The 110770-nt window shown below is 47.9% G+C and carries 143 protein-coding genes and 5 pseudogenes (2 of these 148 only partly in view); 22 read left to right on the top strand and 126 right to left on the bottom strand.

Features of this window, described 5'->3' with window-relative positions; translation table 11 throughout:
• Positions 1 to 451, bottom strand: partial view of a GNAT family N-acetyltransferase gene (locus ABID47_RS30710; protein ID WP_354502655.1) — the 5' portion only. 59 nt of this gene lie to the left of the window's left edge; only the first 451 of its 510 coding nucleotides appear in the window; the start codon lies at positions 449 to 451; the stop codon falls past the left edge of the window.
• A gap of 157 nt (positions 452 to 608) precedes the next feature.
• Between ABID47_RS30710 and ABID47_RS30705 the strand changes: the two genes are divergently transcribed.
• Positions 609 to 2072 (top strand): ATP-binding protein, encoded by a 1464-nt coding sequence (locus ABID47_RS30705; protein WP_354502653.1) that lies wholly within the window; start codon positions 609 to 611, stop codon positions 2070 to 2072.
• 83 nt (positions 2073 to 2155) lie between these two features.
• Here ABID47_RS30705 and ABID47_RS30700 read toward each other — a convergent pair whose 3' ends face one another.
• From ABID47_RS30700 to ABID47_RS30670, 7 genes are all read right to left on the bottom strand, one after another.
• Positions 2156 to 2572: a GNAT family N-acetyltransferase gene (locus ABID47_RS30700; RefSeq protein ID WP_354502651.1), complete on the bottom strand. Its 417-nt coding sequence runs from the start codon at positions 2570 to 2572 to the stop codon at positions 2156 to 2158.
• Positions 2573 to 2648: 76 nt separating this feature from the next.
• Positions 2649 to 3128 (bottom strand): DinB family protein, encoded by a 480-nt coding sequence (locus ABID47_RS30695; protein WP_354502649.1) that lies wholly within the window; start codon positions 3126 to 3128, stop codon positions 2649 to 2651.
• Complete coding sequence (locus tag ABID47_RS30690; protein WP_354502647.1) at positions 3115 to 3684, bottom strand: GNAT family N-acetyltransferase; 570 nt, start codon at positions 3682 to 3684, stop codon at positions 3115 to 3117. The genes ABID47_RS30695 and ABID47_RS30690 overlap by 14 nt, the downstream gene beginning before the upstream one ends.
• Positions 3685 to 3732: 48 nt before the next feature.
• Entirely contained in the window at positions 3733 to 4311 is a 579-nt protein-coding gene (pgsA, locus tag ABID47_RS30685; RefSeq protein ID WP_354502645.1) for a CDP-diacylglycerol--glycerol-3-phosphate 3-phosphatidyltransferase, read from the bottom strand.
• Complete coding sequence (locus ABID47_RS30680) at positions 4308 to 4655, bottom strand: glyoxalase superfamily protein (protein WP_354502644.1); 348 nt, start codon at positions 4653 to 4655, stop codon at positions 4308 to 4310. Before ABID47_RS30680 ends, pgsA begins: the two co-directional genes overlap by 4 nt.
• 46 nt (positions 4656 to 4701) lie before the next feature.
• Positions 4702 to 5376 carry an HAD family hydrolase gene (locus tag ABID47_RS30675; RefSeq protein ID WP_354502643.1) on the bottom strand — a complete coding sequence of 225 codons (675 nt, stop codon included), beginning with the start codon at positions 5374 to 5376 and terminating at the stop codon, positions 4702 to 4704.
• 39 nt (positions 5377 to 5415) lie between these two features.
• The gene (locus ABID47_RS30670) at positions 5416 to 6126 is read right to left on the bottom strand and encodes a Type 1 glutamine amidotransferase-like domain-containing protein (RefSeq protein WP_354502776.1); all 711 of its coding nucleotides are present in this window, start codon (positions 6124 to 6126) and stop codon (positions 5416 to 5418) included.
• A gap of 944 nt (positions 6127 to 7070) precedes the next feature.
• On the opposite strand from ABID47_RS30670, the gene erm reads away from it, so the two are divergent.
• Positions 7071 to 7931, top strand: coding sequence for a 23S ribosomal RNA methyltransferase Erm (gene erm / locus ABID47_RS30665; RefSeq protein WP_354502641.1), 861 nt, complete (start codon positions 7071 to 7073; stop codon positions 7929 to 7931).
• A 31-nt stretch (positions 7932 to 7962) separates the two neighbouring features.
• Entirely contained in the window at positions 7963 to 8835 is an 873-nt protein-coding gene (locus ABID47_RS30660) for an alpha/beta fold hydrolase (RefSeq protein WP_354502639.1), read from the top strand.
• Between the two features lie 147 nt (positions 8836 to 8982).
• On the opposite strand, the gene ABID47_RS30655 is transcribed toward ABID47_RS30660, so the two are convergent.
• From ABID47_RS30655 to ABID47_RS30600, 12 genes are all read right to left on the bottom strand, one after another.
• Complete coding sequence (locus tag ABID47_RS30655; protein WP_354502637.1) at positions 8983 to 10212, bottom strand: aminopeptidase; 1230 nt, start codon at positions 10210 to 10212, stop codon at positions 8983 to 8985.
• Between the two features lie 40 nt (positions 10213 to 10252).
• The gene (locus ABID47_RS30650; protein WP_354502635.1) at positions 10253 to 10570 is read right to left on the bottom strand and encodes a hypothetical protein; all 318 of its coding nucleotides are present in this window, start codon (positions 10568 to 10570) and stop codon (positions 10253 to 10255) included.
• A gap of 35 nt (positions 10571 to 10605) precedes the next feature.
• The gene (locus tag ABID47_RS30645) at positions 10606 to 11145 is read right to left on the bottom strand and encodes a ribonuclease FAU-1 family protein (RefSeq protein WP_354502633.1); all 540 of its coding nucleotides are present in this window, start codon (positions 11143 to 11145) and stop codon (positions 10606 to 10608) included.
• A complete protein-coding gene (locus ABID47_RS30640) occupies positions 11142 to 11585 on the bottom strand; it encodes a hypothetical protein (RefSeq protein WP_435530688.1) in 444 nt (147 codons plus the stop codon). Before ABID47_RS30640 ends, ABID47_RS30645 begins: the two co-directional genes overlap by 4 nt.
• An 81-nt stretch (positions 11586 to 11666) precedes the next feature.
• Positions 11667 to 12464, bottom strand: coding sequence for a GNAT family N-acetyltransferase (locus tag ABID47_RS30635; RefSeq protein WP_354502629.1), 798 nt, complete (start codon positions 12462 to 12464; stop codon positions 11667 to 11669).
• Between the two features lie 67 nt (positions 12465 to 12531).
• Entirely contained in the window at positions 12532 to 12963 is a 432-nt protein-coding gene (locus tag ABID47_RS30630) for a GNAT family N-acetyltransferase (protein WP_354502627.1), read from the bottom strand.
• Positions 12964 to 12967: 4 nt separating this feature from the next.
• Positions 12968 to 13426, bottom strand: coding sequence for an NUDIX domain-containing protein (locus ABID47_RS30625; protein WP_354502625.1), 459 nt, complete (start codon positions 13424 to 13426; stop codon positions 12968 to 12970).
• A gap of 27 nt (positions 13427 to 13453) precedes the next feature.
• A complete protein-coding gene (locus tag ABID47_RS30620) occupies positions 13454 to 13972 on the bottom strand; it encodes a GrpB family protein (RefSeq protein WP_354502623.1) in 519 nt (172 codons plus the stop codon).
• A gap of 45 nt (positions 13973 to 14017) precedes the next feature.
• Positions 14018 to 14230: a helix-hairpin-helix domain-containing protein gene (locus ABID47_RS30615; protein ID WP_354502621.1), complete on the bottom strand. Its 213-nt coding sequence runs from the start codon at positions 14228 to 14230 to the stop codon at positions 14018 to 14020.
• A 3-nt stretch (positions 14231 to 14233) separates the two neighbouring features.
• Positions 14234 to 14788 (bottom strand): hypothetical protein, encoded by a 555-nt coding sequence (locus tag ABID47_RS30610; RefSeq protein WP_354502619.1) that lies wholly within the window; start codon positions 14786 to 14788, stop codon positions 14234 to 14236.
• A 125-nt stretch (positions 14789 to 14913) separates the two neighbouring features.
• Complete coding sequence (locus tag ABID47_RS30605) at positions 14914 to 15591, bottom strand: hypothetical protein (RefSeq protein ID WP_354502617.1); 678 nt, start codon at positions 15589 to 15591, stop codon at positions 14914 to 14916.
• A 58-nt stretch (positions 15592 to 15649) separates the two neighbouring features.
• On the bottom strand, positions 15650 to 16726 hold the full coding sequence (locus ABID47_RS30600; protein WP_435530687.1) for a M42 family metallopeptidase: 1077 nt from the start codon (positions 16724 to 16726) through the stop codon (positions 15650 to 15652).
• Positions 16727 to 17008: 282 nt separating this feature from the next.
• Between ABID47_RS30600 and fabV the strand changes: the two genes are divergently transcribed.
• A complete protein-coding gene (fabV, locus tag ABID47_RS30595) occupies positions 17009 to 18202 on the top strand; it encodes an enoyl-ACP reductase FabV (protein WP_354502615.1) in 1194 nt (397 codons plus the stop codon).
• A gap of 49 nt (positions 18203 to 18251) precedes the next feature.
• Here fabV and ABID47_RS30590 read toward each other — a convergent pair whose 3' ends face one another.
• Complete coding sequence (locus ABID47_RS30590; RefSeq protein ID WP_354502613.1) at positions 18252 to 18773, bottom strand: PadR family transcriptional regulator; 522 nt, start codon at positions 18771 to 18773, stop codon at positions 18252 to 18254.
• A 227-nt stretch (positions 18774 to 19000) separates the two neighbouring features.
• Here ABID47_RS30590 and ABID47_RS30585 point away from each other — a divergent pair, with 227 nt between their 5' ends.
• On the top strand, positions 19001 to 20233 hold the full coding sequence (locus ABID47_RS30585) for a cytochrome P450 (RefSeq protein ID WP_354502611.1): 1233 nt from the start codon (positions 19001 to 19003) through the stop codon (positions 20231 to 20233).
• Positions 20234 to 20286: 53 nt separating this feature from the next.
• Here ABID47_RS30585 and ABID47_RS30580 read toward each other — a convergent pair whose 3' ends face one another.
• Positions 20287 to 21051, bottom strand: a complete 765-nt coding sequence (locus tag ABID47_RS30580; protein ID WP_354502610.1) for an AAA family ATPase — start codon at positions 21049 to 21051, stop codon at positions 20287 to 20289.
• 65 nt (positions 21052 to 21116) lie between these two features.
• Positions 21117 to 22037 (bottom strand): aminoglycoside phosphotransferase family protein, encoded by a 921-nt coding sequence (locus tag ABID47_RS30575; protein ID WP_354502608.1) that lies wholly within the window; start codon positions 22035 to 22037, stop codon positions 21117 to 21119.
• A gap of 215 nt (positions 22038 to 22252) precedes the next feature.
• Between ABID47_RS30575 and ABID47_RS30570 the strand changes: the two genes are divergently transcribed.
• Positions 22253 to 23134 (top strand): helix-turn-helix transcriptional regulator, encoded by an 882-nt coding sequence (locus ABID47_RS30570; RefSeq protein WP_354502606.1) that lies wholly within the window; start codon positions 22253 to 22255, stop codon positions 23132 to 23134.
• A gap of 109 nt (positions 23135 to 23243) precedes the next feature.
• Positions 23244 to 23903 (top strand): peroxiredoxin-like family protein, encoded by a 660-nt coding sequence (locus tag ABID47_RS30565; protein WP_354502604.1) that lies wholly within the window; start codon positions 23244 to 23246, stop codon positions 23901 to 23903.
• 84 nt (positions 23904 to 23987) lie between these two features.
• Here the strand turns inward: ABID47_RS30565 and pdxR are convergent, their stop codons facing one another.
• Entirely contained in the window at positions 23988 to 25409 is a 1422-nt protein-coding gene (gene pdxR / locus ABID47_RS30560; RefSeq protein WP_354502602.1) for a MocR-like pyridoxine biosynthesis transcription factor PdxR, read from the bottom strand.
• 97 nt (positions 25410 to 25506) lie between these two features.
• Here pdxR and ABID47_RS30555 point away from each other — a divergent pair, with 97 nt between their 5' ends.
• Entirely contained in the window at positions 25507 to 26754 is a 1248-nt protein-coding gene (locus ABID47_RS30555; protein ID WP_354502601.1) for an MFS transporter, read from the top strand.
• Positions 26755 to 26834: 80 nt separating this feature from the next.
• On the opposite strand, the gene ABID47_RS30550 is transcribed toward ABID47_RS30555, so the two are convergent.
• Complete coding sequence (locus tag ABID47_RS30550) at positions 26835 to 27329, bottom strand: cysteine hydrolase family protein (RefSeq protein ID WP_354502599.1); 495 nt, start codon at positions 27327 to 27329, stop codon at positions 26835 to 26837.
• 200 nt (positions 27330 to 27529) lie between these two features.
• On the opposite strand from ABID47_RS30550, the gene ABID47_RS30545 reads away from it, so the two are divergent.
• The 3 genes from ABID47_RS30545 (at position 27530) to ABID47_RS30535 (ending at position 30498) form a co-directional block, all read left to right on the top strand.
• Positions 27530 to 28837, top strand: coding sequence for an SPFH domain-containing protein (locus tag ABID47_RS30545; RefSeq protein WP_354502597.1), 1308 nt, complete (start codon positions 27530 to 27532; stop codon positions 28835 to 28837).
• Between the two features lie 31 nt (positions 28838 to 28868).
• On the top strand, positions 28869 to 29615 hold the full coding sequence (locus ABID47_RS30540) for a DUF2730 family protein (RefSeq protein WP_354502595.1): 747 nt from the start codon (positions 28869 to 28871) through the stop codon (positions 29613 to 29615).
• Positions 29616 to 29691: 76 nt separating this feature from the next.
• Positions 29692 to 30498: a hypothetical protein gene (locus ABID47_RS30535; RefSeq protein ID WP_354502593.1), complete on the top strand. Its 807-nt coding sequence runs from the start codon at positions 29692 to 29694 to the stop codon at positions 30496 to 30498.
• A 22-nt stretch (positions 30499 to 30520) separates the two neighbouring features.
• Here ABID47_RS30535 and ABID47_RS30530 read toward each other — a convergent pair whose 3' ends face one another.
• Entirely contained in the window at positions 30521 to 31696 is a 1176-nt protein-coding gene (locus tag ABID47_RS30530; protein WP_354502772.1) for an MFS transporter, read from the bottom strand.
• Between the two features lie 357 nt (positions 31697 to 32053).
• On the opposite strand from ABID47_RS30530, the gene ABID47_RS30525 reads away from it, so the two are divergent.
• On the top strand, positions 32054 to 32635 hold the full coding sequence (locus ABID47_RS30525) for a TetR/AcrR family transcriptional regulator (RefSeq protein WP_354502592.1): 582 nt from the start codon (positions 32054 to 32056) through the stop codon (positions 32633 to 32635).
• Between the two features lie 60 nt (positions 32636 to 32695).
• On the opposite strand, the gene ABID47_RS30520 is transcribed toward ABID47_RS30525, so the two are convergent.
• The 5 genes from ABID47_RS30520 to ABID47_RS30500 form a co-directional block, all read right to left on the bottom strand.
• Entirely contained in the window at positions 32696 to 33664 is a 969-nt protein-coding gene (locus ABID47_RS30520) for a phosphotransferase (RefSeq protein ID WP_354502590.1), read from the bottom strand.
• 23 nt (positions 33665 to 33687) lie between these two features.
• Positions 33688 to 34437, bottom strand: a complete 750-nt coding sequence (locus ABID47_RS30515) for a protein-L-isoaspartate O-methyltransferase family protein (RefSeq protein WP_354502588.1) — start codon at positions 34435 to 34437, stop codon at positions 33688 to 33690.
• Positions 34438 to 34484: 47 nt separating this feature from the next.
• Entirely contained in the window at positions 34485 to 35051 is a 567-nt protein-coding gene (locus ABID47_RS30510) for a histidine phosphatase family protein (RefSeq protein WP_354502586.1), read from the bottom strand.
• 274 nt (positions 35052 to 35325) lie between these two features.
• Complete coding sequence (locus ABID47_RS30505) at positions 35326 to 35841, bottom strand: dihydrofolate reductase family protein (protein WP_354502584.1); 516 nt, start codon at positions 35839 to 35841, stop codon at positions 35326 to 35328.
• Entirely contained in the window at positions 35838 to 36779 is a 942-nt protein-coding gene (locus tag ABID47_RS30500) for an alpha/beta fold hydrolase (protein WP_354502582.1), read from the bottom strand. Before ABID47_RS30500 ends, ABID47_RS30505 begins: the two co-directional genes overlap by 4 nt.
• Positions 36780 to 36968: 189 nt before the next feature.
• Here ABID47_RS30500 and ABID47_RS30495 point away from each other — a divergent pair, with 189 nt between their 5' ends.
• Positions 36969 to 37316: a winged helix-turn-helix transcriptional regulator gene (locus ABID47_RS30495; protein ID WP_354502580.1), complete on the top strand. Its 348-nt coding sequence runs from the start codon at positions 36969 to 36971 to the stop codon at positions 37314 to 37316.
• A gap of 79 nt (positions 37317 to 37395) precedes the next feature.
• On the opposite strand, the pseudogene ABID47_RS30490 reads toward ABID47_RS30495, so the two are convergent.
• From ABID47_RS30490 to ABID47_RS30475, 4 genes and pseudogenes are all read right to left on the bottom strand, one after another.
• Positions 37396 to 38176, bottom strand: a pseudogene (locus tag ABID47_RS30490) (class I SAM-dependent methyltransferase).
• Positions 38177 to 38579: 403 nt separating this feature from the next.
• Positions 38580 to 39944: a hypothetical protein gene (locus ABID47_RS30485; RefSeq protein ID WP_354502578.1), complete on the bottom strand. Its 1365-nt coding sequence runs from the start codon at positions 39942 to 39944 to the stop codon at positions 38580 to 38582.
• 272 nt (positions 39945 to 40216) lie between these two features.
• Positions 40217 to 40875 (bottom strand): annotated as a pseudogene (locus ABID47_RS30480) (Type 1 glutamine amidotransferase-like domain-containing protein).
• A 26-nt stretch (positions 40876 to 40901) separates the two neighbouring features.
• A pseudogene (locus ABID47_RS30475) lies at positions 40902 to 41487 on the bottom strand (dihydrofolate reductase family protein).
• A gap of 425 nt (positions 41488 to 41912) precedes the next feature.
• Between ABID47_RS30475 and ABID47_RS30470 the strand changes: the two are divergent.
• Positions 41913 to 42830 carry an aldo/keto reductase gene (locus ABID47_RS30470; RefSeq protein WP_354502576.1) on the top strand — a complete coding sequence of 306 codons (918 nt, stop codon included), beginning with the start codon at positions 41913 to 41915 and terminating at the stop codon, positions 42828 to 42830.
• A gap of 51 nt (positions 42831 to 42881) precedes the next feature.
• On the opposite strand, the gene ABID47_RS30465 is transcribed toward ABID47_RS30470, so the two are convergent.
• The 4 genes from ABID47_RS30465 to ABID47_RS30450 all read right to left on the bottom strand — a co-directional run bounded on the left by ABID47_RS30465 (position 42882) and on the right by ABID47_RS30450 (position 45409).
• Complete coding sequence (locus ABID47_RS30465; RefSeq protein ID WP_354502574.1) at positions 42882 to 43358, bottom strand: SRPBCC family protein; 477 nt, start codon at positions 43356 to 43358, stop codon at positions 42882 to 42884.
• A 23-nt stretch (positions 43359 to 43381) separates the two neighbouring features.
• Positions 43382 to 44392 carry a serine hydrolase domain-containing protein gene (locus ABID47_RS30460; protein ID WP_354502572.1) on the bottom strand — a complete coding sequence of 337 codons (1011 nt, stop codon included), beginning with the start codon at positions 44390 to 44392 and terminating at the stop codon, positions 43382 to 43384.
• A gap of 18 nt (positions 44393 to 44410) precedes the next feature.
• Positions 44411 to 44866 (bottom strand): hypothetical protein, encoded by a 456-nt coding sequence (locus ABID47_RS30455; protein WP_354502570.1) that lies wholly within the window; start codon positions 44864 to 44866, stop codon positions 44411 to 44413.
• A gap of 87 nt (positions 44867 to 44953) precedes the next feature.
• Complete coding sequence (locus tag ABID47_RS30450; RefSeq protein ID WP_354502568.1) at positions 44954 to 45409, bottom strand: NUDIX hydrolase; 456 nt, start codon at positions 45407 to 45409, stop codon at positions 44954 to 44956.
• Between the two features lie 139 nt (positions 45410 to 45548).
• Here ABID47_RS30450 and ABID47_RS30445 point away from each other — a divergent pair, with 139 nt between their 5' ends.
• Positions 45549 to 45788, top strand: a complete 240-nt coding sequence (locus tag ABID47_RS30445; protein ID WP_435530686.1) for an excalibur calcium-binding domain-containing protein — start codon at positions 45549 to 45551, stop codon at positions 45786 to 45788.
• Between the two features lie 98 nt (positions 45789 to 45886).
• On the opposite strand, the gene ABID47_RS30440 is transcribed toward ABID47_RS30445, so the two are convergent.
• From ABID47_RS30440 to ABID47_RS30410, 7 genes and pseudogenes are all read right to left on the bottom strand, one after another.
• On the bottom strand, positions 45887 to 46282 hold the full coding sequence (locus ABID47_RS30440) for a VOC family protein (protein ID WP_089545635.1): 396 nt from the start codon (positions 46280 to 46282) through the stop codon (positions 45887 to 45889).
• 135 nt (positions 46283 to 46417) lie between these two features.
• On the bottom strand, positions 46418 to 47020 hold the full coding sequence (locus ABID47_RS30435; protein WP_354502566.1) for a dienelactone hydrolase family protein: 603 nt from the start codon (positions 47018 to 47020) through the stop codon (positions 46418 to 46420).
• A gap of 48 nt (positions 47021 to 47068) precedes the next feature.
• Positions 47069 to 47413 (bottom strand): nuclear transport factor 2 family protein, encoded by a 345-nt coding sequence (locus ABID47_RS30430; protein WP_354502768.1) that lies wholly within the window; start codon positions 47411 to 47413, stop codon positions 47069 to 47071.
• 24 nt (positions 47414 to 47437) lie between these two features.
• A pseudogene (locus ABID47_RS30425) lies at positions 47438 to 47980 on the bottom strand (O-acetyl-ADP-ribose deacetylase); the annotation flags it as partial.
• Between the two features lie 47 nt (positions 47981 to 48027).
• Positions 48028 to 48573 carry a GNAT family N-acetyltransferase gene (locus ABID47_RS30420; RefSeq protein WP_354502564.1) on the bottom strand — a complete coding sequence of 182 codons (546 nt, stop codon included), beginning with the start codon at positions 48571 to 48573 and terminating at the stop codon, positions 48028 to 48030.
• A 34-nt stretch (positions 48574 to 48607) separates the two neighbouring features.
• A complete protein-coding gene (locus ABID47_RS30415) occupies positions 48608 to 49045 on the bottom strand; it encodes a GNAT family N-acetyltransferase (RefSeq protein ID WP_354502562.1) in 438 nt (145 codons plus the stop codon).
• 218 nt (positions 49046 to 49263) lie between these two features.
• Positions 49264 to 49473, bottom strand: a complete 210-nt coding sequence (locus tag ABID47_RS30410; protein ID WP_076173330.1) for a KGG domain-containing protein — start codon at positions 49471 to 49473, stop codon at positions 49264 to 49266.
• Between the two features lie 314 nt (positions 49474 to 49787).
• Between ABID47_RS30410 and ABID47_RS30405 the strand changes: the two genes are divergently transcribed.
• The 3 genes from ABID47_RS30405 (at position 49788) to ABID47_RS30395 (ending at position 53336) form a co-directional block, all read left to right on the top strand.
• Positions 49788 to 50957 (top strand): AGE family epimerase/isomerase, encoded by a 1170-nt coding sequence (locus ABID47_RS30405; protein ID WP_354502560.1) that lies wholly within the window; start codon positions 49788 to 49790, stop codon positions 50955 to 50957.
• A gap of 2 nt (positions 50958 to 50959) precedes the next feature.
• On the top strand, positions 50960 to 52141 hold the full coding sequence (locus tag ABID47_RS30400) for a glycoside hydrolase family 130 protein (protein WP_354502558.1): 1182 nt from the start codon (positions 50960 to 50962) through the stop codon (positions 52139 to 52141).
• Positions 52142 to 52319: 178 nt separating this feature from the next.
• Positions 52320 to 53336, top strand: a complete 1017-nt coding sequence (locus ABID47_RS30395) for a substrate-binding domain-containing protein (RefSeq protein WP_116232055.1) — start codon at positions 52320 to 52322, stop codon at positions 53334 to 53336.
• Positions 53337 to 53389: 53 nt separating this feature from the next.
• Here the strand turns inward: ABID47_RS30395 and ABID47_RS30390 are convergent, their stop codons facing one another.
• The 41 genes from ABID47_RS30390 to ABID47_RS30190 all read right to left on the bottom strand — a co-directional run bounded on the left by ABID47_RS30390 (position 53390) and on the right by ABID47_RS30190 (position 78116).
• Positions 53390 to 53935, bottom strand: coding sequence for a GrpB family protein (locus tag ABID47_RS30390; protein ID WP_354502556.1), 546 nt, complete (start codon positions 53933 to 53935; stop codon positions 53390 to 53392).
• Between the two features lie 85 nt (positions 53936 to 54020).
• A complete protein-coding gene (locus ABID47_RS30385) occupies positions 54021 to 54161 on the bottom strand; it encodes a hypothetical protein (protein WP_181909093.1) in 141 nt (46 codons plus the stop codon).
• Positions 54162 to 54204: 43 nt separating this feature from the next.
• On the bottom strand, positions 54205 to 54777 hold the full coding sequence (locus ABID47_RS30380) for a GNAT family N-acetyltransferase (protein WP_251673170.1): 573 nt from the start codon (positions 54775 to 54777) through the stop codon (positions 54205 to 54207).
• A gap of 37 nt (positions 54778 to 54814) precedes the next feature.
• Positions 54815 to 55585: a nucleotidyltransferase domain-containing protein gene (locus tag ABID47_RS30375; RefSeq protein WP_354502554.1), complete on the bottom strand. Its 771-nt coding sequence runs from the start codon at positions 55583 to 55585 to the stop codon at positions 54815 to 54817.
• Positions 55586 to 55638: 53 nt separating this feature from the next.
• Positions 55639 to 56049, bottom strand: a complete 411-nt coding sequence (locus ABID47_RS30370) for a hypothetical protein (RefSeq protein ID WP_354502552.1) — start codon at positions 56047 to 56049, stop codon at positions 55639 to 55641.
• Between the two features lie 16 nt (positions 56050 to 56065).
• Positions 56066 to 56452: a tautomerase family protein gene (locus ABID47_RS30365; protein ID WP_145025694.1), complete on the bottom strand. Its 387-nt coding sequence runs from the start codon at positions 56450 to 56452 to the stop codon at positions 56066 to 56068.
• A gap of 50 nt (positions 56453 to 56502) precedes the next feature.
• The gene (cysK, locus tag ABID47_RS30360) at positions 56503 to 57435 is read right to left on the bottom strand and encodes a cysteine synthase A (protein WP_354502550.1); all 933 of its coding nucleotides are present in this window, start codon (positions 57433 to 57435) and stop codon (positions 56503 to 56505) included.
• A gap of 136 nt (positions 57436 to 57571) precedes the next feature.
• Positions 57572 to 58153 carry a DJ-1/PfpI family protein gene (locus tag ABID47_RS30355; protein WP_354502548.1) on the bottom strand — a complete coding sequence of 194 codons (582 nt, stop codon included), beginning with the start codon at positions 58151 to 58153 and terminating at the stop codon, positions 57572 to 57574.
• 66 nt (positions 58154 to 58219) lie between these two features.
• Entirely contained in the window at positions 58220 to 58819 is a 600-nt protein-coding gene (locus tag ABID47_RS30350; RefSeq protein WP_354502546.1) for a GNAT family N-acetyltransferase, read from the bottom strand.
• A 59-nt stretch (positions 58820 to 58878) separates the two neighbouring features.
• On the bottom strand, positions 58879 to 59151 hold the full coding sequence (locus tag ABID47_RS30345; protein WP_354502544.1) for a hypothetical protein: 273 nt from the start codon (positions 59149 to 59151) through the stop codon (positions 58879 to 58881).
• A gap of 18 nt (positions 59152 to 59169) precedes the next feature.
• Positions 59170 to 59736, bottom strand: a complete 567-nt coding sequence (locus ABID47_RS30340) for an ATP-binding protein (protein WP_354502542.1) — start codon at positions 59734 to 59736, stop codon at positions 59170 to 59172.
• Positions 59733 to 60119, bottom strand: coding sequence for a VOC family protein (locus ABID47_RS30335; RefSeq protein WP_354502540.1), 387 nt, complete (start codon positions 60117 to 60119; stop codon positions 59733 to 59735). The genes ABID47_RS30340 and ABID47_RS30335 overlap by 4 nt, the downstream gene beginning before the upstream one ends.
• Positions 60120 to 60163: 44 nt before the next feature.
• On the bottom strand, positions 60164 to 60619 hold the full coding sequence (locus ABID47_RS30330) for an NUDIX hydrolase (RefSeq protein ID WP_354502538.1): 456 nt from the start codon (positions 60617 to 60619) through the stop codon (positions 60164 to 60166).
• A 68-nt stretch (positions 60620 to 60687) separates the two neighbouring features.
• Positions 60688 to 61341, bottom strand: coding sequence for an HAD family hydrolase (locus tag ABID47_RS30325; protein WP_145946797.1), 654 nt, complete (start codon positions 61339 to 61341; stop codon positions 60688 to 60690).
• Positions 61342 to 61385: 44 nt separating this feature from the next.
• A complete protein-coding gene (locus ABID47_RS30320) occupies positions 61386 to 61877 on the bottom strand; it encodes an NUDIX hydrolase (protein ID WP_354502535.1) in 492 nt (163 codons plus the stop codon).
• 304 nt (positions 61878 to 62181) lie between these two features.
• Entirely contained in the window at positions 62182 to 62277 is a 96-nt protein-coding gene (gene comI / locus ABID47_RS30315) for a competence inhibitor ComI (RefSeq protein ID WP_019419116.1), read from the bottom strand.
• A 128-nt stretch (positions 62278 to 62405) separates the two neighbouring features.
• Positions 62406 to 62894 (bottom strand): hypothetical protein, encoded by a 489-nt coding sequence (locus ABID47_RS30310; RefSeq protein WP_354502533.1) that lies wholly within the window; start codon positions 62892 to 62894, stop codon positions 62406 to 62408.
• 39 nt (positions 62895 to 62933) lie between these two features.
• Positions 62934 to 63317, bottom strand: coding sequence for a hypothetical protein (locus ABID47_RS30305; RefSeq protein ID WP_354502531.1), 384 nt, complete (start codon positions 63315 to 63317; stop codon positions 62934 to 62936).
• Positions 63318 to 63424: 107 nt separating this feature from the next.
• Entirely contained in the window at positions 63425 to 63943 is a 519-nt protein-coding gene (locus tag ABID47_RS30300; RefSeq protein ID WP_354502529.1) for a GNAT family N-acetyltransferase, read from the bottom strand.
• A gap of 60 nt (positions 63944 to 64003) precedes the next feature.
• Positions 64004 to 64648, bottom strand: a complete 645-nt coding sequence (locus ABID47_RS30295; protein WP_354502527.1) for an HAD family hydrolase — start codon at positions 64646 to 64648, stop codon at positions 64004 to 64006.
• Positions 64649 to 64761: 113 nt separating this feature from the next.
• Positions 64762 to 65538, bottom strand: coding sequence for an HAD family hydrolase (locus ABID47_RS30290; protein ID WP_354502525.1), 777 nt, complete (start codon positions 65536 to 65538; stop codon positions 64762 to 64764).
• 75 nt (positions 65539 to 65613) lie between these two features.
• Positions 65614 to 66120 carry a GNAT family N-acetyltransferase gene (locus tag ABID47_RS30285; protein WP_354502523.1) on the bottom strand — a complete coding sequence of 169 codons (507 nt, stop codon included), beginning with the start codon at positions 66118 to 66120 and terminating at the stop codon, positions 65614 to 65616.
• Between the two features lie 80 nt (positions 66121 to 66200).
• Positions 66201 to 66632: a GNAT family N-acetyltransferase gene (locus ABID47_RS30280; protein ID WP_354502521.1), complete on the bottom strand. Its 432-nt coding sequence runs from the start codon at positions 66630 to 66632 to the stop codon at positions 66201 to 66203.
• Positions 66633 to 66672: 40 nt separating this feature from the next.
• Positions 66673 to 67107 carry a VOC family protein gene (locus tag ABID47_RS30275; protein WP_354502519.1) on the bottom strand — a complete coding sequence of 145 codons (435 nt, stop codon included), beginning with the start codon at positions 67105 to 67107 and terminating at the stop codon, positions 66673 to 66675.
• Between the two features lie 97 nt (positions 67108 to 67204).
• Positions 67205 to 68245, bottom strand: a complete 1041-nt coding sequence (locus tag ABID47_RS30270; RefSeq protein WP_354502517.1) for an NAD(P)-dependent alcohol dehydrogenase — start codon at positions 68243 to 68245, stop codon at positions 67205 to 67207.
• A 75-nt stretch (positions 68246 to 68320) separates the two neighbouring features.
• Positions 68321 to 68845, bottom strand: a complete 525-nt coding sequence (locus ABID47_RS30265) for a DinB family protein (protein WP_354502766.1) — start codon at positions 68843 to 68845, stop codon at positions 68321 to 68323.
• Positions 68846 to 68880: 35 nt separating this feature from the next.
• Positions 68881 to 69570 (bottom strand): class I SAM-dependent methyltransferase, encoded by a 690-nt coding sequence (locus ABID47_RS30260; RefSeq protein ID WP_354502515.1) that lies wholly within the window; start codon positions 69568 to 69570, stop codon positions 68881 to 68883.
• 64 nt (positions 69571 to 69634) lie between these two features.
• Complete coding sequence (locus ABID47_RS30255) at positions 69635 to 70183, bottom strand: SMI1/KNR4 family protein (protein WP_354502513.1); 549 nt, start codon at positions 70181 to 70183, stop codon at positions 69635 to 69637.
• Positions 70184 to 70220: 37 nt separating this feature from the next.
• Positions 70221 to 70589, bottom strand: coding sequence for a DUF2185 domain-containing protein (locus ABID47_RS30250; protein WP_354502512.1), 369 nt, complete (start codon positions 70587 to 70589; stop codon positions 70221 to 70223).
• 399 nt (positions 70590 to 70988) lie between these two features.
• Positions 70989 to 71357 (bottom strand): VOC family protein, encoded by a 369-nt coding sequence (locus tag ABID47_RS30245; protein WP_354502510.1) that lies wholly within the window; start codon positions 71355 to 71357, stop codon positions 70989 to 70991.
• A gap of 29 nt (positions 71358 to 71386) precedes the next feature.
• On the bottom strand, positions 71387 to 71830 hold the full coding sequence (locus ABID47_RS30240; protein ID WP_192716353.1) for a VOC family protein: 444 nt from the start codon (positions 71828 to 71830) through the stop codon (positions 71387 to 71389).
• Positions 71831 to 71858: 28 nt separating this feature from the next.
• A complete protein-coding gene (locus ABID47_RS30235; RefSeq protein WP_354502508.1) occupies positions 71859 to 72176 on the bottom strand; it encodes a hypothetical protein in 318 nt (105 codons plus the stop codon).
• A 34-nt stretch (positions 72177 to 72210) separates the two neighbouring features.
• Entirely contained in the window at positions 72211 to 72750 is a 540-nt protein-coding gene (locus tag ABID47_RS30230) for a DinB family protein (RefSeq protein ID WP_354502506.1), read from the bottom strand.
• On the bottom strand, positions 72735 to 73463 hold the full coding sequence (locus tag ABID47_RS30225) for an HAD family hydrolase (protein WP_354502504.1): 729 nt from the start codon (positions 73461 to 73463) through the stop codon (positions 72735 to 72737). Before ABID47_RS30225 ends, ABID47_RS30230 begins: the two co-directional genes overlap by 16 nt.
• A 196-nt stretch (positions 73464 to 73659) precedes the next feature.
• Positions 73660 to 74166 (bottom strand): DUF6886 family protein, encoded by a 507-nt coding sequence (locus ABID47_RS30220; RefSeq protein ID WP_354502502.1) that lies wholly within the window; start codon positions 74164 to 74166, stop codon positions 73660 to 73662.
• 191 nt (positions 74167 to 74357) lie between these two features.
• On the bottom strand, positions 74358 to 75065 hold the full coding sequence (locus ABID47_RS30215) for a tetratricopeptide repeat protein (RefSeq protein ID WP_354502500.1): 708 nt from the start codon (positions 75063 to 75065) through the stop codon (positions 74358 to 74360).
• A gap of 107 nt (positions 75066 to 75172) precedes the next feature.
• Complete coding sequence (locus ABID47_RS30210) at positions 75173 to 75613, bottom strand: GNAT family N-acetyltransferase (protein WP_354502499.1); 441 nt, start codon at positions 75611 to 75613, stop codon at positions 75173 to 75175.
• Positions 75614 to 75654: 41 nt separating this feature from the next.
• Positions 75655 to 76143: a DUF4830 domain-containing protein gene (locus ABID47_RS30205; protein ID WP_354502497.1), complete on the bottom strand. Its 489-nt coding sequence runs from the start codon at positions 76141 to 76143 to the stop codon at positions 75655 to 75657.
• 73 nt (positions 76144 to 76216) lie between these two features.
• Positions 76217 to 76741, bottom strand: coding sequence for a DNA topology modulation protein (locus tag ABID47_RS30200; protein WP_354502495.1), 525 nt, complete (start codon positions 76739 to 76741; stop codon positions 76217 to 76219).
• A 47-nt stretch (positions 76742 to 76788) separates the two neighbouring features.
• The gene (locus ABID47_RS30195; protein WP_354502764.1) at positions 76789 to 77523 is read right to left on the bottom strand and encodes an N-formylglutamate amidohydrolase; all 735 of its coding nucleotides are present in this window, start codon (positions 77521 to 77523) and stop codon (positions 76789 to 76791) included.
• 104 nt (positions 77524 to 77627) lie between these two features.
• The gene (locus ABID47_RS30190) at positions 77628 to 78116 is read right to left on the bottom strand and encodes a HEAT repeat domain-containing protein (protein ID WP_354502493.1); all 489 of its coding nucleotides are present in this window, start codon (positions 78114 to 78116) and stop codon (positions 77628 to 77630) included.
• Positions 78117 to 78280: 164 nt separating this feature from the next.
• Between ABID47_RS30190 and ABID47_RS30185 the strand changes: the two genes are divergently transcribed.
• Positions 78281 to 78364 (top strand): putative holin-like toxin, encoded by an 84-nt coding sequence (locus ABID47_RS30185; protein ID WP_220687457.1) that lies wholly within the window; start codon positions 78281 to 78283, stop codon positions 78362 to 78364.
• Positions 78365 to 78544: 180 nt separating this feature from the next.
• Here ABID47_RS30185 and ABID47_RS30180 read toward each other — a convergent pair whose 3' ends face one another.
• The 19 genes from ABID47_RS30180 to ABID47_RS30090 form a co-directional block, all read right to left on the bottom strand.
• Positions 78545 to 79729 carry an alanyl-tRNA editing protein gene (locus ABID47_RS30180; RefSeq protein WP_354502491.1) on the bottom strand — a complete coding sequence of 395 codons (1185 nt, stop codon included), beginning with the start codon at positions 79727 to 79729 and terminating at the stop codon, positions 78545 to 78547.
• 160 nt (positions 79730 to 79889) lie between these two features.
• Complete coding sequence (locus ABID47_RS30175; RefSeq protein ID WP_354502490.1) at positions 79890 to 80429, bottom strand: GNAT family N-acetyltransferase; 540 nt, start codon at positions 80427 to 80429, stop codon at positions 79890 to 79892.
• A 143-nt stretch (positions 80430 to 80572) separates the two neighbouring features.
• Positions 80573 to 81166: a YdeI/OmpD-associated family protein gene (locus ABID47_RS30170; protein ID WP_354502488.1), complete on the bottom strand. Its 594-nt coding sequence runs from the start codon at positions 81164 to 81166 to the stop codon at positions 80573 to 80575.
• A 118-nt stretch (positions 81167 to 81284) separates the two neighbouring features.
• Positions 81285 to 81665 carry a retropepsin-like aspartic protease gene (locus tag ABID47_RS30165; RefSeq protein WP_354502486.1) on the bottom strand — a complete coding sequence of 127 codons (381 nt, stop codon included), beginning with the start codon at positions 81663 to 81665 and terminating at the stop codon, positions 81285 to 81287.
• Positions 81662 to 81907 (bottom strand): hypothetical protein, encoded by a 246-nt coding sequence (locus tag ABID47_RS30160; RefSeq protein ID WP_076173370.1) that lies wholly within the window; start codon positions 81905 to 81907, stop codon positions 81662 to 81664. Before ABID47_RS30160 ends, ABID47_RS30165 begins: the two co-directional genes overlap by 4 nt.
• Before the next feature lie 51 nt (positions 81908 to 81958).
• Positions 81959 to 82918, bottom strand: a complete 960-nt coding sequence (locus ABID47_RS30155; protein WP_354502484.1) for a P-loop NTPase family protein — start codon at positions 82916 to 82918, stop codon at positions 81959 to 81961.
• Between the two features lie 88 nt (positions 82919 to 83006).
• A complete protein-coding gene (locus ABID47_RS30150) occupies positions 83007 to 83762 on the bottom strand; it encodes a DUF3600 domain-containing protein (RefSeq protein WP_354502482.1) in 756 nt (251 codons plus the stop codon).
• Positions 83752 to 84336 carry a sigma-70 family RNA polymerase sigma factor gene (locus ABID47_RS30145; protein ID WP_354502481.1) on the bottom strand — a complete coding sequence of 195 codons (585 nt, stop codon included), beginning with the start codon at positions 84334 to 84336 and terminating at the stop codon, positions 83752 to 83754. The genes ABID47_RS30150 and ABID47_RS30145 overlap by 11 nt, the downstream gene beginning before the upstream one ends.
• Before the next feature lie 187 nt (positions 84337 to 84523).
• Positions 84524 to 85228, bottom strand: a complete 705-nt coding sequence (locus ABID47_RS30140) for a hypothetical protein (RefSeq protein WP_354502479.1) — start codon at positions 85226 to 85228, stop codon at positions 84524 to 84526.
• A complete protein-coding gene (locus tag ABID47_RS30135) occupies positions 85229 to 86059 on the bottom strand; it encodes a hypothetical protein (RefSeq protein WP_354502477.1) in 831 nt (276 codons plus the stop codon).
• An 83-nt stretch (positions 86060 to 86142) separates the two neighbouring features.
• Positions 86143 to 86727 carry an NUDIX hydrolase gene (locus ABID47_RS30130; protein ID WP_354502475.1) on the bottom strand — a complete coding sequence of 195 codons (585 nt, stop codon included), beginning with the start codon at positions 86725 to 86727 and terminating at the stop codon, positions 86143 to 86145.
• Between the two features lie 267 nt (positions 86728 to 86994).
• Positions 86995 to 87543: a GNAT family N-acetyltransferase gene (locus ABID47_RS30125; RefSeq protein WP_354502473.1), complete on the bottom strand. Its 549-nt coding sequence runs from the start codon at positions 87541 to 87543 to the stop codon at positions 86995 to 86997.
• A gap of 33 nt (positions 87544 to 87576) precedes the next feature.
• On the bottom strand, positions 87577 to 87951 hold the full coding sequence (locus tag ABID47_RS30120) for a VOC family protein (RefSeq protein ID WP_354502471.1): 375 nt from the start codon (positions 87949 to 87951) through the stop codon (positions 87577 to 87579).
• A 16-nt stretch (positions 87952 to 87967) separates the two neighbouring features.
• Positions 87968 to 88462: a DinB family protein gene (locus ABID47_RS30115; RefSeq protein WP_354502469.1), complete on the bottom strand. Its 495-nt coding sequence runs from the start codon at positions 88460 to 88462 to the stop codon at positions 87968 to 87970.
• Positions 88463 to 88828: 366 nt separating this feature from the next.
• Positions 88829 to 89284, bottom strand: coding sequence for a GNAT family N-acetyltransferase (locus tag ABID47_RS30110; protein WP_354502467.1), 456 nt, complete (start codon positions 89282 to 89284; stop codon positions 88829 to 88831).
• A gap of 255 nt (positions 89285 to 89539) precedes the next feature.
• Positions 89540 to 89950 carry a hypothetical protein gene (locus ABID47_RS30105; RefSeq protein ID WP_354502465.1) on the bottom strand — a complete coding sequence of 137 codons (411 nt, stop codon included), beginning with the start codon at positions 89948 to 89950 and terminating at the stop codon, positions 89540 to 89542.
• Between the two features lie 234 nt (positions 89951 to 90184).
• Complete coding sequence (locus ABID47_RS30100; RefSeq protein ID WP_354502464.1) at positions 90185 to 90742, bottom strand: GNAT family N-acetyltransferase; 558 nt, start codon at positions 90740 to 90742, stop codon at positions 90185 to 90187.
• Positions 90743 to 90823: 81 nt separating this feature from the next.
• A complete protein-coding gene (locus ABID47_RS30095) occupies positions 90824 to 91327 on the bottom strand; it encodes a 2,4'-dihydroxyacetophenone dioxygenase family protein (RefSeq protein ID WP_354502463.1) in 504 nt (167 codons plus the stop codon).
• Positions 91328 to 91372: 45 nt separating this feature from the next.
• Positions 91373 to 91828, bottom strand: a complete 456-nt coding sequence (locus ABID47_RS30090) for an NUDIX hydrolase (RefSeq protein ID WP_354502461.1) — start codon at positions 91826 to 91828, stop codon at positions 91373 to 91375.
• Positions 91829 to 92181: 353 nt separating this feature from the next.
• Between ABID47_RS30090 and ABID47_RS30085 the strand changes: the two genes are divergently transcribed.
• Positions 92182 to 92646 carry an AraC family transcriptional regulator gene (locus tag ABID47_RS30085; RefSeq protein ID WP_354502459.1) on the top strand — a complete coding sequence of 155 codons (465 nt, stop codon included), beginning with the start codon at positions 92182 to 92184 and terminating at the stop codon, positions 92644 to 92646.
• A gap of 42 nt (positions 92647 to 92688) precedes the next feature.
• Here the strand turns inward: ABID47_RS30085 and ABID47_RS30080 are convergent, their stop codons facing one another.
• The 4 genes from ABID47_RS30080 to ABID47_RS30065 form a co-directional block, all read right to left on the bottom strand.
• Positions 92689 to 93183 (bottom strand): NUDIX domain-containing protein, encoded by a 495-nt coding sequence (locus ABID47_RS30080; RefSeq protein WP_354502457.1) that lies wholly within the window; start codon positions 93181 to 93183, stop codon positions 92689 to 92691.
• Between the two features lie 237 nt (positions 93184 to 93420).
• A complete protein-coding gene (locus ABID47_RS30075; RefSeq protein WP_354502455.1) occupies positions 93421 to 93861 on the bottom strand; it encodes a pentapeptide repeat-containing protein in 441 nt (146 codons plus the stop codon).
• A 285-nt stretch (positions 93862 to 94146) separates the two neighbouring features.
• Positions 94147 to 94566 carry a GNAT family N-acetyltransferase gene (locus ABID47_RS30070; protein WP_354502762.1) on the bottom strand — a complete coding sequence of 140 codons (420 nt, stop codon included), beginning with the start codon at positions 94564 to 94566 and terminating at the stop codon, positions 94147 to 94149.
• Positions 94567 to 94808: 242 nt separating this feature from the next.
• Entirely contained in the window at positions 94809 to 95372 is a 564-nt protein-coding gene (locus ABID47_RS30065) for a GNAT family N-acetyltransferase (protein WP_354502453.1), read from the bottom strand.
• Between the two features lie 1375 nt (positions 95373 to 96747).
• Here ABID47_RS30065 and ABID47_RS30060 point away from each other — a divergent pair.
• Positions 96748 to 96975 carry a DUF6199 family natural product biosynthesis protein gene (locus tag ABID47_RS30060; RefSeq protein WP_116231993.1) on the top strand — a complete coding sequence of 76 codons (228 nt, stop codon included), beginning with the start codon at positions 96748 to 96750 and terminating at the stop codon, positions 96973 to 96975.
• Positions 96976 to 97154: 179 nt separating this feature from the next.
• On the top strand, positions 97155 to 97355 hold the full coding sequence (locus ABID47_RS30055) for a hypothetical protein (protein WP_354502451.1): 201 nt from the start codon (positions 97155 to 97157) through the stop codon (positions 97353 to 97355).
• 365 nt (positions 97356 to 97720) lie between these two features.
• On the opposite strand, the gene ABID47_RS30050 is transcribed toward ABID47_RS30055, so the two are convergent.
• The 16 genes and pseudogenes from ABID47_RS30050 to ABID47_RS29975 form a co-directional block, all read right to left on the bottom strand.
• On the bottom strand, positions 97721 to 98782 hold the full coding sequence (locus tag ABID47_RS30050; RefSeq protein WP_354502449.1) for a CHAP domain-containing protein: 1062 nt from the start codon (positions 98780 to 98782) through the stop codon (positions 97721 to 97723).
• A 520-nt stretch (positions 98783 to 99302) separates the two neighbouring features.
• Positions 99303 to 99431, bottom strand: coding sequence for a YHYH domain-containing protein (locus ABID47_RS30045; RefSeq protein WP_260845687.1), 129 nt, complete (start codon positions 99429 to 99431; stop codon positions 99303 to 99305).
• Between the two features lie 224 nt (positions 99432 to 99655).
• Positions 99656 to 99769, bottom strand: a pseudogene (locus ABID47_RS30040) (GNAT family N-acetyltransferase); the annotation flags it as partial.
• Positions 99770 to 99812: 43 nt separating this feature from the next.
• On the bottom strand, positions 99813 to 100754 hold the full coding sequence (locus ABID47_RS30035) for a phosphotransferase enzyme family protein (RefSeq protein WP_354502447.1): 942 nt from the start codon (positions 100752 to 100754) through the stop codon (positions 99813 to 99815).
• Positions 100755 to 100891: 137 nt separating this feature from the next.
• Positions 100892 to 101053 carry a hypothetical protein gene (locus tag ABID47_RS30030; RefSeq protein WP_163879033.1) on the bottom strand — a complete coding sequence of 54 codons (162 nt, stop codon included), beginning with the start codon at positions 101051 to 101053 and terminating at the stop codon, positions 100892 to 100894.
• Positions 101054 to 101178: 125 nt separating this feature from the next.
• Positions 101179 to 101541: a VOC family protein gene (locus tag ABID47_RS30025; RefSeq protein WP_116231992.1), complete on the bottom strand. Its 363-nt coding sequence runs from the start codon at positions 101539 to 101541 to the stop codon at positions 101179 to 101181.
• A 64-nt stretch (positions 101542 to 101605) separates the two neighbouring features.
• Positions 101606 to 101983 (bottom strand): VOC family protein, encoded by a 378-nt coding sequence (locus ABID47_RS30020; protein WP_354502759.1) that lies wholly within the window; start codon positions 101981 to 101983, stop codon positions 101606 to 101608.
• 25 nt (positions 101984 to 102008) lie between these two features.
• Entirely contained in the window at positions 102009 to 102755 is a 747-nt protein-coding gene (locus ABID47_RS30015) for a class I SAM-dependent methyltransferase (protein WP_354502444.1), read from the bottom strand.
• A 146-nt stretch (positions 102756 to 102901) separates the two neighbouring features.
• Entirely contained in the window at positions 102902 to 103366 is a 465-nt protein-coding gene (locus ABID47_RS30010; RefSeq protein ID WP_354502442.1) for a VOC family protein, read from the bottom strand.
• Between the two features lie 530 nt (positions 103367 to 103896).
• Positions 103897 to 104040 carry a hypothetical protein gene (locus ABID47_RS30005; protein ID WP_354502440.1) on the bottom strand — a complete coding sequence of 48 codons (144 nt, stop codon included), beginning with the start codon at positions 104038 to 104040 and terminating at the stop codon, positions 103897 to 103899.
• Between the two features lie 260 nt (positions 104041 to 104300).
• The gene (locus ABID47_RS30000; protein WP_145160620.1) at positions 104301 to 104813 is read right to left on the bottom strand and encodes a phosphotransferase-like protein; all 513 of its coding nucleotides are present in this window, start codon (positions 104811 to 104813) and stop codon (positions 104301 to 104303) included.
• 296 nt (positions 104814 to 105109) lie between these two features.
• Positions 105110 to 105439, bottom strand: coding sequence for a low molecular weight protein tyrosine phosphatase family protein (locus ABID47_RS29995; protein ID WP_192716627.1), 330 nt, complete (start codon positions 105437 to 105439; stop codon positions 105110 to 105112).
• A gap of 288 nt (positions 105440 to 105727) precedes the next feature.
• Positions 105728 to 107278, bottom strand: coding sequence for a hydantoinase/oxoprolinase family protein (locus ABID47_RS29990; protein ID WP_354502437.1), 1551 nt, complete (start codon positions 107276 to 107278; stop codon positions 105728 to 105730).
• On the bottom strand, positions 107271 to 108374 hold the full coding sequence (locus ABID47_RS29985; RefSeq protein WP_354502433.1) for a DUF917 domain-containing protein: 1104 nt from the start codon (positions 108372 to 108374) through the stop codon (positions 107271 to 107273). Before ABID47_RS29985 ends, ABID47_RS29990 begins: the two co-directional genes overlap by 8 nt.
• Complete coding sequence (locus tag ABID47_RS29980; RefSeq protein WP_354502431.1) at positions 108375 to 109640, bottom strand: cytosine permease; 1266 nt, start codon at positions 109638 to 109640, stop codon at positions 108375 to 108377.
• 135 nt (positions 109641 to 109775) lie between these two features.
• A protein-coding gene (locus ABID47_RS29975) for a PucR family transcriptional regulator (protein WP_435530685.1) crosses the window boundary here: on the bottom strand, positions 109776 to 110770 show its 3' portion. The gene runs 535 nt beyond the window's last position; 995 of the gene's 1530 nt are visible here — the last part of the coding sequence; the start codon falls outside the window, past its right edge — the gene reads right to left on this strand; it ends in the stop codon at positions 109776 to 109778.

The raw sequence follows: 110770 nt of genomic DNA, 5'->3' as shown, positions 1-110770 counted from the left end.
CCGGCACGACCGGCTGGTTCTTATACACGATGCCGTTGCCATCAGGAATGTAACCTCTACGGCAGTAAATGCGCTGTGCCTTGCCGTAGTCCTTGAACAAGCCCACACCGATGCCGATCCGTTTGCCCTTGCGGCTTACGATCGATTCAAACTCCTCCAGGATCCGGTTGCCGATTCCTTGGCGCTGGAAGACAGGGAACACATTGAGATCATTCACTTCCGGAATTCCTTGCTCTTGGAAAGGGGGGTAGTCCGATTCGTATTTCAGGTGACATACCCCGGCGACCTGGTCATCTGCATAGGCGATGATCGTTTCACGGACACCCGCTGCGTTTTCAGCGAGACATTTGTCGTAGTACTCATCGGGGCGAAAGATGTCCTGTTCGTTAAAAGCCTGCTTCCACTGCTGCTTTAATTCCTCTGAAGTGAGCAAAGTCAGTGTGATTTTCATATACAGCACCTCCATATCGAATATATTTTTGTCCCCGTGTTCCGCGGCTCTCTTTTAAAAGTTAATGTTCACTTACTTTAGCATTGATGATTAAAGAGATTCGCGATTATAATATGTATAAATATGCCACGGCTTGATAGTAGAGAGGGGAACTGCCATGCGATCCGCTGAAGTCCATAATTACGACTTTGCCTTTAGGCAGGCCGCGATCGGCATGGCCCTTATCGCGCCTGACGGAGCCTTCCTAGAGGTCAACCCCGCTTTATGCACCCTCCTCGGTTATTCACCTGACCATTTCACTTTGCCGGATCTTCTTCTTCCTGCGATTCAGGAACTGTCCCGCGACATCGTTAAGTGCGGGGAGTGGCTGCAGTCCATGAAACGGGATCAGCACCGGATCGACCAGCATTACTATCATCCTTCAGGACAACGGTTATCCCTTGATATCCGCATCTCCTTGATTCGAAATGAGGCCGGGAAACCTGAGATTTACTTCACCCAATTCGAGAACAGGACCCAGATGATGCAAATGGAAACCCGGCTGCATTATACCGAAACCCATCTGCACGAGCGGGAGGATTCCTTCATGCAGCTGCTGGATGGCCTCCCCCTGTCCGTGCTGATTACGAACCACGGCCAGATTCAGTATGCCAATCCTGCCGGACTCCGGCTCATTCATGCAGACAGCCTTGAAGCCGTGATCGGCATGTCAACGGACGATTTGGTCGACGCCGCCGACCACGAAATTTTGGCCGAGCGCAAGCAGCGGCACTACAGCAACATGCCCATCGGCTCCGTGCGCTACCGCATCCGCTGTCTCAATGGACAACTGAGGCATGTGGAAGGATTTTCACTGAAGATTACCTATCAAAAAAAGCGGTGCGTCATCGGGATCTTTAAAGATATCTCCGACCAGAAGCTTGAGGAAGACCGGCTCATGCAGTCCGAGAAGCTATCGACGGCAGGGCAGCTTGCCGCAGGCATCGCTCACGAAATCCGCAATCCGCTGACCGCCATTTTCGGCTTTTTGAAGCTCCTCCGCACTTCCAGCCATAACAACGACCAGTACTTTGCGATCATGGAATCCGAGCTGAAGCGGATCGAATTTATCGTCAATGAGCTGCTGGTGCTGTCCAAACCCCAGGTTTCGCATGCGAGCAAGCCAATGGACATTTTGCCGCTGCTGGACCAGGTGATCACGCTGATGAACGGCCAGGCCGCATTAAAAAATATCGAGATCGTTTCCGCCTTCTCCGAACCTTCCATCTGGATTGCCGGTGAGGCTAACCAGCTGAAACAGGTCTTCATTAACCTGCTCAAAAATGCGATGGAAGCCATGCCGGAAGGCGGAATCATCCGGATCCACGCTCTCTCCCGGAGCAACGAGGCCTTCATCAGCGTTCAGGACGAAGGCTGCGGCATGACTGCGGAGCAGATCCAAGCGCTGGGCAAGCCCTTTTTCACGACCAAGGAATCAGGCACCGGTCTTGGGTTTATGATCACACACAACATCATCCATAATCACGGCGGGAACATATCGGTCCAGAGCACTCTCCGGGAAGGCACCACGTTTACCGTGACGCTCCCCGTTATTTCCGAGCCGGAGGCAGCCTCATCATAACAAGCCTAATCCGGAGATGAGCCGGTAATTTTAAGTTTCACATCCTGGGACCAAAAAAAGGACGGTACTCCCGCGTTATGCTCCTATGTATTGGAGGAATACAGCAGAATGCCGTCCCTCCGGCTCCAGCCCGATTTGGCCCAAAAATAATTGCCGATCTCATTCTCCTCGATCACCATGATATGGCACTTGGCGATGCCCTCATCCCGGAGCTTATCCAGCCCGGCTTTCGCCAGTTTCTGTCCGATGGCGCGGCCCCTGCAGGCCGGATCGACCGCAACGTGGTAAATATACCCCCTTCGGCCGTCATGGCCGCACAGAATGGTGCCGATCACCCGATCACCCTCGGTGGCGACAAAGCTCATACCCGGGTTCCGAAGCAGGTACCGGTGTATCGATTCTTTCGAATCGGCGTCGCTCAGCGCCATCCCTTCCGTATTGCCCCACAGCTCCATGCATTGTTCGTAATCCTCAATCAACAGCTCTCGCAGTGTTTCCATGATGTTAGTTTCCTCCAGTCATTAATTAGAACAAACGTATATCGACGTACATTCAATGAAGCCAGCAGCACCCGGACTATGTCCCGGCCTCCGCCCGCTCTACCGACTCCGGACCGAGAATCTGTCTAAAGTGGTGCCGCATATGCTCCAGATAATCGTTCACCAGCCAATCCAGCGTCGCTTCACCGCCGCCGGGAAGAATGCAGGTTTTGCCGTAATCGTCCGCGGTCAAACTCTCGAGAACATGGACAATTTGCCTGTTCAGCATAACCCACAGCGTAATGATATCCGCCTGGTTGTATTGCTCCTGATACCCGTGCAGGTCCACCCACCGGTCCTGATCATATCCCTCAAGGGATACCGGATGCGCCGACAGTTTTATTTGGACAAACCGAAGATGGTTGTTCGCCGCCGAATCGCATAAGTGGCCTACGATCTCCTGCTTCGACCACTTGGCGGGTCCTTGCTTGTGTCTGAACACCTCTTCGGGCACAGCTTTCAGCTCGCTCTCAAAATATCCGACTAAACGGTTCAAGGTTTGACTATAATGATTCATCCCGCTTCTCCCCTCCATTGGCTGCATTGTATTCGATCAGCCAGCAATCGCGGTACTCTCCTTCATGCCATTCGCGTTTTTCCAGCAGTTTGATCTTGCGGAAGCCGCATTTTTCGTATACGCGCAGGGCCCTGGCGTTCCAGGTTTGCGGGTCCATGACAATTTTATCGGCTTGAAGCGTGTTGGTCAGATAAGAAACCATGCCTTGAATCAGCCTTGTGCCGATTCCCCGGTTCCAGCAGTCGGGCTCCCCTATAAACTGATCCATGCCGAAAATCCGCCCGTCCCCTTCGCCATAGCCATATACCTCGCGTTCCTCCGGATCGACATGATAGTACTGGATATAGCCGATATCGCGGTCGTCCAGTTGAATGATGCAAGCTTCGATTTGATCATCTCGGTAAAAGTGTTCCTGCACCATGGCCATATCATGCGGACGGTCCCGGCCTTCATAATATTCGAGGACGCGTGGATCGCTGAGCCAACGGACCAAATGGTCCGCATCGCCCGCCTCCAGTTTCCTTACACTGACCCCCTGCTTGCTCCAAAGAATCAAAATTACGCCTCCTCCCTCATAACTCAAGCACGCAGCGTTTGAGCCATTTTATATGAAAAGCTTAACGTTTTTGACCACGTAATGGTACCCCGACAAGACGGTCATCATCACGGCGATCACCATCAAGAAGGAATCGACGCGAAGGCTAGTCAGCCATTGAAAAGGATAGTTATTCAGCAGCACGGCCGTAATGGCGACGACCTGGGACACCATTTTCCACTTGCCGTATCGGTCTGCCGCCAGAGCGATCCCCTGGGCCGACGCCGCCAATCGCAGAGCGGTAATCATGAATTCACGGCCGATCATCACGAAGGCCATCCAGGCCGGAATCATCCCGGCTTCGACCATCATGATCAACGCCACCGAAACAAGCAGCTTATCCGCAAGCGGGTCCAGCAGCTTCCCGAGATTGGTAACCAAGTGGTATTTGCGGGCAATATACCCGTCCAGCTTGTCCGTAGCGGAAGCGAGAATGAATACGGCCACCGCCATATAGGTTCCGTACTGATTCAGAAATTGAATGAACGCGTTGGAATCCGCCAGCCGTACGGGGTACTCTGCGAAAAAAACGATAAACACCGGGATCAGCATGATTCTGGCCAGCGTCAGCTTGTTCGCCGGGTTCATGCATCCTTCCTCTCAAAAAACGTGATCCGGTTACCGAAAGGATCGATCACGCTCACCTCCATATCCTCAAGCCCAGGGCGCGCATGCTTGTATTTCTTCGCTATCAGTTTGGCATGGAGGCTCTGAATGTCTTCGACTTCAACACGGATCGCCGAGCCGGGGGTGCAGTCGCCGTGATGCCCGCTCAAATGGATCTCGCAGTCCCCGCTGGACACCTGCATGTATAAGGGAAGATCGTCTTCATAGCGATGCTCCCAGTCAATCCGGAATTCCAGGAAATCCACGTAAAACTCCTTGGCCTTGTCCTCATCGAAAATCCGAAAGATCGGTGTTACCTTCTTCATCACTTATCCTCCTCTAAAAGTTCATCCAAACTTATGCCCGGCCCGGCTATCGTACTGGCAATGCGGCGGCAAGCTGCATAGGCGCCGACAGTTGAGCGTACCGGCTCTCCACATAGGGATTGAACCAGACCGCGTGGATGACCTTCATCCCTGCCTGATGCGCCCCATCCAGCTCTCCGGAGCCTCCGTCACCTACAAACACGCAATCCTCCGGAAGCACCTGCAGCCGCCGGCATGCGAGTTCATAGATAGCAGGGTCGGGCTTACAGCATTGTACCTCGTATGAAAAAATAACATCGTCAAAATACCCGGTCAGCGGGGAATCTTCCCAGCCCCGGACTTCCTCCTCCGAACAGTTGCTGATCAGTCCCAGCTTCCAGCCATGGGTACGGAGATTTTCGAGCATGTCCAAAATGTCAGGGCGAACGGCTTCAAAAGGAATCCGCTTCTCCTGGATCCTTGACTGGTAGAGCGACTGAACGGACTGTTCGTCCGCATCCAGGCCCCTGCTTCGGCAAATATCCCGGATGACGTCCGGAAAACTTGCCAGCTCCCCACGCATCCGCCGCTCCACCCGGCTTCTCCATTCCAGCTTGAACTCTTCCTGGCTCAGGCCAAGCAGACCCGGGTAATCGTAGCGACGCCCCGATATCCGCCGGCCATCCGCATATTCGGTGATCAAGGTCTCGAACAAATCGAACAAAACGGCTTTCGTGCCCAAGCGGCATCCTCCTTATCGGTATTCGGGATTCCGGTTATATCATAGCCCGGCCGCTTCCCCCAAATATACGGTTGGAATGACCGTCTCCACCACATGCCCTTCCATGGCTCGCACCTCGTAGGCTTTGGCCTCAGGACGAGAGCTTACCGCCCGATGAAAAACACCATCTACATAATGCAGTGCCGCTCCGTCATCTGCGGCTATTCCCCCACCGATTTGTCCGCTTTGGATCAGCCGATGATAACTGGGCCTTCGGTCCGCTTCCCCGTCATAATGGGGACAGTGGCTTCCTGAAAGCAGGCCGAGGCCCTCCAGCCGGGTCAGATCGCCAGGGATGGAATCCGTCACGCCTTCCTCAAACCAGCAAATGGAACCGGCGCTTAGCCCGGATAGAATCACCCCATTTTCCCAGGCCGTCTTTAAATATCGATCCACACTCCGTTCCTTCCATACCGCAAGCATTGATTTCGTATTGCCGCCCCCGACATAAATGATATCTTTGTCCAGAATAAAATCCTCCAGATCGACGGTTGGTGGTTGGATCAGGGAAAGATGAGAAGGAGTGCATTCCAGACGCTGAAACGCATCATAAAAACGATCAATATACCCTTGCGCGTCACTGCTCGCCGTTGGTACAAAGCAAATCTTGGGGCGGCCGGTGCCTGCCTGCCGAAGAATGTACAGATCCAGCAAGGGGTTATCCGGTTCCATTGAGAATCCTCCGCCACCCATAGCGATAATTTGTTTGATGCTGACGCCCTCCTTTCCGTAACGTGTCATAAAATCAAAGTAAAACTGCCGCAAGCGATGTTAATTTACCTATTCGACGGGAAAACGCCATACCCTTTCTTCGCCGGGTACTTGCTAAAAATGGATCGATATGGTAGCCTGTTAGTAATTTACGAAGAACGGAGGGTTACGTGTGGTAGATCAGTTTATCCGGGTTCGCACGTTTTGCAACTAACATATTGCAAAATTCTCTGCTTGTACGCGGAGGACTCAGGATTGGTCTGCCATTTTTTAAAGGTAACCCAGGTTTTATAACGACTATGGCTGAAGCATCGTCTGCAGGAACACGCATGATCATGTCCGGCCTGCCTTTAAAAATTCATCTCACATGAACGCATTGCGGAATCGTACCCTCAAGGGATAGGAATGATCGTCGTCTCTCCCTGCCCTTGGGCCTCTTCCGGCTTTCATGTAAGACCTCATATCCTGCGGCCGAGGAACAGTTGTTCCTTGGACCGGTCGGTCCTTTCGCGAAACGCTGACACAGGCAGACAGCCTGTGTTTTTTTGTGCTTATTTTTAGATTAACGATGATTCTGGTGAGGAGGGTTACGTGTGGTAGATCAGTTTATCCGGGTTCGCACGGTGTACAGCTGCTAAGAAAAAAAGCCGTTGGCTTTGCTGTGTACAGAGAAACTCAGGATAGGTCTGCCCTTTTTGCCAGGTAACCTCCTTTTTGCTCAGGAAAAAATATCGCTTGGTCGATGCATAATGTGCCGCCACCCGCCGCTTCAATGCCGGGCTTATATGCCGATGAACTGCTCTTTCATGCAGTGCGTCCGGCCCGCACAGGTGCCTGTCATTCGGTGAAATCCGCCGGATCCCGCGGCGTTATCCTGAGTCTCTCCACTTCACAGCACAGCCGATGGGCAAGAAACCATCGCTGGAAAACGGAGGGATTCATGGATGCATAAACATCGACAACGTCATATTAAGACGCACTTGAACATAGAGAAACCCGCAGCAAAAGGACAGCACCTGCTGCACCACGAGCCGGTCATTCACGACATGATCGGAATGGCCGGCGTCACAAACGCCGACACGGTGCTCGATCTGGGCGCCGGGCGGGGAGCCATCACGTTCCCGCTTGCGAAGAAGGCTGGCAGAGTGCTGGCCATTGAGAACGATGCCGCATTCGCCGCCGCCCTTAGGCAAAAAGCGGTTCCCGGCTCCAATGTGGCCGTTATTGAGAGGGACATTCGCGAGGCTTATCTTCCGAAGGAGCCGTTTCATGTTGTAGCCAACATTCCATTTTTCATGACGACATTCATTCTCGAGAAGCTGCTTGACCCGCCGGGGTCTGCATTCCAGGGGGCGGTGCTGATTGTGCAGCACGGAGCAGCCAAGGGATTTACAGCAAGGCAGATTCGCAGCCCGCGTCTGCTCAAGTGGCGAATGTGGTTTGACTTCGAGCTGGTGAAGATCGTGCCCCGGCGGCATTTTTCACCCCCACCTCAGGTGGACGCAGCCGTACTCCGCATTCGGAGACGGAAAACACCTTGGCTGCAGACGCGGCATCATCATGCGTTCGGCGGATTGGCCGAATACGCGCTGAACGAGCCGGCACTGCCGGTGTGCGAGGCACTGGCGGAAATTTTTACACCGGTGCAAATCAGGCACCTGCTGCAGCACATCCGGGTAGAACGGAATACGCCGGTATGCTTGCTGCGCGAGCGGGATTGGGCCGCCGTATTTGATACGATGCGGGAGAAGGTCCCCTCTTATCGCTGGCCGAAAGCACCAACGAAGAAAAAGAGCGCCAGGTAGGCGTGAATTGAAATCTAAGGAGGAAACACAAATGACAGAACAACTCATTAAAGTAGATGGTATTGAACTGTGCACCGAAAGCTTTGGACGAAAGGAAGATCCGGCAATCCTGCTCATTATGGGCGCCACTGCCTCGATGATCTGGTGGGAGGACGAATTTTGCCAGCGACTTGCTGACGCGGGACGGTTTGTCATCCGTTACGATAACCGCGACGTCGGCCAATCGATGAATGATGAGCCCGGTAACCCGCAGTACGGTTTAGAGGACATGGCCGATGACGCCATCCGCGTGCTGGACGCCTACGGAATTAGCCGGGCCCATGTGGCAGGCATGTCGCTCGGCGGCCTGCTGACGCTGATGGCCACGGTCAAGTATCCCGAGCGGGTGCTGAGCGATACGCTGATCATGACCTCTTCGTTCCGTGACCCGAGTCTGCCGGAAATGGAAGAAAAGGTAGCTGCCTTTTTTGCTTCAGCCGATCAGGTCAATTGGGAGAATGAACAGGCGATCCTGGACTTTAGCGTTCAAAAATGGAATCTGCTCCGCGGGTCAAAGCACGCTCCGGACGAGGATAAAGTCCGCCGGCTGGCCGCACGGGAGCTGCAGCGGACCCGAAATTGGACGGCGAGTATGTTTAATCATGGCCTGCTGACCGGCGGAGAGGAATTGATTGCCCGGGTACCGGACATCCGGGTGCCGGCCCTTGTCATCCATGGCACGGAGGATCCGATCATCCCTTATGTCCACGGTGAAGCATTGGCACGGGAAATTCCAGGAGCCCGGCTGCTGACCCTGGAAGGAACCGGCCATGAGCTGCATGAGGACGATTGGGATGCCATTCTGGATGCGATCATCCAGCATACCGCAGACATCCAGCAGAGCGAATCGGGATCAGTTAAGTAATTAGCAAAACAGCGGGCAGGGACTCATCCCTGCCCGCTGTGTGTATGTAACCCTACAGATGATGAATCTGATGCTTCAAGTCAGCGCTGCCGTCAATCACTGACAAGATGTCTGTCTTCAGCTCAACCGGATATACCGACACATCGCTCATACCCAGCTTCCGTTTCGCAGCAGCGGCTCGATCGTGCCGTCCTCATGCTCCGCATCGATGCTCAGTTCCGCCGAACCGACCATAAAATCTTCGTGCTGCATGCTGACGTTGGCTCCGCGGGCAAGCAGCTCCTCATCGCTGAGCCCCGCCCCGCCCTGCAAATTGGTCGGATATGCGTTCCCGAGCGCAAAATGGCAGGACGCATTCTCGTCGATGCCCACGTTATAGAAAACCTGGTTCAGACGGGAGATCGGCGAATCATGCGGTACGATCGCAATCTCCCCCAAATATCGCGTCCCCTCATCGGCATCCAAAAACTGCTTCAACGCCTCATATCCAGTCTCCGCCGTAAAATCCACCACACGTCCCTCACGAAACGTCAGAGTGAAGCGGTCCACCAGTTGCCCGTTCAGCACAAACGGCCGGGTGCTCGATACCGTTCCGTTTGTCCCGGCGCGGTGCGGCATCGTATACACTTCCTCGGTCGGCATATTCGCCACGAACGGAATCCCGCTCTGATTAACCTGGCCGCCGCCAAGCCAGATATGGCCGGGAGCGAGTTCGACCGTCAGATCCGTGCCGGGTGCCTTGTAATGCAGCCTGCGGTACTGCTTCGCGTTCAGCTTATCGGTGACGGCTCGTAAATGCTGCGTATGCCTCCGCCAGGCAGCTACCGGATCCTCTTCATCGATATGGTTCATGCGGAAGATCGATTCCCATAATGCGTTCACCCGCTCTTCCTGCGGGCGGTCGGCAAACACTTGATCCGCCCACGCCTGGCTCGGCACGTTGACGATGCACCAGCTGATCCGATTGGTGCGCACGTATCCGAGATAGTTCCTGCGGGCGGCGGCGGCGGCTTTCCGGGAAGCCGATATTTTCGCCGGATCCACGCCGTCATACAAATTCGGGTTCTCCCCGTCCAGCAGGAGAACCGCTCCGCCGGACTCCGCGATGCTCTCCATCATGTGCGCCGTCCAAGGGGGATAGAACGCAAACGACTCCGGTCCCGCCAGGTCATAGCGCATGCGCTCTACCGTTTCATCACGCCAGTTCAACTGTACATACTTGGCCCCTGCCTGGTAGGCTTTAGCCGTAACCAGCCGCGCAAAATCAGCCGACTCTATAGGCGATTCCACATAGAGCACCTGACCCGGCTGCACATTTACGCCCACTTGGACGAGCAGCTCCGCATATTTTTCCATTTGCTTCTGAAACTCCGTCAATAACATCCCCTGCCTTATCTATTTATAAATTGTACGATCTTCATAACGAGCCGATTAGCCGGGTGACCAGAGGAAACGCATAAATGACCACCATGCAGGCCAGCAAAATCCAGCTGAGGATCCGCGGATACTTGGCACGGTACATTCTCACGGTACAAAATATGCCCGCCACGAGCAATGCCAAACCGGCGATGACCGGCAGATGATACCGGGTCGAACCTGGCGCTGAACTCCCTATCCATGGATCCAAACCTAAGCTTGAAAAAATCATGTCCCCCACGGATACATCCTGATGATTTTGCACCAAAAGGACCAGCGCGGCCAGAATCATCAGGAAATAGGGTATTCCCTTTTTCACGCGTAATCACCTCCCTCGGAATCTGCTCCGCTTCGCTAATTCCTTTCCAGCATCCAATCCAGGTGTTTCTTACTATGGTTCCATATCCAATGGGTCCCCGTCTCGATCTGGGGCAGCAGCCCATTCAGGGTTCGGTGCGCGAGCACGAAGTCCTCCTCCGTAATAGCCGAACTGCGAAGCGCGTCGCTCAACTCGTCTTCATCTTTGATCACATAGCTGCCGTCAGGAAAGACGACCAAGTCCAGATACAAGTCATCCCAGTAAGGAATGCCCTCCCCGCTCAGACCGTTCCGTTTCGTTATATCTACATACCACTGGATGACCTCACGCTCCGCATTAAACATGGTGGTGACCGCGTAGTGCTCCTCTTCCGGAAAGTGCTGCATCCAAACGTATCCCTGATCCGCCAGGCACAAGTCCCGGTTCTGCATCTGTACCACAAGAGGTTCGCTGATTTGATGAATCGAGATGAGTGTCACATACCCGTTAAATTCGTCGGATCGGAGCGGCCTGCAAGCAAAATCTCTTTCCAGCACCCGCCGCCAATCCCGACGGTCGGCATATTTTCGCTTCACTTGCTCCCCTCCCGAGCTCTCCGCTTCTGCATAACTCTGGCCGCCGCCGCTAAGCAAGCGACTGAGACGATGCCGATCCCTGCGTACAACCACCATATCGTTCGCATCTCCAGCCCTCCGGAATAAGCTCCCTGCTGAATCGCCAAAATGTACGTATCTTCGCCTGTTCGAACCGCAATGGCCTCATGACTGCTCCGCCCTTGAATGGCGTAGTAACCTGTTCCTTTGGGATACATATTGGAGAAATTCCCCCGATACGTCCCTTCCCGGTCCGAATACTTCGTGACTTTGCCGATTTTTTGGCCGACGTCCTCGGGCTGTATGGCTTGTTCCGTGACCCGGTAAATATTGCCCGAGTATACGACAAATGGATAGGCCCAGCTCGCAGAGGCGATCGATAGTGGAAAAAGTAGGATCAAACCAAGGAATAGAGGCAGCACTCTTTTCAAATGACATCCCTCCCCAAAAAATAGCCATCAGCAAAACGCTAATCCGTGACTTTTTACACGACAACTGGCAGCTTATGCCTGAATCCATGTTCCCCGGGTATAGCCCAGCTTCAGACCTGCCCGCTCCATGTTGCGGTGGCTGGTCGAGGCGTAGGCCGCCTGGCCGACCACGATCCGGCAGCCGCTTCGATGCGCTTCGGTGATCCTTTTTTCCAACAGCGCCTGCTGAACCCCCTGGTTGCGGTATTCCGCAAGTGTAGTGGCAAACGTCAGCGAAGCCGTGTCATCCTGGATATACATCACGCCTACGCCGGCCGGTCTGCCGTTGACCCATGCCGCATAGAATTTCCATCCATCCCTGTCATAAAGAACGATGTTGTTGTCGGCGATGTGGTGTTTGCCGGATATTGGCAGACCGGTGCCCAGGCAGTGAATTTCGGCATACAAGTCCATTTCGTCTGCGCTGAGTTCCCGGATCGTAATATGCTCTCTTCCTGTCTCACAAGAGCGAGGTTCGCCGTATAAAGTCGCATGATACCCGGTCTGGTAATAGCCCTGATCAAAGAGAGCCTTCATCAGCTTAGGATGAGATTTGGAAGGAGCCACCTCAAATTGGCATCGGCCCTGCCGCTTCCGATAAAATTCCAGAATTTCATCCAGGCGCTCAGCCTCTTGCTCTCCAATTCCCTTCACCGTATTAAACTGCGGCCACGGCATCGCTTGACTATAGAACGCGGCAGCACCACCAAAAGTTTGAACGTCGATCCCCATCGGATTGCCGGGCCGCTCCTGAATCGCCTTCATTCGGTCGATCATGTAATCGATTTCGGATTGCTCCATCAGATCGGCCAGTTCTTTGCTTATGTACATATTATGACGTCCTTTTCTGGCTTGATCGTTAAAGAACCTATCGGAAATCGCAAAGCATCAAGCGCGCTCATCGTTCTTTTCCCCTTCTGTCATCTTCTGCCTCGTGACGCTTATGCATGACGACCTGCCGGGTCGGCTTGTAGCCGGTCTGTTGATAAAAATCCACCAGGCCACTCTCGCAAAATAAGCTGACCACGTGGATATTTTTCAGTTCTGCGGTGATGCTGTCGACGATCTCCCGTCCCAAGCCGCGTTTTCTGTAATCCTCGTGCACGCCCATATCCTCGATATAGGCACGGAACAAGCCGTCCGAGACCGCTCTCGCAAACCCGACCAGCCTGTCCTCGTCCCAGGCGCCCACAGCAATGGATGAGCCGAGCATGGATTCGATATCGGCCAATGTTCTTTCCGGCCACCAGCCCAGGTGATCATACAGCTGTTTCACTTGAGCGGCGGGGATATTTTTCTCCTGATACGTCCGTACAGTGATTGGACTCATAATTTCAGCTCCTTAATATAGAATTTTTCTTTTGCATTAAATCTTCAAAAACAGGCCGCTGAACGGAACTGATCGGCAGCTGTTCGATTTCATCCATGGACTTGAATTCAAGCTGAAGTGACTCCTGATAAAGGTCCTGAAAAAGAAGTGCCCTTCCGTTATCTGAAAGGCTTCCCTGCAAGTTTGCTTCCGCCTTGAAGATGAACATGACAAACACAACCTCGTTCCCGTCAGGATAGGTGTACTGCATTCTCGGCCCGCTATAAACACCCATCAGTTCATGTTTCAGGACGACCAGTCCGGTCTCTTCCAGCACTTCCCGCTGCATCGTCTCCTCAATCGTTTCTCCGGGCTCCATCGCACCGCCGGGCAATCCCCAATCCCCATAGTCAGACCTGCGCTGCATGAGGATGCGGCCGGCTTGATCCTGAATAACAGCGCCGCCTGTCACGATAATGCGCATAGCTGCTTCCTCCCTCCTGATGCGAAATCAGCTTTTTGCCCACGCCCGCGCCTTCTCTAACAGCTCAGCAATCGTTCCAGACTTTTCATCCGAGTATTTCAGCAACGTGTTGATGCCGCTGGCCACCGTGTTCCGTTTGGCCTCTGCATAGGCATTCGCCTGCTCCGGATGGGTACGCAAATAATCCCTGAACAGCAGGTTATCCCGCCAAATGGCGGAGTCCCACTCGGTAATCTGCAGATTGATCTTCTGCCCAGTACGTTTACGATAATGTATCCGCCCCGGCACTCCCGCCACACCCATGCCCTCATACTGTAAAGCAACCAGCCGCCGGTCTGTCTGCTCGTCAATATGAAGCTCCTTGAGGCCAATCAGGATATCGACAATCGGTTTGGCCGTCATTCTCTCGATAGACGTGCTACCGATATGGGCAAACTCCACCGCTTGTTCCGCAAATACAGGCTCCAGCTTCCTCTTCTCTTGCTCATAGATGTCCTTCCATTCATCCTGATAAGATGACAGCTCAATGATTTCATCAATACCCATCAGTTCCCTCCGATCCGATCATTGCTCCTTTTTTTGGACAGCTCCTTATTTGGAAAAATCCAGTCCCTTGTCGGCCATTGCCCGCCGAAGCTGTTCTACCGCCGTAGGTCCGATGCCGTGAAGCTGCTTCAGCTCCGGTTCGGTGAGTTTCGCGACCTCTTCTAGCCGGGTAATGCCCGCATTCCGGAGCGCGCGTACCGCCGGCTGGGCCAGATTGGGCAAATCGCTTTCCGTCAGATCCTGCTTATCCTTTGGCATGGCTTATAAACCTCCATAAATAGATGGATAATACCTTCCAATCACGTTTTCATCCCAAATCTGTGCCTCAATGTATCGCTCTGGCCCCCGGTCCCCGTGCTTGTTCCATTCCTGCGGGAGCCCGTACCTGGCGATAGCTTCCCGGATTTCATCCTTCGTATATACCTGCTTGCGGTAGGGCCAGCCATCTTCGTAGCGCATTGTCGGAAACAGATCGCCGTACGTAAAACTGATCGAACGATCATCGAATTCGTCCCAATCGATTTGAACCACGTTTGGTTCCGTATACCAAGAAAACAGCCAATCGCACGGTCCGAGGGTCATATAATGCGGATACGGATTTGCGGGCTGGCCGCCTTTGGCTATAAACGCCTCTCTGGCTCGGCTCTCCAGTTTGAGCCTTGTATCCATGTAATCGCCTGCCCTTTTACTGGCAAACGTTTTTCCTTCCTGCACGATCTGCCCCAAAATTTCACGAGCTTCTTCCAGCGGCAGACACGAAAGGTTTCGAAAAGGACCCCTTGCTGCTTCATAATAGTGATACAACACCAGCGTCATGGCCATCTCCCCTTTCGGCAGCTTGGTTTCACTTAGCCCCCACTCAAAAAATAAAGCATCAGAACATACCGATGATGTCTGACGCTTTACGTTTTATTCCATTTTAGTCAAAAGGAACATCCTTCTCAACGAAAACTGTTGTTTTGAGTATAAAAGGATTCCTCCGCTGGGAAGGCGCTAAGAAACACGGTAATCCGGCATTGGAAAATTGAATTAAAACCCAGCCACTCTTCGTTGATTTTCTTCGCATAACGATACACATTAAAATCGCTGTACTCCACATAAAATCCGTCACGAATCAAACGGTGGTATTCCGGATTTATCCCAAAAGAAAAGGATATCCGTGGACCTTGGCCCGACTGCCCGCAGGGAATTTCTTGCCCGCTCCTGTCGGTTAACCGGAGGTTCGGTCCCTGGGTTGTGACGGAACCGTCCGGATTGACCTTCCCGTTATACATAAATTCACCCGATCGATGTTCCCACCCGGGGAACGCCTCAAAACTGAAATAAATGTCATTGCCCCGGTTCAACACATCGTTAAGCAGGATACGCGTATGATTCATCTCAAGGACTTCGGCTTTTAAATCTTTCCGTTCGTCCTGTCCGAATGCGATCCATTCCGGTTTGACAAAAATTTTGACGGGTACCTGCTCCTTTACGAGATTCACGTCATACCCCTTATGGGCGATGACATGATCCATAATGCCTTCATCCGAATAGTTCAATGCATAGATCCGGTATCCGCCCACAATGACAATGATCACCGCAATGATCGCTACTGTCCGTTTTCTTTCTGTGCTCATTAAAAGGACTCTTTTCAGCCACCCATGAAAATAATAGTATCTAACGCGTTCCACCGCCCTACCCGATCAGCTTATCCACCGTTTCGCGGTCCAGCTTCTTGATCACCGCCGTCAGCAGGTCGGCTGCCTGGCTAAAATCGGATTTGGACATCACGGAATTATGGCTGTGGATGTAACGCGTGGCAAATCCCACGGACAGCGTCGGGCAGCCGATGCCGCTCGTATGAATCCGGCCGCCGTCGGTCGTGCCGCCGGTAATGGCGTCAAACTGCACGGAAATGCCCAGATCCTCCGCCGTGTCGATTACAAGGTCCCGCAGGGCGGTATTCGGAATCATCGAAGCGTCAAAAATGAGCACCAGCGGTCCGTCGCCCATATTGCATTTCATCGGGTTCGACTCGCTGCCCGGCGTGTCATGCGCGATACCGACGTCCAGCGCAAAGGCCACGTCCGGCTGGATGAGGTTGGCGGCCGTACCCGCACCGCGGAGACCTACTTCCTCCTGCACCGTCGCTCCCGCATAAATGACGTTCGGATGCTGTTCATTCTGCAGACGGGACAGGATTTCGACCGCCAGCGAGCAGCCGGAGCGGTTGTCGAGCGCTTTGCCCGCCCACAGCTCGCCATCGCGCATCGTAAAGAAATCGCTCACCGGTACGACCCAGTCGCCCGGACGAACCCCCATCTCCTTGGCGTCCGCTTCATCTTTAGCCCCGATATCGATATACAAGTCCTTCAGCTTCATGACCTTGGTCCGCTCCTCGGCCTCCAGCACATGGGGCGGCTTGGAGCCGATGATGCCGATGTATTCGCCTTTGCGCGTCTTTACTTTCACCCGGTGGGACAGGACGTTATGCGCCCACCAGCCACCCAGCTGGTTAAAACGCAGAAATCCCTTCGGCGTAATCTGGGTGACCATAAACCCGATCTCGTCCAGATGGCCGGCAAGCATGACTTTAGGTCCCCCGGCAAGGCCGGTTTTCACCCCAAACACGCTCCCGAGCCGGTCCATAACCAGCTCTTCGCTGAGCGGTTCAAGATAGCTTTTCATTTGGGCGCGGACGGCGCCTTCGTGTCCAGGCACACCGTCGCACTCGGTCAATACCTTCATTCGCTGCGTCATTTCATCCATCATGGTTATTCAACCTCCAAATCTGGGTTTTAAAAAGTATAGCATTCGGACGAACTTATCCATGTTTCTTCGTATTATTGCTTCGCTCTCACCAGCCAATTACCTCCCTAGGCGTGGGAAATTGCTTTTTGGACATTCCCTTTGCACTCCCCGGCTCGAGCCTACGCGTCTACGATGACTGTTCATACGCTTCCATGCTTACCGGATGACACCCGTTTTTCTTTTCAAAACAAGAGAGGTACAATATTTCTAGACTTATCTTCGCAAAGAAAGGACGCACTCCCTATGATCATTACACCCAGAACACGCGGTTTCATCTGCACGACGGCGCATCCGGAGGGCTGCGCCAAGCAGGTGCAGGAGCAGATCGATTACATACAGCAGCAGCCCAAATTGAACGGCCCAAAACGGGTCTTGGTTATCGGAGCCTCCACAGGGTACGGCCTGTCGGCCCGGATCACCGCCGCTTTTGGGGCGGGAGCCGCCACCATCGGCGTCTTCCGTCCCAGCTCCGCCCGGGACAAACGGACCGCATCGGCGGGCTGGTACAATTCGGCGGCTTTTGAGCGGCGGGCCGCCGAAGCTGGCTTGACATCCGTCAGCATTACAGGCGATGCCTTTGCGGATGAGACGAAGGACCGCGTCATGGACACGATTGCCAAGGAGTTCGGCCAAGTGGACCTCGTCGTGTACAGCGTAGCTTCGTCCCGGCGTACCGACCCGGACAGCGGCAAGACGTACAACTCGGTTTTGAAGCCGATCGGGGAACCTTTCACTGGCAAGGCCGTGAACTTTCATACCGGCGAAGTGACGGACGAAGTCACGACCGAGCCAGCGGAAGGTGACGACATCGACCAGACGATCGCCGTGATGGGAGGCACCGATTGGCAGCGCTGGATCGACCGGCTTCGGCAGGCGAACCTCCTGGCCGACGGAGCGATGACCATTGCCTACTCCTATATCGGCTCGGAGCTTACCCGGGCCATCTACCGGGAAGGCACCATCGGCAAAGCCAAGGAGGATCTGGAGGCAACCGCGCAGCGGCTGACCCGTGAGCTGTCCGTTTTAGGCGGAAAAGCTTTTGTCGTCGTCAGCAAAGCCCTGGTCACCCAGTCCGCTGCTGCCGTTCCGGTCTTCCCTCTGTACATTGCCGCGCTCTACAAAGTAATGAAAGAAAAGGGCATTCACGAAAATACGATCCAGCAGTCGTACCGCTTGTTTGCCGACAAGCTGTACCACGAGGGCGGAACGCCTGTAGACGAGGCGGGCCGAGTCCGCATCGACGATTGGGAACTGCGCCCGGATGTCCAGCAGGAAGTGGCCCGGATCTGGGATCAAGTCACAACGAATAATGTATATGAGCTGACGGATCTGAAAGAGTACCGCCGCGAGTTTTTCCAGCTGTTCGGATTTGAAACGGACGGCATCGACTACGGCAAGGACACGAATCCGGACGTATCCCTTTTAAACGTAAGGTAAGAAAAAAAGGCAGCCGGTGAATCCGGGCTGCCTTTGGTTTTTTATACTCCTATTCATCACTCATCGTCTTACGAATCAGCTCGTCGATCCAGCGGATCTCCCCTACGACCCGCGATATCGTTTGCTGAAGAACCTCATTCAGGAACATGTCATTCGCCACGCTTCCTTCCTGACGCTGCTGAATGCCGGCCAAGAGGGATTCGAGATCCTTTTTGCGCATATCCAGAATCCTCAGCCGATTCTCACGGGAAATCCGGTCAAACAGGGATACCCGGATCATGAACTCAATTTCATGCTTGGCGTCCTTTTCAGTAAAAGCGTTGATCAGCTCGGCGATTTTCTCCCTGCCCACATCGGTAATTTCGTACACGTACTGGCTGGGCCGGCCCTCCTGCTCATGACGCTTTCGGATAATGGCCCCTTCCGACGTAAATCGGCGCAGCGCCGGGTACAGCAGGTTATGATTCACATCCATCAAATAGCCGAGGTCTTTTTGGATCTCTTTTTTGATTTCGTACCCGTGTTTGGGGGATTTTTCAATCTGGATTAAAATGAGTAAGTCGATATACATAGATCCTGCCCTCTCGTCTGATTTGACCGCTGTCCGGGTTTATGTATTTAATAGCATACCAATTCGGTTATGGTACTTCAACGAATTCCGACAAACTCCGCATTTCCTACTGCACCCAAAGTCATGGGGCGTTGGGCAGTGGCTCCCCTTCGGTCAATATGTTAAATTAACATATGATATTTTAAGCATGAAGTCACCTACTATTCTTCAACACGGGAGGGAATGGAATGCAAGAAATCATTGCTTTGGCCGATATCACCCAGTTCCGATCACGATCCGAAGAATTCAACCCGTACGATTGGTACCGGAACAAGCTGCAGAACGAGCCGATCAGTTACAACGAAGCCACGAATACCTGGAACGTATTCCGCTACGACGATGTCAAACGGGTGCTCAGCGACTATGAGTATTTCTCCAGCGTGAGAACGCGGACGACGATCAGCGTCGGCGCCGACAATGACGAAGGCCGGGGAAACGACAAAATCAACACGATCAATGCCGATCCGCCGGAGCACCGGAAACGCCGTTCCCTGCTGTCCGCCGCTTTTACACCGCGAAGCCTGAAGCTGTGGGAGCCGCGGATTCACGAGGTCGTCCGTCAACTGCTAGATGAGATGGGAGATGCTCCGGTCATCGACGTGGTCAAGGATTTTACCGGCGCATTGCCCGTCATTGTGATGGCGGATCTGCTCGGGGTACCCTCCAAAGACCGCCTGCTTTTCAAAGAGTGGGTAGACACCTTGTTTCTTCCGTATAACAAAGACAAGGCAGCCGAAATCGGCGAATTGAAGCGCAAGGCTGCCACAGAGTACTATACTTACCTTTTTCCTTATATTGTTCAGAAAAGATCCCAGCTCGGCGATGACATTATTTCCGATCTGATCCAGGCCGATGTGGAAGGAGAACGGTTCACGGATGACGAGATCGTCCGCACCACGATGTTCCTGCTGGGTGCTGGCGTAGAAACGACAAGCCATCTGCTCGCCAACTCGTTCTACTCGTTCCTGTACGATAACGATCAGATCTACGGGGAAGTCCGGGCGAACCGGGAGCTGGTTCCAAACACCGTGGAGGAAATGCTGCGTTACCGCTTCAATATTTCCAAAATGGACCGTACCGTCAAGCAGGATAACAACGTGCTCGGCGTCGATTTGAAAAAAGGCGATGTCGTCGTCGCCTGGATGAGCGCCGCCAACATGGATGAACAGGTGTTTGAAGCCCCCTTCACCGTGAACATCCACCGTCCGAACGCCAAAAGGCATCTGACCTTCGGGAACGGGCCGCATTTCTGCATGGGCGCGCCGCTGGCACGCCTTGAGGCGAATATCGGGCTGGAGCTGTTCATGGATTACTTTGAGATGATCGAGCCGGTTCCCGGCTTCCAGCTGGAAGAGAATTTAACGCCTTCCGCCGCCGGCCAAGGGCTGGTAAGCCTGCCTGTGCGGGTCAAGCGGGCCTAAGATTGGTATATGAAAAGCCGCTTCCGGTAATCGGGGGCGGCTTTTGTTATCTTTTATTCCGGATCCTCCTCCAGCAAAATGTCCAGCATCTGCCCCGGGCTCTCCATCATTTTTCGGGTGATCACGTAATGGTCCGTATCCTCCAGCTTCACCGGGCGCATGCCTTGATCGTCCAGCAGCCAAATTTCCGCATAGGGGTATGACATCAGGATCGGGGAATGCGTGGCGATAATGAATTGCGACCGCTTTTTCACCAACTGGTGAATCCGCGACAGCATGGACAGCTGCTTCAAGGGAGAGAGTGCGGCCTCCGGCTCGTCCATCAGGTACAGGCCCCTTCCCCCAAACCGATTCATAAACGTCGCAAAAAAGCTCTCCCCATGGGATTGCTCATGCAGCGATTTGCCCCCATAGGAATCCCGAATCGGAGGACCATAGCTCATCTCCGCATCCAACTGGTCGATATTCGTCGCCACGTTATAATAGCTCTCCGCCCGGAAGAAAAAGCCGTCCTTCGGCCGGACGACGCCGCGCACGAGCCGCATGTACCGATGCAGATCCGAGTGGGAGGACATCGTTTCAAAGGAAAAATTAATTGTGCCTCCTTCGGGATTAAATCCCCAGGCGACCGCCATCCCTTCCAGCAGGGTGGACTTGCCCGATCCGTTTTCGCCGACGATAAACGTCACCGGCTGCTGAAACGACAGGCTGTGAAAGTCATGGACAGCCGGCAGGCTGAAGGGATACGCACGAAAGGACGGCACTTCCTCTCTCCTCAGCATCACGCTCCGCAAATATAATGAACGTGCATCCAGCATGAATCGATCTGCTCCTTTCCATCAGAAAATATACTTCCTCGACGTAGAGGCCCGCCCCGTCCTCCTTATTGCAGGCGGTACCATGCCGGCGGCCCCCCGTTTTGAAAGTCATGCGTGTTGACCGTCCGCTCGATCTTTTTCAGCGTTTCCTGAACTCTATCATGTTGGATGCCCCCGATCAAGGTCGCGTGCTGGTTCAGCGCCACAAACAGGTTGTATTTCGGCCAAAAGTCATCCGGAATGCCATCTTGGAAATATCCGTGGACCTGGCCCTTGGCAAAATACGGGCTGACCTGGCAGGTATACTTCGGCAGTTTGAAAAATTCCTCCCACGGGTCTCCCCAGTCAAACCGGCCAAAGTCGATCACACCGGCAAGGCATCCATGTTGAAAGATCAGGTTGGACGGGTGAAAATCGTCATGCTGGAAGGATACCGGACTCTTTTCAAGCAAGCCCAGGTTGTCGTCTATGTAGCTCTCCAATTCGTTCTGCCGATGAAAACGTAGGCCTATTTCCCGAACCTCCTCCCTTTTCTGCCTGTATTTTTCTGCACGCCGCACCGCCCAGTTTATAGGGACCTCAGGAGTGACCTGATGAATCTTTCTTAGCTCTCTTCCGGCTGCCGCCCCCTGCTGAAGTTGAGCTTCCGGCTTTAATCCGGGCAAAACTCCATCCCCGCTAACGCCAGGGATGTAGGACAGCAGCAAATAGCAGAGGTCAAGATGCCCAGCCAGGCCCGCCATCAGCGGCTTGGAGCAGCGGACCTGATTCGCTTCGTGCTTTCGGAGCAGCTCGAACTCCATCCGCTGTCTGGCATACGTGCTTCCTTCATGTATTCGCAGCAGGTACACCGGGGTATCCGCCTGATACAGCACAAATTTCCGCGCGTCCGAAAATCCCTTCTCAAGTGGCTCAGCCCGGTCATACCCAACTTGCTCCCTGATTTCGGCGAGTAACTTCCGAATCCGCTCCTCGATCGGTTCCATCCCTCTTCCCCTCCGTCCATCCGTTATCACGTTGTTCTCCTCTTCTCCGCACCATCCACCATATAGTGATCCCAACGCTATAGCCGTATAATGGTATCACAAATATACAGGAAATGGGTGCAAAGGAAATGGCATTGCCTGACGTTCACCACAATTTTAGGCAGTTCTTTGATGGTTTGCAGATGCATGGTTCATCAGGACGCCGGTACGAACGCATGAGCCTTCATTCATGGATGGGAGAAGGAACGGTGCAGCGCCTGGCTCCCCGGCAGGATTTAGGGATGGCGGCAGTCGATTTTCGTTTGAACGATGACTATACTGTAGCCCTGCACACCCGGGTGCCGATGGTTGAGCTGAGCTGCTGTGTTCAAGGCTACCGGAGAGTTGAGGTGTCCGGCAGGGAGTTCGAGATGAAGCCGGGCAGCTGGAGCCTCCAGTTTGCCAATCCGGCGGAAGCCCGCATGCCTTTTTCCAAAAATCAGCCGTTTCAAATGATGAGCATCGCCATTCCCGTCACCGCCTTCCATCATTTCATGGAAAATGGCGAGGGCACCCGGGCCGCGGATTTTCATCAGATTATCGGAACGCTGCCATATCGGGTGTTCCAGGAAGCCTATGATCCTGCTTCGGCCTACCTCCTGCAGCAGATGATGGAAGCCTCTGCCCGGCCGGATTCGCTGAGCTTAGAAATGGAGTGCCGAATTTTGGAGCTGCTGTCCCATGCGTTCCGTTCGATGCTTTTGGGCAGGGAAAAGAGGCCCTCCGGCCTGTCCAGAACGGATCTGTCCAAGCTGGAACGGGCGAGGGAAATCATACTGGATCGAATGAGTCACCCGCCATCCTTATCGGAGCTCTCCCGCCTCATCGGCCTGAACGAATTCAAGCTGAAGACCGGCTTTAAGGACCGGTACGGCAGCACCGTGTTCGGATATTTGAGGGAGGCTCGGCTGGAAACGGCATACCGCCTGCTTCAAGAGCCTGATGCCAGCGTCATCGACGTATCCGTGTCGGTCGGTTATTCCAATCCCAGTTATTTTGCCGAGGCGTTCCGCGGGAAGTACGGCATGAACCCGGGCACGCTGATCAGGAAATCGTAACCCCTCACAAAAAAATCCCGCCAACCAGCATCCAGCTCCTTCTACGGGTAGTGCTTCATTCCCCGGTCACGATATGATGAGCGCATATCCGACAAGGGAGAGTGAAGATATGTCCGATTCACCCCAATGGAAGCTGAATGACGAACTGGTGGCAACAACCCGGCACGGCCTGGAAGTGCTGCCCGCAGCCGTTACCGAAGCGTTCGAGCGCTCCGTCGAGGACTTACGCACATCCGGTGCCGCACGCGGCCTGATGGTTGGAGATGACGCACCCGATTTTACGTTAAGCAATCAGACAGGTGACCCCGTTACGTTATCTGAAGAATTCGCGCACGGTCCGGTCATTCTGACCTTTTACCGCGGAGAATGGTGCCCGTTCTGCAATTTGGAGTTAAGGGCCTACCAGCGGCTTCTGGACCGCATTTATGACGCCGGAGCCCGGCTGCTGGCCATTAGTCCCCAAACGCCGGATCACTCCTTGTCCATGCAGGAGAAGAACGGACTCGGTTATCATGTTCTAAGCGACCTGCATAACAAGGTGGCGGAGAAATACCGGTTGACCTTCCGGCTGGCGGAAGACGTGCAGCAGGTGTACCGTTCCCTCGGTTTTCCCCTGGACCAATTCAACGGTGACGATTCGTGGGAGCTTCCCGTTCCCGCCACTTACGTCATTGATCCGCAGGGCGTGATCCGTTATGCGAGCGTAGATCCGGATTACCGGAAGCGGGCTGAACCGGAGGAAGTGGTGCAATTCGCGGAAAGCATCTAACGGAAGCCTTTCCAGCGAGACTAGAGACGCTCACTCTTTACAAAAAACAGCCTGGAACGACCTTATGGTCATTCTCGGGCTTTTTCATTGTTCTCCTAGTTCCCTCAGCACCCCTGCAATTCGCCGGACCCCCTCTGGAATCTGCGACTCGGCTACATCGCCGAACCCCATGATCAGCTTGTCCTCGAATCTCCCCTTCACGATGGCATACTTTTCGGCCGGATAAATCCGGACGCCCTTTTCCGCTAATGCTTGGACCCGTTCCTCGTCAAAAATATGCCCTGAAAATTCTGCGATCAAATGCAGTCCCGCAGCGTCGCCGCTTACCTGAATCCGGTTCCCGAACGTTTCGCTCAGACTGCGGATCAGCAGCTTCCTTCTCCGGCTGTATATCCGCTTCATTCGGGTGACATGGCGCTGCAAATGCTGATCCGCGATAAACCGCGCCAGGATAGCCTGATCCAGCGTAGGTGTATGCATATCCATAAGCCGTTTGATCCTTTCCATGGGCGCAACCAAGTCCTGCGGCAGAACCATATAGCCGATGCGAAGCGCCGGGAACAGATTTTTGCTGAAGGTACCGATATAAATCACCCGCTCCGCATCCAGCTCCCTTAACGCATGGACCGGCATACCCGCGTACCGAAACTCGCTGTCATAGTCATCCTCAATAATGAAGCAGCCGGTATTACGCGCATACTCCAGCAGTTCCATCCGCCGCCCGATGGATAAGATGCTGCCGAATGGAAACTGATGCGACGGCGTAACAAAAACAAGGCGGGGCCGGGCCTTGCCGGGAATATCCTGAACCCGCAGCCCATGGGCATCCACCGGTACCGGCACGATGTCCGCGCCCGCTGTCTGAAAAATCCCATGGATGAACGTAGACGTCGGGTCCTCCGAGATGACCGTCTCTCCCGGCTGCAGCAGCAGCTTGCACACCAGCGTGATCGCCTGCGTCGCACCGGCCGTAACGACGACCTGCTCGGGATCGCATAGAATGCCCTTCGTATTCAGCAGCATTTCGCATATCTGCAGGCGCAGCCCCCAGTGCCCCGCGGGACCGGCATATCCGTATTCCCGGTCGTCCAGCTGGTCGTATACCTTATAGGCGACCTCGCGCCACTTTTTGCGCGGAACATGCTCCATCGACGGAAAGCTCGGCCGGAAATCGACTCCGTCGAAACCATATCCGTCATCAGGCTGTTTCCGGGTGAAATGAAAGCTCTGATCCGACTTCTCGAATTTTGCTGGCTTCCTGTTCTCCAAATCGACCACATACGTCCCCGATCCGAGCCGCCCTTCCAAATACCCCTCCGCTACCAGCTGCTCATATACGCTGACGACCAGCGTGCGTGACACGCCGAGCTCCTGCGCCAGCTCCCGGCTCGACGGCAGGCGCATACCCGCGAAATATTGACCCTGGAAGATCCGCTCCCTGAGCAAAGAGTAGATTTGCCTCGTTTTGGTGTCTGCTGCCTGCACGCCTGTAGGGTCCTGTGCCAATACGGCTCACTCCCTTCCTTTTCAAATTGGTATGATCAAAATCGCCTCAGAGTGGTGCTTATTACAGCCAATCTAGCATGGTAGGATGGATTTTGCAATGAATGGAAGGAAGGTGACGCCTATGTATCGGTCTCCAAAACCAACCCATGGCGGCCTCATGACCGCCGCTCTCTTTTTGGCCGCTTTGAACTTGCGCCCTGCCATCAGCTCGGTATCCCCGCTGCTCGCGCTCATCCGGGACGACCTTGGCATGTCGTCCGCAGCGGCAAGCCTGCTGACATCCATCCCCGTGCTGTGCATGGGATTGTTATCTCCCGTCTCGGCCAAGCTGGCCGGACGGGTGGGAACTGAACGCGTGATTCGCTGGTCCCTCGTGCTCATCGGATTCGGAACGATCCTGCGGCTGTTCGTGCACTCGGCCGGCGTATTGCTGCTGACCGCCCTGATTGCCGGGCTTGGCATTGCAGCCATGGGTCCCCTGCTGTCCGGATTTATTAAGCAGCATTTTCCCAACAGCGTTCCTGCGATGATCGCCGTCTACTCGGCCGGCTTGTCTCTCGGAGCTGCGCTCGCTTCGAGCTTGTCCCTCCCCTTGCAGACGGACTCCCAATCGTGGCAAGCCGCCTTAGCCGTATGGTCGGCACTCGGGGCAGCCGGAGCCGCCGTCTGGTGGACCCTGCACCGGGGGAGCCGTTCCGGTCCGCGAAAGGTTGGCGAAGTCCCATCCGCCAGCCTGCCTTGGCGGAATCCCAAAGCATGGCTGCTCACCCTGCACTTCGGCCTTATGGCCGCCTGCTTCTATTCCCTCCTCGCCTGGCTGCCGCCCGTGATGCAAAGCCTGGGGTACACTTCGTCGGAAGCAGCCGTCATGCTCACCATCTTTGCCATCATGCAGATTCCGGCCGGTACGATCCTGCAGCGGCTGCTGAGGCGCTACCCTTCCCGCCTGTTGTGGCTATGGGTATCATCGATTACGCAGCTGGCCGGTCTGATCCTGCTGTTCTCGCCTCTGCCCTGGCTGGCCGCGGCCGTAATCGGCCTGGCCAGCGGAACTTTATTTGCGCTGGGCCTGCTCCTCCCGATGGACGCAGCCGCAACCAGCCATGAAGCCGCATCATGGGCCGCCATGACGCAATCTGCCGGTTATTTGATCGGGGCCGCCGGACCTTTCCTCATCGGCCTCATCCATGATGCCGCAGGTCCATTTTCGTTTGCCATTTACGGCTTGATGGGAGTAACGGTGGCGCTCATCGTCGTTCAATGGTTTGTGGCTCCTTTTCAAGCGCAGAAAAGGGCCTCCTCCAAGGCAGCGCCTCCTGCAAAGAGGGTGGATCTATCCGAATAGGAAACCGCTTGAATGGAAACCAAAAGACCCGCAGCGGGGATCCCCTCCCTCCATGCGGGTCTTCGTTTTATTTTTTCGACCTAGCCCACTTCCACCAGTGCCTCGATGACAGGATACGAAATGAGATGCCGGTCACGGTAAATGTCCTGCACCGCCCCCTGCTTCGTGCTCACAATCCCCCTTTGCAGGATAGCTGCCTTGAACCCTCTTTCCAGCGCACCGTTATAGGTGAACAGGACGCAGTATTCCGCGGCAAAACCGGACACCACCAGCAGATCGACACCCTTTTCCGCAAGAATAGATTCCAGTTCCGTTTGCCAGAACGCATTGGAGAAGGTTTTATGAACCACCGTATCGCCAGGCTCAATCTGAATCCCCGGGATAAATCCGATTCCGTCGTCATTCACGTCCTCCGCGCCCTCCACATCTTTGATATGGATGACCGGATGACCCTTCGATCGCAGCAGACCGGCGGTATAATTGATATACTCGCAGGCCCCGTCAATCGTTTGTTGATCCACGTACCCGTTCAGCAGATGCTTCTGCATATCGATGACCAGCAGACCCAGTTTCAAATGGATTCCTCCTCAACTTGTTTACCTCATATAAAATACAATTCGAATTTCTATGCAAAATTTCCTTGTTCGAACATGTTTTTTCCAAATTTTGACCCCCAAATAGGGCTAATATCGTATACAATAGTAGTCAATTAGTACCTTTTTCCATGGAATGTTATGGGATGAAGGCGAACCGTGTCAGTAAAGGAGTGCAGCAAATGGCTATCATTGAAGTAGTGGAATACGAAGGACCACCGGGGGTGTTCGCCTGGCGCTACCCGAACCAGGAGCTTGGGACCTGGACCCAGTTGATCGTTCATGAAACGCAGGAAGCCATATTATTTAAAGGCGGCAGGGCTCTCGATTCCTTCGTGGCAGGACGCCACACCTTGAGCACGGTGAATATTCCGATCCTCTCCAACCTCATTAATCTGCCATTCGGCGGCAAATCGCCGTTTACCGCTGAGGTATGGTTTGTGAATAAGCTCCGTTCGCTGGATGTGAAGTGGGGAACCGCATCTCCCATCCAACTGCAGGATCCGAAGTTTAACATTATTGTATCGCTCAGAGCCTTCGGCCAATTTGGGGTGGAGATTGAAGATGCACGCAAGTTTCTGCTGAAATTGGTCGGCACGCTTCCGTCGTTCGATCAAGATACACTCGTGAAATACTACCGCGGGGTTCTGACCTCGAACATTAACGAAATGATTTCCTCTTACATTATCCATAAAAAAATCAGCGTGGTTGAAATTAACGCCTACGCCGCCGAAATTTCCAAGCATGTCCGGGACACGATCGCACCGTCTTTTGAGGAAATGGGCATATCCCTTGTGAATTTCTTTATCGATTCGATTAATTTTCCGGAAAATGATCCGTCTACGCAGCGCATTAAGGAAGCACTGGCCAAAAAAGCGGAAATGGACATTATCGGCTTCACCTATCAGCAAGAACGTTCCTACGATACGCTCGAAAGCGCCGCCAAAAATCCGGGCAGCACCGCCGGCATCGTTGGCAGCGGACTCGGCATGGGGTTGGGCATGGCGGGCTCGATGTACGACGCCGTCCAGCAAATGGCCGGAAACGTGAAGGTTCAAACCACTAGCGATATGAACGTGAAGCAAAAAGCCTGTGTGACATGCGGGCAGTTGAACGCCGCCGATTCGAAATTTTGCTCTGCCTGCGGTCAGAGTTTGACGTTAGGAGCAGCCGGCATCCCCGCGAAAAAAATCGTGTGCAGCGATTGCGGACAACCGCTTCCGCCGAACGCCAAGTTTTGCCTGAACTGCGGCGATCCGTACAATGCCTGTCCTGCGTGCGGCTATGACTTCAAGATCGGATCGGTGAACTGCAGCAGCTGCGGAACCCTGCTGCCGAAGCTGTGCCGCGAGTGCGGGGAATGGATGGACCCGAAGGCCCGTTTCTGCCCGGGCTGCGGAACCAGCAGCATCCTGAAATGCTCGAACTGTCAGGCAGAGGTACAGCAAGGACAGAAATTCTGCATGGAATGCGGCCATGCCCAAACCTGATAACGAGGCCAAAGGAAGGGGAACCACACTGATGCATAAAAGCTGGTTTTTTACCGCTGTCATCCTTATTCCCTTGATTGTTTTCTTGGGGTTTGGGTGGAGCGGCGGCTGGGCCGAGAGCCGGTCCTGGATATCCGGTGCCGGAGCGGGCTGCGCGGCAGCAGCCGTTCTTCGGTTTGTATATCGCCTGCTGAACCGCCGTCAGGGAGCAGGCATGCCTGCTCCCTTTTACATTGGCTCCGGTATAGCAGCTGGACTGTACACCGGGGCGGTGCTGCTGGAGATGTTGTTGTTCAGTCTTTGGACCACGCTCTCCGTCACCTCCTATGTATGGAGCCAGATTCTCACCTTGATCGGATTCATCATCCTCACGGGGACGGTGGAACTGTCCGGAACCTATGCTGCCAGGCAGGAGCGGCGGGATCACCGCAGCTGGAGCAAGGGGCGGGATACGGCAAATCGGCTGGAAACCATCCGTCAGAAGCTTCAATCGCTGCCGGAGCAGACCCGGCTCGATCATGTTCAAGAGCAAATCCGCGGCCTGGAGGATACGCTCCGGTACAGCGACCCCCATTCGGTTCCGGCCTTATACGAAGTGGAGCAGCTGCTTCTGCAGAAAATATCGCTGCTGGAGGATCAGGTGAGCCTGATCGCTACCGCTGTGCCGGACCAGCGTGAACAATTAGCCAATGAAGCTTTACTCCTGATCCAAGATATCGAGCGTACAGCACGAGAAAGAAATTCGCAGTTACTTCAAGCAAAAACTGGTTCTACATAGCATGAACTAAAGTTTAACCATTTCTTTAGTTCATTCTATATACATAAATAACATCATGCATAAAGGAGACCATCATATGGAGATCCCGGTTCCCTATAAAGTTAGATTTTCGACATTTGACACGTGGATTATAATCCTCACCCTGCTCGTATTTCCCGTCGGCGGACTGCTCGCCTTCATCCGCTTGGCATCGACCCACCATCATAACAAAGCCAAGGGCAGAAACTTACGGCTATTGGGATGGGCTATGGTCTTTTCCTATATCTCCATCATGATCATCCTCTATTTGACCTACGATACGTTTGGAGAGGAGGAACAGATTGATTATTTGACCTCAGGGATTGTTCTGGCGATATATTGGTTTCTTCCTACCCTGATCTTTTTCCTGGTTGGCTATAAGCTCGATAAAAAATTCGGCTCCCTGCTTCAGGTCTATCAGGAAGCCGTTGTGAGCATGCGCCTAACCTCCGTTGAGCAGATTCGCAGCCTTTCACAGACATCCCCCGCCGATGTCACCCGGGATTTGAAGTTTATGTTTGAGGAAGGGCTCCTCCCGGAAGGCAGAGTTATCAACGGAACCGTCTACATCCAACAACAGGCGCTTGAGGATTACCTTAGCGGAGAGTATGAAGAAGAATACGATGACGAGTACGATGAAGAAAATGATGAAGAGTACGACGATGAGTACGATGACGAGTATGATGAAGAGGACTCTGCCTCTGATGAAAGCGGTCATGGACGGCCTTCGGGGTTTCAATCCCCCGTTGCCGGTCAGTCCTCCTCTCCGAAAACCGTTGAATGCCCCGGCTGCGGGGCAAGGGTATTTCTGGGCTCGGAGCGGGAAAAAGAATGCGAGTACTGCGGCAATGTCGTTTGTGCCTAACCGTTTGGTGCTTAGCAGGACCTCACCCTTTCTTTTCCCCGCTTCGCCGGGTCCAGGCCCAGAATAAAAGCGCAAACGCACTGACGCCTGCCCCGAGCATGCACACCCCGTCCCAGCCGAATCGGGCATAAATGCTTGTCGAGGCGATGGAACCCGTGGCGCTGCCGATCGAGTAAAACGTCATGTAAGCTGCAGTCAATCGGCTGCGGGCTTCCGGGCGTACGCTCAGAATCATGCTCTGGTTCGTCACATGGACGGCCTGTACCGCCATATCGAGCAAAAGGATGCCCAGGATCAAGGACAGCAGCGAGTGCTCCGTATATCGGATCGGAAGCCATGAAACGAGCAGCAGCGCCAAGGCGACACCTGTGGTACGCTGTCCCATCCCCCGGTCGGCCAGTCGGCCGGCTCTTGCCGCTGCGACCGCTCCGGCGGCCCCGGCGAGTCCGAACGCTCCGATGGCGCTGTGCGACAGGGAGAGCGGCGGGCTGCTGAGCGGAAGTACCAGCGAGGTCCACAATATGCTGAACGCCATAAAAATCAGCAGCGCCAGCATGGCGCGAACACGTAGGATCCGCTCCTGCACGAACAGGCCCAGCACCGACCGAAGCAGCTGAGGATACTTCAGCGAAGTCTTCTCCGGATCCTTCTCCGGCAGTACCTTAAGCAGAATGCAGGCCACGATCAGCATCAGACCCGCAGACGCCAGGTAGACGGAGCGCCATCCGGCGGCATCCGTTAGCAGACCGGCGAATGTTCGGGCCAGCAGAATCCCGATGACCACCCCACTCGTTACTACGCCGACGACCCGCCCCCGTGATTCAGGGGCCGCCAGCGTCGCGGCATAAGCAACCAGCACCTGCGTGACCACGGCCAAAAGCCCGACGACCGCCATCCCTCCAAGCAGAATGCCCCGATTAGCTGCCGTACCTACGACGACCAGTGCAGCCACGGATATCAGCATCATGCCCGGAATCAGCCTGCGGCGGTTCAACAAATCTCCCAGCGGAACGAGCAGAATCAAACCCAAGGCATAGCAAATCTGCGTAACGGTAATGACCATTCCGACCGACGAATGCGAAATCCCGAACTGCGCCGCCAAAGAATCCAGCAGCGGCTGGGCGTAATAGACGTTGGCGACCGCCAAACCGCACGCCGCAGCAAACAGCAGCGCCGTCCATCGGGTTATCGGCTGCATGGATGTAGCCGTTGCGGCGGTTGGAACGGCGGCTCTTTTTTCCTTTTCCTCCCCCACCCTTTCTCCGGTTACCATCGATTCGGTTTCCTGCAGGTTGTTCACGATAAACACCCCTCCTATTCTCATATTCCCATAACATACTCATCGGTACATTATGTTTGTGCTTACCTTACCTTCCCGAGCAAAGTGCTGTCAAGAGATTCGTGGATTGAATTTGTTCATGGGCCTGAATTTTACGGATTAAGCAAAATATTTATAGGCTAGTCCGATCACGGATCTTTGCTGACCGAATTGACAGGAGGGGATGAATCTCATACAATCTAAACATACTGATCGATATGAAATGAGGTGCCGAAAATGGTTAGGCAGCGTGAATTCGATGTGGACCAGGCGCTGGAAGACGCCATGCATATATTTTGGAGTAAAGGCTATGAGGCAACGTCCTTAAGCGATCTGACGGCGGGAATGGGCATTCAGCGCCCAAGCATTTACTCCGCGTTCGGGGATAAGAAGGAGCTGTTTGAAGCGGCTCTGCGGAAATATACCGCCGCGCATGCGGCGCAGGCCAGATCCGTGGTTCTGCACGGCGAATCCGTTAAGGAAGCGTTCAGACGTTATTTTGAGGGGATTGTCGAGGAGTCGTATGCTGACCCGCAAAACCGCGGATGCTTCTGCATTAATACGATGGTGGAGATGGCTCCGCATGATGAAAAATTTGAGGTTTTGACACGGGAGCATGAGATGTATTTGGCGGCGATTTTTCAGGAGGCGATCGAACGCGGGCTCCGTTCAGGCGAACTGCACACCGGTGTGGACGCCAAGTCCCTGGCGCAGACCTTGGTCGTCTCCCTAATCGGTCTGACGGTGATGATGAAAGCCCGCCCGGAGCGTTCCTTTGTCGATCATTCGGTTGAGGTCATTCTCACGTTGATTCAATAAGATGCATGAACGGAACCGGCAATTGTGTTGTGCTCAGGTGGAAAACCTTGGAGCAGCAGATTAAGCCGAGTCCCGCTCGAGCGACAGGCTCGTCAGGCATCCTTTTAAGCCGGCTACCGCTTCTTCCTTTTGTGCCAGCAGCCGTTCCTGCGGCCAGACGCTGTCTCCCCGTTTCAAGTCACCTGAAATCAGGAGCAGCATCCAAATGGAAAACACGGTCGCGAAGCGGCAGTAATCGCGGATAAAATCGCCAAGGTCCCACTCCGCGCCATACAGCGCCGATTGAGATACATAAAAGGTCAGAAGTTTTTCCCGATCTGCAGCGGTCACCTGTTTCGGAAACAAGGGATGCGACATGTCGATGAGATGATACAGATCCCAGAACGGGGTATTCAGATGGGCATGCTCCCAATCCATGATGTACAAGCGGCCGTCAGCCGCAACGGCATAGTTGCCCAGATGCAGGTCCCCGTGGGATACCACCTTTATTTTCGGTAGTGCCCGGCCCTCCGCAAAGCTGAGTATCATGCCGTCCAGCTCCCAGGGCTCGCCGATTTCGCTCATAACCGCCACTGCCTCATCCCGTCTGTTCATGAGATCGGCGGCGATCTGCTCGATCTGCGGCTTAGGCCCCGACCCGCTCAAGCCTTCCCGGCGCTCCTCCGGCAGCGCATGCCACCAGGCGATCTGCTGTACCACTTTCATGGCGGTTTCCACATCGTACTCATGGCGAAGGGGGCCAAGGTCTTCAAAGATCGACCATCCCTCCTCCCCGGCTCCTTCCTCCGAAGAGGCGAGCAGCGCCGGATAAATGTCCGGAAAGCCGGACAGCACATGCCGGTAAATCCAGGCTTCCCGGTCCACGCTCTCCCCGTTGGTCAGCGGCTTAAAAATGTAGCTGTGCTGCCGATCCGGGTAGAACCTTTCCACGAATTTGCCGTTCATGCCTTGGTACAAGGCCTCCCGCTTCCACAGCCCCTCTCCGCTCAGCGTTCCGTTCGGCAGAACGAATTGGCTCAGGTTGTACATTACAAACTCCCCCTTCGGCTTATTTACAAACCGATGTATTCGAAGTCCCATGCGTCAAAGCTCACTTGGTCCGTCCATGTATTTTTTCGGTTCGGATTCCGACGAGCCCTGATTTGTAAACGATCGATGTCAAAGTCAGTCTGGACCATATTCGGCTTGCCTGACTTTAGAACAAGCTGCTCAACGGATGGCGCCATCCTCATAAAATTGCCTTTCATAAGACTAAGGCTGACTAGTGAATGCTCCGACACTTTGTTAAAAGCTATCACGTAGGCGTCACCAAGCGCCTCAAGATCGAGCGGCGTAACCAATATTCCGCCTATGGCTAACTGATCGATCCAAGGCTGCGGAAGAAACGGCGGCTTCGCTGCCGCTATAATTCTATCGTATGGAATTGACTGATGATATCCGTAAAACCCGTCACCGCAGATGACTTTTACATTTCTGATTCCCGAACTTTCCAGCTTCGCCTTTGCCCGTTTGGCAACAGAAGGATCCACCTCGACCGTATGCAAGGTCCCTTCCGGTCCGATCAAGTTGGAGATTAGTGCCGCATTTAATCCACTTCCGGTTCCGATTTCAAGGACGCGCTGTCCCTTCTGAACCTGAAGACACTCAAGCATTTCCGCCATAAAGCGAGGATTGGTGCTTTGAATGACCCGAGAACCGTCCTGGTGGAAGAGAAACTTAGCTCCGTCGACCTGCTCAAACGCATTTAGGATAGACGGTGATACATGTAAGCCATCCAACTCGATAAGATGATTGGGATTCATCCTCATCCCTCCCACATGAATTTTTTCAGGTGAGTAATTCTGCTGATTTATTCATACTTCGCCTGGTATACACCCGCTTCCCCCAGAAAGTCCTTCCGGGTCAGCCCCTGTTCGCCAAGGAGCATGCGATAATTCGTAATCGTCCCGTCATGGGAAATGATGATCACACGTTCCGCCAGTGCCTTGCACCAATCCAGCAGCTGCCTCCCATAGGTCTCGAAGGCTTCCTGTCCGATACGGTTGATCCCTTCTTCCCAAAGGTCCAAGCCAAAATCCACGATCACGGCATCTGGAACCGTCTCGCGAATCTCTTCCTTCGAATAGATTTGATCGCAGACGAAGGGCGAATTTGAAGGATCTTGCGGGAACATGCGCGGCCCTGCCAGCGGAGAGATCACAAAAGGACCGTCTGACAGTAAGATCCTCGCCGTTTCGATGGTACGTTTAGTCGGGCTGACGACAACCTGCTCATTACCGTTCAGCAATAAACGCCCCCGCAGCTCATTCACCTGTGACTCTCCATACAGCGTTAACCCGGGATGCAGTATGTTCAGCTGGTTAGGATAATCCAGCAAATGCTCCCCGTGCCCATGACGGACAAATACGACTTCCACTCTGACTCCCCCAATTCTAAAAAAGGATATGAGCTTAACTTATATTTCGTTCTCCGATGTCCGTTGTGATGTGGATCTATTTTAGCATGGATTTTAGGGCGCAGACTCACCATTTTTAAACAACAAAAACTGCTTATATAAATTGATGATGGGCGCAAGTACGTAAAATGTCCCTGCCTCACTATCGTCCTTACAAAAAAAGAGAAAGCTTCCTCCCGATGCATCAGGAAGAAGCTTTCCTTATCGTCCGCTTATTTTTACACTTACACTGCATCTATAACGAACCCGTGACCGCATAATGCAGCTGCACCACACCGGATCCCAGCGGTTTGCAATCCAGCAGCTCCACATCTTTAAATTGATATTCATGTTGGTCCGTGACCAAGTTCAGCCCTTTTCCTTCCAGCACCGGAGCTACATTGAACACCAGCTCATCGACAAGCCCACTTCCCAGAAAAGCATTATGCAAATCGGCCCCTCCCGCCAAAAGCGCGGTGGAATGCCCACGGCTCGCGAGATACTGCAGTGCCTCTTCAGGAGAGCTCACGACCGTCACGCCTGCGATCTCCTTGACACGCTTGGTCACAACCACGATATCAAGCCCTTCAAAGGCTGCTCCACCACCGCTGGCCTGCATCCCCTCAAAGGTTCTGCGCCCCACGATAAAGTTCCCCGATCGTCCGGCATGGGCCGCAAAATCGGCCAGAGCTTCCGGCTTCGGCGGGTTGTCAGGCCCCGACTGCGCATAGTTTCCGTTGGCGGACAGCGCCGCCCAAAGAATCGTTTTCATATGGATATCCTCCTCGATTTCGTTTCTGTATATTTAAACGTGTTCGGCCGCTGCCCTGCGCCATTTGTTCTTTCCAGTACTCTGCGGATGGACGCCGCCACCCGGTCCGGGCGGTCCTCCTGTACATAATGGGAAGCATCGCTCAAAGCTTCCGTTTCATGCATCCGTAAAATGCCCTGCCAGCGCTGCATTTCCTCTACCGGAAAACCAGCACTGTCCTTCAGTCCCCACAAAATTTGCGCAGGAATCTCCGCCAGCAGAGGCAGTCTGGATTCAATTTCAGCCAGCCACGGCCCGGCTTTGCGGATGCTTCTGGGGAACACCCAGGTCGGTTTGCGAAGCGCCGGGGTAGGAAAAGGATCGGTATACGCCTTCCTTAAGGCCGCCGTGACCTTCTCCTTATGGTGAATGCCGCCGGGCACAATCGTATGGGCAAAAAAGTTCCGCCGGGTCTGAAGCCAATATCCGAGCGGCCAGCCTCCCATGGCTATCGAAAACAGCTTCATCGGCAAGATCTTGGCCGGCCACGCCCATGTATTCATGAGGACGATGCCGCATACGTTGTCAGGGTGATGCACCGCATAATGGAGCCCGACCGGTCCGCCCCAATCCTGAACGACGAGGACTACATGTTGCAGATCCAGCTGTTTGACCAGTGCCGTCACTGCTTCCGAATGCTCCTGAGGTGTATAGCCATAGCCCGTAGGGGCCTTCGACATCCCGAAGCCGGGATAATCCGGCGCGATCAGCCGGCACTGGCCGCTCAGCTCTTTGATCACATTCCGGTACAAATAAGACCATGTGGGGTTGCCATGCAGGAGCACGACAACCGGCCCCTCGCCTTCATCGATATAATGAATCGCTCCGTCCCGGTAAGGCAGCCAATGATCCTGAAACGGATATTCCGAAGCGTCTACCTCAAAGGGTCTTTGCATCATATTTCTCCTATCTTCTCAATTGGTATATTCCAAGACTTGGATCCAGCAAGCCCGATAATCGATTATGGGTCGGGACCGGAATTTAATGGAATCCGTTCCCTTCCCCTAGATTAGTTGACTGTGGTACATTTGAAAAGTAGTTACATTTAAGTGCACTAGTTATAAAAAATGAACTAGGAGGGTTTCATCATGATCGATCCCAAATGTCCGGATACGATTACCCCGGTCATCGAACTGCTGGAGGGAAAATGGACGCTCCTGATTCTGCGCGACCTGTTCAACGGGTTAAATCGTTTCGGGGAGCTGCGACGGTCCCTGCATCCCATCAGCCCAAAAACGCTGACCGACCGGCTGCGCCTCCTGGAGGAGAATCATATCGTCACGCGGACCATTTTTTCAGAAGTGCCGCTGCATGTGGAATATGAGCTTACGGATAAAGGCCGGCGCCTTCAGCCGATCTTTGCCGCCATGCGGGAGTGGGCCGAGCAGCCTTGTCCAACGACGCATACAGCGGAATTGCAGGAAGCCCAGGCCTAAATACACGAACCCCCTTCCAAATGGAAAGGGGTTCAGATCTTACAGTTGGTAATTCAGTTCCCAAGAAAGTGCTGCTGCTTCAAGGCTTAACTGCTTGATACATCAATTTCTGATTATTGCTGGTCGGCTTAGTTCCATCCTTAAAATCTGCACAGACGGTTACATTTGAAAAACCAATGTCTTCAAGAATGTAAATGAACTCCTCAACCCCATACCAGCGTAGTGCAAAACGCTGCAGTTCCGTTTGAACCAATGCACCATTACGCCACTTTTCATATTTCAAGCAGTTGACACGATATTGATTAAAGAATAAATCCGCTTCAACACACTTGCTCTCCATCGTAATGATATCTCCATCCGGCAAGTGATATGTTGCGGACCCGCCCCATCGTCCAAGATCGGAACTATTGATGGTATTTTCCGGCAAAAATAGATCGAGGATCAACCGCCCCCCAGATTCCAAATGATCATATAATCGACGTAAAGCCAGCATCGACTCTTCCTGTTTTTCAATCAACAAAAATGAGCCCGCAGGGATAATGATGGCCTCATACATATGCGGCAAAGAAAGCTCCTGTAAGTTCGACTCATATAATTCGGGACTTAACTTACGCTCTTCACATCGTTTTCGGCAAGAAGCAAGCATGTGAGGAGAATAATCCACGCCATCGACAGTAAGTCCCAATTCAAGAAGAGGAATCATGACTCGCCCAGAACCCACCATAGCCTCTATGAATACGTCCATTGCAATGCCTTAGCTTGTTGCTGTAATACTCAATATCTCCATCGAGTGATTGTCCAATGGTCTTTGTCAAATCATAGACCTGCGTACAAAGTTCACCGTAATTATTGAAAGACATTTATGCTTTCCCTCCGTTATGGGGCTTTACACGAAAGGGGAAGTCCAAGCAATTATCCCTTCCATGCCTCAAAAACAATCGCGATTTCAGCAAATGTAGTGACTCTCACCATAATCACTCGCTCTCTAAAAAGGATAATTCAAGGATATACTACAGGAAAATATTAGGCGAAGGAATGTTTGTGTATAGTTAAAAATTACCGCCGACTTTATTAGGCAATCTGCCCTTCAATACAACAAAAACAGCAGCCAATTACTTGCCGGCCGCTGCTGTGTTTTGCTCACGCCAATTCACTCCCCAACGACAAATGCGTTCTCCTCGGCGGTGTCCTCAATTTGCATACAATTTACATCATTAAATACGGAGGCTGCTGCGGTCGATTGTTCATTTAATACTCCACTAGCTACAGGAATGACAGCTGCCCGCCAATTTGACGGATGTGGTTGACGTCAGCCCACAGGATAAAATAATTGTAGAACGTTTCTCCGATTTGGACAGGAAGGGGATACTTCACAATGAGGGCTGCCTGTTTATTCATTTCCGCTGGTTGGTCGACCGAGGGAAAAATAAAGCAGGCCTCTCTGGTTTGTATTGTCTGCATGACAATTCGAGGAGAAGAGCCATAAGGCATCAATGGATGAAAAGCTTCGGAGCTGCATACATCGGCAATCCTGTCGCCGGCTGAAATCGCAGATACCTGAAAAAAACCGTCTGTCCCTTCGGCTCTCTCTTCGCTGACCCGGCGCCAGGTTGCGGGATATGGAAAGGATACCCGGTACACGGAGCTTGTGTAGATGTTTTCCGGAATCCTTCTGACGCGAGGAGACCACTGCAAGGCAGTAATCCGGCCGCCGCTGAGGACCTTCACCGGCATCATCCCGCCAATATCGACTATCCAGATCTGACTTGCGCTTGCTGCACCTGCACAACCGGATAAATACGCAATTTTGCCGCCGTCCGGCGACCAGGCTACAGGAGTGGCAAAACAGTCGGAAGCTGCCAACGTTCTTTGATTCTGACCGGTACGGCTATCGATTTGGATGAGAGAATAATAGTTCGGCTCCTTATAAGCGGTTGCGCTATAGGCGATGCTCCGGGAGTCCGGGGACCATGTCGGTAAATAGTTTTTGGCAAGCGGTCCGCCCTCCAGCCTGTAGATGGTGCCGCTGGTCAGATCCACCGTCGAAATGATGGAAATACTGACACCGGGGAACGTATAAAGCGCAAAGGTTCCATCCGGGGAAAGCCGAACGTCATGTAGCGGTCCGTCCGTATTTTGCGTGATTTGTCTCCGATTTGTCCCATCAGTCCGGATGCGGAAGAGCTGGGTGTTGCCGGTGGTATCTGGAGCCGCGAACAGAAGCTCCGTACCTGAAGGAAACCACTGGGCATCGCTGGCTCCCTCCTCAGGGATGGCATAGCTTCGATGTGAGAATGTATCATAGATGAGGATCCGCCCGTTTTTGACATACGCGAGAAAACGGCCGTCCGGGGACCAGTCCAGCAGTGTGTATGGTTCGATTTGGTCGATCCTTGCGACAGCAAGCGTGACCGTATCCAGCAGGTGAACCACGTTGCCAACGCCGATGAAAGCGACACTCCTGCTGTCCGGAGACCAATAGGGAACCGAAAATTCCGCACCAAGCCCAATCGTGAGTTGAAAATGAAGACCGTCCTGCGGTCGGTAAAGCCAAATGTCGAACGTTCCACCGCGGTCCGACGTGTAAGCGATCCTTCCTTGAAGGGGATCATGAGAAACAGCTTGCAAGTGCCAACATCCTCTCCTGAATCATCTTATACTTCAGATGTATTCAGTGAAAGGTGGTTAGGCGACTGTCCCATAGTTAATTTCGCGTGATTCAAGGCTTCGCCCGATTACTCAGTGAAACCCTTCTTGATTACCAAGTTCAAGCATATCACCGATGACTAAATACTTTTTTTCTACAGCACTACCATTTGTTACTTCAATTATAGTTCCCCGTTAGATTCATAAAGCAATCAACATTTTCACTTCGACTAAACGTAAACCGACCTTAATAATTACCACGAAAAAAATTTCCAATGCCCTTCGGAGACAACTTCGACCGCTCCGTCGATCACTTTGATGGCAGTCTGATCATCAATCGCATACGCCGGAACCTGCATCCCAGCGGCCCATCTCTCTGCACCAGCCATGTTATTTTCAGGCAGTATCTCGTGGTCCAGATGCGGAAATATGGCAAAATCAACCAGACTCAGCGTTTCATCGCCACCGTTGGGTGGAGTCCAGCCAACGAAGAACTCCCCGATGTTAGGTGCCATCACCATACTCCCGGCGCTCATTCCCAAATAAACTGCCTGCAGCGACGGCAAGAGGTCTGCCAGCCCGGACTGCCGCATCAGTGGCACAGGTAGAGGGAGTCGCCGCCCGCAACCAGCAGGACGTCCGTCTCCCGGACTAGCGGCACCCAGCGTTCTTTGTCGATGCTTGGCAGCGCTGTGAGTTCCAGCACACCGACGGACTTCCAGCCCAGGTCAACCATGGGATTCTCGGAATTCCCGGTGATGAACTGCCAGGCCTTGACGCCGGGGCCGACCCAGGGGTGTCCGTACATCGCGGTGGGGATGCACAGGGCGTTGGAGTCGGCGATCGGCTTGCCCAGCATGTCAACTAGCGCATCGTGTATGCTTTTGTTATTAACGCCTGCAGATGTGAGCAATTACTTCATAACTTCACTCCTTGTCGTTATGTGAGTCTGTTAACCGCCTGGTAAACGAGACCAATCGCCCCAGAATCAAAAGTTTTGTTTTCGATAAGTTTAAGATTGGTCTTCTCTTTGATGCCTTGGAATAACCTCAGCCCGCTGCCAACCAGGACAGGAGAAACCGTGATTTTATACTCATCAATTAAATCAAGCCCCATAAGGTAGTGCGCGAACCTAGGACTACCGAGGATGACCATATCTCTGCCTGGCTGCTGTTTGAGCTTCTTGATCTCTTCCTCGACATCTTCTTTCACCAGTCTGGAATTGTTCCATTCGACATTCTCCAGCGTCGTGGAAAAGACGACTTTGGCTGTCTTTTCGATCCACTCGGCATGATCCAGTTCATGCTGTGTACTTATTGGATTCGAAGGCAACAGTTGGCCAGTAGCTGTACATCATCTGATAAGTCCCGCGTCCCCAAACGACCGTGTCGGCAGTACTCAGAATTTCTTTCGCGTGTTTCTCCAAATCAGCATCGTAGGAAACCCAGCCAATATCCATTTCGCCGTTTGGCCCTTCTACAAAACCGTCAAGCGATGAATGCAAAAATAAAACAAGTTTTCTCATCTTCAATTCTCCTTTTGTTCAAGTGGTATGCTCACCGTTAACTTCACTCTACAACATTTCAGTCCAGGCTGTTTATTATCGATTGCTAATTTAAACTACCCTATAGCTTAATGACAATACTTTGTTTTAAGAGACTATCTGCTCAATCGCCTACGAATATCCTTCAGATCCCAACTTTATCGTCACTGAACACGGGTTTCTCCTGTCTTCCTGCCTCCAGTTTACCGCCATAAACTCATAATCTGCTATTATCCTCATAAAAAGACTTGAATCCTGCCACACGCGGTGTCATTATAAACAGGGGACTGTCTGCAAAACTATTCATCACTAGATCACGCTTACTAGAGGAAACTTCAGCAGGAAGCCGGAACTTTCGTGTTGGAGTCGAAACATCCAAACCCATATGAATACGGAGGACAGGATTCATGAAAACGATTAAGCTTGGCAGCAGCAGCTTGGAAGTACCTGTAGTTGCAGTAGGCTGCATGCGCATCAACTCCCTGGACAAAAACGAAGCGGAGCGTTTCGTACAAACGGCACTGGAGCAAGGGGCTAATTTCTTTGACCATGCCGATATCTATGGCGGCGGTACATGCGAGGAAATTTTCGCAGACGCCATCCATATGAACAGCGACGTCCGTGAGCAAATCATTCTTCAATCCAAATGCGGAATCCGTCAGGGCATGTTCGACTTTTCCAAGGAGCATATCCTGAATTCGGTGGACGGCATTTTGAAAAGGCTGAAAACCGACTACCTGGATGTTCTGCTGCTGCACCGCCCGGATGCATTGGTTGAACCGGAAGAGGTTGCTGAAGCGTTCGATCAGCTGGAATCCTCCGGCAAAGTGCGCCATTTCGGCGTATCCAACCAGAACCCGATGCAAATCCAACTGCTGAAAAAATTCGTGAAGCAGCCGATTGTAGCCAACCAGCTGCAGCTCAGCATCACGAACGCCACTATGATTTCCGCCGGTATTAACGTGAACATGGAAAATGAATCGGCCGTGAACCGTGACGGTAGTGTCCTGGATTTCTGCAGACTGAAAGACATTACGGTTCAGCCTTGGTCGCCTTTCCAATACGGCTTTTTCGAAGGCGTGTTCCTTGGAAACGACAAATTCCCGGAATTGAACCAAAAGATCGACGAAATTGCCGGTAAATACGGCGTAACCAATACGACCATCGCTATTGCGTGGCTCCTCCGCCATCCGGCCAACATGCAGCCGGTCATCGGCACGATGAACCTTGAGCGTCTTCAAGACTGCATCAAAGCAAGCGATGTGACCTTGACCCGCGAAGAATGGTACGAAATTTACCGCGCAGCCGGTAACATTTTGCCATAAATCATTGCATAACGGCCGCTCGTATGTACGGACGGCAAAACAGAAGCAGCCTCAAGTCGACGACTTGGGGCTGTTTTCATTTTCGATGAGTGCCTTGAGCGTCCGTTGACGGTAGCGGATAAAGGCTCTCATGTATTTTTCCAACACGAGCGCATCAAACATCCGCCCAACCCATCCGAACGGAGCGCTGAAATCGAGAATGTCCCTGACCAGCGTTCCTCCGGCAAGCTCCTCAAATTCATGGCGGTGAGTCAGATGGCGAAAGGCACCCTTTTGCATCTCGTCGGTAAAAGAATAGGGCTTATCCATCTCGGTCACCATCGAGGTCAGCCACTGCCGAATCCCAAAGTGCCTTGCTTCGAACACCACCGTGTCCCCGGCCTCGAGCAAACCGCTCATCCTTCCCGCGACGACCCGCTCATGGGTATGCGGCCAGACCGTTCGGGAGTGGTCATCCACATTTCGGGAGACGTCAAAGCAGACGTCGATCGGGGCATATATCATCATTTCTTCTCGTATTTTCGACATACCGTTCATCCTGTCATGATGGTTTAAAATATCCTGAGCAAATCGCCCGCCATATTTCCGAACTGACGGATATCCGCTAAATAATCGTAACCTTCCGAATTGCTGAGCTGGTTATACATCCGAACGACCACCGCATCATACTCCGGAATGACGAGGCAGGCGCATCCAGTAATTCCAAGCACCTGGTAGGCTCCGCCAGGCAGCCGTTCGCCTAGCTGGTTCAAGGGAGTGTCCCGCTGCAGCCACCAGATGAATCCGTTGAGCGGCTCATGATCCGGCAAGGATTTCGGGGTTTGCGGGGAAACGATACGATCAAATACGCTTTCAGGAATCAGCTGGTCCCCTCCGACGTTTCCTTTGTTCATATGAATCGCACCCCAGCGTGCCAAATCCCTTGCACTGGCAAATAAATTGCTCTGGTCCCCCGCCGAGCTATCATTAGGTCCAACCCAGGTGTCCGGATCCTCATAATAGTTATAGATCAGCTCTTCCCGCTTTTCCGTTCTCCAGCCTGTTTCGTGAAGCCCGTAAAGGTCGAATACGTTTCTTTGCATGTATGTACTGAGTGGATATCCCGTTAATTGATGGACCAATTCGATGAGCAGAGCGATGCCTGTATTTCGATAGGCCCAATCGCTGCCGGCAGGAAATTCACGAACGAGCTTGCCCTGCATTTCCATCAACCCGTGGGTATGGGTAAGGAGGTGCCTCAGCGTCACTTCTTCAGCTTGTGGGATGTCCTTATCTAAATAACGACAGATCGCATCGTCAATGCTGTGAATTTTCCCCTGTTCGATCAGCATGCTGATGGCAAGGCCCAAATACGTTTTGCGAATGGAGGCTACGTTGAACTGAGTTTTCTCGTCTACAGGTCGGGAATCCGGTTCGGATCCATGCCTTCCGCCGTACCATTCATTCACCACTGTATCCTTATGAATAATATAGACTGCCGCCGCCGTAGCTCCGATCCTGCGTTGCACCTGATGCACATAATCATTCAGGGGTTGAAAGTGGCTGCTTTGAGTATGTTTCAATGGAATTCCCTCCCCTGCTTACCGTTGCGGCATCGTATTAAAAAAGTTCTTCCCCTCGATCATCCAATACTGTTCCGCTTCCGGCACCAGTTCCAGAAAATCACGATATTCCCCAACCCATCCCTCGGGGACATAATGCTCGAAAGACATCGGTTCCGGGAACAGCGAATACAGCAAGCGGTCGTCGAAATGGACGTAAAGGGCCGGAACAAACTCGAGAACTTCGTCTTGATGCTGAAAAGAGTCCTGCAAATCCATGAGCATTTGAGAGAGCTCCGTTGAAAGCACCCGAAAGTCCGAGATAAGACGAAAAAATTCAGCTGCCGTGGTTTCATCCAGCACTTCAATACCGAAGCGGTCTTCCATTTCCACATTCAAAAACCAGTATTCCCTCTCCGTTATGTACCAGCTCCACTGGTTTCGAAAAACCACACCGACGATAATATTGTGGGCGTATTCAGGCATTAATTTCATGCTGTTCTCCTAACGGTTACAAGATGGTTCTGTCAAAAGACAGGCTCTTTCGTTCATCACTACTATGCTACTCTATTTCCATGATACTCACCGAATCATTCCATGAAATACGTCAAGCGGGTAGAACTCTTTCCGTAACAACCGCCTGGTGATCTGCTTGATGACTTTCGCTTCCCGCAGCTGTTCATCCGGCTGATGGAGAAGCGTATCGATGGCAACCCACCGGCCATCCATAATTTCATCATTCTGTACTCTTAAAGCGTCACCCGCTGCTTCGCCGACAAAATGAAACAGGATCACCTGCTGACCACTGAAGCTTCGAAACGGGTACACACCAGTAACAGCCTTCAGCCGTACGTCCAGTCCAGTCTCCTCCTTAACTTCCCGAACTGCAGTCTCGGCCAAATCTTCTCCTGTCTCCCGCCGCCCTGAAGGAAAGTTCCACAGACCATACGCGGAGGCCTTCTTCTCCTGGATCATGAACACCTCTTCGTTCCGCAGAACGGAAACGCTGGCGACAATGATGTTTTCTTCTGAGCTCATTCCATCTCTCCGTTTATGTTCAATTTTCTCCTCCAAATTCCCGATACCGCATGCTATGATAGCGATGGGCCTATGAATCATAATAGACGAACAGGGGTGATTTGGAGAATGAAAAAAAAGCATTTTACTTTCTCTAAGTGTGATTCTATGTACCGGGATCAGTCTGGGCACCGTCAGTCATGCGCAAGCGGCAGGTCAAGTGAAAAAGTACAAGAACTGCGCTGAATTAAACAAAGATTACAAGGGGGGCGTCGCCCGCTCGGCTTCCGTCAAAAACAAAGGCGGCAAGACCAAATATAAGCCTTATGTTTCTAAGGAGCTCTATGACGCCAACAAAAGCAGAGACCGGGACAAAGATTTCATCGCGTGTGAAAAATAACGAAGATTATGACCAGTATTCTAGCAGCATGATCCCTTAACTATGGGGTCGTGCTTGTTTTCGTTTTGACCCGTTCTAAGATGGCCGCATGACCGGCTCTAGTAAACCAGCTCGCAATCCCGATGCTCCCATACATCAAACAGGTTGCCGTCCAAATCCTCGAGTACGAAAAACTTCCCGTACTTCCCTTCGTCGCTTAGGCTGCCGACCTTGACGTCCCCGGCCTGTAACCGGCTGTGCAGCGACACGATATCGTCCGAAAAAAAGGTGATGACCCAGCGCTTTCTACCGTTCACTTCGAACACCGCTCTCGAATCGTGCTCACTTTGGATCAGATCAAGAATCGGCCGGTTCTCTCTGAACAAACTCAGATAACCGTCGCGCTTATTGCGAATGTTAAATCCGAAATGCTTCACAAACCATTCCGCCGATTTCTCCACGTCTTTCACCGGGATAACATTATAAGCAATCCCTAGAATTCGCCCAGATTCCATATCCGAACCTCCATTTGGAATTTATACCCAAATACATTTTACAAGAATGTATGTTCGCATGTAAAGCAAAAATATTAGATATCCATCTGTAGTCCCGATCCATACTCGTCTCGCTGTCATCTGCCAAAGCCTCGACTACATTTCCCCCGTCGCTATCCACTGCAAAAAGTCAAAGCTCCTCTCCAGACATGCCTGATAGGCTTGGGGAAGGTAGCTTTTGGAGTAAGGGTTCATGAAACCATGCTCCCCTTCGATGACGTGGACGTGCGTGTTCTGACGATGCTCCAATTTTACAACGAGCTCTGATACGTTAAAGGATTTTTCGTTCCTTGCAAAAAATAATAAAGCCGGGCACTTCGGCTCCGTTTCGGCGTAATTGCGAATTCTTGATCCGTAAAATCCGACGATCCCTTCGATTTCGGATACACTGCACAGCCAGGCAATGGTTGCTCCAATGCTGAAGCCGACGATCATGATGCAGTCGTATTGATCCCGGTGATCTCGTACAATTTGCCTCACTTCATCAGCGGCCCGGTCAAAGCCGATCTGGCTCACGAAATAGGAGTAGGCTTCTTCCTCTTGTTCATATGGAAAAGGCTCCCGTTTCAGCAGGTTCGGGGTCAGCACCTTGTAACCCGCCTGGGAGACCTTATCGCCAAAAGCAAGAATATGCTCGTTAAGCCCATAGATTTCATGGAGTATGATGACCAGTGCCTTTCTGGATGTTTGAAAATTCATGTTTGCCATCTCTTTCTATAGTAAATAGGTAGAGCTCTGCTTTTGTGATTAGCTGTAGTCCTCGATAAGAGACAGCTTTCCATCCTTGATCATAAAGATCGACCTTCCTTGTAACCGAATGGTATCCCCAGCCTTTACACCGTCAGGAAGATCTGACGCCAGCACACCTGTGTAATCAATGTCCGCCTCAATCCGGCCGTTTATCTCCCGAAGCTCAAAGATCGTTTGATGCCGGGTCGAAAACAGGGCTGCCGCCTTTTCCGCCAAAGCCCGAAATGACTGCAGTCCTTTCGTTTCCACCGAAACCTCGTTACCGACGATATTTCTGAAAATGACATCCGGATGAAGCACACTTAACATCCCCTCGATGTCAAATGCGTTATAAGCTTCGATATAACGGCGAATGAGCAGCTCGGCATCCTGTTCTAACAGTTTCCGGTAAATCTCTTCATTTTCCTTGTCAAAGCAAACGAACTGCACCTTCTTGATCGAGGTCTGCGGATGAGCCGATAGAAACTCCTTTACCGCACGAATGGCAATCGGCGCTGCCAACGCCTTGGGAAAACCATAGATTCCCGTGCTAATGTTTGGAAAAGCTACGCTTTCCAGCTCGTACTGATCAGCCAGCGCAAGTGATTGGATATAACAGCTGTGCAGCTTGGCCTCTTCCTCATGCTGTCCGCCGTTCCACACGGGCCCCACCGTATGAATAACATATTTGGCCGGCAGCCGGCCAGCCGTCGTGATCACGGCTTCGCCTACGGGGCAGCCTCCCTGTCTAGCCCGGATTTTCTTGCATTCCTCAAGAATTTCGCTCCCGCCGGCACGATGAATGGCCCCGTCGACGCCGCCTCCGCCCAGCAAGCTCGAATTCGCGGCATTCACGATGCCATCCACTTCAGCGCGCGTAATGTCTCCTTGGATGAATTCAATCACGGTAGATTGAAAGTTTCGTGCCATACATCGTTCTCCTTTCCGCCTGAATCATCTCGCGATGGTTCTCTATTCTATTTAACTAGGGCATACATCTTCAAATCCTGATGGACGCCTTTCGTATAAATGCTTTTTCTTAACAGGCCTTCGAACTGCATGCCCGACTTTTCCATGACGCGCGAGGAGCCCACGTTGTCCGGGTGGCAGCGGGCTTCGATCCGCACCAGATCCATCTGGTTCAACCCCAGATCAATGATGCTCTTCACGACTTCGGTCATGTAACCCTGACCCCAAAAGTCCCTTGATATGGCATACCCCAGCTCGGCCTTCGCATGATGCACATCCCAGCCTACAAACCCGCAAGTTCCAACGAGCCTTCCCGAAGCTTTGTCCTGAATTCCCCATGGGGCCACCTGCTGCTGGCTGTACCTCTGGAGAATCCTTTCAATATACCCCCGGGAATCTTCGAGCGATGCATGCGCGTACCAAGTCGTGTATTTGGCCACCTCTTCATCCGAACAATACGCAAATATATCACGGTCGTCCCGGATCGATATTTTACGAAGCACGGTTCTAGCGGTTTCCAGCACGGGAAGGTCGTGATAGACGTTTTCCCCCATTCCGCTCACCCTTTCTGATCGATACGGACCGTTTTTATACGGAGCCGTCCTTATCCATATTTCTGATGTAATCCGCCATACGCCGCATCATTTCCATTCTTGTAAAATGGTATTGTTCGTATAAACCGTGCGCATCTTTGGTACCAAGCAGGCCGTTCAAATCTTTGAACTCATCGGCATTGGTAATCGTCTCGACCAGCTTTTTCCCGATGCCGTGCCCCCTATACTCCTCATCCACAAACACGTCGCACAACCAATACATCGTGGCCCCGTCGGTCACGACCCGCGCAAAACCGACCTGCCTGTCTCCGATATAAGCCCCGTAGCAAATCGAATTTTCGATCGACTTCAGGATTCTTTCTCTTGGCCGTTTATTCGCCCAATAGCTCCGCGACAGAAAATCGCAAACCTTATCCACGTCCAGTTTCGACTTGTCGGTGCTGATCACCAAATCTCCGTCAATATTTTCCATATATATCCACCCTTTATGTATTTAAGGGCAATAGTATCAAGTCTGATTCCAAAGTTCAATCGTTTTTTTTGCAAAACAAAAAGAATAAGGCCCGAGATTTCTCGGGCTTTATTCTTAGGCTTGGGTTCTACGGATCGCCGGGTACGGTTTTCTTTCGGAAAGCCGGCTTTAAGCGCCGCGTACCCTAATGTCATATTCCAATTTAGGGGGTCATCGTATTAATCGTTGTCACGCTGACGCGCGCGGGCTTCGCCGCCTTTTTCACCGATTTTACGGTAAAAGTCCTTGTCATGCGACTCGGCTGTAGCCTCTCCGCCTTTGCGGCCGATTTCCTGATAAAATTCTTTGTCATGATTTTTCGCCGTGGCTTCTCCACCCATACGGCCTCGTTCTTCCGGACTCATTTTGCCATTTTGGTTATTTGCCATGATCAATCACTCCTCTGAATTTTTGGGAATTTCCTTCACGACATGTATTTAACCGCATGAAAAAATATTAAACAGGTTCTCTTCCCGTTTGCCGGTATGAAATTTTTACCTTAACCCAGCTCGACTAACAGAGTATCAGGCATCATTTTCTGTATCACCTTATATTCAAAAAAAGGGCGCATCCCCACTCTATCTGCTGCGGCTTCGTGTATAGCTTCGTAATTCCTCTTTTCTCATTGACAATATCGTTCCTAGATTATTAATATTAATTTGTAAAGTTAACGATAACTTAATAAAAGGAAGTGTGTTGGGCGTTGAAATCCATTGAACAGGAAATCCGCAGGGAATGGACCGAGCATATCCTCCCCTTCTGGGCGGGATTGCGGGATGACCGGCATGGGGGATATTACGGCGAAGTGAGCGTAGACCTGCAAACGGACACTCTGGCTCCCAAGGGAGGGATCGCCACCGCTCGCCAGCTATGGTCTTTTTCCGCAGCCTACCGGGTAACGGGCGAAGAAGTGTGGGCATCCCATGCAAAGCATGCCTATTCGTTTTTGAAGGACCGGCTCATTGACCGGGAGTACGGCGGCATGTACTGGATGGTCGATCATGAGGGACAGCCGCTGGACACGCGCAAGCATGTGTATGCCCAATCTTTCGCCGTCTACTCGCTCAGCGAATACAGCCGGGCCACCGGCGATGCGGAGGCGCTTGAGCTGGCACGCGAGCTTTTTGGGCTGATTGAAGAGAAGGGATACGATACCGGCATTCAGGCTTATAAAGAAGAGTTTGACCGCGAGTGGCATGAGCAGCCAAACGAAATGCTCAGCGAAAATGGAATTAACGCGGACATCACGATGAACACCACCATCCATGTGCTTGAGGCGTATACGACGCTGTATCGCGTATGGCCGGATTCCCGGGTCCGCTCCGCACTGGAGAATTTGCTGTCCATGCTCTACAACCGGATTTACGATCCCGAGAAAAAGCGCCTGAATGTGTTTTTTGACCGCAGCTGGAACTCCCTGCTGGACCTTACCTCGTTTGGCCATGACATTGAGGCCAGCTGGCTCATTGACGATGCGATGAAAGCTATCGGTTCCGACCATGCCGATTACGCGAAGATGGTGGTAGACATCGCTTATCAGATCGCCGATACCGCAGTTTCGGAAGACGGCTCCCTGATGAACGAGCAGCACGGCGACCGCATCGACGATACCCGCATTTGGTGGGTGCAAGCAGAGTCTATGGTCGGTTTCTACAACGCCTATCAGCGGACGGGCGATACCCGTTTTCTGGATCTGATCGACCGGATGTGGACGTATACGAAGACCCATATCATTGACCGTAGAGGCGGCGGCGAATGGTATTGGTCGGTTCAGGCGGACGGGCAGCCGGACCGCCGCGAAATAGCCGGACCTTGGAAGTGCCCTTATCATAACAGCCGATTTTGTATCGAAATGATCGAAAGGATGAATTAAGCATGATCCATGAAAAATATGCCGAGCTGGCTTCCCGCCAGGAGGAACTGTTGTCCCGGCCCAATGAGCGGAATACGGAGTTTTACAACGGAGTCTATGACCGATACAAGTACCCTGTGATCACCCGCCATCACGTGCCGATCCATTGGAGATTTGACCTGGATGCCGAGCGCAATCCGTTCTTTATGGAACGGCTGGGCATTAACGCCACGCTGAACCCGGGAGCTATTTATCACGACGGAAAATATATTCTGGTCGTTCGGACTGAGGGGCTGGACCGCAAGTCCATATTTGCCCTGGCCGAGAGCGGGACCGGAATCGATAACTTCCGCTTCGTGGATCAGCCGCTGGTCTGGGACGATATCGACCCGAACGAAACGAATATGTACGACATGCGCCTCGTCAAGCATGAGGACGGCTGGATTTACGGGATCTACTGCTCGGAGCAAAAGGACCCGGACGCACCGGCTTACGATACATCGAGCGCTGTAGCGCAGGCCGGACTTGTCCGCACCCGGGACCTCAAAACCTGGGAGCGTCTGCCGAACATTCAGACCGGTTCACCGCAGCAGCGGAACGTGGTGCTTCATCCGGAATTCGTGGACGGCAAATATGCGTTCTACACGCGTCCACAGGACGGCTTCATCTCCACCGGTTCGGGCGGTGGCATTGCTTTCGGGTTGTGCGATAACATCCTGAATCCGGTCATTGACCAGGAGACGGTGATCGACGAGCGCCGGTATCATACGGTGTACGAAGTGAAGAACGGCCAAGGGCCGGCTCCCATCAAAACCGACCGCGGCTGGATCCATATCGCCCACGGCGTCCGCAACACGGCGGCGGGTCTTCGCTATGTCCTGTATACCTTTGCGACCAGCTTAGACGATCCTGCCAAGGTTATCGCTAAGCCAGGCGGCCACTTCATCGCACCGTACGATGACGAACGCGTCGGGGACGTCTCGAACGTGATTTTCTGCAACGGAGCCGTCGTCAACGAGAAGAATGAGGTCTTTATTTATTATGCTTCAAGCGATACCCGCATCCATGTGGCCACAACGACGGTAGACCGGCTGGTCGACTACACGTTCAACACGCCGGCGGATGAGTTCCGTTCGCTGGATAATGCGGCCCAACGCGCCAAGCTGATCGCACAGAACGAACAGCTGCTGGGCGAGCGCGCTTAAGTTTTAACCAACACGGTATAACCCCGGCCTCATTTAGATACATCTTTCTTTATTCGCTTGCCAAAGCAGGCTATACTTGTACTATATAATGTATGGAGCGTCCGGCTGCCGCAAGGCAGCCGGAGTTCAATGTAACGGACCTTTTTCGAATAACCAATTGTTGTAAGGAGATGGTGGAATGAACAAGCATATCACCTTGCGGGACATCGCCGAGCGAATGGGCGTCAGCAGCGTCACCGTCTCAAAGGCTTTGAATGACAAGGAAGGCGTCAGCGACGAATTAAAGGAGCGGATCAAGCAGCTCGCGGACGAAATGGGGTACCGCATCAATAAAGTCGCCAAATCGATGAAAGAAGGCTTAACCTATAACATCGGCGTCGTCATTCCCGAGCGTTTTACCGGACAGACGCAGTCTTTTTACCTGAAAGTGTACCAGCAGATTTCGATGGCCCTTGAGCCATACGGCTACGACGGCATTCTGCATATTTTGTCCGCCGAAGACGAGAAGCTGCTCCACCTGCCGCGCATCTACTATGACCGCAAAGTGGACGGATTCATCCTCCTTGGCCAGATCAGCAAACCTTATATCGAAGCGCTGGAGCATATGGAACAGCCGAAGCTGTTTCTCGATTTTTATGACGAGCATTCCGACATCGATTCGGTGACGACCGACAATTTCTACTGCGCCTATGAAATCACGAACTATCTGGTCCAGCAGGGACACCGGAAGATCGGCTACGTCGGCAATCTGTATTCGACCAGCAGCATCCAGGACCGGTACCTGGGTTACTATAAATCTTTGCTCGAGCACCGAATCCCGTTGAACGACCGCTGGATCGTCAATGACCGTGATGAGGAAGGAACGCTGATCGATATGGAACTGCCGGAGGATATGCCTACCGCCTTCGTCTGCAACTGTGACCGGGTTGCCCATTTGCTCGTCCTCAAGCTCAAATCGCAGGGTTACCGTGTACCCGAGGACTGCTCAGTGGTCGGGTTTGATAATGATGTGTTCGCTACCCTGACTGAACCGCATCTGACGACGGTAGAGGTCGATACGCCGCAAATGGCCCAGACCGCCGTCCATTCACTGCTGAAGAAAATCAGCTCGCCGGAAATGCGCTTCGGCCGCGTTCTTGTTCAAGGCAAAATCATTTACAGAAACTCCGTGAAGAAAGCGGGCTCTACAGATTGACTCAGACCGTGATCCCACCTTACGGTGCTGCGGCATGCTGATCTTCCGCTTCGCTATGCATCCGATTTCGGTGGCGTCCAGCCGGTCGCTTGCGACCAATCGTGCGCTCTCTGCAGAATCTCCCATACAACAGGCCCTTTCCCCTCCACATATTTCTCGCGTTCGTGCTGAAACCGCTGCATCAGGCGGTGCTTCTCGGCCGCATAACGCCGGCAGTCTTGGGGATGCTCGCGCAGGTAGTCCCGGAACAATAGGGTCAGCTGCTCGGACCAGCTCCCTGCCTGCCGCACATGGATATGCGTTCTGCGGGTGCCGGGAACTTCACGAAAGTACTTTTTCGTCAGGTCGGGATTATCCTCCCTGTGCACAAAACCCACAGACTCGATCTTGTCCCGGTAATGCGCGACATCCTGCAATGCCGCTACCGACACCTGAACATCAATGATCGGCTTCGCATCCATCCCGGGAATAGAGGTCGATCCCACATGGTCGATTCGCACGGCCGCCTCCCCCAAGGCTCCTCTTAATTTCATCCCCAATTCAGAAAAGAGATGTCTCCACGCCGGATCATACGGCGCAATTCTCCACTGGTTTTCCATATCTGGCTCCTTTCCTGGCGACACAAAAGAGAGGAATCCACGCGGACGCCTCTCTGTCTTCATTTGTATCGGATGCACGCCGGCGTTATTCCCTGCTGCGGTCGCTTAATTTTTCGCTGATCTCCCGCAAGGTTTGCTGCAGCGCATCCATCTTCTTCAGGCTTGCATATTGGTTACTGATGATGGCAACCAGAGCGATCAGCAGGATGACAAACAAAAATAGCATGTGATCGTCCTCCAATCGTTATAACTGCTGCTCCAAGTTATTCTTAGACACTCCATTCTGTATCCTGCCGCAAAATGGAGTACATCCGTTGATCCACAAACTGCCCCTTAATCTTCAGCTGCTCCCGGAGCACTCCCTCGAAGCTCATCCCGAGCTTCTCCATCACCCGGTAAGACCCCGGATTGCTGGCGTTGCATCTGGCTTCCAGCCGATGGAATCCTGCTTGGACAAAAGCGTAATGCACGATCTCCCTCGTAGCTTCCGTGACGAACCCCTGACTCCAATAAGCTCTGGCCAACGCATAACCAATCTCGGCTTTTTCATGCACCGGATCAACATGGATGAGGCCAGTTCTGCCTATCAGTTTACCACTGGCTTTCTCGATAATCCCCCAATGGATTGCCTGCTTCATGTCAAACCTTTGATTGACTCTGTTTAGGTAATCGATGGTCTCCTCTATGGAATGATGCCGGTCCCACACGGTTTCAGCCGACACATCTGGATTGCTGGCGAGCTCAAAGTAATCAGCAGCATCAGAGAGTTCCAGTCTTCGAATCCGAAGCCTCGCCGTTTCAAATATAGGGGGACTCGAAAATAGTTTTCCCACATCCATCATCCAGGGGCCTCCCCATTCTAAGCGCTTCTATTAGGTATTAGCTCCAAACCACCTTCAAGTACTTTCGAAATAATTCATCCAGCAACGGCGTCGGATCTTGGAGTTCTGTTTTAAAGTCCTTCAAAAAATCGATTATGTGCTCAATTTCGGCTTCGATAAAGTCATTGATGCGATCGATCCGCTTTTCATAGTCCAGTTCCTCCCCAGCCATCTTGCGGCTTAAGAGCGAATGAACTTCTTCTAAAAGGGACTCATCCGAAATTAAATCCGCAACGAGATCCTGAAAGAGAATCGGAGGACTCGTGTTATACTTTTCGATCCATTTACATGCCAGAATAGGCCGCAGCACATAGAAGTATTTTTTAATCTTCACATGCTCACCGCGCAAATACTCCCGGAAATTCCCTTGGGCCATACTTAGATAATGGTGCATGGAGGCTTTGGGAGAAAACACCTTCTCTTTGATGTCTAACAATTCGTCTTTAAATCCATAGTTTTCATCATAAACGATGTCAGAAACGAGCCACTCCAACAGCGGAGGATTGGACTTTCTAAACAGCTTCAGCGCTTTTCGGATGTCCCACCCGTTGATATCCAGCATATCGTTGATCGGCAGTTCGATAACGTCCCTTTTATCATCGATAGACAGGTACCATTCGGGTCTGTTCACATAGACAAAACGAACATCGTAGTCGCTGTCTTTGGAAGGAAAACCCCATGCACGGCTTCCTGATTCCACAGCGAAAAGAATCTTCACCTGATGCTTCTGTTCAATTTCTGCTAAATTCTGTTTTATGATCTCTTTCACTGTTTGCCTCCTTCCGTCACGTTTGAAAGGAATACTCTGCATTTTGATGCGTTTCAATCGACATCTAGAAGAAATCTTCGAGGAGGTCCTGCCTCCTGCTCAGCTTCAAAATAAGATAGCCGTTCCCCGCAAACAAGGATGGATGGTTGCCCAAATCCAACAGCAGCCTGGAGGGCTTCAAGCAAGGGCAGCTTTTTTCCATCAATTTCAACATTCCACGAAATGCAGTAGGAAACATTGTCTGCCTTATGATTCAGCAATATTTCGTAAATACGCTGAACATCCGAATTGGGTTTGGGAATTTCTATCATACGCCGAAGAATGAAGAGGTCTTCATATCGATGCGAAAATCGGCTTAATGCATGCTTTCGTTTCTTTTCCGAACTAAGCTCGTAGATCAGTCTCTCTCGAACTTCTTTCCGGCAAAATCGCTTGATAAAGTCTGCCTCAATTCCCCTGTCCATTGCCGCTCCCCTTGCTCTATACGTCCACCCGATAATTGAGATGCAGCTCGTCCCCCGGAAGGCCGCGAATTCCCCAATTCGCTTTCGGTGTTTCAAAAATCGTAATTTCCAGGTCCGAAACGCCGATCCCCAAGGCGGGAATTTTTTCGAAAAGAAGCTGGATCAGCTGCTTTTTCGCGGCAGCCGATCGTCCTTCGAACATGCTGATTTCAATAATCGTATATTTGTCGGTGCGGTCACCGGGGTAAATGAAGTCTTCTTGATCCATGAAAAAGAATCGGTGAAACCTTTTATCCTGAGGCAGCTGCAGCGCCTCCACGGCACAGGCATGAAGCACATCCGAGAAAGCGCTCTGGATCGGCTTCAGCGTGGAACGCAGACCGAAAATTTTAATTTGAGCCATACGTCTCTCCCCTTCCATGAAAATAGAATCATCCCGGGATACTGATTAGGTTACACGTTAGGAAAAAGAGGCGTCGAGAGATATCTTTCCCCTGTATCGGGCAGCAGGACGACGATCCGTTTATTGTGATACTCCGGTCTTTTGGCCAATTGAACGGCTGCGTACACGGCTGCCCCGGACGAGATGCCTACCAGCAGTCCTTCCCATCTCGACAGCGAACGGGCCGTTTCCAGCGCGTCTTCGTCCTTGACCTGGATGATCTCATCTACGATGGACGGGTTGAAGTTATCCGGAACAAAACCCGCTCCGATGCCTTGAATCTGGTGTGCACCCTTCTTCCCTCCGGACAGAACCGCCGAGGTAAAAGGCTCCACCGCCACGATCCGCACGGATGGATTTCTTTCCTTCAGCACCTCGCCAACGCCAGTGATCGTGCCGCCTGTCCCGACGCCGCTGACGAAAATGTCCACATCTCCGCCGGTATCTCTCCAAATCTCTTCCGCTGTCGTCATCCGGTGAATCGCCGGGTTGGCCGGGTTGTTAAATTGCTGCGGAATAAAAGAGTTCGGGGTGGATGCCGCGATTTCTTCGGCTTTGCGGATGGCACCGCCCATCCCTTCATTCGCCGGTGTCAGCACCAGCTCGGCTCCAAGCGCAAGCAGCAGCTTGCGGCGCTCCAGACTAAAGCTCTCCGGCAAGGTAATAATCAGCTTATAACCGAGAGCCGCTGCCGCAAAAGCCAGGCCTACCCCGGTATTTCCGCTCGTCGGCTCGATGATCACCGAGTCCTTGTTCAGCAGTCCGCGCTCCTCGGCATCCTTGATCATGGCATAACCGATGCGGTCTTTTACGCTGCCTGCCGGGTTAAAATACTCCAGTTTGGCAATGAGGGACGCCTGAAGCTCGTGCTTCTCCATCACATGGCCCAGCTCCAGCAGCGGCGTATTTCCTATAAGTTCAGTTAAGTTCTTGGCGATTGTCATTTCCGTTAACACTCCTGAGTATAAAATCCAACTTCCTCCGTTGGTCATTACTTCAAGTTATCATTTCCGGAAAATAAAAACAATCCATGCGACCCGTGAAGCACCTAAGACAAGCTGCTTATCCGCGCTGTCCTGGTTATACCTCAACAATACCGGCGGCTTGATAGGGGTAGTCGATCTGCTTTTTCACAAGCTGCGCCGCTTCTGCTCCTGCGAATAGTTCAATGACGTATACGCCCAGATCAATCGAGGTGGCCACCCCGCCGGCCGTGATGAGATGGCCATCTTTTACAATCCGGGCTTGAACCACCTCTTCGCAGTAAGGCTGCAGCAAGTCGTAGACGTTGGGATGGGTCGTAGCTTTCCGTCCTTTTAAAAACCCCGCAGCTCCCCACAGCAGCGAACCCGTGCATACGGACACTTTGAATTCCGCCGATTCAGCCGTCCGAATCCAGTCGATAAAATCCGCATCCTCCCGCAGCTTTCTCGTTCCCATTCCCCCAGGAATGAACACCAGGTCATACGCCGATAAATCCGGCCGGATGACATTCACGCTGACCCGCATCCCCAGCTCATCCGTCACTTCCTCCGTTAAGCCGCAAATGTACCATGTCGTATCTTTCGTTGGCTCAAACTGCCGCAAGCGGTAGATGACATCATAAAAGCCGACAAAATCCAGAAACGTAACGCCATTGAACAAGACCAGCGCAATTTTCAAACCGAATCATCCTCTCAGAAAGGGCAGCCTAGGATTACAGCTATCTGAAACGAACCCCGGGCTCTTCTATATTTTTGAACTGCTCAACGCCGTATGGGAGGCAGCATATTCTTCTTTCAGCAAGCCGTAGATCTCCAAATCGACAACGCCTTTACCCGACCAGACGGTCGCCTGCCTTAACGTGCCTTCCAGCATAAAACCGTTCTTCTGCAGCACGCGCTTGGAAGCACCGTTCGCCGGCATCACTTCGGCCTGCAGCCGATTGACCCCCGCCTGTTCGAATAAATAGCCGGTCAGCAGCTGCACCGCTTTCGTGGCGATGCCCCGCCCCCAATAATCTTCATTTAAAAAGTAGCCGATGGACATCATATTCACTTTGGAGTTGATATCATACACTTCGGCAATACCGGCCAGCTTTCGGGAGGAGTCCGGGATAAAGATGCCCCACTTCACTCTCGATTTTTTGTTATAGTCGCGTTCGAAATGCCCGATCATCTTTTTCACCGTATCTTTATTGTGCTTGGGGATGACTCCGCAGTAGTCAAACACGCGGTCGTTGGAATAAATTTCGTATAGGCCATCTAGATGGGCCGGTTCGATTTTACCCAGCTCAATGCTGTCGTTGTGTAAGGTAGGAAAGGTGTCGAATAGCGTGTCTGTATTCAAATTCGTGGGCCTCCTTGTGGGGGTTAACTAAAGTTGAAATGATAATCGTAGACTTGTTCCTATTTGCCCGTTAATGCTCGATAAGCAAACTTTCCTATGATAAACAACATCACGCCGGCTCCAAAAAATCCGATGACCTCTAAGATCCCTTGCGCGCTGAGGGTCATCCCGAAAACGACCTGCTTCTCCAATACCTCGACGGATGTATCCGATTTTAAGAGACTTGGAATGTAGTGCAGTGTCTTGTAGTAACCCCAGCCCGCCTGAACTCCAAAGTAGAGCAGCAGTGAGGCCGCCGAAAAAATGATAGATTGCAGCAGGGTCCTTCTCATCGGAACGTCGCCCCCTTTTCAGTCGAAGTTAGGTGCTGCCAGTTCAGCAACCTGGCGAATCACGTCACCGGCATCATCACCGTTCCGGATCACAAAGAAATGATCCGCTTCCTCCGCCGTAGGCTCTATGACGCCGCTGTCCGGAGACTCCGCCTGCTGCCGATCCAAAACTGCTTTAAAGGAAGAAGATTTACTGAAGATGGAAGTGCTGCGCTGGCTGTGAGCTACCCTTTCTTGAAGGACCGCATCCGGAAGGTCAAAATAAACGACAACCGTCGTAAACCCGTGGTTTCGGTAATAATCGATCAGTTTGAGGCGGGCATGGCGATGGCGGTTAGAGTTGCACAGGATGAGATGATAGGAGGTCTGGTTTACCGCATAATCCACAATGGTTTGAGTCACAGCGTATTTGATCCGATTAGGTCCTTGTTTTGGCAGCAAAGCCCGGTAGTGGGTATTGATAAAGTCCGCATGGTTGTCCTGATCAATGATCAGGGAGTTCGGCAGCTGTCCTTCCAAGGCTTGGGCAAACGTCGATTTACCGCTGTGGGTTACCCCTACGGTCAGGATGACGAGCCTCTTCACTGCGGCTGCTCCTTAGGCTGATAAGCTCCCAGCTCATTTCCGAACGGATCGACGAATTTGATGACCCAACCGAATCCGTGATCTTCGTACTGCCTGATATGTACTTCGTTGTCCTGCAAGGTATCGTGCAGGCGTTCGATCTGCCGGGTGATAAACATGAATGACGGCATCGGAAATTCATCTTCCGCCAGCCAAAATGTCCGCTCATTTTTTGTGCTGCGGTGCAGCATGAGAACCGGACCGGAGTTGAATTTTAACCAAGCCGCGTGATCGTACACCGTCATCACTTCAAGACCCAGCACTTTGTTATACCACTCAACCGCTTGCGGAATATCCTGCACCGGCAATTGCACGTGATCGACGTTCTCTACGAGATGTTTCAAAACATTTCCTCCCTTCATTATTCACGGATCAACCATGTTTTGGCTTAGTAATATTTCAATAATTCCTTGTCGATCTCATCAATATAACCGATGTCTTCTTGACCATCCCAGAATACAATTCTGCTCGCTTCATTATTGATGACAAAAGGCCTCTCCTGATCAATATCCGCGCAAAATAATCCACCGTATTCAATCCTGCCGTCCTTTAACCGGAACTTCATCATTCCTCTAAATGCAACACGATTCGAGGTTTGATTGGTCTCCTCAGCCATCTCGCGTATAGCGCATTCCCGAAGGGATTCGCCAGGCTCCAACATTCCCCCGGGTAACTCCCAGTGATTTTTCCATGTATTATGGAGCAGCAAAAATCCGTCCTTATTCCTGGCAACGACCAAGGCGTGAGTTATCGGAAAATCCAGGTTCATTTGGGCTGCTTCCTCTTCGGATACGGGCAGAAATTCGTCAAACACATCCCCATTTTGATTGATACAAATTGGCATCCTGATCCTCCCTTTCATGAGATATAACGAAAACTCAATGGAAACCATGCTTATTAGCTGCTACAGTCTCAGTCCCCTTTAAAAATCTCCCCAAGCTTGATCTCATCATAGGAATGAACCGTGATATCCGCTTGGTCCAGGTTCTGGTTCCCCGAGTTCGGATTCAGATATCCAATACACATCATGCCAGCCTTCTTGGCGGCGATCACCCCGTTTCTTGAATCTTCAAGGACGACGCAATTCTGCGGGTCGACTCCGAGCTGCTTTGCTGTCTCGAGGTAAATATCGGGTGCGGGTTTTCCTTTTGGAACCTCTTCACCGCTGACCACGGTCTTAAAAAAATGGCTCAGCCCGAATTTCCCAAGAACACCTTCAATAAAAATCCTCGGGGAAGACGAAGCGACCGCCATCGGAATATTCCGCTGCTTAAGTTGAGCAATCAGCTCCCGAATGCCTTCTATAGGCTCTATTTCGAGATTATTGAGAATATTCATTTTCAGATTCAGTTGATACTCAATCATTTCCTGAATCGTATGCACCAAGTTGTGCTCCTGCCTGAAAATGCCCAGCATCTCGGGATTCGTCATCCCGACAAACCGCTCGAGCTCCTGCTCCGTTGTTTTCACACCAAAGTAATCCAATGTCTTAATATCCACGTCAAAATGAATCGGTTCGCTGTCAATAATGACTCCATCCATATCGAAAATAAATGCGCTGTTCATGAAGTTCCTCCCTTTTGTCCAACCTGCAGTTATATTGCTTTACATTACTGTAACAACCCAAACTTATGCTTCAAATAATACATGATTCCAGCCCGGTCCACATCGGAAAACTGTCTTGGTTCCTCTTTCATCATTCTCTGGATTTCCTCGACCGGTCTCCAACCGGCATCCGCCGCTTCATCGCCATTTCGCAGCAACGTTCCCTCAGCCCTGCATAAAAAGTACATGCCTATCGAATCTACCGGACCTTTGATGGTCTGGTATACACAATATGGTTCGACGCACTCCACCTCAAACCCTGGGTTGATCCCAGCCGTATTGATCCTTTTCTCGCTGCCTTCGACTTCGACGATCGTGAGCCCTGTCTCTTCTCGCACTTCGCGTTTTAATCCATCCAGGATCGGTTCAAAGAGCTCCAGTCTCCCTCCCGGCAATTCCAACGATTCTTCGCCCGGCTTGGTGCGGGTCTGAAGAATGATCTCCGTTTGGTTGCGGTGAACGCGTTCAATGATGGCTCTCGCATTAACGAAAAACATAACGCTCTCCTCCTCGTTGATCCGTCTCGCTACTTCAAAATGATTCGGACCATTTCCTTTAATGTCTTTACGGATCTTTATAATTGTTCGCGTTCCTTACAATCCTTCAAATGCGCACCTACAAAAAGATCAAATCCTAAATTGCATCATCTTTGATACATATTTTTTTTGTGTTATTATATATGTAATAAAGACCAAGTGCTGGTAACACTTGGTCCATACAACTGGCTTGGATGGGGTTCCCCTTCTTAGTCAGTATAAAGGAAAAAAACCCACCTTTTGCTTCCAACCTTTGGGTGGGTTTTTACTTTTTCTTGTTGTTATTATTGATGTATGTTAAAAGAGCAAGAATGAACGTCCCAAATAGGAACATGATCGTTAATGCGTCTTTTACTTCCATGGCTTCACCTCCTTTCGAAGGGAAACCATGCCCACCCAAGATTCAATTGTAGTTATATTTTACCTTTTATTACATATACGCACAAGCGTTCCCATCACTTTCTCCAGGATTGTTAATCCTTAAAATTCTTATGAAAATTCCCCAAACAGCTGCTCCTTGAGCCTCTCTCTTACATCCACATTCGCCTGATCTAACATCTGCTTCAGCCGCACAGCATGCCAAGAAATATACCAAGGATCCATCCTGGAGCCCTTGTCAAAAAAATCTGGAGGATAATCAGATGACTCTAAATCCCTCTCCTCTCCCGGCCCAAAATACTCAAATACATACGGAAAGCCCTCTTTTTCTATTAAATCGTCAACGACTTGTTCAATTCGCTCCCGGTTAATGGTGTCAACGATAATGACCGGCGTGGATGCACACCAATAGGCTCCATCGAGGCATGCTCCGCTCGTTAAATAATCTTTTCTCATGGATTCGATGCATGGGATTGTATAGAAATTCGATATCCAACGTGTTGCGTCTGGAAAAGTAACCACTACATCCACATGAGCCTGTTCCGGATCGTTAATCCAGTTTTCTGCGTCAATCCGGATATGTCTTTTCTTCACAATCATCCTGCCCTCCTCCAATTCCTATGACTCGATTGTCTCTCACTACCCCACCGCAACAACCACACTCGTCACGAGCAATAACACAGAGACGGGCGCCCAGATCCTTCTTTCCCATTTGCTTCGAGTAATCAGGTTCAGCACGGTTGAAATCGCTGAAAAAGCAACCACAAACCAGATCGCTTTGTCGGCAAACCCATCCCACGACGGAACGAATAAGCCCGACCTGCTCAGCACGATCGACGCGATGGCGAGAAGAACGATAGCCTGGACAATCGCCCCCACTCGCATACCCGGCGGATATTTCCCCGGAAACTTTCCACCCATCGCATAACTTCCCCATGGCATTCCTAATGCCAAAGCCAGTTGAAAAAGCACCACAGTTAAAGTCAAAATCGTGAATACCATCGCCGATATGGATACCAACACGGTGATCCCACCCCTCTCAACTGAAGTCTACTGGGTGAAAATCCGCTTCTTCCTCTGACGGTGTGAGCCATGTCATCGAAAGTATTCTTTTCCGGTCTGTGCTGCCCTTAGACCTCGAACCAAAAACGGTTCAAGACATTTCCGTCTTCCTCAATAAAGTCTTGGTCCGGAATCCCGCCATTGTTGAGGATCGTCTTCTTGGAGCCTATATTATAGGCATCGCAGACCACCAACACTTTATGTATTCCAAGCTTCTTGGCTTCTTGAAGGGCTAAGGAGAGCAATTCGGTGGCGTAGCCTTTTTGCCTTTCCGAAGGACGGATCCCATATCCGATATGTCCGCTGCTTTCCAATAATTTTTCATTAAGCTCATGTCGTATATTTACGGCTCCTACGATCCGATTCGTCTCCGTCACCAGCCACAACGTGGAGTTCCTTACATGTCCATCCGGCAGGTCCTTGCCTTGTTCATTGTCCTCTAAAACCCGGATCATCCCCGCAAAATCCGCAGGATCCTTCGAAACTACCCAAGGCACAACCGGTTCGTTGCTTTCCTTCCAGTCCAGATAAAAAGAGAGGTACTCCTCTTGCAGTTCTGCCGTAGGTTTGATTAATCGTACATTCATCTCAGTTGCTCTCCTCATTCACATTTGTTTTATCGTCTGACCGTCCGTGACACTCCATTCCTAATAGACTATACCCAGAATGTCCTCGATCTTCTTGATGTAATAAGTGCAATTTTCACGGAGCAGCTCTCCGTCGCTTCCATATCCATACTCGGCTCCAATAGAGTCAATCCCGTTGTTTTTGGCCCCGATCATATCGTGCTTTCGGTCGCCGATCATAACCACTTCGCTTTTAACAAGGTTTCTGTTCTGGAGGATGTATGTAATGATTTCGGTTTTGTCGGACAGCGTCCCATCCAGATGACTGCCAACGACCCATTCAAAGTAATGGTCTACTTCAAAATATTTCAGGATCTCATCCGCAAACACTTTCGGTTTAGAGGTGGCGACATACAGCGTAAATCCGTCGTCCCGCAGCTGCTTCAGCACGTTTTGCATCTCGGGATACAGCTCATTTTCAAACATTCCGCGCTCCCTAAAATACTCCCTATAATATTCAACGCCTTGCAGCGCCTGGTCCTCAGAAAAAGAATAGATTTCCATAAACGAGTTTTTCAACGGGGGACCGATAAACGGCTCCAGCTTATCTAAGTCATCCTCTCGGATCCCGAATTTGTTCAGTGCATATTGTACCGACTTGGTAATCCCTATCTTAGGGTCCGTAATCGTGCCGTCCAGATCAAATAAAAGATGTTTGTATCTCATGAGCTAATGTCGACCTGCTTTCTAATTGCTGGTTTTGCAATGGTGTATTCTTCATCTGAGCTATGAATGATTTTCATCAGACCACCCTTATTTGATTTCCATTGAAGTAATGCTTACAGAATATTTTCCAGTATCTTGGCAACTCCATCGTTATCATTCGTATCCGTGACCTCTTTTGCCAACGCCTTTAGTTCTTCCACTGCATTTCCCATTGCCACGGTCCAACCACACACTCTAAATAATCCAAGATCATTTCGATCGTCACCAAAGGCGATCACATTTTCGAGGGGGACATTCAAGCTTTTGCATAGTAGATCTACAGCCTTTTCCTTTGAGGCCATTTTAGATGTAATCTGAACAAGTTCTCCATGATCTGTAACGATCACATTCAATTGGGCTGCAAGCTTCTCATTAAATGAGCTGGTATCCATATTTCCGTAAAAGAGAATTTTTGTTGCATCCAGTTTTTTTAGTTCTTCCAACGATTTCGCGGTGGGATTTTCCTGAACCTTCATGTGAGCTGTATAATCATGCTCCTCAAGGCTCAGCCATTCATCCATGACTTCCAGACTTATTTTCAAATCCATGTCGCAGCTTAACCCATACTCCAAAACCTCAGCGGTCATTCGAGCTTCAATAGGTTCATGATGATGAATTCCTGTTTGTTCGCATTTAATATAGGCCCCGTTGTAAAAAATAGTTGAACCCATCCTCAGCAGTTCTTCTGGTAATAACCATCTCACAGCTCTTGGTGGCCGTGCGGTCGCAAAGATGATTTTCATTCCTTTTTCGTAACAATCCTGAATAGCCTTATAGTTCCGGTCAGTAATTTGTTTATCGGAGTTGAGGAGAGTTCCGTCTAAATCCAAAACAACTGCTGCAAAATTCATTGAAATTCTCCCTTCAATGAAATACAAATGAACATATGGTTTACCTGATGCCGATCCCATGATCTCGAACTTCCATTAAAGCTGTATCCAGTACTTGCAAATCCCTTTATTAATCCCCTCAAGAGTTCCGCTGTTACTTTCAATGACCTTCCTGGACTTTATATTTACTTCGTCACAGGTGAGTAGCAATTTTTCAATTCCAAAATCCTTTGCTTTCTTTAATAGCTCCGACAAGAAGAGCTTTCCGTAGCCCTTGCCACGTTCACTAGGCCGTACGATATAACCGATATGTCCGCCATATTCCGCCAAGCTTTCATTCAATCGATGTCTCAATTTTCCATAGGCAACGGGACGATCATTGATGCACATCCAATAAATCGTCTGTGGAACATAGTCCTCAGGCAAGTTAATCCCCGCTGAAATTTCAACCAACCTAGGTAAACTGGCTTTAAACTGATCGAAATCATGTTCCGGAAAATTGGTGGTAAACCCGTTCTCGCCTAGTCCAATTTCATGGATCATTTCAAAAATGTCCCTGTCATCGCTCTCTGATAAAGCTTTTAGTTCAATCTTCAATGACATCACCCCGCTCACCAATAAATACTTGTATAAAAAACAAGCCCTTACGTTGCCTTGAGCTTGTTTTCATTCCAATCATGTTCCTAAACTTGATGATCTGTTAAGTCTTTTATGAAATAGTAATGCTTACTTCCTAGAGGTGCGTTCTCGATCACAGCCATTTCTTTATATCCGTACTTCTTATAGAACTCGGGAGCTTGAAAGCTGAAGGTGTTCAATTTAATGAAAGTACACTGCTTTGACCGTGCAATTTCTTCCGCTTCCTCCAGTAACCTTTTCCCATGTCCACTTCCACGATGCTCATCATCCACCCATAAAATATCAATTTCCATCCAGTTCCAGCATATCACACTGTTTAGGCCGGCTATGATGCGGTCCCCTTGATCCTTTACGCAAAGGTTCACTTCTTCATAAACGCCATTGGGAACTTGCTTGGAGTTAAATTCAATCAATTTATTTCTTACGTAATTCGCTTCATCGGCTGTTCCTCTTCGTATTTTGGAGATTTCGGGCATTGTATCCTCCTATTGGGCTCGTATCGTATTACTCTTTCTCTTAGGAATGACCCGCTTTCATTCGCTCCATGATCGGATGGCCTTCTTTCAATTGAAGCAAGTCCCACAGGTTCCCATACAGGTCTTTAAAGACGGCGACCATTCCATAGGACTGCTCTTTCGGCTCCCTCACAAATTCGATCCCGTTGGCGATCATATCGTTGTAATCTCTCCAGAAATCATCCGTATTCAGAAATAAAAACACCCTTCCGCCGGACTGATTGCCAATGAATGGTTCCTGTTCGGGTTTCGATGCCCTTGCGAGCAGAATGGTCGTACCTGCCGAACCCGGAGGAGCAACGACGACCCAGCGCTTATCCTGTTCCGGCTGATACGTATCCTCGACTAACGTAAAATGAAGCTTTTTCGTATAAAAATCGATAGCCTCATCGTAATTCTTAACGACGAGCGCGATGTGCACGATGGACTGAATCATATCCTCTTCTCCTCCGATATCTTGTAACGTCCCATGAAACATTGAATTCATTTTATACGGATTCCTAAAATTTACAAGTTTTTTCCTTAAAACATCCCTATTTCTCCTGAACGCCTCTGTCTATTCGAACGACCACCTTGCCTATCGCTCGACCTTGGCCGAAATACTCAAAAGCCTTGGCCGCGTCTCCCAACGAATAAACCCGATCAATGACAGGTTTGACTTGACCCGTTTCCACCAAAGACCTCCAGATCAACTGGTCCTCATGGTTCGGCTTATGGATCAGCAATCCCAAGTTCTTTTTTTGAAGCCTGGCCGTCCATGGTGCAGTCAATAATGTCTGAAAAATACGCGGAAAGGGACCACCCACCATGACATAGGTGCCGCCCTGTTGGAGTGCGCGCTGGATCGCAAATACGGATCGGTTTCCGACCACATCGAGAATCAGATCATACCGCTTATCACCTGCAGTAAAATCTTCATTCATATAATCCACAACATGATCCGCCCCCACGGAAAGCAGCGTTTCCAGCTTCTCGGCCCGATCTACGCCGGTTACCACTGCCCCATGCAGCTTGGCGTATTGAATCCCGAACGTGCCTACACCGCCGCCGGCTCCATTGATGAGAACGTGACAGCCTTTCGATAGCTTTCCTTTATCGCGCAGTCCTTGCAAGGCCAGAACCGCTGCTTGAGGGATGGCTGCTGCCTGCTCGAAGCTTACCCCTTCCGGCTTCGGCGTCAGTGCTTTTTCGTCAGCGCAGACGTACTCTGCAAACCCTCCCCAGCCGCAGCCGGAAATATCCCCGAACACTTCGTCGCCGGGCCGAAACCGCTTGGCGGCCGCCCCCACAGCAATAACCCTTCCTGCAATGTCTGCACCTAAAATGCGGTAACGGGGTCTCCGCATCCCACCAATCCGGTTCACAAACGGTTTTCCGCGCAGGAGATCCCAGTCCCAGGAATTTACGGATGCGGCGTGGACCGCGATCAACACTTCATGTTCCTTGGGCTTAGGGATTTCCACCTCTTCGATCCGAAGAACATCCGGCTGTCCGTAAGTTTCATAGACAAGCGCCCTCATCGTACCTGTTCCTAAACTTGCTTGATGCTCTTTCGACTCGATCTCGGTCTTCATGGTCGACACCATCCTACCTTCAAATTAGGGTTAAATGCTAAGGCGAGCTAGGCAGCTCTTCGAAAGCAGAAGAGATCAGCTCTTTTTCAAAATACCTAAATATGCACTCCACGGCCCAACGTCAGCCCGGTATCTCTCCGCCATCACCCGAACCATTTGCGCCATGTGCGTAAAATCATGAACAACCCATGCAGAGAGAAGCTCCCTTAACTTCACAACGCCGAATTCCGGATGCAGACCGGTCTTTTCCAGATCGTGAGGATTGACGACCGCCCTCAGTTTGGATATGTTCGCCATTCTGATGGTATGGAACTCTGATAATGCCTCTTCAACGGTTCTCTCAGAGGTGTCTTTCAAGTGGGCATAGCGGTCGAAAACGGGAAAGGGATTGTTTTCCCCTTCCGCAAGAATGGATTCCATCCGCGGGATCCAGTTATGCTTCTCCGCTTCTACGAGGTGCTCAACGACTTCAAGCGGGTTCCAGGTTCCTTCCCCTTCATTGCTATGCAGCCATCCCTCAGATAGACCGGATAAGAAACGCTCCAAGGTTTGCGGCGTGCGCTCCAATATTTCGAGGGCTTCATTCAAATGGAAGTTCATATCAACACTCCTTTTGGCTATGTAAAAACTCATCTTCAAAAATGCTTCCACCAGATCCCCGCACATTCCGGAACCGTTGCCCACTGATTCTGAAGGATCCGATCCACAAGTTCTTGTCCGAAGAAAAACTCCGTATGATGAATGGCTTCTTCGATACTCCCAAAGTCATAATCGGTTCTGATCCATTGATGGTCAAATCCGTATTTGTCTTGAAGTAATGCATAATACGGCTGCAAAAATCCAGGAGGATGCGGCGTCTCATATCCCGTTCCCATCGTTTCAAAAATAATGATCGTTCCATTCGGCCTTAACACCCGCTGCAGCTCGGCCATGATTTGTTCCAGATTCTGTTCCCAGTGATTATCTGACGCATCGGCCAGGTAACAAATACTCCAGCCCGAAACAACCAGGTCAATGCTCTGATCAGGTATGGGCAGCTGCCTATGGTCCGACACCACGGTTTTCCAATTCAGCGGACTGTTCATCCCCTGCAGCTTGCTCTCCAAGATGTCCAGCATCGGACGGGAGATATCCGTGCAGATTAGAGATTTCGCCTCAGGCGCAATCACCGTCGATAATCGCCCCGCCCCTGCACCTAAATCCAGCACGTCCAAATTTTTGAAAACTCTGATTGTATTGATGATGTCATATAAATCAGGCTGACGGCTGACCATGGCGTCATACATGTTGGAGTGATTCGTATAGATAGGATCCTGGGTTGACATAGGAAAAGGCTCCTCAAAAGTAGTATTTTTGTGCAAATGACAGTGCGCGAATATCAATTACAATTCATCTCGTACTGTAGTAGTTTTCTGCCGTGTAGATCGAATAGTTCCAAAACTTCGTACCTTGACTAATGACAAACCGGTCGAACCATAATTCAAAATTCATATGTAAAGGCCTGCCCTCAGAGAATTGGCTAGTATGTCCTTTTACGAAGAGGTAATTCTTTTGTCCACGATTGAATAAATTCAGGTCAATAAAGATGTTATCTTGATAAAAATAACCGATCTTTAAATATCCCTCGCATGGTTCCTCATATGTGAATTGCAATATTTCCTCGAGACTGTACAAATAATTCTCCCCGCCGTAATTGGGGTCATCGAATAATCTACATCCATTAGCAATCTTTAAAAATGCCGCATAATCATCAGGTAATTGATAGCCTATACGATTCGAGAAAGCCGCCAGCTCGGCATCGGATACGGGTTCATAGTAAGTGCACGTCGCTTCAGTAATAAAACCCTCCTCGAGCTGAAGGGTAAGAACGTTATTGTTGGACTCTAACCTTTTCTTAAGTGAAGAAATCGTTCTCGCAATAATCGTAGACTCTTCCATCTCATCTCCTCCTACTAACCGTTAATTGCTGCGCCCCTTACTCATCCGGCTCCTCCCACTCCTCATCCAGCACCAATGCGCCACGTTCATTCCGTATGAATGCCGTCCCTGACGGCGAGTGAAGAAAAGGGATGATGTCTGGATCGTAATTACATATGGTATTCACCAGATAGATGGCATGGTTATCGGCATTGTCCATATATTCTTCGTCTTCGTCACCGGCCATGAACCGCCATCCGCTGTCCGGATATGGGCTACCCGAAACTTCTTCCCGATACATAAATCCGACCTTGCAGCCATCCACTGTGATTCGGTCGCTGGCAATACACCCTTCATTCGAGTCGATTAACTGCACGATCTGATCTGCTGACAAAAAGTACTTCTTTTTACTCTGATCTTTGAACATCTTAGTCACTCCAGTTGCTAAATCATGATTTCCAATCTCTAAAATACGCTAGTATTTGAAAAGATTGATGCATCGCTTTCGAATTGATCTTTTCAAAATAAATGGGCTTTAATACAGGGTCGAAGTACATCAAAACCAGGGTTAATCCAATGATGAAGACGGAACTTCCCCAAGCAAGCTGAGCCCTTCGTATCCAAAAAATATTACCGAAAATCCACACCAGAGCGAGGAACAAGCAGCTTCCAATGATGAGATAGGCAGGCACATAACCTTCCATACACCAATAAAAAAGGCTGTACCAGTACATCCACACGAGCAGCATCAGCATATTATATGGAACTAGCGCTAACCTCTTTATCATTTTTGCAATCACCCTTTTGCAAATCTTTCAGGCAAAGGCTATGCCTTCGGATAGTCACTCCATAATTCGATGATGTTCCCATCCGGATCATAAAATCCAAAAGACTTCCCCTGGTAATTCGAAATCCGTCTGACTTCAATCCCATGATCCATCAGCCACTGCCTGGCTTGATCAATATCGGGAACGACAAAACCATACGCAGCTTGCGGACCATTTGAATACGTCATCTGTGAGTTTACCGCTTCTTCACTTACGATCAGCATGATCCGAATTCCCGTTGTTGACCTCATTTCCACGTACAAAGGATCTTCAAACGCAGTTTCAAAATGAAGATATTGGGCATACCATTCTACGGAGCGTTCCAGATTCGTTACAGGGATATAAATGTATCCACTCAACAATTCCATTAAACAACGCCCTCCTCTCTTGAAATGGGTTAACTCCTTACAAAATCCTCTTTCAATTCGTCCTGTGGATCCCATATGGACCAAGCGGCCTCCAGCAGATTCCCCTCATGATCTCTAAAGTAAAAATATTTAGCTTCTCCAGCTCCGAGAGTCTGCAAATCTTCGACCATCAGCCCCTTGTCCTTCATGAATTGATGGGTGTACTCAATGTCCGGACAGTTTATCGCCATGATCGGAAAAGGCTTGCCGTTCCTCATAATTTCAAGCGGCTGCTTGTCTTCGGTTTCAATGAGCAGCAAAGCGATCGAATGTTGATGAGGATGGTGCAGCACGGCAATATAAGACCCACGGTCCTGAAACTTATTCATTAACTTGAAATCCAAGTTTTCCGTGTACCACGCAATAGATTCATCAATACGGGTTGTCGGAACATATACGTAGCCAATACGGGAGAAAGCAAACGTTGGACTCATTGGATACACTCCTTCGTTTGGATGGTTTCTAGTCTCTATTTGGGTTTGAAGAATAATCAAAAAAGTGATTAAGAATCCCGAGGGCCTTTATTTCATAATCCGTATTCCCTTCAGAATACTTATCCCTCACCTGTATAAAAATCCCCGCGTGCATAATATATCTGGACTTCCATTCAACCGCGGCTTCTTGTCTCTTGCACCCAGTGTCCGATCCGGTATTCACGCATACGACGCCTTGTTCCGAGGAAAGCCATTTCGTGTAATCTTCCTCATTTGGACAGGTCATCACTAAAACTAGCAATACAGCTCCAACCAGGCCAAGGGCCCACTTCATTACATTTTTCATCGGTTCTCCTTAGAATTTAAAACAGTTCTATTCACTAGTTACATTCATTTGAAATTCGCCTTTCTTTATACCACTTTCGAAGCTGATTGATATGCGCCTGATGATAGCGGTTATGGTCCGCCATATGCCATATCCCCCAGCGTATCGTTGCCTGCTTCTCATTTTCATGTCCAAAAGTGACGGTTTTCTCAAGATCTGCATCGGTTAGCTGCGTACACACCTCTTCCAGCATGCCTAATACGCCGTCATATTGAGTCATAAGTGTATTCAAAGATACTCCTTGAACCATCGGTAACCTGCCATGCTCATCGATCATGGGGCCATACTGCTTTTGAAGTGACTGTGGAAGTGGGAGCCCCTTTATTCTGTAAACCCAGTTCAGATCCACGTACATGAGGTGTCTGATTAACTGAGCTGTGCTGTTAAAGTTGTTATCGGGCCCCTTGTAATCCACCTCTTCTTGCGGCATACCGTTTGTGATAGATTGTAGTCGTTGAAAATTCTCTTTTACCGCGGAATATAAGATTCCCACCATTGGAGCCATGTTGGCCCCACCTTTTAAGTCGTAGAGCATCCTGGCTCCTCCTTGACGATATTGCCTTCTTCGAGCCCGTTGATGACATCCCTTACTTCCCACAGGTCCCTACAGATAAAGTCTGGCTCATTACCATCTGGTTTCTTCTTATTTAGGCGATTTAACCATACGGTTCTAATGCCCACATTGCTGGCTCCACCAACATCGCTTGTAAAAGAATCTCCAATATGTATAACTTCATCTGCGGATAGGTTATGTCTCTTTAATGCTTCTAGAAACATTTCAGGCCTTGGCTTATAGGATTTCACGTCTTCACTTGTAATGATGTCATTTACCTCGATGCCATGATATTGGGTAGCAGCCAGTACATCAGATGAATCAATGTTCGATAAGATTAAGACGGGGTAATTTTTGAATTCATTCAGAAAAGGAAGGGTATCCTCGTATATAGTAGGCTGTCTCCAGTGGTCAAATTGACTTTGGATGATCGAATGCGCATCGCATTTCGCCTTGTATTTAGTAATCGTGTTGGTTAATGAAAGAAGCCCAAGTTCTCGTTGGGATCGAAAGGTTTCTCCATAACTGTTTTGAAACATTGTAGAAAACTCTTTCCACCAGTACCTTCCGATATCGCTGATTTCACAACCTTCACTAGCATTCTCTTTAATTTCTTGACAGATGTTTGGAATAATATCGTCATCCTCATGAACCAACGTTCCATAAAAATCAAGAAAGATTGCCTTTATTTTCATTACCTCAGTCCCTTCGCATAATCTCTCTATTCTTTAAACGATTCCTTCCTCTTCCGCTCTTCTTTATGAAATAACCCAGCCATAGAACACTCTTATTCTAGGCTGGGTCGTTTGTTGTCTGAAGCTTTTTCCATGATTATACATGCAGATGACCAATAGGAGAAAGCCCCCTGGCGACTGAAATCTCTTCAACCTATTATTCTTGTCTTGCATTTCTCATACGGATCATGGAAAAGTTGACGGTGGACTTCAATATTTGTTCTCGCATGGGCTGTAACGATGGAGTGATCCTTAGCTCTACACCCTCATTCAGAATCGCAGTTATCAAATCGTCGATTCTCTCTACTTCCATTGGTATAACCGGACGTCTTGATACATAGTATCCCGCATTCTCTTCTTCCAACTCGAAATCAGCCGCATTAAAAGTGTAACGATATATAGAACCCTTTTTTACCCGTTCATACCACCCGGTCTCAATGGCTATCATCCGGCTTGTTTTCGACATCCCAAAAAAACGTTCATTATCCATATCACTTGTATCATCCTTTGGCCAAATGCAGACTCTGGGGCATGCTCGTGGAAAATAATAATGCGGCGCATGGTACTCATCGATCGTCCAGACTTTTGCATCGGTTTGATCGTATATGGTCCGAGGTTCAAAGACTTGGATGCCAGGTTCTTCGCTAAAATGAAACAGCTTCATATGTATTCCCCCTTCAATGCGCTACTTCCAAGAACCCCCTTACCTCCTGTAACACGTGTTCCCAATCAAATTCCGTATTATTTTACAAGTGATTGTCTTAACGTGAGCATCCAGCGGCTCCTTAATATATCGAGCGGTAGAGGATTTACCCGATCCGGGTATACCTTCCACCAAAATTAATTTTGTTTGGGTCAATATGTTGTCTCCTTTTTGCTGGTGTTTTTTGTAGTTGGGGTCCTCGAATCTGTCATTTCCCGCTCCAATGTTACTCTTAATTCTTGAGCTTCCTCATCATCCTTATTTAAAATCATATATTTGTCCAAATACAATAATGCCTGGTTATAATCCTTTGTCGATACATAGATCTGAGTAATATTCCAGTAAGCATCACTTTCATTCGGATCAAGCGCAATGACCTTCTGAAAATACCCGATTGCCTCAACATATTTACCTTGGCGAGAGATTACAATTCCTTGATTTAGCAAGGTTTCCGGTTGATTCGCATCGATATCTAAGGATTTGTTATATGCTACCTCTGCTTTGAATAGGTCGTCGCATTTTTCATAGTAAATCCCAAGATAGTAATAAACATCTTCATGTTCAGGATTTATTTTTACGGCATCATCTAAGCACTTCTTTGCTTCAATTAGGTTTCCCTGCTTTATGAAAACTCTGCTCTTATTCATGTAAGGTCTTTCCCAATGTGGGGCTCTGCGTATCACTTCATCAAACCTACCTAATGCTTGCTCAAAGTTCCCCAATTGCAATTCACAGCAGCCCAGGTAGTTGATGCTTGAGTTCAATTCAAGCTGTTTATCGATACACTCTCTAAAAATATCAGCTGCCTCTTGATATCTACCTTCAAAATATAATTGATCACCAATATCGTATAGGGACATTTAAGGATTGATCCCTCCAAATTTTATATCAAGTGCTGATTTAGCTCCTCATATTCTCTTTTCAAAATACTCATATAAATGGTATCCGAGTAACGTCCATCCCTTCTTCAAGACAAATGCTTCCGATACCCCTCGACCTTCTCATCTTTAAATCCTAATTTCTCATAAAAGGCATGGGCTTCCTTTCTCTGTCCGCCAGAGACAAAAATAACATAATTACAGTCTCTCTCCCGCGCTATGGCTTCAATGTTCATCATGAGCTGCTTCCCTATGCCAAGCCTGCGAAAACGATCTGAAACGACAACGTTCTCAATCACCATGAAGGGTCTGCACTCTCCGACAAGATCCTGGCAGACAATTCCCATAACGGACCCTGCCAGTACTCCATCCTTAAAAGCCCCCAGGACATGGTAGTTACCGCTGGCTTGCATGACTTCATATACCTCTACTATTTTTTCGTAATTGGTAGGCTGATGATCCATGAGCTCCTCGTACAGACGGCATAGGTCATTCAGATCTCCTTTGGTGACTTCTCTTATAGTAATCATTGAACAGTATCTCCTTGCTTTCAAAAGTAAAATGCCACTACTCATTTACTGTCTGGTTCTATAATACGTCCTATCACAAATTGCTTGTTGGAATCCTTGGCATTGAACATCGGTGTGGTTTGGCCAGGATGAACTTCGATCACTCCGTCCGGTTGCAGCACCTCATGATTAAATTCTAGATAGCCTCCGATGACCTTTCCTTCGGATTCTAAAATATAGGCTACAATCTGATTATATAGATCCGTTTTTTCCTTAAGGACATAACCTGTCTCTACAACCTCCTTGTTAAAAAACGGTGCCAAATCAATGTTCCCTTCCATTCGGATAGTATCGACATGATCCTTATAACTCTGCAAAGTTTTTGCTTCATATTTTGTTTCCGATGCAAAGCGCTCCGCCTGCCAGCCAAATTTTTGCAAATAGTCTGTGTGCATTGGCTTATAAAACGGCATATATTCTTTCTTTTCTTCTTTGCACCCTGTAAGTACGAGGACAATCAGTATCAGTAAAATAACGATTTTGGATCGCAATGATGACCTGCCCCCTTACATTTGGTTTCCCACATATATATTGATAATACCGCATATATAACACAACATTCACCTAAATTTTCCCATTATTCTTCACCTGATCCAAAAACTCCTGTACCTCTTTCCTCGACTTTAATATGACGACTTGTTTTCGACCCTTTACCTGTTCGAGCGCTTCCATGACCTTGGATCTGCTTCTTTTCTTATAATTCCAGACCCAAATAAAAAAAGCCCAATCCAGTTTTTCGGGGCATTCCTCGTTGAGATCGGGTCGTGTTTTTCCATGATATCTGATTCGTCTTTTCATGATCCTATAAATGCATAAGAGTCTGGGCATATCTAAAAAAATGACGGCATCCGCTTCATTCAATCGAATACCCAAGGTTCTGGTGTAATTTCCATCGATAATCCATTGGTCTTCGCATACAGCCTCCTTCACAAATTCATCCCATTCGTCATTTACGGTTGGAGTCCAGTTTGGTTTCCAATAAAATCGGTCCAGATGAACAACAGGCAATGATAGAATCTCGCCTAACTTTTGAGATAAGGTAGATTTACCGGAACCGGCTGAGCCGATGATCGCGATTCGATTCGTCAAGGGTTATCCTCCTTTCTATTGAAGAACATCCTAGGATGTCAGCATCCTCATAGAGATTCCAACTCAGCTTTTATCCTTATAAATGCCCTATGTAACCTCCCTTTTGTTGCCATAAACAAATCATTGTTTTTATCGATGACTTCTTCCTTACCAAAGACACGATCCTCAATGTAAGTAGTATACCGGATTTCAATTTGTACAGCTTCTGTATGTGAAAGCGATCCATAATGAGATACGATATAACCGCCTGAAAGTCCCTCGGCATCTACTTCAACCTTGAACCCTTCTTCTCGAAATGCTTTAACTAGAACATTTAGGAATTCCTCTGAACACGTCTGGCCACCTCGGGTTCCAAGAACAATATCCGCTGAAGACTGGATGTAGAAGCTATGCAGGTCAAACAAATATACCTTTCGATGATTTGATGCTATCTGCCTTATTTCTTCCGCAAGACAGTGATGATATGGCAGGTACATCGTTTCAATTCGATTTTTGATTATTGCCTCATCTGGTGATGTATCATAAATTTGTTCTCCAAAAGTAGTCTTATGATAAATTAACGAGTTTCTGTAATTATCTTTATTATCTCTGAATGACATATCCCGGTTTACGTCGATAACATACCGACTATAGTTCGCAGATATAACTGTGAAATCAATACTGTCTAAGAAATCGTATAATTCGTGAACATACCAATCATTGTTAGCTAAAATTACTCCAGGAACTAATCTAGACTTCATTTCATCGGTTAATAATGAGGAGCCGTGTGGAATACTTGTAATAAACGGGGATTTTGATGTACTTCTTTGGATATGGAAAGGGTCTATTTTCTTTCACCTCCAATGATTAAAGTCGAATTCATCATTTCTTTAATTACTTCAACTCTTTATAGATTTAGTTCTTCAATGGCCTCTTCTAAAAATTCAATTTCTTCTTCTAATCCTTCAATGATTGTATTCATTTTATTTCTATACTTTTGTTTAAGTTCAGGAGTTATTTGGTCTTTAACTTGCTCTAACAATAAAAAAGAATTCCTGCTCACTTCGAAATTCCCGGAAATAACAAACTCCAAAAGAATGTCGATATGCTTTGAATAATTCAAGGGCTCCAGCGCATATAGGAGTGATCCTCTGTACCCTAATGTTTTGGGATCTTTGAGTAATTCGATAATTGGCACTACTGCTTCTTGGCACTCCATATCGGATAATGCAATCGCAGTTTGGTTTCTTATGAGGTGGTTTTCTGTCGTGGTCAGAAGTTCTAATAAAAGAGGGGCAACTGCTGTATCTTTAGTTCCCCCTACTTCTTCAATGAAATGAAGTGCTTCATCTATTTTATTACGCAGAATGAGTTGATTTATTCTGTTTAAATTCAATTCAAATCAATCCTTTAATGTATGGGTAGCGAAATGATTGCAGCTAATACTCCTGCATCTATAATATGACCCGACTTCTGGATCATTCTAATCCAAGGCCGGGTCGTGTGTAGTCTAAATATACATTTAATATAAGTTCTCTGATTCTCTCTGAGGTGATGCCCATGGAGGTCAAAGACGCACTTTCCTTAATGTTCATGTTTGGCATGTTCATTTTGGCGCTTCTCACCTACATGAAAAAGAAATAGACCGCCCTGCCTAAGGAAACGGTCTATTTCGACCACCACTTAGCGGCCGACTGCTCTTTATGCAGTTATTGTGCACTGGAGTCGTGTTCCCGCACGACTCCTTACTTATTCTTACCTTAGTATAGCTCATTATATAACGCTTTTACAGAGGTATTTCTTTACTAAACCGCATATGAAAACTTACTTCTTCTCAAACGACTCCAATAACTCCCCCGCAAAATGGTAAAATGCCATCGCATCCTCCCCGTTGGCAAAACCGGCCTGCGCCATTTTGTCGCTGCCTCCGCCTTTACCGCGATAATCGGCCAGATGCTGCTTAAATAGCGCGCCGCAGGCGAGTTCGCTATCCCCTCCTCGGGCGAGAAGCACCTTATGGTCCGCCCCCGATACGAAAAGCACGATCACATCCGCTTGCTCGGTAAGTTTGGCCGCCAGGTTCTGCATATCTTTCAGCGGCTTGTCCGCAAATGCATGCTTAATCAGGCTGCCCTGACGGTCGGCTAGCAGCTTCTCAGCCAGGTAAGCGTCATTCTCAGCTTTTACCGCGGTTAATTCAGCCTGGAGCTGCTTCTGTTCCTGATCCCATTTTGTAATCCGGTCCATAATTTCTTCCTTGGCGGTATTGAACCGGGTCGACAAGCTGCCGAGAATCTCCATGCCGGCATTAAATTCTCTGAGCGCCCGATAGCCGCATTTAAAATAAACACGCGTATGTCCCTTCTGCTTCTCCGCTCTCAACAGTTTGATCATCCCGATTTCACCTGTTGCAGAGACATGCGTACCGCCGCAGGCGTTATACTCGATGCCTTCAATCTCAACGATCCGGATATCCTCGGTCACCTTCGGCTGCTTCACCAGAGGCAGGGCCGCTGCCTGCTCCTGACTCACAAAATAACTCGTTACTTTTCGGTTCAAGTAAACCTGATCATTCACTTCCAGCTCCAGCATCATCAGCCCGTGCGGAGGCAGATCGGACCGTGCGATATCAATGGTGGCGTAATCCTCACCTAGGTGGAAGCTGAGCGTCTCCGCTTTACACACCTCCAGACACATCGCCGACAGTAAGTGCTGGCCGCTGTGATGCTGCATATGGTCGAACCTTCTGTCCCAATCCAATCGGCAGCGGACGTCTTCTTTTTCAGGAAAACGCTCGACTTTATGCAGGATTTCTCTTTCCTCCAGAAAGACATCTAGCACCGGGATCGCATTAATCCATCCCAGGTCACAGGGCTGCCCACCACCGTGCGGATAAAAGGCTGTCTCCTCCAGTACCACATAGGTTCCGTCTTCCCGCTCCACTTTGCGCGTGATACGCGTCTCCCATTCCCGGGTATATGCAGATTCGTAATATAGCTTTTTCGTCATGTTCGTATCCTCACTGTCCTGTCATGGTTAAATTCACTTTAAATCCAGCTTACTATAAAACGGTCCCCCTGCGCCAAATCCTTCTGAAAAAGAAAAAACCGCCTGCAGCATCCCAACAGTACGGTCTTCATGATATGTTAGAACATTTTTGCACGATCGGTTATGTCGCAACCCCATGCTGTATGCCTCCACTGCTTTCCAAAAAATCAGACCGCTCCACACCATACAAATCATAGCGCTGCTGCGAGCGATTAATCGATTGATAGACCTGCTCGTACCGCTCATTGGCTAATTTGACGTATGGCAGCTTTTCCACGGCTCTCTTCGACCGGATGTTCTGGGTGCGGATCTTCAAAAAGATCGTCTCAATATCCTGTCTAAGAAACAATTCAGCCAAAAATGCTTCCTTTGCGCGTTGGTTATACCCTTTTCCAAAATAAGGGACCCCAATCCAAGTCGCCAGGAAGCCTGTTCGATGATGGATATGATATAGATCGATGGTGCCGATGGGTTGACCGATGTCGTCAAGAATCGTTCTGGAGATGCACGTCCCCTGCTCTTCATCAACGATCAACTGCTTGGTGATGAATAAGTATTCCTCATACGATTGGCATGGATAACGGACATAGGGAAAAACGGCCGGATCCGTCATCAGGTTGTACAGTACATGGCATTCGTGCAAGTCACGTTGTTTTAACATGTCATCGCCACCCTAGTCCTTGTAATTAGCTATACTCAGATTTAAGTATATAAAAGGACTTGGAGGATTGGATGAATGCTGCATTTTCCAGATGTAAAATCCGTCTTAAAAACTGAATCTCGCTATGGCCTGCGCAGCGGATTTTACCGATCGTTTAATCCCTTGCCATCGAGGATTTGCTGCGTACATTTTTCGACCCTGGACTCCCGGGTTTTGGATTGCTTGGGCGCCGAAAAATAATACACGTACGCTCTTTGCCGCCCCGGCGTCAGTGCTTCAAAAGCAGCTTTCAAGGCAGGGTTCTCATCTAGTTTATTTTGAAACTCTTCGGGAATATCGAGGTGTGTCTCTTTGATGATATCTTCTTTCACACCGGATTGTTCGACTTCAATGGCTTCCGCAATATAAGCTCTCAAGATGGGTTCCAGCTCGACGATTTCTTGGGTATCATTAAACCGGACCTGACGCCCTACTTTCGTATTTTCACCGGTTTTAACCAGAATGCCACGGGGATCTTGTAGCATGTAGCCTTTAAAAAACAGAAGCGCCAAGTAGGCTTTAAATCCTTGGATGATCACGATATTTCGCCCCTGTGACGTGTAACAAGGTTTGCCCCACTTTAATTCTTCGGTAAGCCCACAATCAAGCAAGATCTCTCTCAATTTCTCCGTTTCTTCAAGCCACATCGTGGCTCTGCCTACATATGCATCTACTTTGGGATTCATTTTATTTTCCATGGTTATGCTCGTTCCTTTTCTCGCAGCGGTTTTGGTATATATCCATTATTTGTTTACAGAAATCTGGTGTCTGATACGGGGTTTTATCCTCTGAAAATAAACAAAAAATCCGCAATCTTCATTGCAGACGTAGTAGTTCGAGTTTGTCCAGATCTATATTGAATTTGCCATTTATTAAGATATCCAATCCTAGTAATCCGTTAATCGTATGATATCTGAATGAAGTAAAGTCCAATTGGATATTCCTTAAGGTGTATTCTCCCACCTGGAACGCTTCAATTTTCTTGGTGAATGCATGTTCTTTTCCGCCGATTCCATAACTAGTTATTATATCATCTTCTAGGGTGACCCGAATACCGATATCATCTACTTCATCCTGTGAAATCAAGGTGTGGCTTGCTCCTGTGTCTATAACTATATTATTTATAGTTTTCTTTTGTCCCTTGAAATGCACAGTCACCTCTGTAAATAATAACCCATCTCTATATTCAATTTTCATTTAAGGTATCTCCTCAGGCCAACGTTCTTCCGAATTTTCACAATAACCTGATCCTTTGATGTGTGATAAACCAAGGTTTTTCCTTTACTATTTAATAATTCCTCTGTCGCTTCTTCATCTCTAATAGGCCCAATTACAGCCACATCATCAATAATTTCTTGGCAATCTTTCTCTTCGGAATGAAGAATTTCAAACTTTACAAATTGGTTTGGGAAGATTTGCTGTACTTCTTGCCACTTCACGTTAGATCCCTCCAAACGTTTTAAATATATTGTATCATCTATTAATAAGCCTTAAACAGAATTGTTATCCGGTGCTGAGATTTTTTCAAAAAGTGTCCCCCCATCGTTTCGATTAGCATACCAATCCTTTTCAGTTATCAGTAAACCAGTGACATTCGTTTGATCTGTAATAAATCTTACAGTTACGCTGATATCATCCAGGTAAAATTGATCAGTGTCTTTCGGCCTCAACCTTTTGTTTCCAAAGATCCACAGTTCATCGTTGATGAGTTCTACGGATATCTTGAGATCCATTCCCTGATGATGATATAAGCCTGAGTATTTCCTGAGCAATGAGGTTTCAAGAACGGGATCGGGAACATATTTCAAATCGAAATTTTCAAGCACTTGTTTTTGATACGTCCCGTAATCTGCGGACGAGTTCTCGATGATCTCAACTGGGATGTTCAATTCCCGAACAATCTCATTGGTAATTTCGGCATATTCCAAAAAGAACGAGATGTGCGACTCGGGACCTTGCTCTTGCCGGTTTCTAAAATAGGGCTCGTCTTTATATTCCTTATGTTTTCGCAGCAAATACTCTCTACCGCCGCGCTGCTCGATCATTTTGTTAATGGCTGCCAATGCATCCTTCTGGTAAAAGTAGATCAAATTACAATTTTCCTTACTCAACCGATCACTCACTTTATGTACCAATGACTTAATAAGCTCTCTTTCCGCTTCTTTATGGAGCAAATGAACCATCGGGCTCTGCAAAAATGCGGATTCCATCACAACCACTTCTTCTTTAGGAAAATGATCCAGAAACTTAGACCATCGATCATAATAAGCTTCAAGGAACAATGTGTTATCTTCGTGACCGTTAAACTCGATAATCGGGTGATCATAAGTGGTTTCAAGATATAATCCGCAAGGGATCCTATTTCGTTCAAATTGATTGGCCAAAAATCGGGCAAATGTGGATTTGCCTGAACCAGGAATGCCTTCAATGAGTATAAGATTCTTCTTCATGGAATCATCCTTTAAAATGGATTATGAACGGGGCACACCAAGGGGCCGTCAGTCGGCCCCCCAGTGATGATGCTGTTCAAAATCAAGATCATGGCTTTACTGTAATGCCCAATTTTTTAAAATACGGCTGCAGCTGCTCTGTCACCCGATCTATATTCGCTTCATCTTCCTCTGAAATTCGTTCTAGATGGACGCTCCCATCTGGATCAAGCGTCTTGGCGTCGTACGCCTTCAATTCATTAATCAATGTTTGGAACTCAGCGAATTCTTCTTTGCTGAATGCCTGTTTGGCTTGATTTACGATTCCTCCCCAGAAAGCAGCGTTATCTGCCATTTTAACTTCCCTTTTTGGAGATGATTGAATTTCGTTTAATTTACTAAAGATAGGCTCAAGTTCAGATATTAAGCTATTATAATGTTTTTGTTCGTCTGCGCTCAATCGATCAGGATGAATGTCCCCATGGGCATCGGCAATCTTCATATTAATGGTTCCCAACTCTTTAAGTAAAGACATCCATTTTGTAAATTCCTCTTCACTGAGGTTTTGTTTGGCGCTCTGCAGCTTTGCCTCTAGCTCTTCATACTGATTTTGACCCACCCCATACTTGGCGATATTCTCCTGTGAACCATAGATGGAATCCGCTAGGTAATTGTACCCGGCATATGCGCCTGTCGGGATTAACAAGGCCGCGGCCAAAATACCTGCAGCAACCCATTTCTTCATTGGCCGTCCAGGTTGATGAGTTACGACCCGGCTCAGTATTTTTCCCTTAAGATTAGCGGGTACGCTCCAATCTTTGGTTTCTTCCTTAAAGGCAGTTTTTAATCTTTCATCAAGACTCATTTAGTTTCTCCACCCTTCCCCTTGCCAAAATGTTCATATTCTGTTTTTTACGAATCTTTTGCAGAGCAGCATGGATCCTTGATTTTACGGTACCAAGAGGTATCTCTAGGATAGATGCAATCTCTTCTTGTGTGTAATCGTTTAAATAGTGCAGGATAATTACGATCTTTAGCTTAAAAGGAAGCCGATCTACGCATGCAAGCAGCGAACGGTTCGATACCTTGTTCACCACTTCATTGGAGAAATCGTAGACCACCGCTTGTTCAATCTGTTCCACTCTTTTGATGACTCTTACATGTGTCCAACGCTTTCTTCGATGTGCTTGAATTTGCCGCATCACGATTCCCATTAACCAAGGCCGAAAAGGCCTGTTTGCATCAAACTTTTCGAGAGAGCGATATACCTGAATATAAATCTCCTGAATAACATCCTCGGCATCAGACTGTTCTTTTACCAGAAAATAAACGGTTTTGTAAATGTCCTTGATGGTTGCTTCATATAACTCACCAAACGCATCACGGCTTCCCGCTAGTGTAAGTTCAACGAGCTTCGCATATTCAGTTGGATGATTCATTTGCCACCTCCCTTTATGCCTACACTATTTATTGGTAAAAACGAATGATATCGTTCGAATTATTTTCTAAATGATTCTGTGTAAGGGTCAAAGAAATGGTAAAAGCCCTCCGGATAACAATCGAAGGACTTTTTTGGGGATTGTCTTGAAACTCAATTTAGAGGAGATTTGTTTTTCATTAACTCGACTATCTCAGATAGCCTTTTCGCTCCCAATACTCAATGGCGAACGTTTCCGCCTCGTAGGGAGCTCTCCCTTTAAGCAAGCTCCGATTGAGCGAAAGCAGCGTTCTCTCTGCCATACGAAAGAGCCAGCAGGCGGTCTTCAGCTTGTCCGGATCCCAGAGAGGAAAAGCCTTATGTTCATACCCATTTTCAGCCTGGTAAAGGATATGGACGTATTCCGTTCCATCCGCATCTTTTTCAAGTACAAAATGGTAGATATCCATCTCCTCTCCTTTTTCTCTTGCGACAAGAAAGCAGGGCGACTTTTCCTCTCCATCGCGCACCACGCCAGGCTGCCGAAACGCAGTGTATACGCTGCCGCTCCAGAATCCGCTTTTATCATCGTCATAAAAGTCATCATACGGTTCAGCAAGAGGCAAAGAAAGGAGCGCTCTGATTCGTTCCGGACGGATGAATCGGCGATAGTATTCGAACACGGACACTTGCGTCAGCAATGTGCGCCAACCGTTTTGCAGAAGAAGATGGATATCGTTCGGAGAATGAGCGCCCAGCGCGTGCCATTCGGTGTCTTCCCCTTCAATGTATCGCCACCTGATGTTCAGGCTCAAATCTTGGTTATTCGAACGCCGGACCCATCTGCTTAGTCGTCGATCCTCCTGCTCAGTCTCTTTTATATCGATGATGACGGCCAAAGGATCTTGCTGCAATTAGACCGCCCGATATGGCAATGGCGCCTGCGAACGAATAACACGATAAAAATCGTCCTGCAACTCATATTTCAGGTTTCCGTTTGCGTTAGCTTCGGACGGCATCAAGATCGAGTCTGTCAGCCGACACAGGTTCACTATGCTGATTTCAGCATTTTCAAACAGGAAAGGGATGTCGATTTCGCTTGCGGCAGTGACTTTATCTGGCACAATGACCGAACGTCCGCTTTCGAAATGTTCCAGCATTCTCTCCCTGTACAGCATGACTTCTTCATCGGTCTGGATCAGGCATTCCTGCATAAACACCTCTTGAAGCAAGTCTTCGTCAAGGTCATACCCGTTCCCGAATTCGTCCCACTCGTTGATTCGAAGCTTAAAATTCTTCTCCCCATGAATCGATACATGATACTCTTCGGTATCCATGAAAAGAAGGGCAGCAGCATTTCCTGCTACCGTCAAATCGCCGTGATTATAATCCCCCCAAAACAACTCGGACACCTGCAGGTCACCTGTCACATAAATCTCCTGGCCACCAACCACCATATTTCGCGCTTGGAGATCGCCCAATACGGTCAGTCCCGTCGCACCGTCGGTGTCTTCATTATAAATATAGGAATCAACGACGAGATTGCCGTCCACCAGTACGATAAAGACAGATTCCTCACCGAAGGGCTTATCCAGATTCAAGCTATCGAGCCGAGTATCTCCCTCGAGCAATATGACGGATTCGTTTTCGAATTCGCCGTTGTTTCGTTCATTGCGAACATAAGCCCAACTGTCCACTGGCAGCAAATGTTTGATTTGTGAAAAAGGCAAGATTCTATAGTTCATGATTCTACTCCCTAACGGATTAAGTTTTTGATTTCAACAGCATAGGAAGATCATATGTTCCATAGCCCAAGCAAGGATCGGCGTCAGTCGGGCTGCAGCGCGAATACCATGTTATCTGATGTATGACCTTTTCTGAATTGCTCACGAAAATACCAATCATGCATCTTTTCTTTATCTGTCATTTGATCCATGTCCTTGTCCAATTCTATCAATATATCGTGCGTCCATTTGTCATTTTCATAAAAACAACGGTGTTCATAGCAGTTTGCGTCGTCTATAAAACGATGTATGCTTTTCGGAATGATATCTGCGATCCCGTTATTCTCCGGGTGCATAATCCAGTCCAAGCTCTTCCAGTCCAGGATTCCTTCTGGTGTCTTTATGGGAGTCTCATAGATGAAATCGGACGGTAACTCAGCGAAATAAGCATACATCCCGCCGGTTAACTTACCATCTACAATCCAAGTTACAATACCCTTAAAATCAATGGAATCCAGGGCAATCCCTGTTTCTTCCTCGATCTCTCTCAGCGCAGACTCTCTTGGCGATTCGTTTTCTTCGATTTTTCCGCCCACGCCATTCCACCTTCCCATCCAACTCGGCTTTTCCCGGTTAAGGAGCAGGATTTGATCGTTTTGTTTAAGGAAGCAAATGTTGTATTTAAACATGGATAACCGCCTTTCAGATAACGTATAAAGAGAATTCACAAACCAGAGCTTAAGCATGCAAATTGAAACGACTTATGTCTTGAAGTTGCCATTTTCGTTTACCTTTCAATCCAACTAGCTGTTCCTAAAATTAATCCACACTTTGATACATTTTTTATATAAGTAATAAAAACCAAGTGCAGCAACACTTGGTCAGTACAATTTCGGCCTCAACCTTTGGGTGGTTTTTTACTTTCTCTTGTTGTTATCATTGATGTATGTCTTCTGCTAACTTACTTGATAATCTTTCTTAAGCAATGCAAATATGGCAGTATCAACAAACTGATTTCTCCAATAAAAATGTTCCTTCAATATCCCTTCTTCGCTAAACCCGGCTTTCTCAAGTACCTTCCTTGAAATCACATTCCCCGGTTCAACGAATGCTTCGATCCGGTTTAATCCAAAATCGCGGAACCCGAATTCAATTACCTTCTGAATGGCCTCGGTCATAAAGCCCTTACCCCAGTAATCTGGTGTCAGTTCATATCCAATTTCGGCTTTAAAATGATGTTTCATCCAACCATGATACCCACATGTGCCAATGACACGGCTTTCAGATTTTAAAGTAATCCCCCAGCGAATGCCTAGATTTTTCTCAAATCTTTGCTGCCACCGATCAATTAATTCCTCAGCTTGTTGTACATTCGTAAAGCTCTCCACATCATAAAATTTTGTTACTTCATCCAATGAGAAATAATGAAAAAGGTCGCCTGAATCCTCTGGTGTAATCTGTCTTAGAACCAATCTTTCTGTTTCTAATATGGGAAATGGGGTCATCCCGTCTTCTCCCTTCGTGTTGAGTAACGTAACTTATCCCCCGAACGCAATTCTATACCCATCAATGTCTTGAACCGTGAATTCACTAAAAAAATCATTCAAATCCGGACCTTGCACAATGGGGATTTCTTTATCCTTAATCTCTTCTAGCAATTGTCGAACATTTGTATAACAAAAGGCGTCAAAATAGAGTCCTCCCTTAACTGAAGAAGAGGGTCTTACATCTTCCGGATTGGCTGCTTGATGAAGAATAAAGGTTACTTTATCTCTTGTCATATGTACATGTTGGACAACCGGACCACCAACGAGTTCATAACTGAAACCGAGTTTCTTGTAAAAATCGATTGATTTTTCAATATCTCTGACAAGTAAGACCATGGTTGGTCCGGAAAGTGCAGCCTGATTCATCTTCGAATACCTCCACTTATACATTGGGATTGTTAATATCGAATAATCCTCTGCCAATCAAGTTTGCTGTAACAGGCTTCTTTCCGATCTCTCTTGCCCATACTGACAACTGACCGATGTGGTGGAATTCGTGGGCGATCAGATGCCGCATAACCTCGCCGTATGTATGGGCTTCTCGCTCCCCTTCGTCCGTAATATCGATCATAATGCGGTCTTCCAGGCTGTCGTTCCAATCATAGACAAATGGAGCAAGCTCCTCGTGGCAGCGTGCAGAAAAATCTTTGATCTGCTGCACACTGGCCACTTTCTCAAACGGAGGGATTTCAACTGCTTTTTCCTGGATTCCGCCGCATATCCAGCCATACTCGACCGCCACAATGTGATGCAGCGTGGGAAGGAAGTAGCCTAACCCGCCGGTGCGTTTTTTCAGCAGCTCTTCTTCACTCACCGTATCGCACCAGTCTAACCAATCTTTGCGAACCTGCCAGTTATACTCGAATAATTTCAGCATGCTGTGGCCTCCTTATTTGGTTGGTATCCCTACAAGTTATCAAATTCTTTTGTAATCCATCCTTAGACAATATTTTTCCTGATTATACCATCAAAACTCCTCTCTTATTCCAATAAAATGATTCTCTTTATAGGTTGGCGAGGAATTCCATATTTGTGACGGGATGCGCTTGTAGAGAGCAGAAAGTTTCCGCATTAATGCTAATGGTCTCACGACTTAAGAAGTGAATTCGGGTCGCTGCGGACCTAGAGAAAGGGGATCGGGGCTAAGCTGACGAAAAATGAAAAAAAGGGGGAACCGAGTTCTCCCTGTAGGATGTGTGACTATCTCCTGCTCGAATTAAAATTCGCAAGGGCTTTTAGTTCATTATGATTTAACAGTAAATGTAAACTGATAAACACTTGATATCTCTCCACCAAGTTTTTTATAAAATTCAACCGCGTGTTGATCAATAGCATCTGCTTGAACAAAAATTTCATGGATTTGCTTTGATTTACAATACTCGACTAATTCCTTGACCAGGCGGCTTCCTATTCCCTTACGTTGGTCATTTGCTCCTACCGCTATGTCATATAAATACAAACTGGAACCCATTCGATCATACATGGGCAGTTCATATCCGGTTAATCCGCCAATAACCTCATTACCTTTTATTCCAACGATACAAATAAATAAAGGATTTGATAAAAGCTCCGCAATATTAACACGATTGACGAAGTCGGTATTAGGTGATTCAAACTCCTCATTGAACAGCAATACTAAATCAAAAAATATCGATTCATCCCCTACTTGTAGCTTCCTATATGTAACATTTTTATCCATGTTAACCTCCAACTCATTGAGTTATCTTAATGGATATTTCAGTTCGATGTCTTGCCCTGTTAATTCATTAATAAATATATAGTTATGATCAGCACCTATAATGCAAAGAATTTTCTTACCTTGACTAGAATTGACGGTATTTCTTACACGCTCTATCATGATTTGATTCCGGATCTTCCATCGAAAATTAAACGATCTTGGGTTCAATTGTTCTAGCCACTCATATTTTGCTCTTGTGATGTTATCAAACTCTATTTAATTAAAAGGGATCCTTCCAAACGAATGCGTTGCCATTTGTTTGTCAAACCACTCATCATCCATTCGCATGATGTTCTCCCTTACTCCCTCAGGAAGCTCGGCAAAGGGATCAAAGTTATTCCATACATCAAGTTCAAACCAATCGATTGGAACGAACTTGATCTTGTTATTTTCGCATAAAGGAAAGATCAGCTCCCAGTACTCACTTGCCGGCTCCCCCCAATATCCCCTCTCGCGCTTATTTTTACAATATTTATCCCAAGCATTAGGATGAACTTCGCCACAAATGATATCTGGATTGAACTCTTCAATAATTTCTTTATACAGATCGAGCGAACAGTTATATTTCTGTCTTAGCTCTTCATTATGTATTGTTCCTAGAACACCAACAACAGTCAGTGTATTCACCTCATTTCATTGTTTTTCAAGAAACTCACGTTTACTAAACTCGGCGCTCCCCTGGTGCAGCTCACCCTGACCCAGTCAGCCCACGAGTTCTTTCGCTTCCTTCGAGTTTAGGTGATTCGCCATGCCTCACCATATAAATATAGGTTTTCATAAACACTCCCCTGAAACAATTCCAAAATAGGTACTGCTCTTTATTCTAGCAATCCCATAAAGCCTCGCCGCGTGAATACTGTATTATCCAATTCCTTCATTTCTTCGAAACTCATTCTCTAATATGCTCATTGTAATGGAGTCATGGTACTCATGGTTATAATAGAGAACCTCCCGCTGAATTCCTTCTTGTATAAATCCTAACTTTTCATATGCTTTTATGGCTCTTGCATTATAGGAGAATACGTTAAGTTCAATTCTATGTAGATTCAGCACCCCAAAGCCATAATTCAGTAATAATTTTAGAGCCTCCGTTCCAAATCCCTTGCTAAAATCCGCTTGATTAAATAAGGCTATCCGTATATTGGAATTGCGATTTACATAGTCTATATCCTGTAGTGCAACTTCTCCAATAATACGATCTTCCTCTTTAAGAACGATCAATAAATGAATACGATCCGTTTCATTCTGTATTTCTTCAATATAATTTTCGATCATCTGTTTTGAAAATACTCTTTGGGTTCCCGTCAATCTCCTCACTTCTTCGTTCAACATGTTAGGGTAATACATATCGGAATCTTCACTTACAAGCGGCCGAAGGTAAAGCCTGTCACTTTCCAATGCTCTGTTTAATTGCTGCATAGTAATTCCCTCCTGTTATCTTTATAAAACGTATCCCCAGCTTCATTTGAAATTGGTCCATTGTCTTAAGCACCTCAATACTTAATAAACAAGATCTTCCCGCACTTCGATTCCATTCTTCTCACAATAATCTCTATATTTCTTCAGTACTGTAAAAATATCATCTTGACCAATAACTTGATTATCTTGATCGAAATATTGCAAAGATCCGCCCAAAATGAATAAAGTAATGACCTCTTCATCTTCAGTAATAAGTGTATGAATATCCCCAGGCGGTTCAAAAATAAAGGTTCCTGGTTTCGCAATCCAAATGCGTCCTTCATATCTCCATCGTCCTTGAATGTTGTATCCTATGACAGATCCTCCAGTATGCCGGTGGCGTGTCAGCACCTGATTACTCCTTATCTTAAAGAGATATATCCAGGTGCCGGTGGCTAGATCAAATCGAAGAGGTTTAAAATAACAATTTGCTTCTTTCCCCTCATCGAAAGGAACCCAAGGTAAATCTTCAATATCAAAGACCCTTTCAGGTAATTGGAGATCCTCAGCTAATTTTACTACAGCATCTTTAATCAATGGATTCATGGTATAGGTCTCCTTTTAAGATAACGGTCTGATTCACCGCAAGAATTATCTGCTGCTGCTTTCTTGATCGAGATGACCCGCCAACATACCTGCTCTTCTGATGATTTCAATTCGTTCTCCTCTTCCTTCGATGTTCATTATCATATCTATAGCCGTTTCAAAATTTGTTATGATGTAGCCTGTCTTTTCAAATCCTTCAGGTATACTCACGAATTTATTAACTTGAGTTAGAAAATATACGGTATACGAATTGGTTTCCTTCCAAAACCAGCTGGCAAACGGTATTCTTATCTCAGCTAGTTCTATCCCTGCTTCTTCTAAAGCTTCCCGCTCTAAACCCTCTTGTATGGATTCATTCTCTTCGAGTCTTCCACCAATGGTAGTAAGTACTTTCTCTTCTCGATCCCATACCATCATCAGATTGCCGTTATCAAATACAGGTACACAGTGAACTCCAGCAATTGGGAAATCTGTCGGAAGTTCATTCATAAATTTTAGCATGATTATATCCCCCTGGTTCCCTTACTGTGGATTTGGGCAAATGCATTGCCACCCTTCTTCCATTATTGTGTCTTTGTAGATGAGCGACTGCACTGCACTTCTCTGCAATTCTCTGCTTTTAATCAAGGGTGAACACCTGTAGCGTTAAACTTATGTTAGATGAAGTCATTGACTCTTATGATCGCGATCTTATTGCCCATACCTTCAATACCTTCACTATATTCGATTCAATGCCTGCTTTTCCTCCCGCTTTTGCTTACACCCAAATGGGCTTCCGAAAAAACTAATGAATATATTTTTATATCATGTTAGCATGCGTTGTGTATCCAATATCATCCAGGGAGGAATGAATCATGGTTATTAAATTTGAAATGATGCCAAAAACCCGCATTGCTTTTGTGCGCCAAGTAGGTCCATACGGTCCTCAGAACATCCAAGCAATGGAAGCGTTAAAGAAATGGGTTGCAGAAAAAAATTTACTCAACGGATCATCCATACTGCTTGGAATTGCCCAAGATAATCCGGAAACTACGCCTCCTGAGGATTGTCGTTATGATGCTTGTATTGTTATTTCAGACGATTATCGGATAGAAGACACGGATCATAACATTTTCGAAACTGAACTCGATGGTGGACATTATGTTACCTATAAGGTGAAGCATACAGCCGAGGATATTCAAAAAGCGTGGGCTGATATTTTCCCTGCGTTAAATAGTAGCGGATATCAAATAGACAACAAGCCCATATTCGAAAGATACATTGGTGATATGTTGTTTAACCATGATTGCGAGATATGTATACCTGTAAAAGCGTTATAGTCCAGCGTATGATAACAAACTCCACTGCCTTGATGATCATGATTAGCTTTCATAATTTGTATTTCGATATAATTCTAAGCCCTGATCTCTAAAGTATTCTTTTAAAAAGTCATTTGTTGTTATAGGGAATTTACATGGTTTTGATATTTGGTCTGACTCGGATACAGATTGTTTTATACTTTCAATGGGTATCCACTCCGTTCCGATTTGTCCAACATCAGCCTGTGAGCTGATAAAAGTATCAGTCGCTTTGATCCTGCATTCATAAATAAACTCTACTGCATGTACTTCCTTCACGATAAAAGAGTACTCATGATTTTTTGATATGTATTCTCTAATACAAATAAACTTGTGTTCTGCGACATCAATTCCTAGTTCTTCAAAGCATTCACGTTGTAATGTCTGCTCTAGGGTTTCGCCGACCTCCTGTGCCCCTCCTGGCAAAGCATAATAAACTCCTACTTCAGGACGTTCCTTCTTAATTGCGAGTAAACGTCCGTCTTGAATAATCAGTGCCCGGACAGTATTTCTAATCATCTATGACACCTCGATAAATTATTATGTATATGCATCACTGTTACCTAAGGCTCTCGTATTCACGACGTCGATCTCCCTTTGATTGCTCCTATCTTAGGGAGATCGATGTTTACACCTGATTCAGCTCCCCTGCTCATCTCCCCGGGCGAAGCAAAGATCAGCGTATGCCGATCCGCAGCGTGAATACTATGTTATCTGTGTGCCAGTGCCGTCTTCGAGTTACTCACAAAAAGTTTATCATTTGTCCTTAAGCAGCTCTTCTATCAATATCCCGTTGATCTTTAAGCCGGTAATGTCACAATTATTTATCTCCATATTGCTCAAATTACAATTATGAAACACTATAGGCTTGTAATCTCCGTTTGGATCATAATTTCTGTCACCTTCCTGAGGCAAAACAATATTTACAAACTCAGTCCCGAATAGATGTACATGATCTACCTTCATATGGCTCATATTTGCATGCTGAACTGAAGTCGCGGATAGGTTAGCATTTCTAATATCAACTTCACTAGCATTAACGTCATTTAAGATCATTCCACTCATATTTGCATTATTAATCTTAGACTTTGATAAGTTAACATTATCAAAGTCTAATCCCTCCGCATTAACTTCTTTGAACTTAGATCCTGAAATATCTTTCATCTCCAATTCCATCTTTGCAACTTTTAATCCCATGCTCATTCTCCTTTTCAATTTAGGTTTGTATGTAAATTTCAATGATGTTTATTAATAGGTTCCTACTGGTTTCAAATAACATCTCCCGTATGAACGAAGCGACCCGGCCTTAGATAACTCCTATCTTAGGCCGGGTCGTGTGTTGTCTGAACCATCTTCCATAATCATACATCTGACAAACAAAAGGCGTAAGCCCCGAAGTCTGATGTAATGGGCCCGCTTCTTCGAATAAAGACAAGACGTCAGCCCGCTAAACGATCTTCTTACTAAAGACCTCTATTTTTATTATTCATATACTAAAACCCAATACTTCTCTCCGGGTTTTCCTTCTTCAACAACCTTTTTCCATCCACTTTTTTCATAGAAACCCAATGCTTTATGATTTTCAGATACACACTTTAATCTTACGGGCTTACCCATTTTTTCTATAGCATGGTTAACTAATTGAGTACCAACCCCTTTACCGCTAAAATTGGGGTGTACAAATAAATTATGAATAAAGTTCTCAGGTAAATATAAAGATGCGAAACCAAGGATTTGGGAATTTTCTTCAGCTAATAGTATATATTCCTCAGTTGTATCTCTATCAAAATCATTTAAATTCATCTCTTCTGCATTTGCCCAGTGAAAGCTCTTGCGACGCGATTCAAGATATATTTGTCTTAACTGCGGGTAGTCTATTTTACTTGCTTCTCTGATAATTATAAGATCAATCTCCTATCCACAAAAAAATTATGAGTGATATAAACATAATAACGGAAATGGTGAAACCCCTTCAAGCAACAGAATGTCGCGAATGAAATACACATGGAAGATCTATGGGGTAAATAAGTGCGGGTTGGCCGGCAGCAGAGCGGTTAGTTGGTGCAGGGTTATCTGTTGAGCTTCTCTCCTTGAAGTTAATCATTTTCTGCAAACGATATATGTTCTAAACTAAAAAGCCGCAGCTACGCAGCTGTAATAAAATCTTTCTTCAGCATCGAGAATATCAATGTATCCGTGATGAACTCACCAAATATATAGTCCCGAAGCAAACCCTCCTGCACAAAACCTAACTTTGTTAAAAGATTTACAGACGAATGGTTTTCCGGCATTACTTTAGCTTGTATTCGATTCATATCCAGCTCATTAAATGCAAATGGAATAATCGTATTGAGCACTTCGGTCATGATCCCTTTTCCCCAATAATCTCTTGATAAGTTGTAGGATAAGTTAACCATGGATCCTCTCACAAAATCGTTTAATATGCATGTCCCAATAATTTGATCCTCATCTTTCGTAGCTATTCCCCAAGTGATCATTTCTTTTCTAGTAAATGCGTTTTGAAAGCGCGTAAATGTCTTGGAGGCTGTCTCGATATTTTTGGGCCCTTGATATCCCCAGTATTTTGTTACTTCATGATCTGAGAAATAACTGTAGTATGCCTCGGCATCTTCCGAACGTAATTCCCTCAATATAAATCTTTCAGTTTCAAGCTTAGGGAAAGAAGTAAATGCATCTTTAAAAGGCATATTGGATCCTCCGGTTTATGGGTTTTTATAGCTTCTTGTGTCATCCGGGACATCTTCCATGATTATACATTGGATAACCGGGGGGCGTCAGTCCTAAATGTTAGGCACTGACGTGCCTATTTGCTTGAACCTACAATATCCTTCTAAAATTCATCAGACTTTTTACCACCCTTCCTCCTTCTCGCGATCATCCTGGCTTTCACTCTTCCAGACGATAAAAAGTCTTTGGCATTACTAGCCATGATTGCCTTTTGGATTACTTACTATGTTTGGATTTACATTGAGAAACTGATACAAAAGAAGAACGAATAGTATTTTTTCTGACTTCTGACTCTACTACGTCATTACACTCTATTCTTATTGATGATTCATCGTTAGTGGTTATTGATGGATTAAACTCCTTATTTTGTGCTAAGGTCTATAATGAGGTGCATCCATGAATGGTAAAAAACTTGTGATTTTGATCGTGCTTATCTGTGTAGTTGGATTAATCGCTATCTATGGGTTAATTTATTTGATCATATGGTTTGCTTTTAATTCATAAATATCACCCTGGCGTCTTCGACAATCTAACTTCTGCTTCGGGAGGTGATAACATGAGTGGTAAAAAAATTTTCCTGCTGGTAGTGCTCATTTTTGTAATTATCGAAATCGGGTTAATTGGATCCTACTTTTTAGCGACCGCGGAATCCCCAACTCAATAACAGGTAGGGTTGCGTTCGCCTCTCCCTTGCTTATATATTCATTGCTTTGGCGGTACTTCGATCCATTCAAGCAGGGTTTTATGATTTAGTCCTATCTGGCCTGTTATTGTATCCAAGGCCGAAAAAATAGGAGCTCCCCCCTCCTCTGCTTCTCTAACTGTTTCTTTTCTTACTTCTTCGCGTTTGATATAAAAAGGAGTTGATTCGCATGGCTTTGATACTATTTGGTATTTTTGTATTTGCTTATGGTCTATTTGCGATCTTAAGACCAAATGCAAGATGCTTTGGTGGATTCGGGGATCCCTATGCAACAGAGAAACGTTATAAGTTTACCCAAATTCGTGGAGTATTGTCCTTAATATAAGGTGCGTTGTTCATCTTCTCTGTTATCCTAAATAGACATTAGCCTTTTTTGTTATCGTTACTATTCCCTCCTGCACTGTTCGTTTTCATCCTCTCCCCTCTATGCTTAAAATGCAACTTTTTTTTAAAGGAGTTGGTTTAATGGGAATCGCATATTGGATATTTCTTGTGATAGGCATTGTTATAATAGGTGGATTGTTTTATGTTAAAAATCGTAAGTGATATGGGGCTGAACTCCCCCTCTTTAATCCTAAGCGGAACTTCAAGTAACTCCTAAGCGTCTTATATATAAAGGAGCTGATTTACCCATGGTTCAAGCAACCTTCATTATTTTCGGTGCTATATTTATTGCACTCGGTATCCTTAGTCGCATTAAACCCACGTTTGGTTGGAATATGAATGAAGCGTGGAAAGTGAAAGGTGACTCCGAGCCAAGTGACGCCTACATTGAAGCCCGAAAATTTGGTGGGTTTATTGCGATCGTGATTGGTTCATTTTTCTTTGCACTTGGAATTCTATTAATATTTATATATTAAGCTCTCAGTAAGCAAGTTATTACATATTCAAGTAAATCTGGTGATAATAAAGTCCAATCCCCTAGTCTCTTTTATTTCCGATACGACAGGGTTGATCGTCTCTTATGTACTCGACCGCGGCATGACAAATGCCTCGCCGAGACATGAAATGATGTTCGGTCTGGAGGTGAAAAACAGCTATGAAACATAGAAACATGACAGGTATTGTGTTGGCCATTATTTATTGCATTGTCCTTTATGGAATTTTAATTGAAGCTCCCCCTGGTGAAGTTCCAAATCATCCGCCACGGGCATACTTAATGATTCCACTTGGAGCAATTGCAATTATGGCTCTCTTTGATTTTGTGATCAAGTACGATTTCTTCAAAAAACAGAAATAGAACAAGATCTCATTCGTCTCGCGCAACCAAAACTGGAATAAGATCTGGCCCAACCTCACGATTGGTGCATATTCGGCTAGACTAATGTGTTGTAACGGCAAGAACCTCAGCATCAAAGAGGCCGCCATGCCGGAGACCTCTTAACCCTCTCTAACGTTTATTTGCTTGATGGCCGTAAAACCGGACCTCCGGTTACGCCTCAATTGGTCCTTTCAGCAGCGTTGCGACGTTTCCCTTCAAATGCTCGTCGAAAAATTCCAGCACGTCTTCAAATAGCCGCATACATTCCTCTCCTTTTGGAACCTTTAACATTCATGTTATCGGATGTCCAAGACTTTTCGAAACATTCAGCAATGAGTCCATATTTATAGGATAGGGTTGTAAGTATCATTAAATTGATATTCATAGTTGTTATTTATCCGGATATACCCTAATATACAATGCCACCTATCTCTGTAAAAAACACTGGAGTAGTTCTGATTATCCCTATTCCCTTCGGCGACTAAAATTTCATTATCGTTGCAAGCCAGTACAATCCCCGTGTGGTCATGTGAATCATTAGATAGTAATTTTTCATAGATCACGATATCGCCACGTTGGGGAGTAAAGCCGTTATGCTTATCAATATGAAAAAAACCAGTTTCAGGTAAATGTGCCCATTCGAGCAACGCTCCTACACCGGCAAGTCGATATTTACCATTAGGGTATCGGATCGGCATTAAAAATCCAGCTTCAAAACAACAATGATACACAAAAGCAGCGCACCAACTGTTCTGTAAAACTTGATAGATGGCTCGATCCGGCCAATATTTACAAATTTCCCGATATCGCTGATCACCTGGCAATCCGATGATGTTTGCTCTCCCCAGGTCTTCAGCAATTTCAGCCATTCTCATTCGTTTATCTAAGTTACTATAAATAATTTCTTCTTGGTTGCTCTTCTCAACTATACAATCTCCCGGGATTCCCAGTTCACGAAAAACCTTCTGCAGTCTGTCGGCATCTTGTTGCTGCATGATACAACCCGGATTTTGAAAATACAAATGCAAAACATATGCATCCTTAATGATTTCATCAAGAGGACCATGGATCCGATCTCTGTAATCTCTATAAAAGATTGCCCGTAAAATTGTGACCTGCTCTTCTGTAGTAAAGGCCTTCATCTCTCTTAAAATCGGTCTTACGGTTTCTGCACTATTGACGCCAGGGAATTCTATGATTCCAGTATTAAAGCGATAATAATCATGAAGAAGGCCACAAATGGCTGCAATTTCTTGATTTTGATCCCTTCGCTTTGCAAGCAGCGAGGCAGTGTTGGACACTCCAGATAACTGAACACAAGCTTCCTGTCGCTGTATTTCACTATCCAATGAACCGATCATCTCTTGAACAAAAATACGAATGCTATCCAGCCGTTTGTTATTCAAAGCATCGCCTCCTTAATTTTTGTAAAATGCCTTTATTTGATATTTCTAAATTGGTACTCCAATCGATTGCCAAATGCTGATTGGAATCTTTCATAACCTGATATTGCTACAGATTCCAAATCTCTAAATCCAATTATGATTAAGCAGCTTTTCGGTTATATATATTGCCATTTAGGGGGATTATTTAGCGTTAAAAATCGTAAGTGATATAGGACCACCTGGAGTTCTAATATATTCATATATTAAGCTCTCATTGAAAAGAAGGCAGGAAGCTTAGATTTCGATGTGTATGTTAGAAAACTAACGAGCAATACGCAAAATGGGGGAAGTGATTCAATCGTATATTCTTCATCAAATCCAACTCCTAACTTCTGCCGGACCGAAGGAGAGTGCCTGATGTGAGGATATGGTTTTAGATGATGCCTCTCATTTCTTTGATTCCACTTTTTATGATCTTCATAATGTTAAACCCAGCCTAAAATTTAATTTAGCTGGGTTTTGTTAAACCATATTCATTGATTTATCTCTTCTTATTGTGATAATGATACCCAGTACAAAGTCCTTTTTGTTTGGATTTCGCTGAACAATTATGTCCACCATTCTTATCGGTCCGTCCTGAATGCGCATAAGCAGAAGATGTGGTTCCCATTAAAACCGCTAGCCCAAGGAAAAGCACAATTATCTTTTTCATTAGTTCACCTTTATGTACCCCTCTGCTTTAGGGTTTATTAAAATCAACTATTATTCTACAGTGAATTCCATATTTAGGATATAGAAAATTGTAATAAACTCGGCTGGTTTCATTTTAGCGACCAAGGGCCATAAGGATCGTTACGTAAACACTGTTATATAGTGTCATCGCCATCTTCAATGTTTCTCATCCAACAACTCTTGCAGGTCTTCTTGATCCGCAGCAATGTCATAAAAAGAATACTCATCTTTATACTTCCATTGGTAAGCAATCAACTCAGCCTGTTCTTGGGTCATTGATTGAAAGAAATAGTCCAAAGCTTGGCCCCCTAGCCTCCTGTTATACTAACGAAATGCCCAAATAAGTTTTCTGGTTGATTATGGATTGTCCCATTTCTTTTAGGTACATAAGCTGTTGGCTGTTCAACTTATCTTTTTGTGAAAATTGATTATGATAAACAAAGGAATACAGATGCCTAAAGTTTACAAAAAAGTCTATGTGTTTTACTATCTCATTCACTGAATATTCCATAGAATATCCTTCCATAAATGAATTAAAAAATATAGACGCAAATCGATCCCGCTGAGCTCTATCTTTAATCGTCTGTGAAGCATGGTATATAGCAATGGCAATATCATATGCAAACCAATTAAATTCACTATCTCCAAAATCAATATAAGTGATTTCGCCATTATCATATAGGAAATTAAAGTGATTTAGGTCGCCGTGAATGATTCCATACAATTCTTTAGAGTGATTCATTGATTTGATGACTTGAAGGCATTGCTCCCACTTCTCTTTAATTTTATAATCAAATAAATCCATACTCATCTGATAAATCTTATGCTCATTCCATTCTGGTCGTTTGCGCTTTCCTTCGTACCTTTTGGATAAGGAATGCATTGTTCCCATCCCCTTACCCCATTGCTTGAATAGTTCTACGTTCCAGTCTTCACTGTTAACATCAATATGAGTTCCCTTACCTTTCTCGTATGCCACAAAAAACAGCTTGTCTGTCAAAATATTGATATATGATTCTTCAGTAAGCTTTATAGGAATCGTTACCTTTACTCCATTTTCATGAAGGAATTGAGTCCATTCGATCTCGGACAGTATGTCCTCTTCAGTATTCAACTCACTATTAAAAATTTTAACAATGACCGGTACTTCCGAAGAGATTTCGTAAACGTTATCAAAATATCCACCGAGTAAATGAATATCTGTTCCATGGTAGTCCAATACATCAAGAACTTGGTTTATTACAGATTTATCTACCTTCATTAATTTCCCTCCTTAATTGCTTATAAGTTAACATTTCTGTTATCACACGTCTCACCCGGCTTGAGACGCAGCCAGGAGCCGGCCGCGATGCAGTGTTATCAGATGAATCGACTTTCTCGATATTCCCTACAAAGCCATTAATCTTTCCTATCCCATACCACGATGAATAGCGTTGCTAATGGTCCAATTAATAATGATATTAAAAACCAATGAAGTCCGCTTCTGTTCTTTCCTTGTGCTAATCCTGCATTAATTAATGCAAGTGTTCCCCAGCCAACAGTGAACTCACTATTATTCATAAATTAACTCCTTTATTTTTGTTAAATCGACGCTGCAACACTTTGTTAAACGAAGGAACTTTGTAACACCTCAGATCATGTACTTCTTAATTTCATCTTTAAAATGCCTTTGAGATCACATATTTTTAAATTGGTTTAATAAACTCAACTCGATTGCCAAATGGATCCCTGAATTCAAATCTTTCATATCCTGGTATTGCTACAGATTCCAGTATCTCAATACCATTATTGTTAAGCAGCTTTTCCATTTCTTTTAAATTTTCGACTTCATACGCTAGATGGGCTTTCGTTTGTAAACGATCCACTCCATCTTCAGTTCCAATATGTAGTTGTTGATCTCCTACCTGAACCCAAAAGCCGCCTCGACCAACTAATGATTCCGGTTTTGAGATTTCTTCCAATTTGAGAATTCCACAATAGAAGTTCCTGGCCTCTTCTTCTTTTCCCTTCGGAATTGTGATTTGGGCATGATGAAATCGTTTTATCATATCAATGCTCCTTTTGAAAAATTTTTAATATATCGCTTCGTTCATACATGTAACGTTCTCATATTCACGATTCGTAATTAGAGATTTCGATTAAATTTCCATCTGGATCTCTAAGATAAACGGACGTAATCGAACCTAATGCCCCTGTTCTTAATACAGGACCTTCCTCAATCATTACATTGCAATATTCTAAATGGCGTATGACATCGGGTATAGGATCGTCTGTTATAAAACATAAATCAGCAGTGCCTGGCATAGGCATTTTCGCTTTTGGTTCAAACTCTTTGCCTGCTTCATGTAGGTTTATTTTCTGTTGCCCGAAATGCAATGCCTTTCGTCCTTCTCCAAATGTTACAGTTCGCATTCCTAAGACCCGCGAATAAAATTCACAGGTTTGATCAATATTCGAAACAGTCAAAACTAAATGATCTAAACGATTGATGTTTATCTTAATCAGCCCCCATTTTTTAAAGTTTTCTTGCTTTGATCACGAAGGTTACCGGAAACATCGTCGCTCTTTTTACCAAATCATCATTTGCATCGTGCAATTGTATGATTTCATTGTCAGTTTCTTCAATCATTTGTTCAATAACAAACCCTGCTTTCGCCAAAGCATTGATGTAGGTTGATAGTTTACGATCAGATAAGGTTAATTCGCCGTGACAAAAATCTGGAGATACCGAATACCAGGATTCATCGAAATAAGGCTTGTTCATAGCAAATCTATTATTTTCTTGAACAACACATCGGTGTATAGGATGAGACCAGCTGAAAATAAATATGCCGTCTTTTTTTAAATAAGAAGCGATCCGGCAAAAAGTGCCTTCAAGGTCGGTTGTCCAGCCTATGGCGTAAATTGAATACACAACGTCAAAATAATCTGCGGGTATGCCACACTCTTCTTCCATGGGAGAACAGATCAATTTTGCTGACAGGCCGCACGCCGTCAAATGCTGTTTTGCCCTTTCAATTTGTTTTTCTGATATATCGATCCCCCATAGTTCAGATGCATTGCGATCGCCGTGATATTGCAAGGATTGACCGTTTCCACAACCAATCTCTAATAACTTTTTTCCGGAAACATCGCCAAAAAGTTGGCATTTTTTTTCTGAAACAAAGGCCCCATAATAAGGAAGCACGATGGCTCTTAAGAAGTCATTTCCTTTCGTATCCCAATAGAAGCTGTTTGTTTCATGAACATGATGCTTGTTCAACCTACTGACCTCCTCTTCTTCGACACCCCTCGGCCAAACCGAAGGGCGAATGCCCCACAGCACGAATATGTTGTTATACGAGATCTCTACTTCAACGAAAAATTTGCTGTTATTCGCGAAGCAGCTCTCTTATACTCGTTCTTCAATTAGGGTTGCCACACTTCCCATATGTTGCCGTCAGGATCTGCGAACGTTATGTTCGGTCCGCTTGTCACTCGTTCACCTAAAATGTTCACTCCGTTTTCCTTGAATCGATTGGACAGTTCTTGAATTCTCGGAGTAATAAAGCATGCCATTGCATGGGGTTTGCCGTTGTCCAATGACCATGAAAAACGTAATCGACCGCCTTCTTCGTCCGATTGGTGAAGGAACAATGCAGGCACGACTTGCCTTAAACCAGGGGAAGGCAGGTTTCCATTACGATCGGGAAGATTCAATACGGCCGTCTTCATTCCAGGCTCAACAAGCTCGTTGTTTGCGGGTTGGTACCCTAAATTTTTTTGGTACCATTGAATAGACTCGTAGACATCATTTACTGGCACGTAAATACAAGTGATACCCGTAATGTCTTCCAGGCTTTCTTCTACTTCGTTTCCCTTATTTTCGTTCATATCAGTTCCTCCCTCTCAACATTGGTAATCAACTTGGATATATATGTAATAAAGACCAAGTGCTGCGAACACTTGGTCAGTACAATTGGCTTGGATGGTTTATTCCTTTCTAAGTCGTACAGGAAGAAAACCCACCTTCGGCATCAACCTTTGGGTGGGTTTCTCTGTTGTTATTATAATGTATGTAAAAAGAGCAAGAATGAAAACCATGTGCACCTAAGATTCGATTGGTTATATTTTATCTTTATTGGCATTTTCGTACAAGCGTTCTCAATTGCATATTTCCGCCTTAACGTCACTTCTCCGTAATCCACCTGTTGGACCGAAGACAGCTTTCTTTAACAATCTCAAATTGTTTTGAGTCTTTCATATTCATTGTACCATTCTATTTTATGAGTTTTTAATAATCCTAAAGCTTCATTCAATGCTGTATCTGTAAATTTAGTTAGTTTTTTGAAGTCTACATTCGAATTTCTTATCCAGATTTCAGTCAAAACCTCTCCGGCACTTGCTTGTAGCATTATATCGATCTAATTATTCTTTGCTATATTAAATAGCGCTTCGATAACTTCATTGTTATTAAATTCGGCCAAGTCAATAATTGCATCATCTCTTTCATCGAATCGAGCTGATTCATCTTTCACAATTTGAATAAGTTTTTCCCATCTCTCCAAGGAGATCACCCCAAATTACACATAAAATTCAGTGCGTAACTAGATCCCGCCGAATCAATAGTACCTTGTTCGTTTTCGAGTTTGTCTTAATAATCTAGTTTATATCTTATTATAAGCGATATATCTGTATTTTTAATCAAAACCGGAAGTTCGGAAATCGTTCCCGTACTTCTTGTGAACCAAGGGCCGAACGGCCGGCAGCATCCGATGCTCCCGACTTCTTCGAACAGCTACCAATAATATCTTGTGTCGTTTTACGATTACTTAAATAGTGTGTTAATTATAATTTCTGCACACTCTTCTGGTGTATTTAAACTGGTATCGACTGAGCAACTATATTGAATGTTCTCCGCCATTAATTCGCTTTGCCAATCTGACTGATCCTCTGATCTATCCCCACGCTCAATATTGCGCTTGCGACATATATCTAAAGGGCAATACACCTCAACAATTTCTAAGGGATACCCCATAAAAATGCCTTTAACCTTGTCATAGTGTGGAACTAACTCGGGTCTTTCAACTAAAACCCCATCGATTAGAATGTTCTTTCCACTATCTGAAAATAATCTTGCTGTATGGTACATCATAATAATGACTTCGCTAAGATACTTCCAATAATCTTTATGCAGATGTTTATCCCCTATCATTTGTTCAAAAAGGTCATTTGCAACTACATAAAAAAATGGATCCGTGTGAGATTGAATGGCATCAACGATGGAAGTTTTTCCAGAGCTTGTTACTCCATTCAAAAAGATAATTTTCCCTTTATCCATCTGGCTCCCCTTCATGTTAGTGGTTTAATTAGGAATTACAATTTTCATAATTTCTCATGGTTTCGATAACTTTCCTTGAAAAGCTATCCATTATTATTTTTCGGTTCTTTCATACCAAGTTCTGTTACCCTCAATGTTTGTTTCTGAGTGATCACTAGCGTCCGATGTCTTGAAGTACCTAGCGTAATACGCATGTTCAATTGTTTTTTTATCTTTATCCGTATCAATATCCAGATAAATGTTGTCGGGGCATTCTTGAATAATCTCAAAAATAGACCATTCCATATTCTCTTCATTTATTCAGGTACTTCAATGTATTCTGATACTCTTGTTTTCAATATTTCAATTAGTTCTTCATCCATATATCTATATTCATCTTCTATATCAAGTCTTATTACTCGCTTTCCGTTTAGATCTAAGCTGAATTTTTCTTTCAGTCTTCTTTCATGTTTTTTCTCCATTACAAATATTAAATCAGCCCATCCAATATGGCCGGCAGTAACTTTGATTCTCGCGTTCTCTTCTGTACCGGCAGATTTTACATCATACATGTTGTACTGTTCAAATATCTTCTCTGCTGTAAGACTTCTCCATCTATTTCTACTACAGATAAATAACAACTTTATATTGATCACCTTCAGAAATTATTTTCATATCTCCCTTAAAATAAATATACCACTACCACCAAATCATGGTAATGGTCTATTATCTCCGAACACGAGAGGCTTAAGGAAAATCGCTCCGGTTCCTTGTTATTTGATGTTCCTGACTTCCTCAAGTTAACCTCAAGCCTCATTCTTTCAATATCCTCTTTGCAAATATGACTGAGAACAAACCCACCTCTGACCATCAACCTTTGGGTGGACGCTCAGGGTTCTTATAGAAGTCGTATGAACTCGTGTGAAGCCTCTCATCTACTTCATGTTTCCTACTACTTTCACTCGCAGTCTCGTCGCATTTCCCGGATGATAAGCCAGCGGGGTTTCTTCCACTTCCACAAGCTCAACCGTTGCCGGATCAGCGCCAGCCAGCACCGCCTGCTTCACGGCTTTTTCTTGCGCATCTCTTAATGAATCCTCACGGGGCTCTGTAGAATAAATATAAATTTGTTCATATTGTCCGCTGATTTGAGCTATACATGCGCCAATGGCGTTGGCTACGCCCCCGTTCTCAGGCTTGATCATATGGGACACCCCGCGAATCGTGTCCGGGATAACGACACTGCCGCCGCCTACCAAAACAAGCTCAACGTCTCCCGAGGAGGTCTTCATTTTATCAATGGCCTGCTCAATGATGGTTGCAATTTCAGCTTGCACATTTTTTGCGAAGTCTTCATCCAGATGTGCTACCAAGCTCTTATCCCCGACATCCGCGAGGCCCAGCCGAACGGCAATGTCGGTTGTCGTCAGCGTATGCCCGCCAAAGACCAGAGCTTCCTGTCCAATCTTGTATCCTACGCTGTCAGGGCCAACTGTAATTTTGCCGTTCTCCGAACGCACAATGCTTCCGCCGCCCAGCCCGACGGAGATAATATCCGGCATGCGGAAATTCGTGCGGATATCGCCAACCTCGACCGCAACCGAGGATTCTCTCGGGAATCCGTCCTGCAACACTCCGATGTCCGATGTCGTCCCCCCCAAGTCGAGAACCATCGTATCTTTGATTTTCGCTAAATAAGAGGCACCGCGTATGCTGTTCGTCGGCCCGCAGGCAATGGTTAGAATCGGAAATTGCTTAGCGTAATCGATCGACATCAGGGTACCGTCATTCTGGCATAGGAACACCGCTGCGTCTGTGATGCCCTCTTCTTCCAACGCCTGCACAAATCCTTGGGTCGTCGTTTCAATCACCTTGCATAAGGCTGCGTTCAGTATAGTCGCATTTTCCCGTTCAATTAAGCCGACAGAACCAATCAATGAAGAACAGGAAACAGGAAATTCAGGTCCATATACTTGATGGATGAGATCGCGAATCTGGAGCTCCTGATCATTTTTAATGGATGAAAACACACCAATAACTGCGATGGACTCGACACTGCTCCCCCATTCCTCTAAAAGAGCTGTAATTTCAGCTTCATCGACTTCTCCAAGCACTTGGCCGTCATATTCATATCCGCCATGAACGAGCGCATATTTACCTGACAGCTTCTGAACCATATCCTCAGGCCAGGACGTGTACGGAGCAACGGAGGCCGTTGCCGGGTAACCCAGACGAATGACGCCGACTTGCGCCAACTTTTTGCGCTCCACAATGGCATTGGTACACTGCGTCGTGCCTAACATGGCATGCGTGATTTGGGCTTTATTAATATTCGATTCCTGCAGCAAATTCCGGAGCGAGGTTTCAATCCCTGTTTTAATATCTAGACTTGTTGGGGATTTAACCGCATGAATCAAATGATGATTCTCATCCAATATGATGGCATCTGTGTTGGTGCCGCCTACATCAATCCCGATTCTATACATTCTCAGCCACCGCCTTTTTCACCAGTTCCTCAATTGCAACATAATCGTAATCATATCCGAAGTATCTTGGTCCTACCGTCTGGACTCCCTTCTCCGTTCTCCACTTTTCATGGGCGGGCAGTCCAACCACCCGTACGCGTTTACCGTATTTCAGGCTCTCCGTAGTTACAGGCGACAAGGTTTCGTAATCAACCAGACAGATCAAATCGGGGGTCATCGCTACCACTTGACCATTCTTTTCAGCAATCAGGTTTTCATTTTGAAAATGAACCTTCATCTCGCCGCCTTTAAACGCCTCGATTCCTTCAAGATGCATTTGGCCGAGGTTAAATCCTCCCTTGGTTTCCCGGATGACATCCACAATTTTGCCTTGGAAAAGTTCATAGCCGGACACCAGTTTCAACAGTTCTTGAAGCTTATCGCCCGCGTCCCGATTTTTCGATGTAATGATGGCTCCGATCTGTTCGGACAGGGTCACGATATGATGAACGCCGCTCTGCTTGATTTGCGCACCCGTTGCCGGATAGAGGCTGACTAAGGCACTGGCCCCCATTTCGACCGTGGCCACTCTGGCGAGCCGTTCCGTCCATTTATTATCAATGGTCTCAAAGATGCCGATGTTCCCTTTTTCATCCGTAATCGCCATCGGTGTCGCCGGAATGCCGTCCAGGTTAAACGTGACCATTTGCAGCTCCGGGAATGCCCGTCCCATACCGTCACAGTCGATCAGAGGCAATCCCAGCTGCGCCGCAACGACGATGGGAATCATGGAATTGACGCCTCCCGCTTCCATCGGAAACGTGCCGGCGATCAGTTCTTTTCCCAAGTACTTCGCTAATTTTTGAAAAACCTTAACAAACTCGTCCCCTTTAGGGAATTTCTCCACTAATACGGAAGGTGCCCCCATCATCGCGGCCGGGATAAAAAAGTCCTCATCCTGAATCTCATCGACGGAGAACAGTTTTACAGGTCCAAACTTCTCAATGGCCGAGAGAGCCATCAATTTGCCGATGTAAGGATCTCCCCCTCCGCCGGTTCCTAAAAATGCTGCGCCGACGGCGATGTTTTCAACAGCTGCTTGATCTAAATATCTCATTTACGTTTCCTCCAATATGACTGTTTTCCAAGCCGTTAAACGATAGACTACATAATAGATGACAAAAGAAATGACAATCCCGATCAACGGCTGATTCGGTACCTGCGGCAGGCTTGGGAACAGGGACAACACAACAGGCGTACAAGCGATGACCGCGCCCACAAGCCAGGAAATAACGCCCAGTATATTCACGCCTTCAACCTCATGCCAGCGGCTTTTGTCCCCTTTGCCAAGCACCCAGTATGATGCGATCATCACGCCTGCCACCGGCGGAATCATGGCCGACAGGATGGACATAATCGGCGTAAAATAGTTGAGTATGCCGACGACAGCTAGTACCGTCCCGATCGTTCCGGCGATGCCGACGGCCCATTTTTCTTTTTCCTTTGATACGTTGAACACGTTTATTAAGGCAAAACCGCCTGAAATGGCATTCACGAGGTTCGTCTTCCATGTAGCGAGGATCAAAACCGCACCGCCAATAAACGGAGTCGTGATGCTCAAAAAGGTTGCTGTAATATCGCTGGCCTGGTAAGCAATCGTCAGGACGGCTCCTGCACCGATCATCAGCAAGCCTGCTGGGATAATTCCGAATAGGGCGGCTTTCAGGACATCGGACCGTTTTCTCGAAAATTGGGAATAATCTCCCGCGACAACCGCTCCCAAGGCAAACGACCCCAGGGTTACCGCCAGTCCGTCCGTAAAGCTCATAGCTCCATGTGGCTTAAAATTCTGAATAATCTCAAGGGAGTCACCGGTCAATGCTTTGATAAGACCCAATACGCTGATCCCAATCAATAAAGGAACGGCAATATAGCTGATGACGCGCAGCACTTTAACGCCATAGATCGCCGAGACCACCATCACAAGACCGCAGATGAGAGAAGCCAGCGGCACCGGGACACTCATTCCACCTACGGCTAACAAATTGGCCAAGGCCGCACCGCACACATTCGCCTGAATTCCGAACCATCCGAGACACGCAATGGCGAGGATGATCGAAAGAATCGTCCGCGATCCTTGTTTGCCAAACACCTGACCCGCAACCTGAACCGTCGGTCTTCCCAGCTCCGTGCTTTGAATCCCCTGCAAAATCATGAGCAATACAATGATGGAGTAACCCACCAACGTGACGAGCAGCGCTTTCGACAATCCCATGCCTGCCACCAGCGTGTTTCCCACCAATAAACTGGGGATGCTGATGACCGCGCCGGCCCAGATGATCCCGAGACTGAACCAGGATTGATGCTCTTTAACGTCTTTCATATGATCTCCCCTCCTCAACCTTGTTCGTTCGAATTGTTTTTTCTCATTGTAAAAGATGAAGCCGGGCAGCGTCTTTTTCAGAAAACAAAAAAAAATCCGATGTTTTTGTCTGATTGGACAAAACATCGGAACTTTTTAGTTATGGATGAGACGGTAGACCATGCAGGCGGTATAAACATCGTATGATTCCGAATTGATGGTCACATCATATCCGATGAGCTCGCAAATTTTTTTAATGCGATATTTCACCGTATTTTTGTGGACGAACAACAGCTTGCTGCAGTCATCCATATTCCCCTTCGCATCCAGAAGAAACGTCATCAGGGTTATCAATGCGTCAGGGTCGTCCAATATCGGCTCTAGGACAGACAAGCATTCTTCCGTGATCTCTTCCCCTTGTTTGCTAAGGTCAATGGCCCGTTTCATGGAACGGACTTCAGCCGCGGTGTATAATTTGCGGTGATGGTAGATGCGGTGTACCTCTTTAGAGGCTTCGTTGACGAGCTGGTACATTCGGCGTACATCCTGTGTGTTCCGCATCCTCGGAGAATATACGATGCTCGATATTTCAGCGATGAGACTCGTGGTTTCGATATATTCCGCTGCGATTTCAAACTCATTGTATTTATAGGAGCAATTCCCTAGCAAAACGACAATGCAGTGATCGATCGTTTGAATGACCGCGGTTTTATAATATTGCGAGAGATACGCTTTTAAGTCTTCCCGTATCCTTCTTTCCTCCGACAAATCCTGAATGTACACGAGCCACATCATTTGGATGGCGGAAACGTCGATATACAGCAAACTGGCCAATCTGCGCATTTTTTCGCTTTCATCATTTACAATGGCTTTAACCAGAGCGTATTCGCTGACCTCGTTATGCTTATCTCCCCACAAATTGATGGCCACCTGCACCACCTCGCTGATTTGATCCATTGTCTTCGGAGGCAGCTTCGAATTTTCTTTAATGATAAACAGGTAAAGGGACTCGCCGTTTTTTTGCTGAACACGTTTATATTCAACAAAGCAGGACGAATCCAGCTCCCCTTCTCCCGTTCTGCCGTTCAAAATGGAAGGCGCCATGGACCGGATCAGATCCGCAACAGGGAGCGATGAATTGCGCGGCCACA

Source organism: Paenibacillus favisporus (assembly GCF_040545415.1).
In the GTDB taxonomy this organism is placed as follows: Bacteria; Bacillota; Bacilli; order Paenibacillales; family Paenibacillaceae; genus Paenibacillus_AQ; species Paenibacillus_AQ favisporus.
Note: the sequence above shows the minus strand (reverse complement) of the source record. Positions and strands in the feature narration are given on the sequence as shown.

Excerpts from the sequence above, each read along its gene's own strand:
- ABID47_RS30385 (WP_181909093.1), bottom strand. The coding sequence starts at position 54,161 with ATGCTATTTTTGTTTGTCATCCTGCTGATCGCTCTGGTTGCCATCATC.
- ABID47_RS30660 (WP_354502639.1), top strand. The coding sequence starts at position 7,963 with ATGACAGAACAACTCATTAAAGTAGATGGTATTGAACTGTGCACCGAA.
- ABID47_RS30135 (WP_354502477.1), bottom strand. The coding sequence starts at position 86,059 with ATGAACTATAGAATCTTGCCTTTTTCACAAATCAAACATTTGCTGCCA.
- ABID47_RS30365 (WP_145025694.1), bottom strand. The coding sequence starts at position 56,452 with ATGGCTCAAATTAAAATTTTCGGTCTGCGTTCCACGCTGAAGCCGATC.
- ABID47_RS30625 (WP_354502625.1), bottom strand. The coding sequence starts at position 13,426 with ATGCGCATTATCGTGACAGGCGGCGCTGTTATTCAGGATCAAGCCGGC.
- ABID47_RS30380 (WP_251673170.1), bottom strand. The coding sequence starts at position 54,777 with ATGATGGATGTGGGAAAACTATTTTCGAGTCCCCCTATATTTGAAACG.
- ABID47_RS30250 (WP_354502512.1), bottom strand. The coding sequence starts at position 70,589 with ATGTTCAAAGATCAGAGTAAAAAGAAGTACTTTTTGTCAGCAGATCAG.
- ABID47_RS30180 (WP_354502491.1), bottom strand. The coding sequence starts at position 79,729 with ATGACGAAAAAGCTATATTACGAATCTGCATATACCCGGGAATGGGAG.
- ABID47_RS30220 (WP_354502502.1), bottom strand. The coding sequence starts at position 74,166 with ATGAAGCTGTTTCATTTTAGCGAAGAACCTGGCATCCAAGTCTTTGAA.
- ABID47_RS30540 (WP_354502595.1), top strand. The coding sequence starts at position 28,869 with ATGCATAAAAGCTGGTTTTTTACCGCTGTCATCCTTATTCCCTTGATT.
- ABID47_RS30295 (WP_354502527.1), bottom strand. The coding sequence starts at position 64,648 with ATGAGATACAAACATCTTTTATTTGATCTGGACGGCACGATTACGGAC.
- ABID47_RS30115 (WP_354502469.1), bottom strand. The coding sequence starts at position 88,462 with ATGCTGAAATTATTCGAGTATAACTGGCAGGTTCGCAAAGATTGGTTA.
- ABID47_RS30370 (WP_354502552.1), bottom strand. The coding sequence starts at position 56,049 with ATGGACAGGGGAATTGAGGCAGACTTTATCAAGCGATTTTGCCGGAAA.
- ABID47_RS30275 (WP_354502519.1), bottom strand. The coding sequence starts at position 67,107 with ATGATTCAGTCCATCGTGCACATCGCGCTCGTCGTTAAGAATTACGAT.
- ABID47_RS30600 (WP_435530687.1), bottom strand. The coding sequence starts at position 16,726 with ATGATGGATGAAATGACGCAGCGAATGAAGGTATTGACCGAGTGCGAC.
- ABID47_RS30635 (WP_354502629.1), bottom strand. The coding sequence starts at position 12,464 with ATGTACATAAGCAAAGAACTGGCCGATCTGATGGAGCAATCCGAAATC.
- ABID47_RS30225 (WP_354502504.1), bottom strand. The coding sequence starts at position 73,463 with ATGAAAATAAAGGCAATCTTTCTTGATTTTTATGGAACGTTGGTTCAT.
- ABID47_RS30285 (WP_354502523.1), bottom strand. The coding sequence starts at position 66,120 with ATGTCATTGAAGATTGAACTAAAAGCTTTATCAGAGAGCGATGACAGG.
- ABID47_RS30555 (WP_354502601.1), top strand. The coding sequence starts at position 25,507 with ATGAATGGAAGGAAGGTGACGCCTATGTATCGGTCTCCAAAACCAACC.
- ABID47_RS30620 (WP_354502623.1), bottom strand. The coding sequence starts at position 13,972 with ATGGGTATTGATGAAATCATTGAGCTGTCATCTTATCAGGATGAATGG.
- ABID47_RS30230 (WP_354502506.1), bottom strand. The coding sequence starts at position 72,750 with ATGCTCTACGACTTAAAAGGTGGGGCCAACATGGCTCCAATGGTGGGA.
- ABID47_RS30055 (WP_354502451.1), top strand. The coding sequence starts at position 97,155 with ATGAAACATAGAAACATGACAGGTATTGTGTTGGCCATTATTTATTGC.
- ABID47_RS29985 (WP_354502433.1), bottom strand. The coding sequence starts at position 108,374 with ATGAGATATTTAGATCAAGCAGCTGTTGAAAACATCGCCGTCGGCGCA.
- ABID47_RS30400 (WP_354502558.1), top strand. The coding sequence starts at position 50,960 with ATGATCCATGAAAAATATGCCGAGCTGGCTTCCCGCCAGGAGGAACTG.
- ABID47_RS30240 (WP_192716353.1), bottom strand. The coding sequence starts at position 71,830 with ATGAGTCCAACGTTTGCTTTCTCCCGTATTGGCTACGTATATGTTCCG.
- ABID47_RS29980 (WP_354502431.1), bottom strand. The coding sequence starts at position 109,640 with ATGAAAGACGTTAAAGAGCATCAATCCTGGTTCAGTCTCGGGATCATC.
- ABID47_RS30610 (WP_354502619.1), bottom strand. The coding sequence starts at position 14,788 with ATGACGCTGGTGTTGTATCACTATTATGAAGCAGCAAGGGGTCCTTTT.
- ABID47_RS30170 (WP_354502488.1), bottom strand. The coding sequence starts at position 81,166 with ATGGAAAATAAAATGAATCCCAAAGTAGATGCATATGTAGGCAGAGCC.
- ABID47_RS30530 (WP_354502772.1), bottom strand. The coding sequence starts at position 31,696 with ATGCAGCCGATAACCCGATGGACGGCGCTGCTGTTTGCTGCGGCGTGC.
- ABID47_RS30570 (WP_354502606.1), top strand. The coding sequence starts at position 22,253 with ATGAGCCTTCATTCATGGATGGGAGAAGGAACGGTGCAGCGCCTGGCT.
- ABID47_RS30290 (WP_354502525.1), bottom strand. The coding sequence starts at position 65,538 with ATGAATTTTGCAGCAGTTGTTTTGGATTTAGACGGAACTCTCCTCAAC.
- ABID47_RS30395 (WP_116232055.1), top strand. The coding sequence starts at position 52,320 with ATGAACAAGCATATCACCTTGCGGGACATCGCCGAGCGAATGGGCGTC.
- ABID47_RS30000 (WP_145160620.1), bottom strand. The coding sequence starts at position 104,813 with ATGGATAAAGGGAAAATTATCTTTTTGAATGGAGTAACAAGCTCTGGA.
- ABID47_RS30320 (WP_354502535.1), bottom strand. The coding sequence starts at position 61,877 with ATGTTTTTCGTTAATGCGAGAGCCATCATTGAACGCGTTCACCGCAAC.
- ABID47_RS30495 (WP_354502580.1), top strand. The coding sequence starts at position 36,969 with ATGATCGATCCCAAATGTCCGGATACGATTACCCCGGTCATCGAACTG.
- ABID47_RS30280 (WP_354502521.1), bottom strand. The coding sequence starts at position 66,632 with ATGCCCGAAATCTCCAAAATACGAAGAGGAACAGCCGATGAAGCGAAT.
- ABID47_RS30505 (WP_354502584.1), bottom strand. The coding sequence starts at position 35,841 with ATGAAAACGATTCTTTGGGCGGCGCTGTCCGCCAACGGAAACTATGCG.
- ABID47_RS30420 (WP_354502564.1), bottom strand. The coding sequence starts at position 48,573 with ATGGGGGAAAACGTCTATCACGACCTTCCCGTGCTGGAAACCGCTAGA.
- ABID47_RS30100 (WP_354502464.1), bottom strand. The coding sequence starts at position 90,742 with ATGCAGCAATTAAACAGAGCATTGGAAAGTGACAGGCTTTACCTTCGG.
- ABID47_RS30515 (WP_354502588.1), bottom strand. The coding sequence starts at position 34,437 with ATGAATCCCAATCATCTTATCGAGTTGGATGGCTTACATGTATCACCG.
- ABID47_RS30150 (WP_354502482.1), bottom strand. The coding sequence starts at position 83,762 with ATGAGTCTTGATGAAAGATTAAAAACTGCCTTTAAGGAAGAAACCAAA.
- ABID47_RS30390 (WP_354502556.1), bottom strand. The coding sequence starts at position 53,935 with ATGGAAAACCAGTGGAGAATTGCGCCGTATGATCCGGCGTGGAGACAT.
- ABID47_RS30155 (WP_354502484.1), bottom strand. The coding sequence starts at position 82,918 with ATGAAGAAGAATCTTATACTCATTGAAGGCATTCCTGGTTCAGGCAAA.
- ABID47_RS30045 (WP_260845687.1), bottom strand. The coding sequence starts at position 99,431 with ATGGGAACCACATCTTCTGCTTATGCGCATTCAGGACGGACCGATAAG.
- ABID47_RS30165 (WP_354502486.1), bottom strand. The coding sequence starts at position 81,665 with ATGAAAATTGAATATAGAGATGGGTTATTATTTACAGAGGTGACTGTG.
- ABID47_RS30435 (WP_354502566.1), bottom strand. The coding sequence starts at position 47,020 with ATGAATTTTCAAACATCCAGAAAGGCACTGGTCATCATACTCCATGAA.
- ABID47_RS30705 (WP_354502653.1), top strand. The coding sequence starts at position 609 with ATGCGATCCGCTGAAGTCCATAATTACGACTTTGCCTTTAGGCAGGCC.
- ABID47_RS30035 (WP_354502447.1), bottom strand. The coding sequence starts at position 100,754 with ATGAAGGTAGATAAATCTGTAATAAACCAAGTTCTTGATGTATTGGAC.
- ABID47_RS30245 (WP_354502510.1), bottom strand. The coding sequence starts at position 71,357 with ATGGAATTGTTGAGTGGATACATTTATATCCCTGTAACGAATCTGGAA.
- ABID47_RS30330 (WP_354502538.1), bottom strand. The coding sequence starts at position 60,619 with ATGCCAATTTGTATCAATCAAAATGGGGATGTGTTTGACGAATTTCTG.
- fabV (WP_354502615.1), top strand. The coding sequence starts at position 17,009 with ATGATCATTACACCCAGAACACGCGGTTTCATCTGCACGACGGCGCAT.
- ABID47_RS30525 (WP_354502592.1), top strand. The coding sequence starts at position 32,054 with ATGGTTAGGCAGCGTGAATTCGATGTGGACCAGGCGCTGGAAGACGCC.
- ABID47_RS30025 (WP_116231992.1), bottom strand. The coding sequence starts at position 101,541 with ATGATAAAACGATTTCATCATGCCCAAATCACAATTCCGAAGGGAAAA.
- ABID47_RS30535 (WP_354502593.1), top strand. The coding sequence starts at position 29,692 with ATGGAGATCCCGGTTCCCTATAAAGTTAGATTTTCGACATTTGACACG.
- ABID47_RS30185 (WP_220687457.1), top strand. The coding sequence starts at position 78,281 with ATGGAGGTCAAAGACGCACTTTCCTTAATGTTCATGTTTGGCATGTTC.
- ABID47_RS30235 (WP_354502508.1), bottom strand. The coding sequence starts at position 72,176 with ATGAAAAATGTAATGAAGTGGGCCCTTGGCCTGGTTGGAGCTGTATTG.
- cysK (WP_354502550.1), bottom strand. The coding sequence starts at position 57,435 with ATGACAATCGCCAAGAACTTAACTGAACTTATAGGAAATACGCCGCTG.
- ABID47_RS30615 (WP_354502621.1), bottom strand. The coding sequence starts at position 14,230 with ATGCCAAAGGATAAGCAGGATCTGACGGAAAGCGATTTGCCCAATCTG.
- ABID47_RS30585 (WP_354502611.1), top strand. The coding sequence starts at position 19,001 with ATGCAAGAAATCATTGCTTTGGCCGATATCACCCAGTTCCGATCACGA.
- ABID47_RS30080 (WP_354502457.1), bottom strand. The coding sequence starts at position 93,183 with ATGATTAGAAATACTGTCCGGGCACTGATTATTCAAGACGGACGTTTA.
- ABID47_RS30215 (WP_354502500.1), bottom strand. The coding sequence starts at position 75,065 with ATGTCCCTATACGATATTGGTGATCAATTATATTTTGAAGGTAGATAT.
- ABID47_RS30500 (WP_354502582.1), bottom strand. The coding sequence starts at position 36,779 with ATGATGCAAAGACCCTTTGAGGTAGACGCTTCGGAATATCCGTTTCAG.
- ABID47_RS30030 (WP_163879033.1), bottom strand. The coding sequence starts at position 101,053 with ATGAATAATAGTGAGTTCACTGTTGGCTGGGGAACACTTGCATTAATT.
- ABID47_RS30085 (WP_354502459.1), top strand. The coding sequence starts at position 92,182 with ATGGTTATTAAATTTGAAATGATGCCAAAAACCCGCATTGCTTTTGTG.
- ABID47_RS30695 (WP_354502649.1), bottom strand. The coding sequence starts at position 3,128 with ATGAATCATTATAGTCAAACCTTGAACCGTTTAGTCGGATATTTTGAG.
- ABID47_RS30075 (WP_354502455.1), bottom strand. The coding sequence starts at position 93,861 with ATGGGATTAAAAGTTGCAAAGATGGAATTGGAGATGAAAGATATTTCA.
- ABID47_RS30300 (WP_354502529.1), bottom strand. The coding sequence starts at position 63,943 with ATGAATGTACGATTAATCAAACCTACGGCAGAACTGCAAGAGGAGTAC.
- ABID47_RS29990 (WP_354502437.1), bottom strand. The coding sequence starts at position 107,278 with ATGTATAGAATCGGGATTGATGTAGGCGGCACCAACACAGATGCCATC.
- ABID47_RS30130 (WP_354502475.1), bottom strand. The coding sequence starts at position 86,727 with ATGTTTAAATACAACATTTGCTTCCTTAAACAAAACGATCAAATCCTG.
- ABID47_RS30575 (WP_354502608.1), bottom strand. The coding sequence starts at position 22,037 with ATGGAACCGATCGAGGAGCGGATTCGGAAGTTACTCGCCGAAATCAGG.
- ABID47_RS30125 (WP_354502473.1), bottom strand. The coding sequence starts at position 87,543 with ATGACCCCATTTCCCATATTAGAAACAGAAAGATTGGTTCTAAGACAG.
- ABID47_RS30590 (WP_354502613.1), bottom strand. The coding sequence starts at position 18,773 with ATGTATATCGACTTACTCATTTTAATCCAGATTGAAAAATCCCCCAAA.
- ABID47_RS30470 (WP_354502576.1), top strand. The coding sequence starts at position 41,913 with ATGAAAACGATTAAGCTTGGCAGCAGCAGCTTGGAAGTACCTGTAGTT.
- ABID47_RS30580 (WP_354502610.1), bottom strand. The coding sequence starts at position 21,051 with ATGCTGGATGCACGTTCATTATATTTGCGGAGCGTGATGCTGAGGAGA.
- ABID47_RS30565 (WP_354502604.1), top strand. The coding sequence starts at position 23,244 with ATGTCCGATTCACCCCAATGGAAGCTGAATGACGAACTGGTGGCAACA.
- pgsA (WP_354502645.1), bottom strand. The coding sequence starts at position 4,311 with ATGAACCCGGCGAACAAGCTGACGCTGGCCAGAATCATGCTGATCCCG.
- ABID47_RS30010 (WP_354502442.1), bottom strand. The coding sequence starts at position 103,366 with ATGAACGAAAATAAGGGAAACGAAGTAGAAGAAAGCCTGGAAGACATT.
- ABID47_RS30090 (WP_354502461.1), bottom strand. The coding sequence starts at position 91,828 with ATGCTAAAATTTATGAATGAACTTCCGACAGATTTCCCAATTGCTGGA.
- erm (WP_354502641.1), top strand. The coding sequence starts at position 7,071 with ATGCATAAACATCGACAACGTCATATTAAGACGCACTTGAACATAGAG.
- ABID47_RS30175 (WP_354502490.1), bottom strand. The coding sequence starts at position 80,429 with ATGTTAAAACAACGTGACTTGCACGAATGCCATGTACTGTACAACCTG.
- ABID47_RS30325 (WP_145946797.1), bottom strand. The coding sequence starts at position 61,341 with ATGAACAGCGCATTTATTTTCGATATGGATGGAGTCATTATTGACAGC.
- ABID47_RS30310 (WP_354502533.1), bottom strand. The coding sequence starts at position 62,894 with ATGATTGTGAAGAAAAGACATATCCGGATTGACGCAGAAAACTGGATT.
- ABID47_RS30265 (WP_354502766.1), bottom strand. The coding sequence starts at position 68,845 with ATGAACTTCCATTTGAATGAAGCCCTCGAAATATTGGAGCGCACGCCG.
- ABID47_RS30410 (WP_076173330.1), bottom strand. The coding sequence starts at position 49,473 with ATGGCAAATAACCAAAATGGCAAAATGAGTCCGGAAGAACGAGGCCGT.
- ABID47_RS30450 (WP_354502568.1), bottom strand. The coding sequence starts at position 45,409 with ATGAGCTCAGAAGAAAACATCATTGTCGCCAGCGTTTCCGTTCTGCGG.
- ABID47_RS30520 (WP_354502590.1), bottom strand. The coding sequence starts at position 33,664 with ATGTACAACCTGAGCCAATTCGTTCTGCCGAACGGAACGCTGAGCGGA.
- ABID47_RS30680 (WP_354502644.1), bottom strand. The coding sequence starts at position 4,655 with ATGAAGAAGGTAACACCGATCTTTCGGATTTTCGATGAGGACAAGGCC.
- ABID47_RS30630 (WP_354502627.1), bottom strand. The coding sequence starts at position 12,963 with ATGAGTCCAATCACTGTACGGACGTATCAGGAGAAAAATATCCCCGCC.
- ABID47_RS30110 (WP_354502467.1), bottom strand. The coding sequence starts at position 89,284 with ATGGATAAAAATGTTACATATAGGAAGCTACAAGTAGGGGATGAATCG.
- ABID47_RS30700 (WP_354502651.1), bottom strand. The coding sequence starts at position 2,572 with ATGGAAACACTGCGAGAGCTGTTGATTGAGGATTACGAACAATGCATG.
- ABID47_RS30415 (WP_354502562.1), bottom strand. The coding sequence starts at position 49,045 with ATGGAAAATATTGACGGAGATTTGGTGATCAGCACCGACAAGTCGAAA.
- ABID47_RS30060 (WP_116231993.1), top strand. The coding sequence starts at position 96,748 with ATGGTTCAAGCAACCTTCATTATTTTCGGTGCTATATTTATTGCACTC.
- ABID47_RS30545 (WP_354502597.1), top strand. The coding sequence starts at position 27,530 with ATGGCTATCATTGAAGTAGTGGAATACGAAGGACCACCGGGGGTGTTC.
- ABID47_RS30120 (WP_354502471.1), bottom strand. The coding sequence starts at position 87,951 with ATGAATCAGGCTGCACTTTCCGGACCAACCATGGTCTTACTTGTCAGA.
- comI (WP_019419116.1), bottom strand. The coding sequence starts at position 62,277 with ATGGAAGTAAAAGACGCATTAACGATCATGTTCCTATTTGGGACGTTC.
- ABID47_RS30270 (WP_354502517.1), bottom strand. The coding sequence starts at position 68,245 with ATGAAGACCGAGATCGAGTCGAAAGAGCATCAAGCAAGTTTAGGAACA.
- ABID47_RS30065 (WP_354502453.1), bottom strand. The coding sequence starts at position 95,372 with ATGCCTTTTAAAGATGCATTTACTTCTTTCCCTAAGCTTGAAACTGAA.
- ABID47_RS30440 (WP_089545635.1), bottom strand. The coding sequence starts at position 46,282 with ATGGAATCTGGGCGAATTCTAGGGATTGCTTATAATGTTATCCCGGTG.
- ABID47_RS30455 (WP_354502570.1), bottom strand. The coding sequence starts at position 44,866 with ATGAAATTAATGCCTGAATACGCCCACAATATTATCGTCGGTGTGGTT.
- ABID47_RS30255 (WP_354502513.1), bottom strand. The coding sequence starts at position 70,183 with ATGGAAGAGTCTACGATTATTGCGAGAACGATTTCTTCACTTAAGAAA.
- ABID47_RS30605 (WP_354502617.1), bottom strand. The coding sequence starts at position 15,591 with ATGAGCACAGAAAGAAAACGGACAGTAGCGATCATTGCGGTGATCATT.
- ABID47_RS30260 (WP_354502515.1), bottom strand. The coding sequence starts at position 69,570 with ATGTCAACCCAGGATCCTATCTATACGAATCACTCCAACATGTATGAC.
- ABID47_RS30145 (WP_354502481.1), bottom strand. The coding sequence starts at position 84,336 with ATGAATCATCCAACTGAATATGCGAAGCTCGTTGAACTTACACTAGCG.
- ABID47_RS30345 (WP_354502544.1), bottom strand. The coding sequence starts at position 59,151 with ATGAGAAGGACCCTGCTGCAATCTATCATTTTTTCGGCGGCCTCACTG.
- ABID47_RS30210 (WP_354502499.1), bottom strand. The coding sequence starts at position 75,613 with ATGATTACTATAAGAGAAGTCACCAAAGGAGATCTGAATGACCTATGC.
- ABID47_RS30465 (WP_354502574.1), bottom strand. The coding sequence starts at position 43,358 with ATGTCGAAAATACGAGAAGAAATGATGATATATGCCCCGATCGACGTC.
- ABID47_RS30095 (WP_354502463.1), bottom strand. The coding sequence starts at position 91,327 with ATGAATCCATTGATTAAAGATGCTGTAGTAAAATTAGCTGAGGATCTC.